We start from the raw sequence: 115,343 nt of genomic DNA on the forward strand, positions 1-115,343 counted from the left end.
TGGGATGGAATCACACACTCCTGATAAATTTCCTGATAGTGAGTCTCCGTCCTGGCCACTTCATTGAGCCACTCCTCATATCGCCTGAAGCCGTCTCCCACTTCTCCTTTATCCACAAAATGCTCCGTACCTCCTGCTATAATATGTCCTTTGCCGTATTTCAGCCATTCATTCACCAGCACCTCCAATTTATCATCAGGCATTCGGTCATCAGAGTCCATCCGATTGATGAGCTCACCTTTGGCGTGAGCATAGCCTTCCTTTAGGGCGGGGATCAACTTGTGCCTTTTGCTATGCAATACTTTTATCCGGTCATCCTTCTCCGCATACCAATTTAGAATCTCTGGTGTGCGATCCGTAGAGTGATCATTGATGGCGATGAGCTCCCAGTTTTTATAAGTCTGACGAATGATGGAATCGATACACTTGGGTAAATATGGCGCGGTATCCTTGGTCGCCATGATGATAGAAACGAGTGGCTGGTTCATTTAATGATTCTGGTTTTTACTCCAGTATGGAGACCGGAAGCCCTAAATTAATCGTAATGAGGAAACTAATTCCAAACTACCTCATCATTAAGCCTGGCTGATTTCAAAAAGATGTCCGTCTGGATCACGAAAAAAGCCTCTTATTTCCGAGCCCCAAGCTACTGGAGGTGTCAAAAATTCAGCTCCACGTGATTTTAGTGTTTCATAGCATGCCATGCAGTCTTTGACCCGGATGGTAAATGCATGACTTACTTCATCTGGATTGGAGGGTGGCTGAAATGAAGTCGTGGGCTTATCCTTAGTTGGCCCTCCGGAAGTAACCAGCAAGATCCAATTTCCAAGAAACTGCAATACGCACGAAGTGCCTCCGTATTCGCGATAGATATCAGCACCAAGCACCTGAGTATAGAATTTCTTCGATGCATCCATATCCGAAACCACCAAAATGGTAGTTAGCGCCATATCGTCTGTGGGGAAAGGTGTCTGCTCCATGATTATAAATTTCCCAGGTGTGTATGCTTAAAGTTATCACCAAACTTGAGACCATAGCCGAATATGCGGTCCATGCTTGCATGTCCAAAAAGGATAATTCCGGCCAGCTGGAGCTCGGGGATCATCCACCAAAACCCAACGAAACCTACCAGGATCGCAATGCCTTTATGGTGAAAGAGGTTGTAAGTAGTAGCACCCAGTTTAGTACTGACAGCATATCCGATCATTCCAATATCAGGGGTTAGAATAAAGGCCAGATAAATCCACCAGGCATAGTCAAGGAAAGTGAACAGGTAGATAGAAATGAGGAACATAGCCAGCTCCTCCACTTTTAAGAGGTTATTCATATCAGGAGGTTTTCCTGAAAGATACAAAGCTATTTCCCAAACTTCTCCTCCAGCACCTTTACCCGATATTCAAAAATGCCTCTAAGCTGTCGCCCGACAAACAGCCGCTGAGCAATATGTCCAAGGAAGCCAAATGGAATTTTGTAGGACACTTTATCTGTCATCATCACGCCTTTTTCGTTTTCCTCAAAATGATGCTCATGATGCCACATGCTGTAGGGTCCAAATCGCTGCTCATCCACAAAAAACTTTCCTTCCTCCACATGAGTAATTTCGGTCACCCAGCTTGTCTTTATTCCTGGTAGTGGGGAGACTTTGTAACTGATGATCTGACCGGGATACATGCTCCCTGGCTCACCTGAAGTGATCTTAAAACCCATGTGATCCGGCGTGATTTTTTCCAGGTTTTTTGGAGATGAAAAAAAATCCCAGGCCTCAGACAACCCAATCGGCAACTGCTGCATTACTGTTAATGTATAGATGCCGGAATGCTTTTTGATTTCAACCATGGAGAATTAACCCGCTTTCACCTAAAATGTTAAATAATCCAAAATCAAAAAATCACGTTTCTTAAAAGCAGATATTTGATTTCTTGAAAACACTCCTTTCCATATCACTTTTCCTGGCTGCATTTTATGCAAATGCACAGCGAGCTTACATCTATGGGGTGGTCAGAGACAGCACCACGATGGAGCATATGATTGGGGCTCACGTACGCAACCTGGGTGCCGGAAGCCTGACCTCCACAAATGAAAAGGGGGAGTTTCGCATGCCTGCAAAAGTGGGCGATACACTGGTAGTATCCAGCGTGGGGCATAAAACGCTATTCTGGATCGCTGATTCGAGTTGGTTTGCTACCGATGAGGAAATCGAGTTTTTCCTGCCGGTCAATACCATCTATCTGGATGAGGTGGTGGTGGGGGAGTTTCCGGAATATGAACGCTTCAAAGACCTCATCCTGGCCGAACAGCCAAAGGATACCACATTCAGAATTTTCGGCGTGCCAGAAGTGATAATGGATCCATATCCAGTGCTGGAAAAAAATCAATACTTGCATCCGGCCTTTGTTTTCTTCCATCCTGTATCTGCCATGCATCATTCTTTCAGCAAAAGAGAAAAGGAAAAGCGAAAGATGCAGCACATCATGAAACGAGAGCATATCAGCACTCAGGCCCGATTGAAGTTTACAAGAGAGTGGGTGAGTGAAAGCACCAACCTGACCGGCGATAAGCTGACAAGCTTTATCGCATATTGTGACTTTTCTGAAGCTTACCTGGCCACCGAGACCCTTTTTGCTATCCATGAGCGAATGATGGAGCTACTTCCGAAGTTTCTGGAAGATTACGAAAAAAGCTAGTCCTCCCTGTGCTCTTCCAGGTATCCGGCCACCCGCTGCTCTACATTTTCACGGATATTCATATAGAACAAATTGTAATCTACAACGTGGTAGCGCTTCCAGTTTATCAGGAAGCTTCCAAAGAATTTTGGTTTGTTGATCCATAACATGCCATCCACATTCTGTGCATCAGTGAGGCCCGTCCAGATTTTTCGATAATTTTTCAGAATGCCTCCTTTGTTGGCTCCCCAGGAAACAAGTGTCGTATCTGTGCTCCAGCTCAGGGGATTGACACTTAGAGCATCTCCATACCAGAAATCATGATTGGGGGGATAGTAATCTCTGGCATAGGTATTCCAGGTCAGCCAGCAGCCAGTATCTGACTCCCTCTCACATATAGGAATATCAGAAAAAGTCCCTTTCGAAACGGGCATGCCAATGATGTAAGCAGCCACCAGCTTATCCATCAACGGACGATTCTCAAAAAAATCACGGAGCAGCTTCACCGCATGATCAGTACCCTGGCTGTGAGAAGCAATGATGATTGGTCTGCCATTGTTCCAATTTTCCAGATAATATTCAAAAGCCCTCTTCACATCCCTATAAGCAAATTCCAGCGCCTCCACTTTTAGGGGAAGGTTCTCCGCATAATACACCCCAATATGAGCCTGCCGATAAAGCGGCGCATATACTTTAGCGGAGGCATTGAAAACTGTGGACTGATACTTAATCGTGGATGTGGCAATGTCCTTGTTCAGCTTCTCATCATTCACGTTGGCAAACCATGGATGCTCTTTCTTTTGCTTCTTGGTGTAGATGGTAGGGTAGATAAAAAACACATCCACTTCAGCCGTTTCCTGATATTCTTTCAGCTCTCCTTTTCCCGGCACCTGATCCGCAGCATCTTGCGTCTCCGGATGAGCAATCCAATAGCGCATGTTGGCATAGTCGGGAGCAGCAGGCGTCAACTCCAGATCGTCACGGTCGTATTTGCTTTTGAAGTGCTTTTTGGTTTGAGAAAACAAGCCATGACTTATTGATAAAAGCAATAAAACCCCAAACAGCTTGGTATTGGTAATGCTTATAGACATATTAATATTATAAATAAACTAAATAATACATTTACATGACAATTATAGAAGACTCTTACCAAACCCAAATGAAATGAAAGAACTTTCTGACAAACAAAATGGAATAGGAGGCTGCCCGTTTCATGGTGGCAATACCTCCACTGGCACTACCGACAAACACTGGTGGCCCAATTCACTTAACCTGGATATCCTGAGCCAGCACGATACCAAGACCAATCCATACGGAGAGGGTTTTGATTATAGAGAAGCTGTCAAAGAATTGGATTTTGATAGCATTAAAAAAGACATGCATGCGTTAATGACTGACAGCCAGGACTGGTGGCCGGCAGACTGGGGTCATTACGGAGGATTCATGATTCGTATGGCATGGCATGCTGCAGGAACTTATCGAATTTCTGATGGAAGAGGCGGTGCAGGTACCGGAAACCAGCGATTCTCCCCGTTGAACTCCTGGCCGGACAATGCGAGCCTGGATAAAGCCAGACGTTTATTATGGCCTATCAAAAAGAAGTATGGTAATAAGATTAGCTGGGCTGACCTTTTCATTTTGGCCGGTAATGTCGCCTATGAATCCATGGGATTAAAAATGTATGGATTCTCATACGGAAGACCTGACATCTGGCATCCGGAGAAAGACATCTATTGGGGATCTGAAAAGGAGTTTCTTGCACCAAGTGAGGAGCGCTATGAAAATCTGGATGACCCCTCTACACTGGAAAATCCACTGGCTGCTGTGCACATGGGGCTCATATACGTGAACCCTGAAGGAGTTAATGGTAAACCCGATCCACTAAAAACAGCCGCTCAGGTAAGAGAGACGTTTGCCAGAATGGCCATGAATGATGAAGAGACCGTAGCGTTGACTGCCGGTGGTCACACCGTGGGAAAAGCCCATGGAAATGGTGATGCCAGCAAACTTGGTCCCGAACCAGAAGGAGCATCCATTGAAGAACAAGGCTTTGGGTGGTCCAATAGTCAAAATGGTGGATTGGGCAGACACACTGTCACTAGTGGATTGGAAGGTGCCTGGACTTCAGAGCCCACCAAATGGGATAATGGATATTTCAAAATGCTTTTCGAGCATGAGTGGGAATTAAAGAAAAGCCCTGCGGGCGCCAATCAGTGGATGCCTGTAAATATCAAAGAAGAGGACATGCCAGCGGACGTGGAAGACCCGTCTATCAGAACTATGCCGATAATGACAGATGCAGACATGGCCATGCGCGAAGATCCCATCTATAGGGAGATTTCTCTCAGGTTTAAAGACGATCAGGAATACTTTTCTGAAACATTTGCCCGGGCATGGTTTAAGCTTACTCACAGGGACATGGGACCCAGAACCCGATACATCGGCCCGGAAGTTCCAAAAGAAGATTTGATCTGGCAAGATCCGATTGAGCCGGGAAATGCATCCTATGATGTGAATGGAATGAAAGCTAAAATCGATAATTCCGGTTTATCTGTGGCAGATATGGTAGCCACCGCATGGGACAGTGCCCGAACGTTTAGAGGGTCGGACATGCGTGGAGGAGCCAATGGCGCCAGAATCAGACTAGCCCCACAAAAAGACTGGGAAGGAAATGAGCCAGCCAGGTTGTCAAGCGTGCTGGCAAAGCTTGAGCCTATTGCCGCTGAGTTCAATGCAAGCATCGCAGATGCTATCGTATTGGCCGGAAATATTGGCGTGGAAAAGGCGGCCAAAGCAGCAGGATTCAACGTATCCGTTCCTTTTGCTCCCGGGAGGGGAGATGCCACTCAGGAAATGACTGATGTGGAAGCTTTTGCCCCGCTGGAGCGAGTGGCTGATGGTTTTAGGAATTACCAGAAGAAGGAATATGCATCCTCTGCAGAAGAAATGATGCTCGACCATGCACAGCTGCTTGGATTGACAGCTCATGAAATGACTGTTCTCGTAGGAGGTATGCGAGTATTGGGCACCAATTATGGTGGTTCAAACCACGGCGTATTTACTACCAAAGTGGGAGCCCTAACCAATGACTTCTTCGCAAAGCTGACAGACATGAGTTATAAGTGGGAGCCAAAAGGTAAAAACCTCTATGAAGGAAAGAACCGAAAAACAGGAGATGTAGTCTTCACAGCTACCCGAGCAGACCTGGTATTTGGCTCCAATTCCATCTTAAGAGCCTATGCAGAGCTATACGCTCAGGATGACAACAAAGAAAAGTTTGTTCATGACTTCATAGCAGCGTGGACAAAAGTGATGAATGCAGATCGTTTTGATCTGGCCTAGTGTTAGTCAGATCATTTGAAAAGAAGAAGGCCCACATGATGGGCCTTTTATTTTTTCTTGCACCACATCAATGGTTTCCTCAAATGATTCATCTCATCATCGGAACAGTGTATAGCAGTTTCCTGTTTACCTTTAAACAAAACTTAAAAGACCTAAAACGATGAAACTGAAACTGCTTTACACTTTTCTAATTGGTTTATTGGTGGTGTCATGCACCTCCACTTCAAACAAGGAGGAAGCATCTGACGCTGTTATTGATGTGATGGTGCCAATGGTGGAAGGTAAGGAAACTACCTACTCCACTGACTCTACAGTAATGATCGGATATCTGGCTTTTGATGCCAATGACTCTTCCAAGCGTCCCGGCGTGATTGTGGTTCACGAGTGGTGGGGCCATAACGAATATTCGAGGCAAAGGGCTGATATGCTGGCTGAGCTGGGTTATGTAGCCCTGGCTGTGGATATGTATGGCGATGGTAAGCAGGCTGCACACCCGGGAGAGGCCGGCGAGTTTGCCGGAATGGTCATGGGCAACTTTGATGAGGCAAAAGCCCGATTTGAAGCTGCCATTGAGACGCTTAAAAATCATCCGAATGTGGATGATGATAAGATTGCTGCCATTGGCTATTGCTTTGGTGGATCAGTGGTGCTAAGCATGGCGAACTCAGGGTACGACCTAGATGCGGTGGCGGCATTCCACGCAGGGCTCCAGCTACCAGTTATGCCGGACTCTGGTACCGTGAAAGGCCGGGTACTAATTGCACAAGGAGCTGAGGATCCGTTTATAGCAGATCAGCATATTTCAGATTTCAAAGCGGCGATGGATGCTGCAGGAGCCAATTATGAATACATTGAATATGAAGGAGCTGTTCATGCATTTACCAGCAAAGGAGCGGATTCTCTAGGGGCCAAGTTTAACCTTCCATTAGCGTATAATGCGGCGGCTGACAGTGCGAGTTGGGAGAAGATGAAAGTGCTTCTAAGTGACGCTTTCATGTCTAATTAAGAAAGAATTAACTGATAAAAGGGCACCAATAGGTGTCCTTTTCTATTTCCAGACGTGGATCTTTCCTTTCTCATCCACCATGATTTTCTTATACTCCACCGGCACCACCACCTCAAAATCCGAATTGATCACCCCCAGCTTCCAGGTTTTTTTGTTTTTGATGAGCGCATATTTTCCTACGAAATCGCTGACCCAGAATCTTCTGACCGGGCCGAGTTCGCCTATATGTGTGCCACTGGAGCTAAAGTGGTTGCTCAACTCATGAAAGGTATTGCTTAGGTCGGCCATGGCTACTGGCACCACTACCTTGCCCTCTTTGTCAATAAAGCCAAACTTGCCATTTCGTTCTACCATGGCCCAGTTGTCATTTTCCCTATCAAAGTAGCTGATCCGGTCGTAGATTGGCTTAACCACTTCCCTGCCGGATTTGTCTATAAACCCGTACCTGCCATTGGCCTTCACTAGTGCGAGATGGGAGGCTCCTTTCGTCCCAAAACCATAAATCCGTTCATATTTTGGAGTAATTATCTCTTTGCCCGTGCGGTCTATTACACCATACAATCCATTCATTTCAACTCGTGCCCACTGGCTGGCGATGCTCCCAAAAGAAGATACAGAGCTATACTCCGCCGGAACAACCTCATTTCCTGTGCGATCTATGAATCCCTTCAACCCATTCTTTTCTACCAGAGCCCAATCGGCCCCAATGGATCCGAAACTCCCGATCCGCTGATATACAGGCGGGATGATCTCCTCACCGGAACGATCAATGAAACCATATAATCCGTTTTTTTCTACTTTGGTCCAGGCCACATTGCTGCTGCCGAACGAACCTATGCTGGTATAGATAACCGGCACAATTTCCTGACCGGAACGATCGATAAAGCCATAAAGGCCGTTGCTGAGGACCATGGCCCAATTCACATTTTTGTCTCCAAATTCGTAGATGCGATCATACACCGGACTGACGATAACTTTGCCGGAGCGATCCAGAAATCCGTAGCGACCATCCTTTTGGATTTTTGCCCAGTTTAGACCCGCCTCTCCAAAAGCGTAAATCTTTTCATACTCGAGGGGGAGCACCTCCTTTCCCTGACGATCGATAAGACCGTACTTGCTGTCTTTTCGGACGATTGCAAAACTGCTGTTTCCATGTTCGCCAAAACTGGCGATGTAATCGTATTTAGCATCCTCCTGTGCATAGGAAGTGAATGCGAGTAAAATAAAAAAAGCCTGAAGTACTTTCATGAGTTAGTCTTTCAGGCTAATGACAGGGAGTTAATAGAATGGTTTCTTACGAACTTAGCTTCCGCATCCCACACACTCGATTTCTGAGTTTATCGGTCGGGTGCCATTGAGTTTCATTTTTAGGTTGTGAATCTTGTCCTTGATTTCCATATCGGAAAACATGTCTCCGGTCAGTTTAGATTCTAGCTCTGTGATTTCGGATTGGATTTCTTCTGTTGTCATGACGTGCTTGTTACGGGTAATAGTTTAAAACTAATCAAAACAGCATTTATTAAAAAGAAGTTTAACCAATCAAAAAAGGACTCCAACTGGGAGCCCTCCTTTTTAACTACTGCCTTAGTAGTTCCTTAGTTTCAAAATGTATTGGTTCAAATCTGTAAGAATTCGTATCAAGGCACGACTCATTGGCTTATTGATTCCTAATTCGTACACTTAATCATATTTTTGAAAATCTTTGATAGGTGAAGTCTTCCTTTCAGCGGTTTAGAAATATGATTTCAAACAGTCCAATGTCATGCAATATTTAGAAGGTGCAGTTTATCTGATAGCAGCTCAATTATTGGTTTGTGCAATCTTGAATTTGCGAAGTAAATCTCAATCCAATAGAATTCTTGGTCTATTCTTACTCGTCATGGTCGATAATATTAGGAAGTCATTCATTCCACTGTATATAGACGATGTTTACCTCAATATTTTCACTTATAACATTCATTCCGACATGCTTTATGGGCCATTGATGTTTTTGTATTTGAAATCAAAAACTCAATTGTTGATCCGCAAGGATTTCTTTGGTCATCTCACATTACCTATTATATATAATCTTGGTCTTGTCCTATTCATGCTGGTCTTTCGGTTTGTCTTGGAAAAGTCGACAGGCGAGAAGGGCTATATAAACTTGTGGGTGACGGAGACACGAATTATTACTTTTCTGATCTACCTCTATTTGAGTTTTCAAATTGTAAAAAAGGAAAATTGGAATATGGTAAGGTATGCAAGCAGGTTCCAGTTTTTCTTCCTATTCTTCGGGAGCTACTGTGTGTTATACTACACTAATATTTTTATGGGCAAGTATGCATACATCTTTATTCGTGAATCTCAGCCCACCTATGCATATGTGAGTTATGGGATTTTTCTATTGCTGATGATTTTTCTTGTTTTTTATGGCGCCACCGAAGTAAACTGGCTCAAGTCGTTCTTTTTAAACTCCAACTTACACCACCCTAATGAACGACAGTATGTATTTGAACAAATCAAAGGTAGAATTGATGATCTTTTTGAGGTAGACAAAATCCATTTGAATGATCAACTTAGCCTGAGTATGATGGCAAGTAAGTTGGAGGTAAGGAATGGAGAGCTAAGCGACTATCTACTACAAGTGGAAAAAACTAACTTCTATGACTATGTGAATACTCGACGAATAGAAGAGTTCAAATCAAAACTAACAAACCCAAAATTCCAGCATTTGGATATGTTGGGTATTGCTTATGAAAGTGGCTTTCAATCTAAAGCCACTTTCAATAGAGCCTTTAAAAAGCATGAGAAAGTTACTCCGCGAGAGTATAAAAGTATGCTAACTACTTGATGCCGATCACTGCTTTGTGAGTCTCTTTCACACCACTTTGAAGTAATGTCTCCACAAAGACGACTCCAGAATAGTTTAATGAAACCTTCAGTTCCTTCCTATCCACTTTGCCCGACTCAAAAAGCTTATTTCCAGACATCCCCCAGATTACTACATGCTCAATAGTCTCTTCAGATTCAATTGTAATATGCCTGGATTCACTTGGGTTGGGATACACTTTAATTGAGCTTGCTTCCAAGCCCAAACCGAGAGGAGCTTGAGACAACTCAATGTCCAAGAAACGAGAAAATGTAGAAATCCCCTCGGAATTGCTTATTTCAAGTGAAACATCAAACACACCTGGCTCTGTGTATACATACATAGGTGACTCCTCTTCCGAATCCACTACGCCATCATCGTTAAAATCCCATGCAAAGCTCACCTCATAAGAATCATCATACTTGCTATTGCTGGTAAATGAAATCTCTTCTCCGGTTATTTGCACACCACTTATACTAAAATGAGACTGCAGATACGCATCTGGAATAACCTCCGCAACCTCCAAAGTCTGGTTGGCAGTAGGGCTATATATCTTTTGAACATGTGCCTCCGGCCAATGTATTTCAATACTGTCAATTGATGTATTTTCTCCCAACCCAAAGTGAACACGCAAGTCATTTAAACTGGAATAACCAGAATTGGAAGCAAGCTCCCTCATTTTCCTAATAACCGTCTCTCCGGATGATTGATACAAATACACTCTTGCGCCAATGGCTGCATAGTTCGATACTACACCCTCCAACTTTAATTGAACCCAAGAATTCCCACTTCCAGTATTTCTATATAAGGCATTGGATCCCTCAACATTTGCCACCAAAGCGTCGAGATAGCCATCCCCGTTATAATCACCGAGAGCTACGCCATAATATGATCCCAACGTGGATACGAGCTCCTCTGATTCAACCTCTGTAAAAGTCTTGTCTCCGTTATTAATAAAAAACTCAACTGGTACATCCGTAGAACAAATCCATTGGTTACAATTAGGTCTAAATCTCCATCATTATCTATATCTCCCCATGATGATCCTATTGCAGGATGGTTATTTTCTGATAGGCCCGAACTTGGAACTTCGGTAAATACTCCATTATCATTTTCAAGTAAAACATTTGGAGCAGAGAATCTTGCCAGAAATAAATCCAAATCCCCATCATTGTCCATATCTCCCCAGCTGGCACCAAAGGCAGTGTAAGTTTTGTCTGGAAAAAGATCGAGTGAGGCAGAGAGACCATCTGGGCCGTTCAGATAAGCATAGACATCATGGGCTTCATTAGTTACTATCAAATCCTGATCTCCATCATTATCCCAATCTGCCCAACTGGCACAACGAGAATCACCCCCAGATCCATTGATAGAAATTGATCTAAAGGTTCCATCCCCATTATTTGTGAAAAAAAGATTTACTCCAGAATTTGAGTTGGCAACAATTGCATCGAGGTAGCCATCACTATTATAATCTGCCCATCCTGCCGCTTCTGAAAAATTGGTAATGTTCAAAATACTACTCTGATCAATTTCAAGACCATCAGGACCATTTAAAAAAAGATAGTTTTTTGTGCCAGTCCCCCAAGTGGTAACATACATATCCAAATCACCATCATTTTCAACATCAATCCAGTTAGCTCCAACAGCTCGTAAGCCTGTAGAATTTATCGCTCTATCTGATGATAGTTGAAACACGCCTTCCCCTTGATTTAAATATATCTCCGAGGCGGTTTGATCCCCATTCGTAAAGAATATGTCAACAAGACCATCTTGATTGATATCGATTAAACCTGCTGTCCTGCTACTCCTTTCGTTGTTGGTAGCCACGGTAGCAACTTTATCAAAATGCTGAGCATGCAAGTAAAACGCCATGAAGGAGTACAAGCTGGCTAATAGTAAATTTTTTCGCATCATCTTTTTTTGAATTCAAAGGTTTTGAAAAGATGTGCGGTTAGAGACTCAATGAAGATTTGAGACGAAATAAATTAAGATATATGATCTGGTGCGGTATTCATCTGATCAATTGCTTGGACTACAATCCTCACTCAATCTCCACCTTATCCAAATTCAAAAACTCTATGGTTCCCTGGTCTGACAGTGTCACACCAATGACCGAGTCTTTGGCGATGTTTCCCGCCAGGATTTCTTTTGAGAGCTCATTCAGGATTTCTCTCTGGATGACACGCTTCAATGGTCTGGCTCCAAACTGAGGATCAAAACCAATCCTGCCGAGATAGGCCAGGGCCTGATCGTCAGCCTCGATTTTTATTCCGTTTTCCGCCAGACGTTTCTGGATCAGCTTAAACTGAATACCCACAATCTTCTGCAGATCCTGCTTACTCAGTGGTCGGAACATAATCGTTTCGTCCACCCGGTTGAGAAACTCTGGACGTACAGACTTTTTCAGCAATTCGAAGACCTGATTTTTAGTCTCCTCAATCACAGGTTCTGGGTTCATTTCGTCCATTCTTTCAAAATTCTCTTGGATCAGCCCCGAACCAATATTGGTCGTCATTATAATGATCGTATTCTTGAAGTTGGCCACACGTCCTTTGTTATCAGTCAATCGACCATCATCCAAGACCTGAAGCAGGATGTTAAAAACATCAGGATGTGCTTTCTCAATCTCATCAAGCAAGATTACACTGTATGGCTTCCTACGGACTGCCTCTGTCAACTGACCCCCCTCATCATAACCCACATATCCCGGAGGCGCACCAATTAATCGACTCACCGCATGACGCTCCTGATACTCAGACATGTCAATCCGAACCATTGAGTTCTCATCATTAAAAAGATATTCAGCAAGGGCCTTTGCCAGCTCTGTTTTACCAACACCGGTAGTGCCCAGGAAAATGAAGGATCCGATAGGGCGCTTTGGATCATGCAATCCGGCTCTGCTCCTTCGCACAGCATCAGATACTGCCTGAATCGCCTCGGACTGACCGGCAACCCTCCTCCCCAACTCTTCTTCCAAGTGGATCAATTTTTCCCGATCGCTCTGTAGCATCTTGGACACGGGTATTCCGGTCCATTTGGCAACCACCTCCGCAATATCCTCCGCATCTACCTCCTCCTTCAAAAGGCTTTTCTCACCTTGCATTTCGTGTAGCTGCTTTTGATATTCCGCCAGCTTTTGCTCGGACTCCACGATCTTCCCATAGCGGATTTCTGCGACCTTTTCATACTCACCGGCACGCTCAGCCTGCTCAGCTTCAGTCTTATATTTTTCAATATTCTCCTTCTCCTCTCGCAAACCTTGAATCACTGATTTTTCATTGTCCCACTTCGCTTTTAGCTCGCCCCGTTCGGATTCCAAGTCAGCAATCTCCTTATTCAGTTGCTTTTCCTTTTCTTTATTTTTCTCTCTCCTGATCGCTTCACGCTCAATCTCCAGTTGCATAATTCTGCGATTCAGCTCATCCAGCTCTTCAGGGAGGGAATCAATTTCAATACGCAGCTTTGAGGCGGCTTCATCCATGAGGTCAATGGCCTTGTCTGGCAAAAATCGATCAGAGATATACCGGTGGGATAATTCCACCGCGGCAATAACCGCATCGTCTTTCACTCGAACACCATGGTGTACCTCATACTTATCCTTAATACCACGAAGTATAGAAATGGCATCAGCCACACTAGGCTCATCTACTGTGATTGCCTGGAACCTCCGCTCCAGCGCCTTATCTTTCTCAATGTATTTCTGATACTCCTGAAGCGTGGTGGCACCAATAGCATGAAGCTCCCCTCGAGCCAAAGCAGGTTTAAGAAGGTTTGCCGCATCCATCGCTCCTTCGCCTCCTCCTCCGGCACCTATCAATGTGTGAATCTCATCAATGAAAAGGATAATCTCCCCGTCACTGTCGGTCACTTCTTTGATGACGGCTTTCAGTCTCTCCTCAAACTCACCTTTGTATTTGGCCCCCGCCACGAGCAAGCCCATATCCAGTGAAATGATGGTTTTTGATTTAAGGTTTTCCGGCACATCCCCGTCTACAATTCGCTGAGCCATCCCTTCCACAATTGCAGTCTTACCAACTCCCGGCTCTCCTAAAAGAATCGGGTTGTTCTTTGTCCTTCGTGCCAAAATCTGAAGTACCCTTCGGATCTCTTCATCCCGGCCAATTACCGGATCGATTTTTCCCTTCTTGGCCAATTCATTTAGATTCTTCGAGTAACGTTCCAAAGACCTATACTTTGATTCCGCATTTTGGTCGGTTACTTTCTCTCCTCCACGAAGTTCTTTAATGGCACTGATGAGCTGCTTTTCCTGAAAGCCAGCATCTTTCAATACCTGTGCTGGCTTGTCGGTACCAGCCAAAATTCCAAGAATGATGTGCTCCACTGCCACATATTCATCCCCAAAATCCTTCAAATACTTTTCCGCTTTTTGCAGTGACTTGGCCGCATCATTGGAAAGGTATGGCTGACCGCCGGATACCTGAGGATAGTTGCTCACCACTCCATCCAGAGGTGCCTCTATCATCTGCCTGTTGGCCCCCAACTTCTTTAGAAGAAATGAAATCAGGTTCTCATCAGACATTAAAATGGCCTTCATCAGGTGGCCGGTTTCAATTACCTGCTGGCTTCCCCCCGAAGCAATTTCTGTTGCCTTTTGAAGGGCTTCCTGTGCTTTGATTGTATAATTATTGAAATTCATTAGTCTTTTAGTTCTTGTACAATCGGAAGATTACAAATGCCATTCCAAAGAAAAAATTGAACTATTTCAAGACATTTTGACAGAAAGAAGGTGAGTGATTAGAAAAAATAGGGACAACTCGTCAGTCAGAAAAAAGGGAAAGTGATTATAAAGATTCTAGTCTTTTCTTTCGGAAATTTTTACTAAAACTTGATTTTCGTTTGTTTCTGAGCTATAACAAGCTAATTTTAAGGTTCAAAATTTTAAACCTGACCAAAATGAAAAAAGTATTATTGTTATTAGCGATGGTTGCATTCCTAGGAGCTTGCACATCATCGTCTTCATCATCATCTGAATCAGAGGCAGAAGACGCTGTAGAAGAGGCAGGCGAAGCAGCTGAAGAGGTGATGGATGATGCTGGAGAAGCTATGGATTCTCTTGGAGTAGCTGTAGATTCTCTTGCTGCTGAAGCAGAGGAAGCTGCTGAGGAAATGGCTGACGAAGCTGACCAGTAAGAAGAATAGTCGAAATAGAAAATTGAAGGGAGCTTAATCGCTCCCTTTTTTTATGCTAGCTAAAATCTGACATCTTACGATCCTGTCTGAATATCCAGACCATTAAAATAACCCCTGCAATCGTCAATGGAATGCTGAGAATCTGCCCCATGTTTAGCGCCATTCCTTCTTCAAAGGCTTCCTGATTCATCTTGAAAAATTCATCTACAAAACGAAGTGACCAAAGGACGATCATGAAGAGAGCAAAATTGAATCCTTGTGGCAGGAGGTTCCTCTTTTTGAGCCACAACCAATAAAGCACGATCATGAGCAATAGGCAATACAATGCTTCATAAAGCTGTGCTGCATGGCGTACCTTTCCAAGCGCAGATATCTCCACTATCTCTTTTCCGTCTTTTTGATAGTTCTTATAAATCAATGGTCCATCTCCAAAATCTACATGCTCTGCAACTTCGGTATATCTATCCAGGGTGCCCTTCAACTGATTCTCAACAAACAGTTTGTCCTTCATTTCAAATTTCACACCTCTTCTGTATTCAATAATGGCTGTGATTGGGACTATGCCAGCTTGATCACTTGCCATCTCACCCCCTTTTTGGAATCGGACATCATCCACATCTTCCGAATAGTTCAAGACATCCTGCGCAGCTCTGGCGTACACAATCCCCGTGTTGGAGTTGGTAAGCGTACCTTCCATTTCGGAATTGAACAAGTTTCCCGTACGGATCATTGCGCCGGTCAGGGCTACTACAATCACCAAACGATCCAGTATCCACAAGTAGCGATACCTGTATTTCTTACAGAAAAAATAAATGGCTACCAAAATGCCTAATGCCCCTCCATGACTTGCCAGGCCACCTTCCCATACCATCAAAATTTTAATGGGATTGGATAGATAGTATTCCGGATTGTAAAACAAACAGTGGCCAAGTCTGGCACCTATGATGGTTGCCAAAATCATATAGCCAGTAATCCGCTCTACATCTTTCTCGGGTCTTCCCTCGGCTTTGAAAATTTTGAAAAATACCTGCTGGGAAAGCAAGAAACCAAGGGCAAAAAGTACCCCATACCACCTTGGTGCGTAATCGACAAAGGGAAGATTAAAAATGGCTGGATCAACCGTCCAGATGACATAGCTAAGGGCGTTCATTCACATTATTTTTTGAGGATTTTCAAAGATGACCCAATCTTATGAAAGGTCTTAGACTTTTCTCCAGAAAAATGGAGTAAACAAAATGAGAACAGTGAATAACTCAAGCCTGCCAAGGAGCATCATAAACGAGAGTATCCATTTCACTCCATTTGGCAAGTGGGCAAAATTATCAACCGGGCCTACATCTCCGATCCCCGGGCCAATGTTGCCCAGCGTGGTAGCCACTGCGCCAAGAGACGTATTGAAGTCAATATTGAAAGACGAGACAGCAATGGCTCCAAAGCATACAATCAAAATGTAGATCATAATGAAAGCAAGCACATTGAACGTAATATCCCGGCTCACTGACTTTCCATTGAACCTAACCGGGATAATTGCCGATGGGTGTAGAATTCTCTTGAGCTCCAACATGCTGTTCTTGATCAGCAGGATATGTCGCACCAATTTAACCCCTCCGGCCGTTGATCCTGCTGAACCGCCTGCAAACATCAGGAGGAAGAAAAGCACTGTTATGAAGGAAGTCCAAGCTGTATAGTCATGCGTCACATAGCCAGTTGTGGTCACTATTGATACTATTTGAAACATGGCATCACGTATGGACTTTTCCAAAGTGTCATGTCCCAGATTGTATATAATCAGCCCCACAAAGAGGGACGCCACTACACAAAAAATGAAGTAAAAACGAAACTCTTCGTTGTTGATCACTTTTTTGAACTTTCCGTGAAGCCCGAAATATGTCATGGTAAAATTGGTCCCTGCCATGAACATGAAGAAGATGATGACATACTGAATGAAGGGGTCAGAATAATACGCGATGCTTGCATTCTTCGTAGAGAACCCTCCGGTTGCCATGGTGGTGAGGCTGTGGTTGATGGCATCATAGAAAGTCATGCCACCGGCCCAAAGCAAAATCATTTCCGTGAATGTCAACCCGCAATAGATAATCCAAAGTCTCTTGGCTGTTTCCTTTATTCTGGGCTGAAGTTTATCCGGGGAAATCCCTGGTGCTTCCGCAACAAAGAGCTGCATGCCCCCAATACCTAAAAGTGGGAGAATGGCAACTGTAAGCACGATGATTCCCATCCCACCAATCCATTGGGTTAGGCTCCTCCAGAAAAGAATCCCCTTCTGGACGGATTCAATATCTGTGAGCACGGTGGCTCCTGTGGTAGAAAAACCCGAAAGTGTTTCAAAAAAGGCATTAGTAATGTCTGGAATAGCACCACTTAGCATATATGGCAGGGAACCAAAGAAAGACATGGATAGCCAACCCAGGGTCACGATAAGATAACCATCCTTTTTTCTCAGGTCATTGTTTGGGTTATTTCTGGTCAGCAGGAGCAAAAAACCTCCAAAGCCAATAGCTATCATAGCAGAACTGATGAGTGCCAGGTGATCCCCCTCACCATAATAGAAACTAAAAGGCAGGCAGGTCAGCATGAATGCCCCATTGATGAGGAGCAATATTCCGATGACTTTTAAAATTACCTTGTAGTTAAACTGCATGGGTTACTTGAAGAAGCTCTCTACTTTTCTGATGCATTCCGGTTTTGAGAGCACCACTACACGATCTTTCGGGTGGAATTCAAAATTGCCCCGAACCGCGATTCCCTTTCCATCCCTGATCACACCGCCAACAATTGCTGTTTTGGGGAAATCCATGTCCTTAAGCGGCTTCTCAATGATTCGGGATTTTTCACTGATTTCAAACTCCAGTATTTCTGCATCCACACCATGGATACTGGCAATATTTAGCACCTCCCCTTTTCTGATGTAACGGAAAATGAAGTTTGCTGCAATAAGCTTTTTATTAATTAATGTGTCTATACCAATACTCTGTGAAAGGTGGATATAGTCCACATTTTCCACCAACGCAATGGTCTTTTTCACTCCCTGGTTTTTAGCCACCAAAGACGCCATGATGTTTGTCTCTGAGTTTTCGGTCAGTGCCACAAAGGCATCCATTCGTTCGATGCTTTCCTCTCGCAAAAGGTTAATGTCTCTACCGTCTCCGTGAATGATCATCGTATCCGGTAGTTCATCCACCAGATGAAGGCATTTTTCCTTGTCCGCCTCCACCAATTTAATATTATACTTTTTGCTCAGAAGTTTGGCCGTGTTTATACCCACCTTGCTGGCCCCCAGTATCATCACATTCTTGATTTCAAAACTCTCCTTTCCAGACAATGCGGTGACCCGATCTATTCCGTCAGGTTGAGCGATGAAATAGGCATGGTCTCCATTTTGAAACTTATTTTCTCCGTAAGGTATGATCGTCTGATTATCCCGAAGAATGGCGACTGTGGTAAAATTGTGATCGGGGTTCAGGTAAGCTGTTTCGGTCAGTGTTTTGCCGTAGAGCTGAGAAGCTTCGTCTACCGTGATCCCAACAAGCGAAAGCATGCCCTTCTCAAATTCAAAGGTATCCGTCAGGGCCGATTGCTTCAAAAGACGCTTAATCTCCCTGGCGGCCAGAGATGCTGGGGAAATGATCTCATCTATTCCCACATTGCCCAGGTTCAGTTCCTCCCGCGCATGCAGCAATTCCACATTTGATATTCTCGCGATGGTCTTTTTAGCACCCAGGCTTTTTCCCAGAATGCAGGTGGTAATATTTGTTTCCTGAATGGATGTTACCGCAATTAACAAGTCAGCTTTTCCAATGTTGGCTTCCTTAAGAATTCGGGGGGAAGTAGAGGTTCCTCTGACCGTGCTTACATCCAGGTGTTGAGTGACATATTCCAGAACGCTGGGGTCAGAATCTATGATTACAATATCCTGTTCTTCTGCTGTTAAAAGCTTTGCAAGATGAAACCCCATCTCACCCGCTCCTGCTATTACAATTCTCATCCTATCTTAACTGATATTGGGCGCAAAGATATTGTATCTAAGTGCCAGCATTCCAAATGATTACGAATTATATACCTCACTAAAGTATTTCTTTGTTGCCTCCATCACCTTTGGTGCCAATACGATGGTGGAAATCATGGTTGGTATGGCCATTAGGCCATAAGCGACAAACACCAAGTTGACCACATCAGTCAATGAGGCCACCGACCCTACCAAAACAAGTGCTATGTACCAATAATAAAAGTAACTTCCATACCTGGCCCCAATCAAAAAAGACAGACATTTCTGCCCGTAATAGGCAAGCCCAAATATGGTGGTAATTGCAAATACCATTACACAGACCATTAATACATAAGGTCCAAAGCCAGGTAACCCTTTTTCAAACGCACTGGCCGTCATTACAATCCCATCTGCCTCTCCACTATTCCAAACACCTGTGATCAAAATACAAAGTCCTGTCATAGTGCAAACGATAATCGTATCAATAGCTGGACCCAACATGGCCACCAGTCCTTCCCTTACCGGTTCTTTGGTTTTTGCTGCCCCATGCATAAGGGGTGCCATGCCTATGCCCGCTTCGTTGGAAAAGGCTGCTCGTTTCGCCCCCTCCACTATTACTGCGCCTACTGCCCCCCCCAACACTGCTTTAGCCGTAAAAGCATCCTCAATGATGAAAAGAAAGGAAGGGATGATTTCACCAGGGTTGGTGATCATGACGGTGAGCACACTGATGACAAACAATGCCACCATAAATGGCACCAGCTTTGACGCCACGTTCCCGATCCGCTTGATTCCTCCCAGAATGACGATAGCCACCAACGCGGCAATAACAATCCCAATAGAAAGGTTCATAATAAAAGAATCTTCCATTCCTGCCGGAAGCAAAATCACATTTTTGAAAACCGCCACCATCTGGTTGGTTTGAAAAACCGGCGTGGCTCCAAAGAATCCGGCCACACAGAAAAACACTGCAAGCGGCATCCATTTTTTGCCCATCGCTTCACGTATCACATACATCGGACCTCCCTGCAGCTCTCCTTCGGAATCTTTTCCGCGAAACTGCACCGCCAGCGTACAGGTAAAAAATTTGGTGGCCATTCCAATAAAAGCACTCACCCACATCCAAAACATGGCTCCCGGTCCACCTGCGGCGATGGCAAGTGCTACTCCGCTGATATTGCCCATCCCGATGGTTGCTGCCAGAGCGCCACTCAATGCCTGAAAGTGGCTGATCTCTCCAGGATCGTCCGGATTATCATATTTTCCTCTAAGAATATTGATGGCGTGGCGGAGGTATCTAAAGGGGAGGAAACGCGAATAAACCAATAAGAAAAAGCCACCTCCAAGAAGCAAAGCCAGCAATGGGGGACCCCAAATGAAGTTTACCGCATCCGCAAGAAAAGTGCTGATTGAGTTCATAAAGCTCGTGAAGGTAATATGTAACTTTGAGTCAAAACCATTTTATTGGCAGGTAAATGAACAAAACATCCGTTTTTGGCCTTTAAGCCCTACAAACAATTAAGCGTAGATGAAACTACATTTTAGAACATTGGGAGAAGGCGAGCCCCTCATCATCATGCACGGCGTGTTCGGGTCTTCTGATAACTGGCAGACACTTGGGAAGGTTTTTGCTGATAGGTTTAAAGTCTATCTTGTTGATTTGAGAAACCATGGAAATTCTCCGCACAGCGATGAGTTTGATTATGATGTGATGGTAAAAGATGTGGTGGAGCTGATGGAAGATGAAGGGATTAGTAAAGCACATATTTTGGGACACTCCATGGGAGGAAAAGTGGCCATGCACCTAGCCACTCAGCAGGCTGCAAGAGTAGATAAACTGATCATTGTTGATATCGCACCAAAATATTACCCTCCTCACCATCAGCAGATTTTTGAAGGATTTCACTCGGTGGATTTAGCGACTCTGGAAAACAGAAAAGATGCTGATGACCAGATGGCGGTGGTGATCAAGAACTTTGGGGTAAGGCAGTTCATTCTGAAAAACCTCGATCGTAACAAAGATGGCAGCTTTTCCTGGAAACTAAATCTGTCAGCGATTGAAAGGGCCATAGAAAAAGTGGGCGAAGGGATAGAAGGGGATCTCCGTTTTGAGGGGCAAACACTCTTCATCGCTGGAGGTAAATCCGATTACATCACCGATCAGGATCATGAGTTGATTAGGGAACATTTTCCAAAGGCTTTGATTGCCACTGTGAAGGATGCCGGACATTGGGTACATGCCGAAAAGCCAAAGGAACTGGGAGAAATGGTCATTGAATTTTTAGCATCATGAATCAAGGCAAACTTTTTCTAATTCCAACTTACCTGTCCTCCGATAATGATGCTTCTTTCATTTCCCCAATGGTGACTGAGGTGTTGAAGAACACGAAGCATTATTTTGTGGAAAATCTGCGGACCGCTCGAAGGTATATCAGCAGCCTAAAAGCGGGAATAATAATAGAAGATCTTCAATTTCAACTCCTTAACAAAAAATCCAACTGGGATCAGATGTATCCGCTTTTTGAGCCGATCCGAAAGGGGAAAGACATGGCAGTGATCTCAGAGGCTGGTGTTCCCTGCCTGGCCGACCCTGGAAATTTGGCGGTGAGCTTTGCCCATCAAACGCACGTACAGGTAGTGCCCATGCCCGGAACCTCCTCCATCCAGATGGCACTAATTGCTTCGGGATTCAACGGACAGAAATTCACCTTTCATGGGTATCTCCCTATTGACAAAAACCCGCGGCAGCAAAAAATCAGGGAGCTGGAAAAGCTGAGTGAGTCTGGCTACACCCAGCTTTTCATGGAAACGCCCTACCGAAATCAACTGCTGATCAAGGACATGCTGAAAACCTGCAGGCCCGACACCCTCCTGAGTATTTCCGCTGATATTTCTGGGTCTAATGAGAAAATTATGACCCAACCAATATCGAAGTGGCAGAAGACTGACATTCAGATACATAAAATTCCAGCGATCTTTAGTTTTGGACAATTCCCATAGGTGAGTTCATCGAATCGTATAAATTTGCCGACCAACTTTAACAGGATAATACATGCCCTATTTATTCACTTCAGAGTCCGTGAGCGAAGGACACCCGGATAAAATCGCCGATCAGATTTCCGATGCTTTGCTTGATCATTTTCTAGCCTTTGACCCAGACAGCAAGGTTGCATGCGAAACATTGGTGACAACAGGACTGGTGGTGCTTGCTGGAGAAGTGAAGACGTCAGCATATGTGGACGTGCAGCAAATTGCACGAGAAGTGATCAACAAGATTGGCTACACCAAAGGTGAGTATATGTTCGATGGGAACTCCTGTGGGGTTATTTCTTCGATTCATGAGCAGTCTCCGGACATTAATCAGGGTGTGGATAGAGCATCGGAAGACGAGCAGGGTGCCGGCGATCAGGGGATGATGTTTGGGTATGCCACCAAGGAGACTGAAAACTACATGCCGCTTGCGCTAAACCTTTCTCACCGAATATTGATGGAGCTATCGGCAATACGTAAGGAAGGGAAAGAGATGACCTATCTGCGTCCGGATGCCAAGTCGCAAGTGACGATTGAATATGACGATGACAACAAGCCGGTGCGAATTGATGCCATCGTTGTGTCTACCCAGCATGATGAATTTGACCATGAAGACAACATGCTCAAAAAGATCAAAGAAGACATTATCAACATTTTGATTCCACGGGTTCAAGCCAAACTGAAGCCGGAAAACCAGGCGCTGTTCAATGAGCAGATCAAATACCACATCAACCCAACCGGAAAGTTTGTGATCGGCGGGCCTCATGGCGATGCAGGACTGACCGGACGGAAAATCATTGTGGATACCTACGGCGGAAAAGGTGCTCACGGCGGTGGGGCATTTTCAGGAAAAGATCCATCCAAAGTGGACCGATCCGCAGCATATGCTACCCGGCACATTGCCAAAAACCTGGTGGCAGCCGGAGTGGCAGATGAAGTGCTCGTGCAGGTTTCATACGCCATCGGGGTGGCGGAACCAATGGGTATTTATGTAAACACGTACGGCACATCGAACGTGAGTATGAAAGACGGAGAAATTGCAAAAATCGTAGAAAAAATCTTCGACATGCGGCCTGCGCACATCATCAAACGATTAAAGCTAAAAGAGCCCATTTATTCCGAATCAGCCGCATACGGGCACATGGGTCGAAACCCTGAGGTAAAGCAAGTGATCTTCAAAGGAAGTGGAAGTGAAGAAGTGAAAAAAGTGGTGGAGACCTTTACCTGGGAAAAGCTTGATTATGTTGATCGGGTGAAAGAAGCTTTCGGTTTGTAATTTATGAAGTGGGCGGGTAAGTTAGGTTGAAAGCAATTACGATTAATTCCTTACGGAGAACCCCACCACCAACTTCTCCGGAGGTATCCTCATTCCATCTTTTTGTCTATTCACATTAAAAATCATTCTGTAGTTACCGCTCGATACTTTTTCCTCTAAGGTTTTGACCGGAGGAATCATGCCGCTCTCATTTCCGCACTTTCTCGACATTAAACCCCACGAAATCTCAATAGATTCATTAGGCTTCAACTCAAATACAATCGGCGGCTTGCATGGCGTCCCACAAGCACAAGGCACAAATGGTATTCTAATCCATTTTCCTCCTTCTTCTTTTTCAATATACAATTGTTCTGTCGATTCAATTTGTACTGATTTATTTGAAGTGTTCAACAAACTAAAAAAAACCTGTTTGCTGTACTTATCTTTGAGTTTAAGCACATCAATACTCTCTGAGCCAGAATAGTTTTCGCTTGTTTTACAGGATATCAAAATAACTACCGGTATTAAAATTCGGGTACAAAAGTTCACGTATTTCATGTTTTCATATTTTTAGCCAAACACATAATAATTATATGAAGGTCTCCGAACACAATTTTGCATAAATTTAAAGCTCAACTATCTGATTAAAATGAAGAAGCTCACATTAATACTTATTGCAGTCATCATTTCACTTGGTGCATATTCCCAGGAGTGGCAAAGACTCCTCTGGGAAGGCGAGCGAGATTTTCAAAAAATACAGGAAGCTTTTTATAATGAATGGGATGGAAAAATACTGGAAAAGGGAAATGGATATAAACAGTTTAAGCGCTGGGAGTATAAAAATGCGCCAAGGTTGATAAATGGTCAGATAGCAAACATTGCCTCCAGCTACTCAATCAGAAAAAAAGAAAATGCTAGGGCGTCAAAATCGCGGATTCAGAGCAGTGGATGGGAAGCACTTGGACCATATTCATGGCAAAACGGCACTAACGGATATAATCCGGGAATTGGAAGAGTGAATAGTATTGATATTCACCCAACTGATCCGGACATTTTGTTTGTAGGTACAGCAGGTGGTGGATTGTGGAAAAGCGAGACCGGGGGAAACAGCTGGACTACTCTGTCTGAAGAATTTCCCATCCTTGGAGTTACTGATTTTTTCATTGATCCGGCAGATCCGGACAAGATGTACGTTTTGACAGGGGATGCATACGGTGCAGATACTTACAGCCATGGAGTCTTTAAGTCAACAGATGGGGGTGTTTCTTGGGCAAACAATTCCAATTTCAGCCCTCAAGCCACAGACTTTCGCAGAATGTATCGAATGATTGTTGATCCTAATGATAGTGACATTCTTTTAATCGCCGGCACGAGTGGAATATGGAAATCGGAGGATGGAGCAGAGTCCTGGACTATGGTAAGGAGTGGATCCTTCACGGATATCGAATTCAAGCCTGGAAACTCATCCGTAGTTTATGCCAGCACAAGTTCTTCAAGCATCTTTAATCTTTCTCAGGATGGAGGAGACACTTGGAGCAATGTTTCTACCCCGATTCAAAACTCAGGAAGAACAGCCATTGGTGTCAGTCCGGATAATCCGGCGTATGTCTACATTCTCGCCTCGTCGAGCAATTCATTATTTGGTGGTGTATATAGGTCCACAGATTCCGGCCAGACGTTTTCATTGCAGTCAGACAGTCCCAATATTTTCGGCTATGACCCAGAGGCGGCTGATGATCGTGGACAAGGCTGGTATGACCTGGCTATCGCCGTAAATCCGGATGATGTTGATGATATTTATGTAAGTGGAATTCACATTTGGAACTCAAAGGATGGTGGAGAAAGCTGGCAAGACGGAAATGATTATCAAATCTTGAATTTCTGGGTCTACAACCCTTCCAATACAAACAACTATGTTCATGCTGATAACCATACCCTGGATTTCTTAAATGGTGAATTATATGCCGGGTGCGACGGTGGAATCTGGAAAAGCTCCAACCTTGGCCAAAGCTGGGAAGATCTCTCTGAAGGACTTAACAACACACAGCTTTATCGTCTTGGGCTTGATCCCAATGATGAAAACGTAATTATTGCAGGAGCACAGGATAATGGAAGCAATATCATGATCAATGGCACATGGACACACATATTTGGTGCAGATGGAATGGAGGCGCTCATCGATCATACAGATGGGGATATTGTTTACAGCACATATCAGTTTGGCGGCTTGCTTAGGTATACCAATAGAGGGGCAGGAAGTATCGAAGATATCGCAGGAGATCTTAATGGCACAGGAGCATGGGTTACTCCCTATATGTTGGATCCTATGGACAATAATTTCTTGTATGCAGGTTATCAAAATGTTTGGAAATATGATAACTCAAGTGGTGTTTGGGAAGAAATTTCAGATTTTGGATCAAGCTCTAACATAACCAGCTTAAAAGTGTCATCTACAAACCCAGATTACATGTATGCCTCCACAGGATACTCTACCTACAGTACAACTGATGGTGGTGAGAATTGGACAAACATAAGTGCCGGTTTGCCGTCAGAGTATCTTTCATATATTACTATTTCAGAAGAAAACCCGGAGAAATTGTGGGTCACTTTCTCCGGTTATAATGATAAAAACAAGGTGTATGAATCCTCGAACGGAGGAAATTCCTGGACTAATGTTTCGGAGGGCCTTCCAAACCTGCCTATAAATTGCATTGTTCACCAACGAAACTCCGATGATCAGCTTTATGTGGGAACTGATATTGGAGTATACCAAAAAACCAACGCTGGTGACTGGGAGCCCTGGTTCGATGGTTTACCAAATGTGATAGTGAATGAGTTGGAAATTCATTATGCATCTAAAAAAATTGTAGCCGCAACCTATGGAAGAGGCTTATGGTCAGCTGATATTATTACAGATGGTTCAGGCGTGTTGCAAATCTCGGCAGATCCGATCACTGTGCTGGAAGGAGAAAGTGTAACATTTAGTGCCTCCTTAGAAAATGAGCTAGATGGCTATGAATGGTCATTTGAAGGTGGAACACCAAGTAGTTCTTCTGAGGCATCCCCAGTCGTTACTTACCTGGAGGCGGGAAAATATGATGTCAACTTAAACGGAGCAACAAGATCGGAGAAGATTACAGTTTTAGACTTGATCTCAATAGAGTCAATATCCGCAGATTTTAATCCTGTTGATAGAAGGAAAAGTGTGACTTTTTCATCTGTATATGAGGGAAATCCATCTAGCTGGGAATGGACGTTTGAGGGCGGAACACCAAGCACCTCCAATGATCAAAATCCAACAATAACATATAATGAACATGGTGAGTTTGATGTTACATTAGTTCTCTCCGGAGATACTGAAGATCAACTCCTAATGGAAGATTTTATTTCTGTAAACAATGTTTTGAGTATTTCGGAGAAATCAACGCATGTGTACCCAAGCGTCTCTCAGGATCAACTTTTCATTAAAGTTGATGCGCCCAATACCACCATCAAACTCATATCCATGTCCGGTGAGGTGGTTAAAGAGGTGATTGCTAACGAAGATTTCAAAATGAGTATTGGAAATCTCTCGGATGGGGTGTATGTACTTAAGTTTATTAATGGAGAGCGAATAAATGTGGTGAGGATAATAAAGGAATAAAGACGATAATTTATTTAAAGAAGCCTCACCACTCAATCACCTTTTTGTCCCTTAAAAATTTTCCATTTGGAATTTCATCAGCTGTTGCCAGCCAAACGGCCGTTTCGGCACCTTTTTCTACTGGTCTTGATGCACTGGCACCTCCCATGTCAGTCCTCACCCATCCTGGACACATGGCGTTCACTTTTACTGTTGCACCCAGCTGCGAATGGGTCATGATCGTCAGCGCATTCAATGCCGTCTTTGAAATCCGGTAGGCTGGATGATCACTTCTTAAATCGCCAATCGCTCCCATACCACTGGAAAGATTGATGATTCGACCATCAGGAGACTTCTCCAGCAAAGTAGCTAACCCTTGCGTAAGCATCCATGGCCCAAAAACATTCGTCTCAAGCGTGAGATGAACCACGTTCAGATCAGCAGTGAGTACATTCATGCCATCATCTACCAAAATAGCCGCATTATTTATCAGCACGTCCAGAGCTCCCACTTCCTCTTTGTATTTGAAGATAAACTCTAGAATGTTGTCCCTGTTGGAAACATCCAACTCACGAAATTTTGCTCCTACTTCCAATGCAGCGTCTTCACCTTTTTCTACCGACCGGGCAGTAAGCACCACATCGTGCCCCTGCTCCACCAGCTGTCGGCATATCTCCTTTCCAATGCCACGGTTTCCACCTGTAACTACGATTCGCTTTCTCATATTTAGTGCAAAGATTAAATGATCCGCTTGTCAGAGTTTTCTTCCAATTAGATTCGTATTTTATTTGCCCAAAAATTTCTTCCATGCAAATCATAGAAGTACAGGATAAGAAAACAGCCAAAGAATTTTTGCAGTTCCCCGTTCGCCTTTACCGCAGCGAGTCCAACTGGATTCGTCCGTTGGATAAGGATGTGGAGGGAGTTTTCGATCCGCGGAAAAATAAAACCTTTAGAAACGGAGAATGCATCCGCTGGATTTTAAAAAATAAAAAGGATGAGACAATCGGAAGAATAGCTGCCTTCATCAATCACAAAACAGTCAACAAAGACAATGATCAACCAACTGGCGGGGTAGGGTTCTTTGAGTGCATAGATGACCAAGAAGCTGCCAACCTGCTCTTTGATGCTGGGAAAAAATGGCTGGAGGAGCGTGGCATGGAAGCGATGGATGGCCCGATCAACTTTGGTGACCGGGATGCCTGGTGGGGATTGCTCATCAAAGGGTTTGATCGGGAGCCCAACTATCAGTGCAACTACAACTTTCCGTACTATCAAAATTTATTCGAAACCTACGGTTTTCAGATGTACTTCAAACAGTTCACTTTTGGCCGAAACGTATTCGAGCCACTTGACCCGAGACTGAAAGAAAAAGCAGACAAGGCCAACCGTGATCCTGAATACAGCTTTCGGCACATTGAGAAAAGTAAGCTAAAGAAGTATGCTGAAGATTTTCGCACCGTATACAATGATGCCTGGGCCAGACACCCGGGAGTGGCAAAAATGACTTCCCTGCAAGCCAATGCGATCATCCAAAAGATGAAGCCGATCATGGATGAGAAGATCATGTGGTTTGGCTACCATAAAGACAAGCCGGTCGGTTTCTACATCAATATTCCTGAGCTAAACCAGGTCTTCAAACATGTGAATGGAAAACTTGATCTGATCGGTAAGCTGAAGTTCCTCTACCACAAAATTCGCAAGACAAACAAAAAAATGATGGGGCTGGTATTCGGCATCTCTCCCGAGCACCAGGGTAAAGGAGTGGACGGTGCACTAATCCACGCCACCCGAGTGATGGTGCAGGATAAATACAAGCGATACCCACTTTTGGAGATGAACTGGATTGGGGATTTCAACCCAAAAATGCTGGCAGTGGTAGACCAGGTTGGTGGTGAGGTTGTGAAAACCCATTATACCTACCGATACCTTTTTGACCGAACAAAGGAATTTAAGCGGATGCCAATCAAGGGGTAAGTATTCACCCAATTAAAAAAAGTTGGTAACTTGTTTCGTGTACCTAACCTAATACCCATGAAACGATTCGCCTTTGCACTTCTTTTGGGGAGTTCAGTTTGCTCATTTGCACAAAAATCAGAGAGCGTTGCAGCACCTTATCATCATACCCGCCTTCCCAGTAATCCCCTACCGGACGGAATGAATAACTTCCACTTAGTGTATAAACTGGACAAACTAGAAAAGGATTACATCAGAAAAAACCACACATTTGATCTGGATAAGCTGGGTATCTGGGGGCTAGAGCGTACAGAAAATGAAGGAGTAAGGATCACGGTGGTGGGCGACACTATGAGCATCACTAACTACAACAACTCCACAAAAATTGATGACAAAACCAAATACAACAAAGTAGTCACCTTTAATCGTGCATTGCATTATACCGTCAGCCTTCCATCAGGTGATAGTAATCCCTTCTTATCCGAAACCATCGATGACCATGCATATGTAAAGCACGGAGAGTGGCAGGATTCGGAAGTAGGCGCTGAAAATTGGTACGTGAGCAATGCGAGTAGTCTTGCAAACACTTATGATCCGGAGATCACAAAAAAGAACATTGAGAAATTGAGTTCGGAGCTGAGTGATGCCATAGGATATCCGCCGATCGAGGGAAGCGTCCCTATCCTGCGAATAAAAAAATACAAGAAGTACACCTATCCGGAGCTGGACGAAGCGGTAGACATAGCCCGGGCAGCCTTTGCGCTTCATCGCATCGATCAAAAATATATGCCTGATATCTGCAAAGAACGGCTACAGGGAGCCTTGGAGATTTGGAAGAATGTGGTTGCCTCCAAAAACATGATTGATGATAAAGCCAAGGTAAATGAAGAAGTAGCTGCACTTGCTTATCAAAACCTTATTCTGGTATACGGCCTGATGGACGAGTATGAAATAGTGGACGAACTGTATGCGAGCGTGGAAGCAGACATCAACCAATACAATCCCAAGGGTTGGGAATCGTATCTAAAGAACTGGAAAAACTATGTGGATTACCGGAGAAAAAGAGTGGCAGCTAATGCCAAGTGACCTCCATTCTCCTTCCTGACAATTCTGATTAGTACACTGAGCGAAGAACTCACAACAATAAAAAAACAGTCACATCTATGTAGCTCTTGAGGTTGGAAGATCGATCTCGATGGGACCAACCTTTGGCCGGCGACTTCCTGAACCACGTTTAGAAACCTCAGGAGGTCGATAAACAAAAAAGCAGCCACATCTCTGTAACTGCTTCATTTTTCTGGGGTGGAAGACCGGACTCGAACCGGCGACCTCCTGAACCACAATCAGGCGTTCTAACCAACTGAACTACAACCACCATTTATCAGGCATTCCTGAAAAGGATTGCAAAGTTAACACCACAAGCGAAATCTGCAAACGATTATTTTCGATCAAAAGCAAGCCGCTGACCCATTTGACTTTCATCCAATTTTCCGTCGGAATAGGCCAGATGCCCAGACACAAAAGTCTTTTCGACAGAAGACTTGAATGTATGCCCTTCGAATGGAGACCATCCACACTTTGCACGGATATTATCACGAGAGACCGTCCACGGTTTGTTTAAGTCTACCAAAACCAAATCTGCTTTGTATCCTTCACGGATATAACCTCTCTCTCTTACTTCGAAGCATTCAGCCACGGCATGGCTCATTTTTTCAGCGATCCGCTCCAGGGATATTTTCCCCTGATAATAAAAGTCAAGCATCGCCACCAGCGTATGCTGAATGAGTGGCCCTCCAGATGGAGCGCTCATATATGGGTTTTGCTTTTCCTCCAGCGTATGAGGAGCATGATCCGTAGCAACCACATCAATGCGGTTGTCCAGTAGAGCCTCCCAAATCTGATCCCGATCATTCGCTGATTTCACTGCCGGGTTCCACTTAATGAATGAGCCCTTCTCTTCGTAATCCTGATCAGAAAACCACAAGTGATGGATGCATGCCTCTGAGGTAATTCGCTTTTCTTTCAACGGAATTTCATTGGTAAATAGGTTGGTCTCCTTTCCCGTGGAAATGTGCAGAATGTGCAGACGCGTATTATTCTTCTTAGCCAGCTCCACTGCTTTGGAAGAAGACAGGTAGCAGGCCTCCTCATCCCGAATCACCGGATGATACCTGAATGGGATATTGTCACCGTATTGGGCCACAAACTTCTCCGTATTGGCCCTAATGGTTGCCTCATCTTCACAGTGTGTGGCAATCAGGATCGGTGCGTTTCTAAAAATGCTTTCCAGAGTCTCCTGATCATCAACCAACATATTGCCTGTGGATGAGCCCATGAAGATCTTGATCCCGCACACATTGGCCGGATCTGTTTTCAGGATCTCTTCCAGATTGTCATTGGTGCTTCCCATATAAAAGGAGTAGTTGGCAAGTGCACTTTTTCTACCAATTTCATACTTGGCTTCAAGCAACTCTTGAGTAATGGTCTGTGGGTTTACGTTGGGCATCTCCATGAAAGAAGTAACACCTCCAGCCACCGCCGCTCTAGACTCTGTGAAAATATTTCCCTTATGGGTAAGTCCTGGCTCTCTGAAATGGACCTGATCATCGATTACTCCCGGGAAAAGATGCAAACCGCTTCCGCTGATGACGATGTGATTGGAATCTGCTCTGAGGTTTTGCCCAATCTTTTCGATGCGATCGCCTTTGATCAGGACGTCCGCCTCGATCACTTTTCCTTCATTGACAATGCTTACCTCTTTAATTAAGAACATATAATTTTTTTACTTTCAAATATGAATTTATTGGAAACTCCAACAACTATATCCTTACACTATCGCTCTGATCTCTACATTCTCGCACTAACGGTTCTTCTCTCCTAAAATAAAAAATGAGCTCGTAAAAAGCTCATAATCAAACATTTAATTGAAGATCAATTGAAAATAGTAAGATTTCATGATTTTTTTGATCTAAAACTTTCATGGAAACCGCATATAATATTTATACTTGTGCCAGAAAGATGGATTTTTAATAGTCTTTCTTTCCATAGCTGGTTGAAAAGATCTTGTGGGGCGAAGGCCCCACAATGATCAATTTCTCACAACTCCTTACTCACCAGAGTCCTCCCCTTCCTTTTTATCCGCTTTAATTCTTTCCGGTCGGTTTGCTATTTCCCATCCGGTATAGAATACCAGTCTTGCTCTCTTTTCCATCGTTTCAAAGTCTATTTTCTCCACTGTATCAGTCGGCTTGTGATAATCCGCATGGGTACCATTGAAATAGAAAATGATTGGAATGTTGTTCTTCGCAAAGTTGTAGTGATCAGACCTGTAGTAGAATCGGTTCGGGTCATTCTCGTCATTGTAGGTATAGTCCAATTCCAGATTTGTGTAGGTTTTGTTCACATTCTCAGAAAGCTCATGCAATTCCTGAGAAAGCTTGTCCGAACCAATCAAATAAACATAGTCAGGGTTTTCCGCATGTGCTTCGTCTACACGGCCCACCATATCAATGTTCAGGTTTACCACGGTATTTTCCAATGGAAAAATCGGATCAGTATCCGTATAATATCTTGAACCAAGCAATCCCTTCTCTTCGCCTGTCACGGTCATAAAAAGGATGCTTCTTTTTGGCCCCTTTTTCTTTTTGGAAGCTTCCGAAAAAGCTTCCGCAATTTCCAGTACACTTACTGTTCCGGATCCGTCATCATCCGCACCATTATGAATTTCCCCATTGATAATTCCAACGTGATCGTAGTGTGACGTAATCACTAAAATCTCATCCGGCTTTTCTGTCCCTTTCAGAAGGCCTAGAACATTCTCCGTCCCTATCGGCTTATCCAGATAGTCGGCATTGAAAATGACTTCAGCCTCATCTCCCGCTTTGATTTCTTCAAATGCTTTTCCGTACATCCAGCCTGCAAGCTCTCTGTTTACAATGATCATCTTGTCCGCTTCATTGTCCCGGCTATCCAGCCCCAGGCTTGGTCTTTTCAAGTATGGCCCAAATCGTGTCACTACAGAATTGAACTCATCGTCATTTTTAAGTACCACAATGAATCCGGCTGCTCCCTTTTCTTTGGCCTGGTCAATCTTTTCCTGCAAGCCGCCCATTTGCTCCGTTGCAAATACCACGTAAGCTCCATCATAAGCACGCATGTCATCCCCTTCTACTTCCATCACAGTCTTGATGTATTCCTCACCCATGGTTTCCGCTTTGGAGTAGTACACAAAATCGTCAAAGCCAATTTTCTTCTCCTCTCCCTTTTTGAAATAAACAAACCCAATGGTGGACTCTGTCAGATTAAACTTTTGAAAGTAGGATCCCTCTACTGGGGCTTCAAAACCCAGGGATTTGAAATGATTGGCAATGTACTCTGCCGCCATTTTCTGCCCTTTCTTACCCGTTTCCCTTCCTTCATATTCATCTGAAGCCAGAACCGTGAGGTGTTCTTTCAGGTCATCTGCTGTAATTGTTTTTGCAAACTTCATGGCATTTTTATCCTGTGCCAGGAGTCCAAAGGCTACAATTAAGCCCAATGCATATGTCAATTTTCTCATTGTGATATAACGTATTAAAAATCAGGTTTAAAACTAAAGAATTTTATAGCGGGTAAACCAAATATTTACACTAATGGTTAGGGTGTAAATGCTTTTTGTCCTGAAAGTCATGACGTAAATTTGCGCCCCTAAATAGACCCCTCCATGAAATTAAACCTGAACGATCGAGTAGAGTTTGAAAGACGCCACAATGGCCCAAATGCACAAGAAATTTCCAACATGCTGGAGACCATCGGCCTGAGGTCCATCGATGCGCTGATCCGTGAGGCCATCCCGGGACCCATCCTGAAAAAGAAAGCGCTAAACCTACCTCCGTCTCTCAATGAGTATGAATACCTCAATCGCATGCAAAAAGTGGCAGCTAAAAACAAGGTGTTCAAATCATTCATCGGGCAGGGGTATTACAACTGTGTGGTGCCAACGGTGATCCAGCGAAACATCATGGAGAACCCGGGTTGGTACACTGCATATACGCCATACCAGGCAGAGATCGCGCAGGGAAGACTGGAAGCATTGATCAACTTCCAAACCATGGTAATAGACCTCACAGGAATGGAAATCGCCAATGCCTCATTGCTTGATGAAGGAACGGCAGCTGCAGAAGCCATGTCTATGCTGTATGGGTTGAGAAAAGGGGGTAAAAAATCTTCAAACAAGTTTTTGGTAGACGCTGAGGTGTTTCCTCAAACGCTTGACGTATTGAAAACGCGTGCACTTCCATTTGGGATAGAGCTGGAGGTGGTTGATCTGGCCAATGCGGATATCACCGCACCGGAGATTTTTGGCATTTTCTTCCAGTATCCAAACAATTCCGGGTCTGTAAGGGACTGGTCTGCTATCGTAGCTGCTGCTCAGGAAAATGATGTCTACACGGCATGTGCTTCTGATCTACTTGCTTTGACACTTCTTACTGCCCCTGGCGAGTGGGGAACGGACGTGGTTGTCGGAACAAGTCAAAGGTTTGGGGTGCCTATGGGCTATGGCGGACCACACGCAGCTTTCTTCGCCACCAGAGAAGATTACAAAAGAGCCATTCCGGGTAGAATCATTGGGGCTTCCAAAGATGCTCACGGCAATGATGCTTATAGAATGGCCCTACAGACAAGGGAGCAGCACATTAAGCGAGAGCGAGCCACTTCCAATATTTGCACCGCCCAGGTGCTTCTTGCAGTGATGGCAGGCATGTATGCAGTGTATCATGGATCAAAAGGCTTAAAGCAAATTGCTGCACGTACGCATGGATTAGCAAAAGAGACTGCAAACACCATTGCTCAGTATGGTTTTGAAAATCAGAATACCTACTTCTTCGACACCTTACGAATTCCACTTTCTCCAGAACAGCTTGTCATGATCAAGCAGATCAGTGAGGAAAGTGAAATCAATTTCCGATATTTTGAAGATGGCGTTGGGATTTCGTTTGATGAATACCATACTGTGAATGACGCCAATGAAGTGGTGAAACTTTTCGCCCGATTGGGAAATGCATTTGACGCCCCGATATTGGAAGACTTTGAGGTGGAGTACCCGACATCCTTGGCCAGATCCACTCCGTTTATGGAGCATCCGATTTTCAACGAATATCATTCCGAGCACGAGCTCCTTCGCTACATGAAGCGGCTGGAGAACAAAGACCTTTCGCTGGTACACTCCATGATCTCCCTTGGATCCTGTACGATGAAATTAAACGCTACCACTGAGATGATCCCTGTGACCTGGCCTGAGTTTGCCAACATACATCCCTTCGCACCAAAAGATCAGGCTGAGGGATACGGCATTTTAATCAATGAACTTCACGATTGGCTTGTGGAAATTACTGGCTTCCATTCGATTTCATTTCAACCAAACTCAGGGGCGCAAGGAGAGTACGCAGGACTGATGGTCATTAAATCTTATCTGGAAGGAACAGGCCAGCCAAACAGAAATGTGGCGCTAATCCCTTCATCCGCACACGGCACAAACCCTGCGAGTGCGGTGATGGCAGGTATGCGGGTGGTCATTGTGAAATGTGATGACAATGGAAACATTGATCTGGACGACCTGCGGGAGAAGGCCGAAGCTAACAAAGCCGAGCTGGCTGCCCTCATGGTAACCTACCCTTCTACACACGGGGTTTTTGAAGAGGCTATCATCGAAATTTGTGACATCATCCACCAAAACGGCGGACAGGTCTACATGGATGGGGCAAATATGAATGCCCAGGTAGGCCTCACCTCTCCGGGAATTATCGGAGCGGATGTTTGCCATCTCAACCTGCACAAGACATTCTGTATCCCTCATGGTGGCGGTGGTCCGGGTATGGGTCCGATCGGTGTGGCTGAGCACCTGACTCCATTCCTTCCCGGACATGTGACAGAGCACAACAGCAACCCGGCCATTTCTGCTGCGGCTTACGGTAGCGCAAGCATCCTTCCTATTTCTCACGCATATATTGCCATGATGGGACCCGAAGGACTTACAAATGCCACCAAAATCGCCATTTTGAACGCAAACTACATCGCCGCAAGGCTGAAAGATCACTATCCGGTACTATATGCGAATGACAAGGGTAGAAACGCACACGAGCTAATCATCGATTGCAGGGAATTTAAGAAGTCTGGAATCGAGGTGGAAGATATAGCGAAGCGACTGATCGACTATGGCTTCCATGCGCCTACCGTGTCGTTCCCAGTACCTGGAACTATGATGATTGAGCCTACCGAAAGTGAGGTGCAGGATGAGCTGGATCGGTTCTGTGATGCCATGATTGCAATTCGAGCAGAAGTGCAGGAGGTGATAGATGGAATTGCAGATGCAAAAGATAACCCACTGAAAAATGCTCCTCACTCCTACAAAGTGTTGGTAGCTGACGAATGGAAATACTCCTACTCACGTGAAAAAGCAGCATTTCCTGCCCCATATGTGAAAGAGAATAAATTCTGGCCGGCAGTAAGCAGAATTGACAGTGCTTATGGTGACAGAAATCTGGTGTGTAGCTGTTTGCCGCTGGATGTATATGAGGGTGAAGAAGCGCACGCATGAGGTTTGGAGCTGCAATATTTCTATTCCTAATCGGATTGTCTGTATTTGCTCAGGTCAAGTTTCACGGACAGGTTGGGATGACCATTTCCACATTTGATCGTGATCTGATGGAGGAATATGGATTCATTGAATACCGTCAGGCAAGAATTGATGATGGGATCAATGCGTCATCAGAAGCTAAAAACTCAGTGCGTCCAGGTGCGGTTGTTTCCATAGAAATGGATGTGTATTTGAATGACAACACCTTCCTAAAAACCGGGGTTAAATACACCAATGGGGGAGATAGCTACTTCTTCAAAACGCCGGATATCCAATATCAGCGATACTATGGGTTGATCACGACGGATGCCCGATTCAAATACAGACCCAGGCTGGACTACATCGCCATTCCGGTAAACTACGGAAAGAAGCTTGGTGATTTCACCATTTATGGTGGGCTCACCACACACATCAATATGGCCACAGCTTTACGAGCTAACTACTTTGAGGGTTCGGGGGGAAACACTGTTCGGGAGAGATGGGATCGGGAGGATGACCTGGTAAAAGCCACCAAGACCGTTTTCTTTTTCAACATTGGAGCCAATTATTTGATCCCGGCATTTGACATGGACAATGTGGTGAGCCTAAACATTGGGTATTCGCTCAATCCCGTTTATGATCAGCCAAATGCTGAAGGACAAATAAACAGTGCCAGACTCTGGACCATCGAAATTGGATACGGGATCACGCTTTCCACGGGAGATTAATTGCAAATCCTGATCTCAAAAGAGCCCTCCACGATGTTTTCTTCATCGTCAAGCACGGCCTGCAAATAGCCGATCATCACCTGGTTTTCAATCAGGTATATTTCCATAAACCCACTCGAAGCAACTAAGCTTTTGGACGGGGATAGCTCAAAGGAAACCTGAACCTGATTGTTGTCGGTGGCTTGCGGCGACACAAAAAAACTGCCTTCTGACGGCTTGAAAATAGCTCTGACATGGGCCTGTGATGGAACAGGTAAAGTACATGGATCACGAACAGACTCTTTGCTGGAAAGGAACCTGACCTGATATCTGGCATCAGAGGAATATATATAAGCGTTGGCTGATTTGTAACTCCAGGCCTCTCCATTTATGAGTCCTTCCAGTTGCTTATCAGGAAGCTCTATTTGATCTCCACTGCAGCTCATCAAAAATGCCGCCGAGAAAGTCAGGTTCATCAGAGAGAAAGATTTTCTACTTTTATGGAGAACATCCCAAATCACTATGAAAAAATTCCTCATTACGCTTTTGGCCATTGTTGTTTTGCTATCGGCTTTTGTCCTATACACATTTAGCTCTACGGGATTCTTCCGTGAAGTTAATAACACCGAAAGCTATGAGGTTATTGCTGAAATTCCGATGAAGGGAGCCGAAGATTTTACCATCAGCTATGAGGATGGGTTTATGATTATTTCTCAGGACGATCGGGCAGGCCGAAGAGATGGAAACCCAAATCAGGGGCACCTTTATTATTTGGATCTTGATTCCGGTGATTTTACTCCCAAGAAATTAACAGCAGACTATGAGCTGCCTTTCTACCCGCACGGAATCAGCTTACTAAAATTGGACTCTTCAAAATATCAAATCTTAGTTGTTAATCATGCCAGGGGTCACACCATCGAAAAGTTTGAGCTTTATAGAGATCGCCTGGTGCACATCTCCACATTCAAGGATGGTTCGATGATTAGCCCAAATGATGTAGTGGCTTTGACTAAGGATTCATTCTATTTTACTAATGATCATGGATACACCAGCTACTGGGGCCGCATGGCCGAAAGCTACCTGGGGCTAAGTGTTTCCAATGTGGTTTTCTATGATGGCTCTTATCGAACGGTGGCAGAAGGCATCAGCTATGCCAATGGCATCAATATCTCCAAAGATCGAAAGCAGCTGCTTGTAGCAGCCCCGAGAAGTTTTAGCCTGGAATATTATAGCATAGAGCCAGATGGAGGTCTCACGTATGATAGAAGTCTGGATGTACGAACTGGGATAGACAACATAGAGCTGGATGAAAACGGAGACCTGTGGATGGGTGCTCACCCGAGCCTGCTGGCCTTCACTTCTTATGCCGGAGGGAAGTCTCCCCTGGCACCTTCAGAGATAATCAAAGTGACTGGGGAGGAGGTTGAAAGTTTGTATGAAAATGATGGAAGTCTGGTTTCTGCCAGTAGTGTGGCTGCACCATATAATGACCTTCTGTTCATTGGTACGGTGATGGATGAAAGCCTGGTGGTGTTAAAGAAAAAGGGTGAGTAAAGCACCCACCCCTAACCCCTCCAAGGAGGGGAATTAGCCTTTTCTTAAGTAGATGTTTCCGCTTATTGTTTCGAAGGTGGATTCGGCTCCTCCACTACTCACCCTGCCACGAATATCCTGCCCTACGATTTGCCTTAGCCCGTCTGTTCCGTACGGATAGCTTATTTCGATGTCTGAGTAAACTTCGCCAGATATGGTTTTGGCTTTGAAATCCATCCCACTCTCTTGAGGGATCGTCACATCAATTGCTCCGGAGATGGTTTTCAGTTTCATTTCAGATCCGAAATATTCAAACTCGTAATCACCGGAAATCGTGCTGGATCGAACATTCATCTTTCGGGGAAGATAAACGGTGTAATTGATCGTGGAAGTATAGCTGCAGTTTTCCCATTTTCCATTTGATTGTTTACTGAGCTTCTTCCACATATCCTCGTCCATTTCAATGTAAATGGTTGAGCTGGATTTCTCCGAAGAAAGGGTGAAAATATCATTGTCCTCACCATTGTTGATTTCTACCATCACCTCCACCAGTACTTCGCTTTTGTCCCACGTTTTGAAGACTATGTCATCCGCAAAATCAAACTCAAGATCGAGCAACGTCTGACCTGAAACGGCTACCGATTCGGTCACTTTCTTAGGCTGTGCAGACAACCCAAAGGCTGCCAGGCACAGTATGATTGTTAGCGCCCTCATGCCTACTCCGCTTTTCTAATGTAAATATCTCCGCTTATGCTTTTCAGGGAAACCTCCACGCCACCACCGTTCAGTTTTCCAGTTGCATTTTGTCCTCCTATTCTGCTGATCTTGGCGTCCTCACCAAAATCGAAATCAAAGCCAGTATACACCCCACCGGAAATAGTTGCCATCTTGAAGGTTCCTTTCACATTGGCCGGTAGAGTCACGTCAATATCACCGCTGGTAGAGCTGAGGGAGGTTGGAGATGCGCTGGAAAGTGTTGTAAAATCCACTTGCAAATCTGAGCTTAACGAATGCGCCACAATCGGCCCTGTCACGTTGATGAATTTCAAATCTCCTACCTGGGTTTTCGCCTCAATTTCACCGACCATTCCCTTGATCTCCACATCACCCGCCTGCCAGCTATTATAGTTGATTTTTAGCTTCAGGTCTTTAGGCAGGTAAATCACATAGTCTGCTTTGTCTGCCTCACTGTGCGCTCCGGAAAGAGAAATGGTGTTTCCTTCCTGAGTCATGCTCAGCCCCACACCCGTATTCTCCGGGCCTGTTGCAGAAAGAGGTTTTAGTCCCTTTGCCTTATCCGGCAATCCTCTGTAGTTTCTGCTTTCAATCTTGATCTCGGAACCTGCAATACCTTCAATTTGAAGATTAGAGCTCAGGTTATCAATTATCAGCCATGTTTCTGCTGCGTTTCCTTTTACAGGAAAGTTGAAACTCACCTGTCTCTCCTGATCGCTTCTTACTCCTGGTAATTCTGATAACGCTTTCGTTTGAGCCCCACCCGTGGTGCATATCAATAGTATTAGTCCTGCTATAATCGTTTTCATTTTGTGTTGTTTTTTAATAATTGTTCAGATGTTAATTGTACCGGTATTTTTTATGTCAAAACCTGAATGGCAACTTCTGCTTGTTGTTTCACTTCAGGTGAGATGTCTTCTTGTTCCATAATATCTTTTAATGGTGCTATCGCGCTTCGCTCCTCAGCCTCCACCAAAATGGTGATCAAAGAAATTTGAATCAGGGGATCGGATTGTGCTTCCAGGGACTTGACCAATTCGGCTCGCACCTCTTCGTGATTAATAAATTTCTTCAAAGCCTGCAGCGCTGCATACCTCACATTGGGGCTTTCGTCAGAATTGAAAGTGGATATCAATGTTGATATAAGCTCGGCATTGATGGAGGGCTGCTCCTCTATCCTGTTTACCGCCATGATGCGCTCGCTTGCAGAATGTCTCTGCAGTGAGCTTGTCAGAGTTGCCTCCCTCAATGACGCTATCTCTGTCTTTAGTGCCATCAGTTCCGGCGAAGAATCCGGCGAGCTGAACTTCCCGGCTCCAAAGCCGATGATCAGAAGAGCAACAGCTGCTGCTATTTGCATCCAGGAGACATGATTCCTCGACTGACTTTTCAGCTGCTCCTGAAAAATCGCCGCTCGCACGTTTTCACCAATGTGCGAGGGGACGTCAACTTCCTGTATCTCATTCATTGCATCATAAACCTCTTTGAGCTCTTCGAGTCTTTTTAAAAGCTCCGGGTCGGACTTGACCTGCTTTTCCAGTTTAGGGTTTTGCTCCCCTTCCAGAAGTGCAATCATTTGCTCATCTGTGATTTCTTCTTTCATCACGCTTATTTTTTAGTCATCTGCTAGTTCAAAATAAATGTCTCTCAACTCTTTGATGGTGCGGTGTACCTGCACTTTTATGTTGCTGACAGACGTGTCGCGCATGGCTGCTATTTGCTCATATTTCATTCCCTGAAATTTGCTAAGCACAAGCAGCTCACGCTTTTCATCCGAAAGTGACTTCATTGCCTGATAGAGCTTGTTTTCTCGTTCCAAAACTCCATTTCCCAACTCTTCTTCTACCTCCGGCATTACCTCCACAGGATTAAATTGATCCTTGTGAATCCTCATCTTTCTGAAGTGATCTTTGACCATGTTCCTGGCGATTTGAAAAATCCAGAATTGAACGGAATGGCCCTCTTTGTATGAGTTCCGATACCGCATAACCCGGATAAATAATTCCTGAGTGAGGTCGTCGCTATCGGCTCTTTCCAGCGTGGATTTCAGGAAGTAATTATAGATCCGCTTGCTGTAGCGACTAAATAACTCATTCATGTAATCCAGCTGATTTGCCTTGATGAGGGACATCAACTGTTCATCTGTCATTTCCAAATTCAAACCGGTCAGTTTGGTAATCAGATAAGTTACAAGAAAAGGGAGGGAAGGTTACAGTCTGGTCGGAATTAACCTGAAATTTTATAAATAGAAGATTAGGGCCCCCACTACACTGAAGATGATCATGGCGGAAATGATATACATGATGTTCACAATGACCAGCTTGAAGAAAGTGAGGAGCCACTTCTGTTTGTAAACCTTCTTCAATGCTGCCAGGAGATATACCTCAATTAAACAAACCGTGATCATCAACGACCATTGACTGAGAAAAACACTTGAGGGGAATATGTAGTCAATCAAAATAACCATGACGGTGAGCAGCACAAATATGAATGCATGCAGATGCACGGAAAAAATAAAGTGCGTCAGGTAGAAGCGCCCTGGCTTCCGAAAAAGGAGATAAAGGAAAAGTGCAAATAGCGGTAGCAATAAGAAGAACAGCCTGGGAAACCAGATATTGAAAAACGAATCCAGAAATTCCGCTTCTTCAGTTTTCTCTATTTGCACGGTTTGATTCACTGAACCCAGCACCAGAAAAAAAATGATGCTAATAAAGATGAACATCCTCAAAGGGGGAATGTATCGTACCCTTCGGCCAGCGATAAACTCATTGGTGAGAAAACCTGGATTGAAAAGCAGTGGACGCACACTCCTGATGATCAGGGAGTCAAACGTGAAATAGTCACCCAGGAAATCGAGGACAAACTGTTTGAAATGAACAACTTTGTCTTTGTGTTGCTGGCCACAATTCGGACAAAATTTGAACTCCGATTGAAGTTTGGTCTCACAGTTTTTGCAAATCCTTTCCAATATTCTTGGTTTACGCTAATATTGATGATCATCGAAAATACTTCGTTGCATTGAGTTCTAAAATTTTCATCGCAGGTCTTTTGTTCTGTGCGGTGGCTTTTGCCGCTTCCGCCCAGCGGATCGTGGTGGATTCTACTTCTTCCAACAAATACCTGATGAAACCGCCGGAAAAAAGTGTGGTGAAAGAAATGCCGGAAGAAGATCTCACCTTTAGTGACCGTGCCATGTCTATCGGAAAAGGAATCCTAAACAGACTGAAAGCACGACTAAACTTGGAAGAGGCAGCAGAGAGTATCAAGGATAAGAAGGAGCGAATTCTTGGAAAGCAGGAGGATGAGGAGGAAAAGGATGATGGCTAAGATGCCTCTTTCAGGTGGGTTTCTATTTCAGCCCTATTAAATGGCTTGGTGAAAAACTTCTGGATGGTATTGTCTTTCAATGCCTGATCTATTTCATCATTATAGGCATATCCGCTCAAAATGAAGTACGGAATATCATTGACAGACTCTTTAGCTTTTTGTATAAACTGCACACCATTCATTTTGGGCATATGCATATCACTGATCACCGCCCGTATGCGATCCCTGTTTTCCATCAGCTTTTGCAGCCCCTCCTCAGGCGAATTGGCTACTAAAACCTCTCGCTCACCCTCAAAGGAAATTCGAAAAAGCAGCAGGTTTGCTTCTTCGTCATCGATATATAAAATGGCCGGCTTCTCACTCATGGTCATAAAGGTAAGGTAATAATAAACTTAGTTCCTTCGCCAAGGTTTGATTTTACATCGATGTGTCCGTTGTGTTCCTCGATAATTGAGAAGGTAATGAAAAGTCCCAGTCCTGTTCCCTCACCAGGGGCCTTCGTGGTGAAAAAGGGATCACTAATTTTCATGAGGTTCTCTTCCGGGATTCCTTCCCCGTCATCCTCAACCCAAATCTCCATTTGACCATCCCTTCTGCGAGTTGTTATTTCAATGGTTCCTTCCTCCTTGATCGCCTGTTCTGCGTTGGCAATGATATTCATCATTGCCTGATGCAACCGACCTTCATTCCCTTTCACTTCTGCACCCATGCTGGTGAAGTTCGTAATCACCCGCACTTTGTTTCTGATCTTGTTGTGCAAAATCAATAGACAATTTTCGATGATGTCATGTATGTTGCATTTGTCGTCTACTCCAGGGGCCCTTCTGCTAAAATGACTGAGGCTCTTTACAATGTTGGTCGCTCTGTCCACTCCTTCGTTGATGATCTTGAAATAGGATTTTAGCTCTTCATCGTTCGGATTGATTTTGGTATTTAGTGCCTCTATCCCATTCTTGATGAAATTGAGTGGATTGTTAATTTCATGACCCACCCCAGCAGCCAGCACTCCCAGAGAAGCCATTTTTTCTGAGGTGATCAAGAGCTTTTGGGTCTTCTTTAACTCCTCGTTGTTTCGTTCAAGCTCTTTGTTTTTCTTGTCGTTTTTTCTCAGCAGGACGATCATTACGATCAAAAGCGGTACAGTGATGATGATAATGAAGGTAAAAAGCTGATTAGTAATGACCTGATTCCTGATTCTAGCCTGCTGCTGCGTAAGTGTGTATCTGTCCTCCTCTTCTTTGAGTTTTAATGGTATTAAGCCAAGATTTCTGTTGACAACATCCAGAAACAGAGAGTCTCGAAGGGTAATGTATTTATTCAAATAGAGAATTTCTTTCTCCTTGTCTCCCTTCCTGTTGTATGCAGTAGAATAGAGCTTAAGGTTATCAAGTTGCTGCTGACGAATTTGAAGCTGCTGGGCTTTCTGATCACTCAAATGTAGGTACTCAATTGCCTGGTCCGTATCGCCTTTTTTGAGAGCATGTTTAGCCAAAAAATAATATGCCTCAGATATTCCCTTCTTATCATCTATCTGCAGGCTTTTTTCCAATGACTGCTCGAAATAGAATGCGGCAGAATCCATCTGGCCCTGCTCCATCATGACCTGGCCTATCCCCCTCAACGAAACAGAACCCCAGTTGATGTTTTTGATTTCATTCGCTTGCATCAGTGCTCCGCTAAAATGTCTCATTGCCGCCTCCAGGTTCCCTTCTCTCAAATACGTGATGCCCACATTATTCAAAGAGTAAACCTCATCATCTTGCTTGCTGATGCCCATAGCGGCCGCATACGCCTCCCGAAAATATTTTCTGGCTTCCGTGTATTCTCCCAACCTTTCGAAGACCAGTCCAATATTATTGAGTGTGGTGGCCAGACCATATTTTTCTCCGATCTTCTCTTTGATTGACCTGGCCCGTAGGAGATTTTCCAGGGCGAGCTGATAGCTCCCCAAATTGTAATAGAGAAGCCCCAGGTTATTATATCCATTATTTAACAATGACGAATCTCCCAACAAGACCGCCATATCAAAGGCCTTGTGGTTGTATTCCAGGGATTGCGTATAGTCTCCCTTATAATAGTAGACTCCTGCAATCAACCTTAAGGATTTGGAGATTAGGATTGAATCCCCCAAAGTATTAGATACATCAAGCGCTTCCTGACCGTACTTCATGGCAAGCGCCGGATAGTTTAGCCACAATTCAATGACAACCTTGTGAAGCTGGTCAACTCTTGCCTTGCCTTCAAGTCCTAGGAGCTTGGCCTGGAGCGTATCCACCTGCCCATTTGTATATGAGGCCAAAAAAAACAGAAGTATGGTGGTTATGCGCTTCACTTATATCAATGCTTGCCAAAGTAAAAAGATAAATATAAATGCCTTAATGGAGTATAAGAATTTAGACCGCTGGCTACTCTTTTTCGATGCGTTCAAAAGCACCAATGTCTGGTTTGGCATCTCGGGTGGCCCCTTTCAAGTCCAAACCTACTCCCACAGCTATCCCCCGATCTTTCGCAAAGGCCAGAGTATCAAGCCGGTAGTCATTAATGAACGAATCGATAAAGCCGGGGAAGTTGAATTCCTGAGAGGTAAAATTGTCTGGGATATCTTGTTCGGATTTTATAATGTTGGTGAAGAGTGATGCAGAAACGGATGCCCCGCCTCCATTGTTGATGAGCAGTTCCTCCCTTGCTGCTCCCCAAATGATACAGTTTGTCATTTCCAGATTCAGATCATCCACGAGCAGCTCATCTTCTCCAATGACAATATTATCCGAAAACTGAACTGTCGGTTCATCTTGTACAAAAAGCGCTGGTTCGTTTGAAAGCGTACAATGCGTGAGCGAGTAGTTTCCTCCGGCAAAGCCCCCCATCAAATATGTGCCGCAGTTATAAATGAGCGAATTGGTTACAGACACATCGGAGGTGAAGGCCAGGATACCTGCTGTGCTCATATTAAAGATTTCCGTGTTTGAAACAACCACATCTGGAATGTCATCATCGTCCGGTGTGCCAACCCTCAGACCAATTTGTGCATTATAAATTTCTGAAAAGACTATTTCATTGCCCGTGCTGCCTTCCAAAAAATAGATCCCATTCCACTGGCCTGGCACCTGATCGTAAATTCCATCGAATCGTGCACTTCTGAATACAATGTGGTCGGCAGAATCCCCCACAGCCGAAAGTGTGCCTTGCACGAACAGAACTGCATCGTTTTCAAAATACATCTGTGTGCCTTTTTCAATCGTAAGCCGACATCCCGTAGAAACCAGCACTGTGTCTGAAATAATATAAGGTCGGTCCTTCGTCCAGGTTTCGTCGCAGATGCTGACACTCTCAATGCTGTTTCCATCTTGCCCGTATGACACAAGCTTTACATGTTCCTGATTCGTATTCCAACGAAAAATGATGGAGTCTTTGACCAGATAGGGCAAGTCACGATTTCTTGATTTGACATTCACCTCCACCAGAATCAGGAGGCTGTCTCCTCCATATATTTGTTCGTTTATCACTGAGTTGGAGGGCTTGCCATTAATAATGACACTGTAGTCTGAGTTTTTCCTTTTGCCAAGTGCGATCTCCGAAATTTGAATTGCTTCTTCGTTGGGGTTGTAAACCGTGAGTCTGCGCGTGCTGCTTCGTCTTTCGGACAAAAGTGTATCGAATGCTATCGTATCGTTGCTAAAAAAGAGTGAAAGACCTGGATCAAATGAAACCGACTCATCCGGGGTAGAGCATCCCATCCAGATAAAGAGCACTAAAGAAACAAGGAGGATATTTCTCATTTAGGTAAAAACGGATCAGCCCGCTTCTTCTTTCATTATCTCGGCATTTTCTGCAATGCGAAGCTGCTCTATAAATTCTCCTATGTCGCCATTCATCACGTTGGGAAGGTTAAAAACGGATAGTCCAATCCGGTGATCTGTCACACGCCCTTGTGGATAATTGTATGTGCGGATCTTATCAGACCGATCTCCGGAACCTACCATGCTCTTTCTCTGGCTACTTATTTCTGCATTGTGCTTCTGTAGCTCAATTTCATAAAGTCGTGAGCGAAGTACTTTAAGTGCTTTGTCATAGTTGGCATGTTGGGAACGGCCATCCTGGCACTCTACAACCAAGCCTGAGGGAGCATGAGTTAATCGAACTGCTGATTCCGTTTTGTTAATATGCTGTCCACCAGCCCCCGAAGCACGAAAAGTGTCTTTACGGATATCTCCCATGTTTAGCTCCACGTCTACTTCCTCCGCCTCTGGCAATACAGCCACAGTCGCGGCTGAGGTGTGCACCCTTCCCTGGGATTCTGTAGCGGGTACGCGCTGCACCCGATGCACACCAGACTCAAATTTCAATTTGGCATAAACGTCCTCTCCTTCAACAGAGGCAACAATTTCTTTATATCCTCCGGCACTCCCTTCGTTGAAATTTAAAACGGAAAAATTCCAGTTCTGATCTTCCGCATAGGACTTGTACATCCTGAACAAATCCCCGGCAAAAATGGATGCCTCGTCTCCCCCGGTCCCGGCGCGTATTTCCAGAATCACATTTTTACTGTCATTAGGGTCTTTGGGAATCAACATCACCTTGAGCTCCTCCTCCAACGACTCTATGAGTGGCTCTAGTTCATCTATTTCCGCTTTCGCCATTTCTCGAAACTCGGGATCCTTTTCATTGCTCAATACCTCCTTGGCATTTTTGAGGTTGCTTTTGGCTTGAGTGTATGCTTTGTATTTGACGACTATCTTCTCCAGGTCTTTATATTCCTTGTTCAGCTTGCCATATTTCTCCATGTCGGTGACAATGTCCGGCTGAACAATGAGTTGACCCACCTCCTCAAATCGGTGCTTTATTTCCTCCAGTTTCTCGATCATCCTCTAAAAAGATTTAACGGCAAATTTATATTACCAAATATCAAATAGCGCTTTTGACTTCTTCATATCTGAAGCAATCAACTGTGTGGTCATTTACGAGCCCTATGGCCTGCATGTGAGCATAGATAGTTGTGGAGCCCACAAACTTGAAACCTCGTTTCTTTAAGTCCTTCGAAAGCGCATCAGACTCTTTGGTAGTAGCGGGTACCTGCTTCATGGTCTTCCACACATTGATGATCGGCTCACCCCCCACAAACTGCCAGATGTATTTATCGAACGAACCAAACTCTTTTTGTACTTGGATAAACTGCTTCGCATTATTTATTGTGGCTTCAATTTTTGCCCGGTTCCGGATAATGGAAGCATCCTGAACGAGATCTTCCACCATACCTTCTCCATATTCCGCCACAGTATTCACATCAAAATCTGCAAAAGCCCGACGATATCCTTCTCTTTTCTTCAGAATGGTGGCCCAGCTCAGACCTGCCTGGGCACTCTCGAGTACCAAAAATTCAAAATGCTTTCTATCATCGTGAACCGGAACTCCCCATTCCTCATCGTGATAGCGAACGTATTCTTCAAAAGAGTTTGCGCACCAGGCACATCGTGTTTTCATTCTTATACTAAATTGGGTGAATAATGAGTTGAGATTTTATAAAATTAGCACTTTAGTAATCAATTGATGAGAGGATATTTTTCCACTTTGCTTTTTTTAATCGCCCCAGCCCTATTGGGACAGAGCCCAATATATAATTATGTCTCTTTCAATAAAACCCTGGAAGTACCGAAGGAGCTGAGCAGCCAACGCAGCGCGGTGATCTTTTCCGTACCCAACAAGGAGGGAGATTTTGTAGAAGTGGGGGATCATGAAAAAATGCTAAATCAGGTGCACAAAGCATTCGTGACTATGGGAGTGGATGCCATTTTCTATTTGAACGAACTCAACCTGAATGCAAGTCACAGCGCCCGGCTTTCTTATATTGAGCTTTTCAATAAACGGAGGGTAAAAAACATCATCTTCATCACGAAGACCGAAGATGCTTTTGAGCTGATAATGGCTCCATTCGATGGAACCAGAAGGTTTATTAAGTCGGGAAGTAATGCCTTTTATATGAAAGAGCATGATCTATATACCCTGCTACTCAATACCGGCAAAGAGGTGCGGCGGGCCGATCAGGAGCTCTATAATTTTTTGATCCCTGAAAAACCCAACTATCTGGCAGGTGTATCAATTGTGGAAAATACCCTCCTGAAGAACTATCCGGGCATACTAAGAAGAAGCAAACTTGCCGTAGAGCGATTCACTAAACTGGATACAGTCAATATCAACAGTGAGGAAATACTGCAAAATGTTAGAGCCTATAATGCGGAGATAGACAAGAAGAACACCGAACTGGCTAAGCTGATGGAATCGTATCCTTATGAATACGAATTAATTGACCCCATGTCTGATGACGAGCTCAAACGAAACAGGCACCAATTTTTGTTGCGATCGCTTAGCTCGTCTGTTAAAATCGCAAAGCAAATGCTTGATTACGAAGTGCTTCCAAGTGAAACAAGCTTTGCGTCGGTGATCCCAATTATGCCGGATCAAACACGCGTGAAAACAATACCGAAAGATGCCATTGTATATAAGTTTTACATTCGGCAAAATATCTCGCTCAATATTCATGTCGGGGTATGGGATGCTGATGTGAGCTGGCAGGAAGCACTCGTGAATATGATAGGTAATCTGACTCAGGAGCTTAATGTGGAAAATTGAAAAAGCTAAACTTCTTTCAAAACAAACCCAAAGCATCAAAAATTGATGTAAAAGCCTACCTGGATAGAATAGCACTTAAAAGGCAGGAGCCCACATTATCATATCTGAAACAGCTTCAGAAAGCACATCTTTTGCATATCCCTTTTGAGAATCTGGATATCCACTACGGGAGCAAAATCATCCTTGATTATTCCAAAATCTTTGATAAAATCGTCTATCGAAAACGTGGGGGTTTTTGCTATGAGCTAAACGGGCTCTTCTATCATTTGCTCTATCACCTTGGATATGATTGTCAGGTGATTGCCGGAAGGGTAATGAGTGAACAAACCGGTGAATTTGGCCGCCCTTATGATCACATGGCTATCGTAGTAGATTTAGAAAATGAGCATTGGCTGGTGGATGTTGGGTTTGGTGATGGGGCCATTTCACCATTGAGAATAAAACCGGGAATAATTCAGATGGATCATACTCGCTACTGGCGCATAGATACAGATCCGGACGAAAACTTCATCTTGAGGCTATCCAATGACACAAGCTATTTTGAGACCAAACTTCTCTTTACCACTGAAGAAAAACAGCTAATCCAGTTTATGGAGATGTGCGATTATCACCAAACATCTCCTGCATCACCTTTCACACAGAAAAAACTGGTAACCATGCTAGAACCGAATGGACGGATTACTTTGACAGATCGAAAGCTCAAGATTTCTGAGCTTGGAGAAGTACACGAATCAGACATCATGCATGAGGATGAGTTTTTGTCTAAACTTGAGCAGCACTTTGGTATTACGTACCACCAGCTAATTCCGAAAGAAGCATAAAAAAATCCGCCGTAGCGGATCTTTAAGGTTCTCAATGTCTGTGTCTTCTGACCTCCCTCTTCAGTGAGGCCACATCCGAAGCGATGGCAGGGTCACTATAGATCCTTGCTGAAAGCTCCGAAATCACATTTCGCTTGAAGCCGAGCTTTTCCGCCAGCTCCTCGCAAAATTTAATCTCTGATAAATACACCTGGCTATCTATCTTCATGAGCTGCACAAGGTGAAATAAATATTCAAACTTGTCATCTTCCGACATGGTGCTGAGTGGCGGTAGTGGCTCAGGGTTTTCCACCATGTTATTGACTTCATCTTCGCTGATACCATTGGCCTTGCCAATCATATAAATAAGGTCTCTCTCTTCACCAGCAAACTCTCCATCGATGTTTGCCAACTGAACCAGCACGCTAAGTTTCGCCTTAATGCTCATAATTCTCTTTGGGTTACTTTTTCAAAAATTTATTGGCCTCTTTCATTAGGGCCTCTCTGTTTCCTGTAATTGAAGGATCTCCATAGATCCTGGATGACATTTGTTTTACCACTTTTTTGTCATACCCGAGCTTTTCAGCCACCTCTTCACAATATTTTATTTCAGTAAGGAAAACCTCACCATCTATCTTCATCAATTGAATTACATCATATAGATAATCAAATCTCTCCTCAGAAAGCAAGCCTTCAAAATTCACATCACTGTTTTCCTTGGAATTCAAAACCTCGGATACAAGCTCATCTATTTCCTTCTCAGGCACTCTGTTGGCTTTTCCAATGGTATAGACATACGTTCTTTCTGGCTCACCAAAGTCACGATCAATGATAGAAAGTTGGATTAAGGCTTTCAGGTGGTTTTTAATATTGTTTTCCATTAGCGCTGTTGTTGTTTTTCGTCCTTCTAATTTAGGAATTAATCCCCAAAAAGAAACTTACCTAGTGCAAATAGCTACCCGCATTGATATCAAATGTGGCACCAGTGGCGTGATCCGCCATTCCACTGGCAATAAATGTGACCAGAGGTGCAATGTCTTTAGGCTCTGTCAGCCGCTCCAGCGCAAGGTCTCCTTTGGCATGATCCTCTCCATACTGCTGCATAAATTCCTGTGACATATCCGTTCTCACAAAGCCTGGGGCAATTACGAAAGCTTTTATGCCCTCCTTTCCATAGGACCGGGCAATTGATCTTGTCAAAGAAACAAGGCCTGCTTTGGAGGCTGCATATGAGATATACTCAGCCTCCTCTCCTCGAAATGCCGCCCTGGAAGCAATATTTATAATCCGCCCTGCAGCCTTTCTGCTGATAAAATGCTGAACGGCCTTTTTGCAAATAATGGCTGCAGAATTCAGGTTTACCATCATGGTTTCATTCCAGGCCTTCATCCAGTCATCATCCTTGGCATCAATCATAGCAGGCTTGGCCAGTCCTGCATTGTTGATCACTATTTCAATGCTACCCATCTCCAAACTCACTCTTTCAAAAAGCTTGGCAGCCTCATCCGGTTTCGAAAAGTCTGCCTGAAAGGCTTTGGATTCGTTTCCAAGAATATGGGCAAGGTTTTCTGCCTCCCTCACATTTTTATTGTAATGCACAGCTATCGTAGCTCCAGCCTCAGCGAGCTTGGTAGCCAGTGCCTTGCCAATACCTCTGCTGGCGCCTGTGACCAGAATATTCAGACCTGAAAGATTGATATACATGGGGTACTATTTAGGCGAAAAATTAGACAAAACCTTTTTGAAGTTGACTTATCTTATGATAAAAGATGTAGGAACTTGTTTCTCTAAATGAAATCTTTGTTAATTTAGGCCTTCCCAGCTAAGTCACCGCTTAATAACACACTTGAACGTAATCAATTATACATGGGCATCATAATCCCCCTTCTACTAATAACGTTTTGTTGCATAATAATCTGGCGCGCTGGAGATGGTTTCATGGCCGCCTCGGAATACATAGGAAGAAATCTTTCTGACGGTGTGCGTGGAGCGACAATCAATGCAATAGCAAGCTCAATGCCTGAGGTTTTTACCTCCTTGTTTTTCCTGTTCATTCTGAAGGATGCAGAGGGTTTTTCCGGTGGGGTGGGAACAACCGCAGGAAGTGCAATTTTTAATGGAATGGTTATTCCTGCCTCAGCAGTGTTAACAGTCATTGCCATGAAAATGACCAAGCGTGTCGAGGTTTCAAGAAAAGTAATGTTGAGAGATGGGATTGCATTGATCATCGCTGAGCTTATTTTCTTAATACTTATCAGTGGAGCCACTCTCTACTGGTATCATGGCTTGCTATTGATGCTGGTATATGTAGCCTATATAGTGTTCATGTTTGCCACAATGAAACGATCCCAGCGCAAAGAGCAACTGGAGGGAAGGGTAGTAGAGGAAATGGTGTTTGTGGAAAACGATGAGCCACAGGGGCCCTTTTTGAAAGGTTTGCTAACATTCGATTTGGAAAGAATATTTATTGGTAATAACCGAATAAGCGGGAGAAGGGCATGGTCACTGTTGGTTTTTTCAACCATTTCCATTGCTTTGGTTTGTTACTTTTTAGTGCTTGCATGTGAGTGGGTAGGTGCAGACACTTATTCAATTGCGGGGCTTGGGGAATTCAACGGACTTGGAATCCCGGTCATGTTTGTGGCTTTGATCCTGGCGTCTGCTGCTTCTAGTTTTCCGGATACTATCTTCTCCATCAAGGATGCGAAACGAGGGCAGTATGATGATGCCATTTCGAATGCCCTGGGCAGTAATATTTTTGACATCTGTTTTGCTCTTGGTTTCCCACTTTTGCTATTTACACTTATCTACGGCCCACTACAAATACCCCCTGAAATGGTCGCTCTAAGTAGTGAGCTTCGTTTCCTATTGTGGCTGCTTACAGTGCTTATAGTAATAATTTTTGTGAGCGGTACATATTTTGGAAGAGGTAAGTCATTTTTACTTCTAGGACTGTATGCCTTATTCGTACTCTACATCGTTGGGCGTGGAGCGGGTAATGAGCTTGCTCAGAGTATCGCGGACTGGCTGGTTTCCATAGTAAGGTTTTTCAGAATAGGGTAAGCGGAATCAAATACGAATAAAAACCCCCTCCTCATTTTCGATAATGGGATAAATTTTCAACGGGGAGCAACGGCCTTCACATTCTTCTCCTGTTTTCATATGGAAACGATAGGCATGTAAGGGACACACAATTTCGTTGAAGGGATTGGTATTGCCTTTGTGTAGGTTCTCTCCCATGTGTGCACAGGCATCTTGAAAGGCAAATATTTCTTCCCCTTTTCTAACAATACAAATCTCCTTGCCATCAGCTCGTACTTGCCTTGGCTTATTATTCTCCAGCGCTTTTTTCGCCTCGTGAATAGAATCAAAAAGCTTGAGATCCATGAAATGAACTTAGCAAGAACTTTCCATGATTCAGAATTTGATAGAGTTTATCTAAGGAATGGAGAAAGAGAATTGTGGAAAGTGCGGAAAGAAACTATCTTCGCATTAAAAGTAGAACAAGATGAATTTGACAAATCCTGCAGTTACAGACGGAGTAAACATATTTGTAAACATCGTGATTTTCCTTGTGGCTTTTACTCACGCCCTGGCTTTCGTAAACGCCCGAAAAGAAAATCAAAAGAAGCACTGAGATTACTCCACGTGATCTCTTTTGTGCTTGCTTACTGCCTTATTGGGTAGGATAAACGGACAAAGAATAGCCAATACAAACAGTCCGATAATAATTCCAAGCATTGCCATTTTTTAATCGATTTTAATGTGGATGGCAAATATAACCGCTTCTTTTAGTTTCCTCTAACTTCCAATCTCCGAATTAATTTTTCGACGAAATCACTACCCTTTTTTGGGTATTTTTCATCAGATTATATTCCCCTCTCTTTGATTCCATTGTTGGTCGTGCTACCATTGTCTTCAAACCAACTAAACCTTTAGAAACATGAAAAAAGAAGATGTAAGAAAAATTGGCAAAAAGATGGATAAGTCTAAAGCTAAGCAATGGGTGAAGAAGTACCAAAAAGAGAATCCAAATGCAACACGAGGGTGGTTGTTTGGGGATGACATTATCAATACGCTGCTGAGCTATGACGGATGTGAAGGAATCTGGTTCTTCAAAGGAATTAATGAAGACGGTGAGGAACGATTGATATTGTTCCCAGCGGATACTGATGGAAACGTATTAGATAAAAGTATGAAATCTCTTGGTGCTGCTGCCGCAAGGAACGGAGTGCCTGGGGGGGACGACCCTGCAGATGATGGCTATGGTTGCCCTCCCATGTGCCCTGAGAATATATAATTAAATGGAAGTATTTCATGCATGGTTACTTGAGCTAAATAGTTTCTCTGGCATTGCAGGGATTACCTATTTTATGCTTTACCGTAAAAAAATAAATACCATCTATGGAGTAGTCTTTCTATTAATTGCTGCAAGCACTTTAGCCGATTGCAGCAATTATTTTTTTATGAGGTTAGTTTATCAAAACAGTTATATAATAGGAAACCTCTGGTTTCTACTAAATTTTGGGATATCAATTTGGCTGTTTAGCAAAATCCTGCCAAACCATAAAATACTTCTAATTGTACTTTCTTGCATATTTTATGTTGGTGCAGTACTCAGCTTTATCACTACCTATTCGTTTACAGATTCTAATTCTTTTATCAAGGTTTCATCCAGTATAGTATTTACATTCCTTGCGCTGAGGCTATACTTTGAGCTTCTGAAAAAACCTACCGGCAGCTTGAAGTTCAATCCAATTTTTTGGATTGCCACTGCTCTATTCCTTTTTAGTAGCCTTTCCTTGCTGAGAAACTTGTTTCTTCAATACTTGGTTTTCGACCTAGAAATCGGAGTTAGTTCATATATCTATATAAGTACAATTTATCTCTTGGCCAATATTTCGAAAAATCTTATACTCTTTTATGCTCTCACCTTAATTGACAAAGGCCATCTTTTAACATTAACGCTGGACAAAGAAGTCAAATGATTGAGTTGATTGTAAATATTGTCGTTTACGGCACTGCTTTGATTTTCACCGCAGCTGTTTGGTTTCTAATCGCTTTCTCAAAGGCCTATCAATCAAGAAGATAACTCCCTTCAGCCCCAACATTATTGTTTACTAAACAAAACGCTTATTTTTCCCCTGTGGAAGGAAAAGTCATTTTGCTTGTAATTATCGGCACCATTGGTGTAATGCTGATGGCCTTCTCTGTGGTTTTCTTTGTATTGCTCTATCGAAGAAAGATGTTGGAAAATCAGCTGGAGATGCAGGAAGTGAAAACCCGGCATCAGGAAGAGATGCTTAGTTCAACACTAAAATCCCAGGAAGCAGAGCGCAACAGGCTCGGAACAGAACTCCACGACAGTGTTGGGGCTATGTTGTCATCCATCAAATTGAACCTGCAGGTAACCAAGCGCAAAGAGGGGGTGCAGTCCCTCGATCAAGTCTTAGGACACTTGGATGAAACCATTTCTCAGGTTCGGAATATATCCCACCAAATGATGCCGATCATCTTAAAGAAATACGGACTTAAGCATGCCATTGAGGATCTGTTTGAAAAGGTATCTTCCAATGAGCTATCTACCTTCATTACACTTTGGGAAGATCCCGGCCTTTCTGACGAAGACTCGCTCATGCTATATAGAATTGTGCAGGAGCTTCTAAATAATTCTATCAAGCACGCTGAGGCCAATAAGATTGAGCTTTCAGTCTATCGGGAAAATAGTAAAACGGAAATTCAATATGCTGACAATGGCAAAGGGTTTCCTGAGGACGTATTAAAGAGTTCGGAAGGAATGGGGCTACTGAATATCAAAAACAGAGCCCAGGTTATCCGGGCAAATGTAAAGTTCTCCAATCTGGAAAGTGGTGGAGCAAAAGTCAATTTGGTTATAGCGCCATCTATTGATTAATTTAAGGCTCAAGCGAGTGAGATGAGTCAACCTAATAAGCTAAATATTCTGGTCACGGATGATCATACCCTTTTTCGAAGGGGTACGATGATGCTTTTGGAGTCCTTTGAAGAGGTCGCTGAAGTGGATGATGCCGAAAATGGAAAGGAAGCACTTGAAAAACTCAGCACTGAAAATTTTCATCTGATCTTGCTGGATCTTGAAATGCCCGTAATGGACGGCTGGGAAACAGCCAAGAAAATCGTTTCAAAACACCCTGACGTGAAGATCATAATGATCTCGATGCATGATTCGCTTCAGATCATATCAGACCTAATTGAAATTGGTGTGCATAGCTATCTGCTAAAGAATGCTGAACCCGATGAGGTTCATAAAGCGATTCTATCTGTGGTCAACAACGACTTTTACTATAATCACCTTGTGTCAAAAGCGCTTCACAAAAAAGTGCAAAAGGATGGTATAGATAGAGGTGTTGCCAGAAGGGCGGATGTGAGTCCGAGAGAAATTGAAATCCTACAACTCATCTGTCAGGAGCTTACGATGAAGGAAATCGGAGAGAAATTGTACCTAAGCGAACAGACCGTACATACCCACCGAAAAAATCTTATGAAGAAAACCAAGGCTAAAAATGCAGTGGGCCTGGTAAAGTTTGCTTTTCAAAACGGAATTGCCGGTTTTTAAGCACTACCCACTTTTGGGTATTCTCCTACCTTTTTTTAGGTAATTCACTTCCACTTAGAATACTCTAAGTGATTGTTTTACAGGTGTTTAGGTTATAATCCTTCAGAAAGGAAAATGATCCCCCAATTTTCAAGAATCATAAATAGCTAATTTCATCTTGTCATTTATTACAAATAGATGATATGCTCTTAGGTTGATGGTTAATCTATGAAGATACCGGGAGTCCAAGGTTTTCGCTTAATCCTTTGGTTTGCCAACTATCTCACTCACATAGTGGACTCCCAGGTATTTTCAACTTAAGTCTTAGTTAAAAAATTCGCACTGCTAATCACTGTAAAACTGTAAATAGGAAAGGCCCTTTCGGGCCTTTTTTATTTGTATAATTCTTTCCCCTGATCATAATACTTGTCTCCCTTAACCCAAAAAGGTGCCTTCTTCGAGTTTCCAATCAGACGGCATGCGTACACGTAGCTGCGGAAGAATTTTTCCAGATATGCATAATCCACCGTATTTGGATTATCACCAGCCTGATGATAATATTTCGTGATCTCATCATCAAAGGCGGTAAAGCCCATGCTGAATGTTGGTGCCGGAATTCCTTTTGCAGCAAAGCGAACATTGTCCGAACGGTCAAACAAGCCTTGCTCTGGGGCTGGGTCTTCAATTGCCTCAAGCCCAAACGTTTTGCATGCTTCAACTATCATTTCTTCAGCGGTTGTTCTGGTCAATCCTATGATTGTTGCTTTAGACGTGTCATTGTATCCGCCGTTATCCGAATTGAAGCAGTAAACCATTTTTTCAAGAGGTATCGGGGTATTGTCCACAAATGCTTTGCTCCCTAGCAGACCTTTTTCCTCACCTGTAAATAAGACAAACAATGCTGATCGTTTAGTAGGATTTTCTGCGATACTCTTTGCTGCGGACAAAACTGTGACAGTTCCCACGGCATTGTCTCGGGATCCATTATAAATGCTGTCACCTGATGCGTCTGCTTTTCCAATACCCACATGATCGTAGTGCGCAGAATAAACAACCACCTCTTCCTTCAACTTATTATCAGACCCTTGTACATATCCTACCACATTTTGGGAGTTGAACTTTATGACATTCGCTCCTGAAATTGAAAGGGAAGCATTGGTCTCCTTTTCGTCAAAATCCTGCGATGAACGATTCATCCAAAGGTGTGTCAACTGACCTTCCTCCTTACCTTCATCCAATACAACCTGATCCCCGGAAAAATACCTTACTAGAAAATTCCAGGGGAGTTGAGGAGAATTGTACAGTTCCACTAATGCAACTGCCCCAAGGCCTGCTGCCATCTTTCTCTTTTGTTCAGACTGGCCAAACCATTGTTGTGGGTTTTCACTTTCCCCATCCCCACATAAAGCCACTACAATTTTGCCTTTGACATCCTTTTCGTTCAGGTCACTTTCCGAACCATAGTTCACAAAAACGAATTGTGCATTAGTGATTTCGGTATTATCCCCTTCCAGCATAATGAAGTCGTCACTCAGCTTATATTCTGACGAACCCAATACAAGTTTGCCCACACTGGGTGGGCTTACTTTCTTCATTGGGACTTGTTGAAAATAGCTATCCATTCCAGGGGCTATTTCAACACCATATTCCATAAAGCGACTCTCGATGTATTTCGCTGCTATCTTCAGTCCTTCTGATGGAGTATCTCTTCCCTTCAACTCATCGGATGCAATAAATCCAATGTGACTTTTGATAATGGCCTGATTTACAGCTTTCTCAGCAAGTTCCTTATCCGTCTGGCTGAAGGCTGTAGCGGAACAAAATCCAATTAATGTCAGAGCTAGTAGTTTTTTCATTTGTGATATTTGATAGGGTTCCAAAAAAGAATCTGCATTATAACGAAAAAAGGCCACCCATAAGAGTGACCCATTCATTTATAACCGAAGTTTTGTTAGTTCAGCAGCTCATAGATTCCGGCAACTCCCTGTCCACCACCAACACATGCCGTCACCATTCCATACTTGCCTTTTCGTCTGCGCATCTCATTGAAGAGAGAAATGGAAAGCTTCGCTCCTGTGCATCCCAGCGGGTGGCCCAGTGCAATCGCACCACCATTCACGTTCAGCTTGGAGGTGTCTAAATCCAAACCTCTAATCACTCCAAGAGATTGAGCCGCGAAAGCTTCATTCAATTCAATGAGATCCAGATCATCTTGTTTCAAGCCTGCCTGCTTCAATGCCTTTGGCACAGCCTCCACCGGACCGATTCCCATAATCCGTGGATCAACTCCTGCTGCAGTGTAGCTGATCATCTGTGCGATTGGTTCCAGATTGTACTCCTTCACCATCTTTTCACTCATGACCATCACAAATGCTGCACCATCCGAAGTGGGCGAAGAATTTCCTGCTGTTACCTGACCTCCATTTTTAAAGGCTGGTCTCAAACTTTCAAGTCCTTCCATGGTCGTATCCTCTCTTACACACTCATCTGTGTCCACTACAAATTCCTTTTTGTGCCGCTTCCCATCTTCACCCACATAGGTTTCTTCCACAGTTACTGGCACAATTTCGTCTTTAAATTTTCCATCCTTAATTGCCTTGGCTGCTTTTTGATGAGACTCCAGTGCAAACTGGTTAGAATCTTCAGCTGATATGTTGAAGTCTTTCGCCACTTCTTCGGCTGTAAGTCCCATATTAAGATAATATTCTGGATGTTTTTCTGCGATCTTCCAGTTCAAAGCTGCCTTATAACCCATCATAGGTACCAAAGACATGGACTCTGTTCCTCCCGCAATGATGCAGTCTGCCGTGCCGGAGTGAATTCTTGCGCAAGCAAGGTGAATTGCTTCCAAACCGGAACCACAATACCTGTTGATGATCATGCCCGGCACAGAAATCGGTAGGGAAAGAAGGGAGATGTATCTTCCCATTTGTAATCCTTGCTCAGCCTCCGGTATCGCATTACCCACGATTAAGTCATCTACCCGGGTGGCGTCAAAATCCTTGATCGAACCAACAAGATGCTTAATCACATCTGCGGCTAAATCATCCGGACGGTAAAAACGGAAGCCGCCTTTCTTTGCTCTTCCGACCGCCGATCTATATCCTGCTACTATATACGCATTCATGTTATTTTCAATTTTTAATTGTCAATTAGTAATTATCAATTGCGAAGCGGTTTTCCTTTGAACAATATGCTCTGAATTCGCTCCAGCGTTTTCGGTTCTCCGCAAAGACTTAGGAACGCTTCACGCTCCAGGTCAAGCAGGTATTGTTCTGACACTTCGGTTGGGGCAGATAAATCCCCACCCGCCATGATCCAGGCGAGCTTCTGACCAATTTTCTGATCGTGCTCAGAAATGTAGCTTCCATATTTCATTCCGCTGATTCCTGCATGGAACATTGCCAGCGCAGCTTTTCCTTGCACTTTGATGTTGTCTCTGGGAACAGGTTGTGTATATCCGGCATCCGATAGCGCTATTACTTTTTCCTTTGCATCGGTAAGCAGGCGTTTTCTGTTGAGCGTGACTTCATCGCCTCCACGTAAAATATGCATACCCCTTGCTTCTTCTGCTGAAGTTGCAACTTTCGCAGTAGCGATGTTCATGAAGTATTCCTGAAGAGTGTTTAGCTCTGGATCTCCCGGAGTGAAATCATCTGCCGCACGAAGCGTCATTTCCTTTGTGCCTCCTCCACCAGGGATGAGGCCAACACCAACTTCAACCAAGCCAACATAAGATTCCGCATGAGCCTGAATCGCATCACAGTGCAAAGAAAGTTCGCAACCTCCTCCGAGAACCAATCCTGAAGTGGCAGCCACAACCGGCACGCTTGAAAAGCGCGCTTTGGTCATTGTATTCTGGAACGTGCGGATCATGAGGTCAATCTCATCAAACTCCTGATCAACTGCATACATGAATAGCATTGCGAGGTTTGCTCCGGCGGAGAAGTTCTGACCTTCGTTTCCGATTACGACACCCCGGTAATTTTTTTCCGCCATGGTGATGGCGGTGTTGATCCCTTCGATTACATCCGCATCAACTGAATTCATCTTGGTATGGAATTCAAGGTTCAGCACACCATCGCCAATATCGTAGATGGTTGCCCCTGGTTTCTCCCACACCACATTGTTTTGTTTGAATGCATCCAGGAATACCAGTCCTTCTGTTCCAGGAATCACTTTATATGATTTTGACGGAATGTCGTAGTAGTGCTTCTTACCATTTTCAAACTTGTAGAAGCTCTTGTTGCCTGCGGCTAGCATTTCGCCTACCCATTTTGCCGGCTCCATGCCAGCTTCCTTCATATTGGCTGCAGTTTCTTCTACTCCCAGTACATCCCAGGATTCAAACGGTCCAAGCTCCCATGCAAAACCTGCGGCTACTGCCTGGTCTATCCGGTAAAGCTCGTCCGCGATTTCAGGGATTCGGTTGGAGCAGTATCTGAACAGGTCGTAGAAGGTCTTTCTATAAAATTCCCCAGCCTTTCCTCCATCTTTAACCAGGACTGGAAGTCGCTCTCGCACATCCTCCATGTTTTTGGTTTTGTCCATCACATCGAATTTGGCCTTTGATTTCTCTTCGTATTCGAAGGTTTGAAGGTTCAATTCCAGAATCTCCGATCTGCCGTCTTTCTTGACTTTTTTGTAAAAGCCCTGTCCGGTTTTATCTCCCAGCCATTTTTCATCGGATAGTTTTTGAACTACGCGAGGGAGTTTGAATTTATCTCTTGACTCATCCTTTTCAAGTGCTGCGTAGAGGTTGTTGGAAACATTCACCAACGTGTCCAGACCTACCACATCAGAAGTTCTGAATGTTGCTGACTTAGCGTGACCGATTACCGGGCCGGTTAGTTTATCCACCTCATTGACAGTGAGTCCCAACTCATCCACCACATGCATGGTAGACATCATGCCGTAAACACCAATTCGGTTTGCGATAAATGCCGGAGTGTCCTTACAAAGCACAGTTTCTTTTCCCAGATAGAGATCTCCGTACTTCATGAAGAAGTCCACAATCTCCGGATCTGTTTTTGGGGTTGGGATAATTTCCAGTAGTCTCAGGTATCTCGGTGGGTTGAAAAAGTGTGTACCGCAGAAGTGTTTCTGGAAATCCTCACTTCGGCCATCAAGCATCAGGTGAATTGGAATTCCTGAAGTATTTGATGTGATAAGTGTTCCGGGTTTTCTTTCCTTCTCCACTTTTTCGAATAACGATTTCTTGATATCCAGATTTTCTACCACCACTTCAATGATCCAATCCACATCCTTTATTCTGGACATGTCATCATCAAAATTTCCGGTCTCAATCAACCTGGCTCTTGACTTATCGTAGAGTGGAGATGGGTTGGATTTGATCGCCGTTTGAAGGGCATCATTCACCAGTCTGTTTCTTGCTGCCGGCTTATCCTTGTCTTTATCTGAAAGATCTCTGGGAACGATATCCAGCAAAATCACCTCCACGCCAATGTTGGCGAAGTGACAGGCAATTCGTGATCCCATGATGCCGGATCCCAGTACTGCTACTTTCTTAATGGTTCGTTTCATTTACTTGTGTGTATTTTATTTCGATTAATGATTCTGAACTAGTCCACTGTCTGCAAATTCGATTTGAATTTGCTCAGCTACTTTATTGAACAACGATTGGTCGTTAACAATTGCACTGATCTCCTGAAGTACTGTGAAAAAATTGTTAAGTCTGTCGGTTTCAATTAATGTTCTCACTTTAGCATTGAACTCCCGCACAGCACGTCGTGAGAGTTCACGTTTTTCCCGGCCGATTTCGGAAAGGAAAATCCTCACGGATCTTCCATCCTTAGGATCCTTCTCCCGATAGACCCAACCTTTTTCTTCCATAGCTTTCAGCATACGGGTCAAACTTCTTGATTCCATTCCAAGAAGGGGAGCAATCTTTGTTGCGGGTGTTCCGTTTTCAACGTCTATATTTAAAAGCACAAAACCCGTAGATGCGGTGATGTCATACTCTGACCCAAACTGATTGTACATTCGGGAGATGCTGTGCCACAGTCCCTTTATATTGTAATCGACCGTTTCTTCTCTTTTCATGGTAGTGCTGTATCCTTCAAATATAGTAAAATTTGTTATGCATGCATACTATTTTCTCCTCATGTGTTTTCTAGTAGATTTGAGATATGAGCGAAATTGAAATCCCTAAAGACTTTTATTCATTTGAGACAAATCAGCCTTTCGAGCGGTGCATTGAATGTGATAAGTATTTACTGGATGACGAGACTGAGTACATTATCGAAAAGGCAGTGAAAAACTACGAGGGATACGCGGCGAAAGACGTGGTTTTCGATTATGCGATTTGCATGGACTGTGCGGAGCGTATGCGAAAGGAAATATCAAAGGAATCATGGCAAAACATGATGCGGTATTTTCAGGATAATATGAACATGGAGCGACGAATGAGAATGCAAAGCCTGCCCAGCGAAGAGGGACTAAAGACATGCATGATCAAGGATACCCCGATGGACGATTGCAGGGAATATCAGATTTATGCTCACTGCAAGGGAGGACGGCTAAACATGGACAATCCTCCTTACATGATTTCCGGTGAGGTGATGGAAGAGCTACTTCCCCTACTTTCCGACAAAACCATCGACGAAATGAATGGGTTTTTGAACAAGCATTTTTCACCAGATCCTTCGCTGATGGAGCCCACTCCTCCGAGAATCGTTCTAGTCTAAGCCTCCAATGCCTGCCTGATATCCCAAATCAAATCTTCTGCATTTTCTACCCCAACGGATAGGCGAACTAGGTTATCAGAAATGCCATATTTTCTACGGTCCTCCGGATCCACCCCTGCATGGGTCATGGATGCCGGGTGCTGGGCAAGGGATTCTGTACTTCCCAAGCTTACTGCAAGTTTGATCAGCTTAAGGTTGTTCAAAAATTTGAATGCTTCTTTTTCCCCTCCTTGCAAGATGATAGACAGCATCGCGCCTGCCGATGAATATTGTTTTTCAAAAATCGCATAGTCACGAGTGCCCGGCTTCAATGCGCCCAAATAATGAATGGTCTTCACTTTCGGGTGGTCTTTGATTCCTTCGTAGACGAGTGCCGCGTTCCTAGCCTGCTGCTCCATTCTCACCTTGAGTGTTTCCAAGCTGCGAAGCAACAGCCAGCCAGTCCATGGTCCCGCCATATTTCCGAGGAAAGTTCGCATTTCTTTTACCTGGGCGATCAATTCCTTACTGCCCAGACATGCTCCCGCAATCACATCGCTATGCCCACCGATATATTTTGTGGCAGAGTAAAGCACCAAATCCGCTCCGTGCTTTAACGGATGCTGCCAAAGTGGACCCATGTAGGTATTGTCCACCGCTACAATTGGTCGTTCCTCTTTTTGAAATTTATCCGCCAGCGATCGACACATTTCCAGATCGATTAACTGATTCGTAGGATTTGCCGGTGTTTCCACATAGATCATTTTCACGCGATCGGCATGACCACTTTCGTTAATCAGCTTTTCAATTTCCTCTTCGCTGTGGTGCGGATCGAACCCGAGAATGTTGATGCCAAATTTTGGAAGGACGTGCTTGATGAAATGATCTGTGCCACCATAGATAGGGTTGCTATGAACCAACAAATCACCGGGCTCCAAAAACCTCAACAGGGCTGTGGTGATTGCCCCCATTCCACTTTCGAAAACCGCAGCATCTTCCGCATTGTCCCAGAGGGTAAGCCTGTTTTCAAGAATTTCAAGATCCGGATTGTTTAGTCGGCTGTAAATCAGGCCGAGCTCCTCCCCTTCATCTTTTTCCCTAAGTCCGTAGGCCTGCTCAAAAAAAGCTTTTCCATGCTCTGCACTTCGAAAAACGAAAGTTGATGTTTGAAAAATTGGTGGTTTGATGGCTCCTTCCGATAATTCTGGCTTGAAACCATATGACATCATTAAACTTTCCGGACTTAGCTTTTTCATGGCATGATTATTTTAATTCGAATTTGCATGAATTATCTATGATTTGAAATAGATATAGAAAAATCAACCATAATAGTTAATAATAGGGGATATTTTTTCTTATTTGGTGTTGAAAAGAAGGTAAAAACAGAAAGGCATGGATCATTTGGACAAAAAGCTCATTTCATTACTGCAGAAAAACGGCAAGCTTACCATGAAAGAGCTTAGTGCCGAGCTTGGGTTGAGCATCACTCCGATTTACGAAAGGGTAAAAAGGTTGGAGAGAAAAGGAATCATTGCCGGATATCAGGCTTCCATTGATCCGAAGAAGGCTGGGTTTGGTTTTGAAGTGTTTTCGTCCGTGACACTCGAGTCACATAAGGCTGAGTTTCTGCGAGAATTTGAAACGGATATTTCAAAATTTCCAGAGGTCATGGAGTGCTATCACATGGCCGGGTCGTTTGATTTTTTACTCAAAGTACTGGTGAAAGACATGGACGGGTATGCCGAGTTTGTCAATAAGAAATTGGCGAAACTCGATAACATCCGATTGGTGCAAAGCATGATGGTATTGAAAAAAGTGAAGCAAACGCATCTGCTTCCCTTAATTGATGAAGTCCCCTCTTAGTTGGCGGAATCTTTTTCTGGCTTCCGCAGCGTACATACTTCCAGGGTACTTGATGAGAAATTGTTGATACAATGCTTTTGCTTGCTCGACATCTTTGAGCTGTTGTTCAAAAATCTCTGCCTTCTTAAAAGCTGCATCATCTGCCAGGATATCATAGGCATAAGAAGTCAAAATTTTGTCGAGATAACCGATGGCACTATCCGTATTTCCTGCTTCTAATTCCAGTTTTGATTTGAGCCAGTAGACTTCATCTGTGATGGAGTGATGAACATATTTCTCCAGCATATTAGAAAGTCGCTGATTGGCTTGTGCCTTCTTGTTTTGAAAAATGAGCAATTCAATATTGGCAAATTCCTGCATCACTGCATCTGTTGTGTCAAGAGCGGTATTATCTGTTATCAACATACCAAGCGAAATCGCATCGTTTGAAATTTCGCGGGTGGTGTTCTTTTTCAGGATATCCAAGTGGCCTTTTGCCAGGGCAAAGTTTCCGGTAAAGTAGTGAAGTCTGGCGTTTCTGAGTTTCGCATCGTATCCGAGCGGATGGCTTTTATGGGCCTTTTCCACCTGAGAGTAAAGAAGGGTTGCTTCCCAAGGCTCACCTTTTAGCAGGTAAATATCTCCAAGGTCGAGCTTGCTTTGAGAAATTAATTGCGCCCCCGCCCGGGGATTGTTCACCAGGTCAATTAGCAATCGTGCCGCTATATCTATTTGATCCAGGTAAAAAGCATGAAGCAGTGCTTTGCTTCTGAGAGCATCAAAGGAAGTTTGTGACGGGTAAAGCTCCGTATATAAAAGTTGATACTGACCGGCCAGCTCCTGAATATCTGCCTGATTGATGGGATAGGTGTTCTTGATTTTTTGTTCTTTAGATTCCATCCAGTACTTTCTGGCATATTGGTAGTTTCGAGAATCCCCGTATTGTTTTGTTACGTATTCAAAAATTTCTTCAGCATCTTCATATGCTTTATTTTCCAGGGCAATCTGGCCGATATCCATGCAACGATCACCGGGCTGATCATTTCGCTTATCAATGGCTCGTGCCTGAACAAAAGCCCCATAGAAGTTTTTTCGTTGTAATTCGACCCAAAGGAGAAGCTCAGCAAATTTTGTGTCTTCTGGATCTTCCTGCATTTTTTTAATGAGGGTTGCTTCCAATTCATCCAGATCTTCGTCTTCCTGAATGAAGCTTTGCAGGAGGTTTTTGATGTAGCTCAGTCGGTTTGGACTTTCGGATGCATAATTGAGATACTCTTCGATCATTGCCGATTTGTTGTTGATCATGCGATAAAGAGATGCAAGCTCGAGCGCATGAACGGTAGGATTGCCTCGGGCTTCTCTGGAATCCTTGAAAAACTGTATTGATTCGTTGTAGAGCTGTTCATTAGCAAAATACTGAGCCAGAATTCCAAGGTGAAAGGGATTCGCTTTAGATTCCTTCCGGAGATTCTTCATATAGTTTTCAAGTTTGTCCAGATCGCCTGCCTCACTATAGACTGCTGCCAAACTTGCCTGAAACTGTAGATTGGATGGAAATTTCCTGATCGCACTTTCCAAGAATTTTTCTGCACCATGATAATTGGCGGTGGATTTGAGAAGAGTCAAATAATTGTTGGAAATAAGCTGGATGTTATATGGATTTTCAGCGAGCTCCTCATAAAGGAGTTTTGCCTTTTCCAGATCACCTTGCTGATAGTATTCATTGGCGAGCTGAATCTGATCGTGGCTTTGAGCTATGATCAAATGAAGTGGAAAAAATATGTGCAGTAAAATCTTTCGGCTCATGTGTGGGGTAATTCACATATATACATACCTAATAATTAAATATAAAGTTTAAATAAATTCTATTCTTATTATTAGGGCTGTGGATACGTGGATAAGAAATTGATTTAGTTTTTGGAAAATAGAATTGTTTATAAAGATTGAAGTTAGAAGAATTGAATTGACAGGATATAAACATCTAAGTATCTGTAATTAAATAGATTACGTGTATTGTGGATATCTAGGTAATTGTTTTATGTGAAGAGATTGACAACTTTTTCTCTGAGATAAATTGTCGATAAGTTGGATGTTTTTATGGTTAATTGGAGTGCGATAGTTGAACCGATGAATAAGCGACTGGTTCGATAGAATTATCCACGCCTATGTTACTATTTATACACACGTTTAGAAGGTTATACTCAGGTCAATTTTCCAGTTTTCTCTAACTGAAATTTCACCAGGATGGAGATAGACTTCTTCTGGTTCATCATTTTTTAGCAAGTTTCCATAGGTCCATTTTCCATCATTATTGGTGTCTATCAATACTCTGATTTTATAGTTGCCTGGCTTTACCGTTGCGAAGCTAACGTTTGTTTGATCTTTGGATTGATAAGCAACTTTTTTATCGCTAGATAGTAGCTGGATGATGAAGCTTGGTTTGTTTGTATTTGCTGTTATGTTAAGAACACCTTTCGGACTTTCTTTTGGTTCTTGGATTGACAATGATTTGATCTGGGATGTATCATTTTCAATGGATATGAATGCACCCTTTTCCAGAATGAGTTCTAGTTTTCGTTGAGCACTTTTGTTAGTCTGGATTGAGGATGTACTATCTGTTTTGGTAGTATCTTTCGGTATGCTTCTTTCTACTTGAGCAATGAGGGAATCAGCAATGAAATGAATCTGAGCGGTTAAATCAGTTTTGTTGAAATTCCATTGATAGGAGAATTTTGGGTTTGATGAGAATATGCTATCTGCCTTGATCAGGATTTTGGTTGTGTCGATTTCAAGGACGGGTTTGTTAAAGGAGATTAAAAGTTTGGGATTGTCAATGAGCGCTATGGTTGACGGATCTGTAGAAAGGGAGAATCCTGACGGCTTTCTGTTTGATTCAAAGAAAACAATTTTGACAGTATCTATAATTTCATTGCCAAGGCTATCTGATGCTTGAATGATGGAAGTAATACTATCTGAGTAGTTAATGCTTTCTGATTTATATATCCTGATTATGTCATTGTTTTCTCCTATTATGTTGTGACTTAGCTCAGCTGGTTGAATACTATAAGAATCTACCATCTTGTTGAATTTGGCTTCAACATATCTCCCTGCCGGACGTGCATTGATGAGTTGGATTGGTTTGACATTTTGCAATATGCATTTTAGTGGCTTTAATGAGATAGCCGAATCCAGCAGAATAGATTCTTCTAAGAAGCCATGAGATTCTGTTCCTGGGTCAAGTAATAAATTGTTGTTATCATCATTAAATGCTAAAATTTTGTATATACCTGTTTTAAGGTAGTTCATTCTAAATATTCCTGAATCATTAGCGGTGGTAAAGTACATGGGAGTCTGAGTGAAGTAGTCCAGTGTATCTGTGTTTGGATAAAGGCCTACAGTATGGCCTTTGCCTGGCTCCTTGGTCAGTAGTTCTTCCACTGTTCCTTTCACAGACATGCTATCAATATAGTCTCCTGTACTAAATGCTAATGAGAGATTTACAGCAGGATTTTTTTCAGTGATATCTGTGAGTCCATCTGCAAAGTTGAAATTGTATGTTGTAGAATCTTTTAGTGGGCTTTCGAGCTTTATGATTAGCTTATTTCTCTTGACGATTGACTTGTACTTGAGGTCCGTTTTGGGAGTGATGATAAGTTTTTGTTTAAGCTTGTCTGCATTGACGAATTCTGAGAATTGTAGTTCGATCACCTCTCCATTAAAATTGGTTGTGCCATTGACTGGAGACTCATATGTTAGCGTTGGGGGAATGGTGTCTTTAGGACCGCCGGTAGGTCTTCCGGGATTGGCGCATTGATGAAACGATAAGTCAATGCAAAGAATAAAGATGGTAAGATAGAGGAGTCGTTTCATTTTCTGAGAATATAGATCAGACTGGAGTATTGTTTAGACTGCCGTGCTTTTTTGTTTGATAGGAATCCGTTTTTGAAGGCACGAATAATGTTTCCTCCGTTTTTATATTTTTCGCTTAGCATAGATACATAATAGGAATCAAACTTCATGGGAAGCACATCTATGATACTCATCTTAAATTCTCTGGCGAATGCTTCCATAGATCGTATATCAAAATGATACAAATGTCTTGGTACATCATATCCCGCCCAGTATTCTTTGTAATGCTGAGCATCAAATGATTTGTAGTTCGGTAGGGCAAGTATCATATGACCCCCCTTTTTCAACTTCTTTCTCAGCGTGGTGATGGTCTCTCGTAATTTGGAAACATGCTCGATCACATGCCAGGCTGTGATAAGATTCAGTTCTTCTGGCGAATTGTCAAGAGAATCTATGAGAGCGTTGGGGTTCTTTTTTATCGCAATAGATCTAGCCATATCATCGGGTTCATATCCAAAAGCTTGCCACTTGTTTTTTCTTGAGGCATTTAGAAAATCCCCGGTACCACAGCCATAGTCGAGCAGCGTCCCTTTTGTTTCATTGTATCGTGATAGAAGTTTTACTTTTCTCTTCAGGGTATAAAGTCTTACCAGCTTGTAGACAATATTTATTAGTGAGTTCCCTTTGTCCGTGTGGGAAATGTATTGATCGCTTTGATAATACTTGTTTAGCTGTTCTTTGACCGGCCGTGGATTGGTGAATATGAGGGTGCACTTTCTGCATATGACCAACGCAAAACTTTCTCCGGAAACGGAGTGGTCATTACAAATCATGAAGTTGTCAAACTGCGTGTGTTTGCAGATAGGACAATTATCAAGCCTTTCGTACATTATCTACCTAAATAAACCATTAAAACTGATACATCAGATGGAGATACGCCACTTATTCGGGAGGCCTGTCCAAGTGTTTCGGGTCTAATTTTTAGCAATTTTTCCCGAGCCTCTGCTGAAAGTGATATTAGTTTGTTGTAATCAAATGACTTGTTGATTTTTAGGTTCTCCAGATTAGTCATTTTTTCGGAGTTTTGTTGCTCCCTTTCGATGTAGGTTTCGTACTTGATTTGAATCTCTGTTTGCTCGATAACCTCTGGCGAGAATTCGTTTAATGCCTTTTCAATTTCCCCGGAGAATAATTTAAAATCATAAATAGAGATTTCGGGTCTTTTCAGAATGGTGGAAAGCGATGAACGATCCTTAATTGGAGCGGAAGATAATGCGGCAAGCTTGTCTTCTGCTTCGTTTGGTTTGAACTGAATATCGTGTAGGAGTTTTTTGAGTTTTTCCGTTTCGTTCCTTTTAGCCCGCATCTGAGAAAGTCTGTCATCTTTGGCCAGACCAATATTGTGACTCAGTTCAGTAAGTCTAAGGTCAGCATTATCCTGTCGGAGTAGCAGACGAAATTCAGCGCGTGAGGTGAACATTCTGTAAGGTTCTTCAGTCCCTTTATTGATAAGGTCATCTATTAAAACGCCGATGTAGGCTTCATTTCTTTTAAGAATGAAAGCTTCCTCTTCCTTGTTTTTTAGATGCGCATTGATGCCAGCCATTAGACCTTGACAAGCAGCTTCTTCATATCCTGTGGTTCCATTGATCTGTCCCGCGAAGTAGAGGTTTTCAATCAGTTTGGTTTCAAGTGTATTGGATAATTGTGTTGGTGGGAAGAAGTCGTACTCTATGGCATAGCCTGGCCTAAACATTTTTACTTGTTCAAAACCCGGTACTTTTTTCAAAGCTTTGTATTGTACATCTTCCGGAAGAGAAGTAGAAAATCCATTTACGTAGATCTCTACAGTATTCCACCCTTCCGGCTCTACGAAAATCTGATGTCTGTCCCTTTCTGCGAATCGATTGATTTTATCCTCGATGGAGGGGCAATACCTTGGCCCTAATCCCTGAATCCTTCCTGTGAACATAGGAGATTGCTCAAAGCCCGTCTGAAGAATTTCATGAACTTCAGGATTGGTGTAGGTTATATGACAACTTCTTTGGTGAGTCAGAGGTCTGGATGACTCCAGATAGGAAAATTTACCGGGTATTTCGTCTCCCTCCTGCTCTTCCATTTTTGTGTAATCAAGTGATCTTCCGTCAACTCTGGGGGGAGTCCCGGTCTTCATCCGGCCTGATTCAAAGCCTAATGATACCAGTTGTTCAGTTATTCCCGTGGCGGCTCTTTCTCCTGACCTGCCCCCACCAAACTGTTTTTCACCGATATGGATGAGTCCGTTGAGGAATGTGCCGTTGGTAAGTATTACTGCTTTGGCTTTTATCTCCAAGCCTATTCCGGTTTTTACTCCAATCACCCGGCCATCTTTCACCAGTAGGCCGTTGACCATTTCCTGCCAGAAGTCTAGATTTTGTATGCTTTCAAGAGAAAGCCTCCATTCTTCTGCAAATCTCATCCTGTCAGACTGGGCTCTTGGGCTCCACATGGCAGGTCCCTTTGATCGGTTGAGCATGCGAAATTGGATCATAGATATGTCAGTCACAATACCCGAGTATCCGCCGAGCGCATCAATCTCTCTAATGATTTGACCCTTTGCAATTCCCCCCATGGCGGGATTGCAGGACATATGCGCAATGGTGTTCATATTCATGGTAACCAATAAAACCTTTGATCCCATGTTTGCTGCAGCCGCAGCTGCTTCACACCCCGCATGACCTGCGCCTACTACTATGATATCGTATTCTTGAAGCATATATTGCATGTTTCACGTGGAACCTTAACAAGACCCACTCACCAATGTTTCACGTGGAACTTAAATTTTAAGCAAAGATAAACAGGCGTCTTCTTTTTCTCTCATCGCTTTTTTTTCATCTTTTGACTTGTCGCTATATCCCAGGAGATGGAGAACACCATGGATCATCACTCGGTTCAGCTCATTTTCAAAGCGCTCGTTTTGGTTCACGGCATTTTCTCTCACCCGATCTATACTGATAAAGATGTCAGACTCTATTACTCCTTGTTCGTCAGAGTTGTCAAAAGTGATGATGTCTGTATAATAGTCGTGATCCAGGTGTCGTTGGTTGACTTCCAGCAAATACTCGTCTGAGCAGAATATGTAATTAATTTCTGAAAGGGAGTATTTATGTGAATGAATGATTTCTTTAATCCATTTTGAAATGACACCCTCGTTAGATAAGGAGAAGTCAGTGTGTTCGGCGAAGAACTGAATATTCATCGATTAAGAAAGGTAGAAGCTTAGCTCGGCTACTCTGCCGTCTTTTTTGAATGAAACCTCATCGCAAAGATTTTTCATTAGAAATATGCCACGGCCACCAGGCTTGCTCAGATTTTCTGGAAGAGTGGGGTCTGGAAGATTGCTGAAATCAAATCCACTTCCTTCATCTTCAATCGTGAACCGAATGAGGGATTCTTCCAGAGCCAATTGAAGAAGTACGTTTTTCTTGCTATTAGATTGGTTTCCATGGATGATCGCATTGTTGACAGATTCTGTCACAGCTATCATGATGTTGCCATAAATATCGTCATTGAGCTGGTATTGATCTTTGGCATTATCAATGAAGCTTTCAACAATCCTGATATTTTCAGGAAGTGATGGAATTTGTATTTGAATGGTATCAATCATTCTCTTCTTCTGAACTTAAGCGCCTAAAATAGTCGTTTACTTCTTTTTTATAAAATGGATTTAATTCTAAAGGAATTGTTTTTAGTAATTCAATCTCCTTTTTCTTGAGTTCCAGATATTTTTCAAAGCCGGGAGGTATTTCTCTTGAGATCACACTCGGCCTGTCGGCTTCCCGCTCCTCGTCCATTTCCTGATTTCGTTGGGCTTTTTCTGCCTCCAGCATCCGCGTCATGATTTGCTTTTGGCGATTGATTAACTGCTGGCTGAGTCTTTTGTTTACCAAATCCGTCTCATTTTGCTCCATCATGTCAATGGCACGTTTCATTTCATCTCCTCCGAGTCCGCCTCCAGGTTTGCCATCCTGAGCTTCTTTCAGCATCTCCATTTGTCTGCGAATCATTTCCTGCTCTGCAGCGAGCCTTGCCAGCTCTTCAGAAAGTTCTCTTCCAGATTTTCCCGAACCTTTCAGTTCATTGATCTTTTCACCCAGTTGATTCTGAAGTTCTTGTAAATCGGGCAGTCCCTGTGATGGCTTCTTTTGTGGTTTGCCGGAACTACTCATTGACTCTGACATGGCCATTTGCATCTGCTGCATGGTGTCATCGAGCAAAAGTGCAAGGTTGTTAATGGAGGTCATCGCAAATTGCTGGCTGGAAAGTGCCCTGTTTCTGTTGCGGTCTTTCAGAAACTCGATTGCTTCATCAATGTTTTCATTGATCGATCCCACCTCTCTGGTCACATAAGACGAAATCTGAACAACCTTGGAAGCAAGTGAAAGCAGGCTATCCTGAATGACTTTAGCATCATCCTTAAGCTTTAGCTGATTTTGAGAAAGCTCAAGGAAACGCGGATCAGACTGATCTACCTCACGCATTTCCAGCATGATCTCCTCTTGATTGAAGGATAGTTTGACTAGGTTATCCAGTATATCCCTAAGCTGATCAAGGTTGGCCTGCATCATCTCCATTTGCATGCCTCCTTGCATCTTTGTGAGCTTCTGACTTAGATTCTTCATTTTCTGAGCTGCACTTTTCTGCTTTTGCTGCGTGCTCTGCTTAGAATCCTGCTTCTCACCGCTTTGATTTTCCTGATCCACTTGTTGTTCTTTTTCGGTGGATTGAGTGCCAGACTCGCTTTGCTGGTCTTCCTGCATTTGTTCTGAAATTTCCCTAAGCTCCTTGGCGATTTGTCTTTCCTCCAACTCAAAGTCATCCATTGCTTCTGGACGTTTGAGATCCTGATTCATTTCCTGAATCTCATCCATTTTTTTACGAAACTCTTCAAACTCTTCATTGATACCCTCCTGAGTTTCTAAATCACTAGGCTCCTGGGCGGTTTCCTCCTGTCTTTTGCTCAAAGTATCCAGTTTCTGAAGGTTTTGCTCTAGCACACTTTCCATCTTGAGTCGCTTGAAGAGCTCCAGAGCCCTTTCCAATTCTCTTTCCAGGTTTTGTTCACTTTTTTTGAGGTCATTGAGCTGTTGGCTTATTTGATCAGAGGAGGAGTCTTCTTTCATCAATTCTTTGAGTTTTTCGTACAACTCTCGCGTCTCTTCATCCATTAGTTGGTCTAGTAACTCCTGCATTTTTTGGCTCTTCTCTTGCAGCTGGCTACTTTGCTTTTGAAACTGCTGATTGGATTTCATCAACTCATCGTGCTGTTTCTTAAGCTTTTCTATTTCTTCGTTTAGTTTCTCCCGATCCTCAATAACATCATTCAGCAGCTTTTTTTCCTGCCAATCAAACTTTTGTTCAGATTTCAACCGGTTTTCGATTTCTTCCAGTCGATTGGCAATCTCTTCTACTCTCTTTTCTGTATTTCCCAATTGATCCTCTACATTATCTTGCTTTTCAGCAATTAACGCGCTGATTTCATCTTCGCTTGGAGCTTTAAGAATGAATGTTCTTGCTCTGGATTCCTTTGGGCCATTTACTCTGTCATTGTCTCGCACACTCATGTACACTTCCAGGGTCTCTCCTTGACTAAGCTTGAGTGTATCTAGGTTCCAGCTTGCGTAGAAGCTTTGATTTCCCGTTTTGGCATTGATTTCCAATGGAATTTTTGTGAAATCATTCTGTTTGAACTTTCTATAATTGATGTACAGTCCGGAGAATCCATAATCATCGGAAATTGAGCCGGCAAATGTTATGGATTGGTAGGTGATGGAATCGGGAAAATACTGAGCAACAATCTCAGGATATTCGTCTTTGACCACCTGAAGAGAGTAAGCCAACTCGGATTTGTTTTTGCTGAACTGATTGAAAAGATCAATCTGATATCCACCACTCTCAAGAACTCGTTCTTCAATGGCAAAGTTATTTTCACTTATGCGGTTAACGCCCTTTCTCTTACCATTCAGGATGAAATTGGCACTATCTGTAGCCAAGGCATTTACTTCCCAAAGAACGGAAGAACCTTCTAAAAGTGTAAGGTCACCAGTGTTTTCAATGGTTCTTCGTTTACCTCCCGTATAGGCGGGTTCGGTAACTCTTATTAGCATGGAAATAAGATTTGGCCGATCATTGACTACTATTTTGATTGTTTGTGAACTGAAACCAGCTGCTTCTATATAAACTTTTTTGTCTGACTGGATTTTTGGAAACAGATAGCTGATTTCCGCATTTTTTAAGCTCAGCGGTTTTGGGTTTCGATCCCCATCGATCCAAAGCTGGGCCTTTTCAGGGATTTGTTCACCGATAATTTGGACTTTTAGCTCAAAATCTTCGCCCCTAAAGGCAGTTAATTCTGGGTTTTGAATCTTAAACTGAAATGGTGCCTCAGGAACATATTCCTTTTTGAAATTGACAATCCGCTTGGGGCTATCGGTGATCATCGATGGATTGATGAAGGAAACAAGTGTGAATGTCGATATCAGCAAAAGAAGCCCAACGATATACTTCTTAGCTGGCGAGAAGTCAACGGCCTGCACAAATATGAGATGCTTAAAATCAGATGATTTTCTCTCAATGGCTGCTTGAAGAAGTTCGTTTTGATTTTGAGCACCAAGTTGAAGGGTATTCAGAAGCCGGTCTTCAATTTCAGGGAAGTGTCTGGATATTTCACGGGCAGCTTCTTCATCACTCAACCCTTTGTTTAATCGGGCAAGACGCAGTATCGGCCGGGTGAGCAATATGTACCCGGTTGCAATGATGAAGATTAAAAATCCAAAGAAAAGGATAGTTCTGCCTGCCACCCCAAGCCAAAGCTGATGCTCTAATCCGCTTATGCCTAGAAAAATAAGTGAGTTGATAATGAGAAAAATCAAAGCTCCCAGAATCAACTGCCTGGTGTAAAATCGTCTTTTGAATGACTCAAGCTTACTCCTTATTTCATCTAAACCACTCATCGTTCGATAGTTTACGGACAATAACTGTCAAAGGTGCAGTTTACCAACCGATTTCTTCTTTGAAATATTCCAGAATTTGAATTTTTAGCAGCTTTTCCTGTTCAAGGAGGTCAAAACGGGGCAATTTTTTTATAAGTTTCCAGTGTGGCCAACCCTCTTCATCAAGTCCTTCAAGCTGGTAGTATCCAGCTAGTGAAAGCACTTTGCAAATTGCAATATGCATTACGTCTTGCTTTTCTTCCTTCGAAAATGATTTAGCTCCTTTTCCCAACTCTTGAACGCCAATGAGAAAAAGTACGGAATTAAGGTCCGCGGGTCGCTTGCCGGTGACCTCTTTGATTTTGTAAAGAAGCGACACCCAGTCTTTTTGTAGGTCAAGGTCCTTTTTAAAAACCATTATTTATCATAAATTTCGTGCATGTTGCAAGATTTGATAGCACTCATATTTCCTCAAAACTGCATCAACTGTGATCAATCATTAAACTCCGTTGAGAAGTTTTTGTGCACTCCATGCAAAATTGATCTTCCATTTACGAATGATGTGCATAATCCGGATAATGAGCTTTTAAGAAAGTTTTCGTTTGAGCCGAAAGTCAAATCAGCCTCATCCTATCTCTATTTTCATAGAGGAGGAGTGACTCAAAAGCTTCTTCACCATCTAAAATACAAAGGAAAGAAAGATTTGGGCGTTGAGTTGGGAAAATGGTTTGCCCCATCTCTTAGAGAACTTCCGATTGATCTTGTTGTTCCTGTTCCGCTTCACAAGTCGAAGCTCAGAAAACGAACGTTTAATCAAAGTGAGCAAATATCAATAGGAATTTCTGAGGTGTTAAATGCAGAAGTAAAATCGGATTTGGCAAAGAGGATTATCGCAACAGAAACTCAAACAAAGAAGTCTAAAGTACAGCGCTGGACAAACATGGAGAACGTTTATGCTAAAATTAGTGAGGATCTTTCTGGTCAGTCTGCGTTGGTAGTGGATGATGTGATTACTACAGGAGCAACAACTGGTATGCTCTGTCAGCGGCTTGTTGAAGCAAATGTGAAAGAAATCCACATTGTTTCAATTGCGAGGGGTAAATAAAAAAGGCTACCCATTTCTAAGTAGCCTCTGGAAAAATCTGTGAGATTTTATTTTTAGAAGTTAGATCCTGCTCTAATCATGGCGCATCTAAAGCCAATAGTAGAGGTTGCAGAATCTTCAAACAAGAACCTTCTTGTTCCAGGAGATAGCCAGTAAGCTACATCAGCCCATGATCCTCCTTTATATACTCTTAATCTCTTCATTGGTGGGTTGTCTGCATTAAATGCTTTTTGTAGACCGGAAGTTTTTACCCACTCTGCTTCCTCATAAGGTGCTTCTCTACCAATAAATGAATAATCTGCATCGTATCCCGTTTCAGAGTCAAGAATCGCATCTCGTCTGGCCGGGTTCAAATCATCCATATCCTGAAATGAAAGCGGTCGGTATACATCTTGTACCCACTCATTTACATTTCCAGCCATGTTGTAAAGTCCAAAATCGTTTGGAGGATAATCATAGATGTATGTGGTGATCATTGCACCGTCATTCAGCTTTCCTGCGATACCAGCATAGTCACCATTTCCTCTTTTAAAGTTTGCAAGGAAGTAACCCATACTCTTTCCATACGGATTTCTAAGTGCATGACCATCCCAAGGATATAGCCTTCTGTGTGTCTGATTTTCATCCAGCCACTGCGTTCCGATCAACGCTTGTGCAGCATATTCCCACTCTGCTTCTGTTGGAAGCCTGTAGCCAGGAAGTACCACACCTGATGAAAGCCCTGGAGCGGATCCGGCAGAAGCGCCAAGATCTCCACCTTCAGCACCAGCGAATGCATCTTCACCGGAAACAACATCTTCAAAGTAACCAGCGTCTTCGGCCAGTTTAAGGTTTACCACTGTGGTTCTCCACTTGCAGTAGTTTACAGCTTGTCTCCAGTTTACCCCTACTACCGGGAAGTAGCGGAAGCCCGGATATCTGTAATAGGTATTAACGTAAGGATCGTTAAATGCTAAATCTTTTGCCCAGACAGTTGTATCAGGAAGGTTATTTCTCCAATAATACTCGTCTGAGTCTTGCTTGATGTAGAATTCATACTCCAACCAATGGATGTTTGCGACTTCAGTTTCATCCATGTAGAATGAAGCAACAGTCACAGCTCTCTCAAGGTTATCGTGAGCATAAACAACATCTTCTTCAAAGGAACCTAGAACAGTTCTACCCCCTTCGATAAAAATTAGGTTTGGCCCATCGGGCTGACCCGAAAAATCATTTACTGTAAAACCACCTTCTTCATTGAACTCCAGGCCGGTGGCGGAACTTGCATAACCCGGATTTTCTGCGGATGGTGCGCCTCCATTTCCTCCAATGAAGTTACAGGCACCTAAAAAAACTACAGCTAAAGCAAAGTAACCAGTGCTTTTTACTGCTCTCACATAATTTTTCATAACACCGTTTGAATTTGTCTTGAAACGTTTCAACGTACTAATAAACACAAATATTTCAAAAAAGCCATCCTAACATGGCGGATTTTAGATTAAACCTATTGATCTAATGCTTTTACTATATGATTTATTGTCTTTTATACAAAATATCAGGCAGTAGCCAGTGGACTATGCATTTGATCAATTACCACTCTTGCATTTTCAATAGATCCTACATTTTCTATACTGATCAAAAGCTTGTTTTTTACCTCTTTCATTTTGCTGTCATGCGGGTTGGACTTGATGAAGTTTAGCACATTGCCGAAACGGGAAGACTGGAAATACTCCTGCGGTTTTTTATCCGAAATGTAGCAGCGCATTTTGTTCCCTCTAATGGTCACTTTTTCAAAACCGATCTCCATGGCCTTCCATCGGAGCTTGACGGTTTCGATTAGGTTGACTACCCCGGATGGCAGTGGGCCAAATCGATCTTTGATCATTTTCACAAAATCCCCCAGCTCATTTTCTGATTTCAAATCGTCTAGTTGGGTGTACAGCCCAAGACGCTCGGAGATGTTGCTTACATAGCTATCTGGGATTAGTGCTTCAAAATCTGTTTCGATGTTGCAATCCTCCACCATCTTATCAAGCATCTCTTTGTTTTTGAGCAAGTCATTTTCAAAAAGCTCCTTGTATTCTCCCTCCTTCAGCTCCTGAATGGCCTCATCTAATATTTTATGATACATGTCGAACCCAATATCATTGATAAACCCGCTCTGCTCAGCACCTAGCAGATTGCCAGCCCCGCGGATATCCAAATCTCGCATGGCCACTTTGAAGCCATCACCCAAATCGGAAAATTCTTCCAGGGTGTTGAGTCGCTTTCGGGCATCACTGGTAAGAACAGAGGCTGGTGGCGTGAGCATGAAGCAATAGGCCTTGGTATTGGACCGCCCTACCCTTCCGCGCATTTGGTGCAAGTCGGATAACCCGAACATATGTGCATTGTTAATGATAATGGTGTTCGCATTCGGAATGTCCAATCCACTCTCTATAATGTTTGTGGAAACCAGCACGTCAAATTCACCTTCAATAAACTTGAGCATGACTTTTTCGAGCTGCGAACCTTCCATTTGACCATGGGCAATCCCGATTCGGGAGTCTGGCACCAGCTTATAGATCATATTTCCTACCTGCTCAATGTCGCTCACCCGGTTGTGAACCATGAAAACCTGACCTCCCCTTCTGAGCTCATGGCTCACAGCATCACGAATCACCTCTTCATTATACTCATGGAGTTCGGTGGTTACGGGTCTTCTGTTTGGCGGAGGAGTGGAAATAATGGACAAATCCCGCGCTCCCATTAAAGAGAAATGTAGCGTTCTTGGAATTGGGGTGGCAGTAAGTGTTAGTGCGTCAACATTTACCCGCATATCCTTCAATCGCTCTTTTACCTTCACCCCAAACTTTTGTTCCTCATCGATGATCATAAGACCAAGATCCTTGAACTTAATATCCTTGTTTACAATGCGATGCGTTCCGATTAGGATATCTATTTTTCCTTCTTTCAGCTTTTTCTTTATCTCGGTGATTTGCTTAGATGTCTTGAATCGGTTGATGTAGTCGATAGTAACAGGCATATTTTCCAACCTGGAGGCGAACGTTCGGTGGTGCTGCATCGCCAAGATGGTGGTTGGCACTAAAACAGCCACCTGCTTACCAGAATTTACTGCCTTGAAGGCTGCCCGAATAGCAATCTCTGTTTTTCCAAACCCCACATCCCCGCATACCAGCCGATCCATCGGGTGCTCCTGCTCCATGTCTGCTTTAACATCTGCAGTGGCAAGTGACTGATCCGGAGTGTCCTGATACATAAAGGATGATTCCAACTCTGCCTGCAGGTAATCATCCGGAGGAAAGGCAAATCCATGGGCTGCTTTCCTTTTAGCGTACAGGTCAATCAGGTCTTTGGCTATGTCCTTTACCTTCTTTTTTACCTTTTTCTTCTTGTTTTCCCAATCAGGAGATCCGAGCTTATTGATGGTTGGCGGTTCACCCTCCTTCCCGGAATATTTGGAAATCTTATGAAGCGAGTGAAGACTGACATAGAGCAAATCATCGTCCCGGTAAACCAGCCTTAGTGCTTCCTGTTTGTTTCCGCCCACATCAACTGAGTCAAGACCGGCGAATCTACCCACGCCGTAATCAATGTGAGTAACAAAATCACCGGGCTGAAGCGTCTTCAGCTCTTTCAGCGTCAGCGCCTTGCTTTTCGTGAATTTCTCCTTGCCTTTGTATCGGTGGAACCTATCAAAGATCTGGTGATCGGTGTACACGCACAATTCTTCATGGTCATCAATGAAACCTTCTCTTAATGAGGCGATGATTCCTTCAAATTTCAGTTCGGGATCAACTTCTTCGAAGATGGTTTCCAATCGCTCAATTTGCTTGAAGGATTCTGCTGCAATGAATTTCTGATAATTACTCTGCTGCAATTCCCTCAGGTTGTCTGCCAGCAGGCTGAAGTTTTTGTGGAATGAGGGCTGTGGGCGGGTGGCCAATGTTAGCTCCTCATCGGGTGCGAGATAGAATCTTTTTCCAAACTCTACTTTCGTAAACCTTTCCAGCGATTGGGTAAATGACTTTTGCGTCTCGAAAAGCTGCTCCGGTGAAGTAATGAGCTTGGAATCCCCGCTCATCTCCCGGATTTTTTGAAATTGCTCCTCAACCTTGTGATAGGACTTATCAATAATATCCAATGACTGCTGATAATCCTTCATCCAGACCACTGTTTCTTTCGGGATGTAATCAAGAAAGGACTGTCGCTCCTCGCTCACCAGCTTCGTCTGTACATTCGGAATGAGTGAGATGTGATCCAGTTCTTTGGTTGATAGCTGGGTCTCCGGATCAAACTCCCGGATGGTTTCAATCTCATCCCCAAAAAGCTCCAAGCGGTATGGTTGATCGTGTGCATAGGAGAAAACATCAATGATGCCTCCGCGTACTGAGAACTGTCCCGGCTCATACACAAAATCTGTTTTCTCAAAATCGTAAGTGACCAGAAGCTCAGAAAGAAACTCCATGTCCAGCTGCTCCCCAGGTTTGGCGGTGAATGTGTTGGAGACCAGGGAGCGCTTGTTGATTACTTTTTCAGAAAGTGCCTCCGGAAAAGTGATGATCACGAGATTTTCACGATCGTTGAGGTCATTTAGCACTTCAGCCCGAAGGAGAATGTTTGCATTTTCAATCTCTTCATATTGATAAGGCTTCTTGTAGGAAGAGGGAAACGAGACATACTCATTTTCAAGAAAGTTTGACAGGTCATTCAGAAAATAGGACGCCTCTTCTAAATCATGAAGTACTACCAGGTGTACTCCGCCCATGGATTTGAAGGTGGATGCCAGCAGCAACGCATCATAACTGCCCGATATTCCCTTGAGTCTAAGAAGCTTTTTGCTTTGAAGACTCTCCAGAATGGCTTTCACATTCGTGCTTTCCTGATATTTCTTTAAAAGCTCTTTCGTATTCAAACCCTCGAATCAATTTTAAGATGGCAAAAGTAACTTTTATACTACATGCACAGGTAGATTTTGGTTTAACCAGCCCGTGAAGAAATTGTGTTGATGGATTATTTGTTGCCATTCATCTAATAAATGAACTATTTCAAGATGTGATTGCAACATTTCGAGAGCTCGAAGGGTTAATTATCACAAGAGTTTCATAATAAAATAAACGATAAGCGTTTATACAAAGACTTTCTTTTAGGTTAGGTTGGTGATTAGGCGTGTACCGTATTCCGGTCACGCCTTCTCTTTTTTTACCAATTCTTAATTTCCCTTTCCGTTCCAATTCATGGATTCAAGTGTACTTTTATCACATGAAGAAATTTTCCCTACTCCTGTTAATATTTCTCATATCATTTCAATCTTTTGGCTGGGGAGCCCTTGGTCATCGGATTGTGGGGCTGATTGCCGAACGGCACCTGACCAAAAAGGCCCGGAAAAATATTGAGCTTGTACTCGGAACGGAAACGCTGGCCGAAGTGAGTAATTACATGGATTTTATCAAATCGGACAGGACGTACAACCACATGTCTCCCTGGCACTATGCGACCATTCCCGATGGCAAGACTTATGAGCAGGCAGGCACACCGGAAGAGGGTGATGTGATCATGACCATTCAGCGATTGATGCAGGAGCTGGAATCAAAAGCCTTTACCGATGAAGATGAAGCTTTCGCACTAAAATGCCTGGTACATCTAATTGGGGATATTCACCAGCCGTTGCACGTAGGGAACGGGGAAGATAAAGGCGGGAATGATGTGAAACTTGAATATTTCTGGCAAGGCTCCAACCTTCACAGGGTCTGGGATAGCGAAATGATCGATGGTCAGCAGTACAGCTACACGGAATATGCGGACTGGATTGACCATGCGACAGATGAGCAGCTACAAAACTGGTCTTCTTTGAATGTGTTGGACTGGGCTTATGAGTCGATGGAGCGTAGGAATCAATGCTATGCAACCATGACGGAGGACAAAAAGCTTAGCTACCGTTACAGCTACGACAATATTGAATTGGTAAATCAGCGCTTGTTACAAGCAGGCATTCGACTCGCCAATGTCCTTAACAAAATCTATGGTTAGAGTATCGTTAGCCTGAGCTTGTTGGCAGCATGCTCCAAATCTACCAAGGCCTCAATAGCCAGCACGGTCTCCATGGGTACTTTTAAGATTTGAGCGGCATGATTAACCTGCTCTCTCTCGTCTTCAGCATAGTCACCGTCTGCACTTGACATTCTGATTGCATCGTAGATGAGCAGCTTATTGAAGTTTGCAAATGATTTTGCGTTGAATTCATAAAAAATTTCTTCCAGATCACCCTCTTCAAAATCGTACTCTTCCCACTCGGCGATTGTCTCTTCATCTACACCCACAGCCTGGGCGCATTCGATGGTGAGCCATTCCAGTTCCGGATCGGAGACTTCTCCGTCAGATCCGGCAATAGTCAAAAGAGCAAAACCGTATTCCTTCCAGGATGATTGAGGAACCATGGTGATACCATAAAAAACGGGGGAGATTTTAAAGATGTCTGTATTCATGAGATTAGGCGATATTTTATGATTTGATCAAACCAAATTAATTTGTTTTCTTCTGAAAATGAACAACTTCACCACCTCAATTTAGTTTTGCAAAAAAATACCAGCAAGAATGTTTTCTGATAGGGACAAGCAGCATATCGCAGAAAAGAATATATCTCCCGGGGAGGTTGCATTACAGCTTGATCGGTTTAGGTCGGGCTTTCCCCATGCCAATATAGCTGAGCCGGCCACACTTACTAATGGTATCAGAAAACTAACCCCGCAGGAAGTCGCACAATTCGGCGATAGCTATGAAGCTGCGAATGTTTCAGTTATGAAGTTTGTGCCCGCATCTGGAGCTGCCACCCGCATGTTCAAAAACCTGTTTGCTTTTCTGGAAGAGTTTGATGGCACACAGGAAAGTCTGGATGCCATATCGAGGGAGGAGAAGCGGATCGGTAAGTTCTTTGCCGATCTGGATGAATTCGCATTTCATGGGGAGTTGGAGGAGGTAGTGAAGAAGACCTACAACATCACCTTAAAGGAAGCGAAAAAACAGAATAAACATAACCTGATAGTTGAAGCACTTTTGGCAGAGTCAGGGCTACAGTACGGGGCACTGCCAAAAGGCCTCTTGAGTTTTCATAAATATCAGGATCATGTGAGAACAGCAGCGCAGGAGCATTTGGCTGAAGGAATTTCCTATGCAGAGAAGAATGGCGAGGTGAGCATTCACTTCACCGTGTCTCCATCCCATCTGGAAAAATTTAAGGGACATATTTCTGCTTCAATAAAAGCGCTCGACTCCAACATTACGATCCAAGTAGATTATAGCACCCAAAAAGCGAGTACGGACACTATTGCTTCTACCACTGCTTTCGAGCCATTTCGTGACGAGCAAGGTAACCTGCTATTCCGACCGGCAGGGCACGGTGCACTTTTGGAAAACCTCAATGCTCTATCAGCAGATCTGATTTTTATCAATAACATTGACAATGTGGTGCCGGACTCGCTGAGGCAGGAAACCATAAGGTACAAAAAAGCACTGGCCGGAATACTGCTGGAATATCAGGAAAAAACTTTTGACTTGCTCCGAAGAAATGAAGAGGGAGAAGATATTCAAAGCGAGGCTGCCACTCTTCTCCGACAAATGGGGATCAGGGATTTTGATGAAGGCGAAATCATTGGTCTTCTGAATAGGCCCATACGTGTTTGCGGCATGGTGAAAAATGAAGGCGAGCCAGGGGGAGGCCCTTTTTGGGTCAGGGGTGAAAGGGGACTTTCGCTTCAGATTGTGGAATCTGCCCAGGTGGATAAGGCCAATCCTATCCAGCTAAAGGTTTTTAAAAGTGGAACTCACTTCAATCCGGTAGATCTTGTGTGTGGAACAAAGAATTATAAAGGACAAAAATTCGATCTGCTAAAATTTCGGGATAATGACGCTGGTTTTATCTCGGAGAAATCCTACAATGGCCAAACCCTGCTGGCGATGGAACTGCCCGGCCTTTGGAACGGAAGCATGGCTGACTGGAATACCATTTTTGTGGAAGTGCCACTAATCACTTTTAATCCTGTAAAAACGGTGACGGATTTACTTAAACCTACCCATCGCCAAGTGTTTCTTTGAGTTTGCTGTCGATTAGGTTGTAGTCAAAGGGTTTTTTAAAGAGGAAATCCACCTTTTTCGAGCTTATTGCAGCGTTGATCTGATCATTGTAATCATACCCAGTCAGCAGGAAGCACGGCACATCTACAATATCTGGCTTTACCCGGTCGATCAATTGCAAACCGTCCATTTCTGCCATTTTGAGATCACTGATGATAGCATCAATGGTTTCTTTGTTTTCCTCGATTCTCTTCAGGGCATCTTCTCCAGACTCTGCCGTGAGCACATTGTATTCGGCTTCAAACCTTTTTTCAAGTACAAAAAGATTAATCAGCTCATCGTCCACAAATAAAATCGTCTTCTTCATGGCGTGTTAAATGTGATTAGAAATTTGGTTCCTTTTCCTACTTTGGAGGTGACCTCTATATTTCCACTATGCTGTTCAATGATACCGTAAGTAATAGACAGTCCCAAACCTGTGCCTTTCCCTACCGGCTTGGTGGTGAAGAACGGGTCACTGATTTTCTTTAAGTTTTCCTTGCTAATGCCCACCCCATCATCGGAAATTTCTACTTCGATCCTACCCTTTCGTCGCTGCGATTTCACGGTGATGGTGCCGTCACGGTTGATAGCCTGCTCAGCATTTGAGATGATGTTCAAAAATGCCTGGTGAAGTTTACCTTCATTTCCGGTCACGATTAATTCCTCTGCTGCAAGTTCTTTGACCACCACTCCTTTGTATTTCAGCTTTGGCTGCAGCATCACCAGGCTGTTGTTCAAAATCTGGTTGATGTCGCATTGTTCATTCATGGATTCCGAGTTTCTGCTGAAGTGATTCAAACTGTTTACAATCACAGTGGCCCGCTTCAGTCCTTCTTTGATCACATGAAGGCTTGGTGCTGCTTCAAATTTTAATTCCTTTTCCTCTTTCAGCCCATCTTCCAGTATTTCCACACCCCCTTTGATGAAATTGAGAGGGTTGTTGATTTCGTGTGCCACCCCGGCAGAAAGCATCCCCAGAGAAGCCATTTTTTCTGACTGGACCAGCTTGTGCGTGGTTTCCTGCAGTTGCCTCATGGAATCCCCAAGCTTGATATTTTTAACCACCAGGGCATTTCTAAAAAGGAAGGTGTAAATGGAGACGATCGCAAATACGAATATCATACATGCAAAGCCATGCACAACAGCCAGGGTATCCGGCAAAAGATTTTGTGTATATCCAAGAGTGGTCAGAAAAAACATTACAACCAGAGAGATGCTGGACAAAACCATGAATATATATCTGTCATAGATGGGGCGATAGAAGAAGGCAAGCAGAGGAGGAATTACAAATTCTGCTATCCCAGAAGAAAGAATCCCGCCCGTATAAAAAATCTGATTGAAAAAGGCCGCCAAAGCTGTGATAATGGAGAGGCGGAAAAGTAGAACCAGGCTTACCGAGAAAAACGAGAGGATACCATAAAGTATAAAAAGCCCAAGCGCACCAAAAGTGGGAACATAAATCCTGGGTATGTCGGCCTGATAGTAAAAGATGCCAAAGGCCGCTGAGGACACATAAGCGGAAATCATCAGAAAAAGATAGAACCCTTGTTCCTTCTTCAAATAGCGAGGCACGTGCACGGGCGGTGATTTATTGGTTCAACAGGATATTAAGCAGCTTTGGCCCCCTTCACGGCATCCTCCAGCATAGTATAGATTTCGTTGATCTCTGCCGTAGGTTCAGACTGGGCAGATTTAAACTGAAAGAGGGTTAGCTCTTCTTTTGATATCAACTGGACCGTAATCGTGATCTGGTGCTCTTCTACGGAATCATTGGCTGCAGTGGTGTATTGACCCACAAACCTTGAATTTATCCGGATAGCAGAGATCATTTTTAATGACTGATCTTCCTGATAATAGGTGCCAACGATGGCCGTGAAGGTATTGGTATTGAGATCGATTGTGATGCTAGACTTTTTTGTGAAATAAATCCGCCTGATCATGATCGCTCCCAGCACACCGCCGATTAGGATGATGCCGTAGATGACGCCAGCAGAAAATACAGGGAGGGACAAAAACAGGGTAACGAACAGCAGCACCACGGCCCCCATGATGCTGGACCGATGTTTAATAGTGACTTTGCCGTCTTTGGATTTAAAGGAATAGCCGTTCTCTTCCAGAAGGTGCAATGCTCCTTTGCTTAGATTGGGTGATTTCATGATTCAAGTTGTTTGATAAAGCCCTAAGACTCACCAGAATAGACATTAATATTACGTGAATTTTTCTAGGATTCCATCCTAATTCGATGAATGAATTTCAATGTTGGGTGGAAAGAGTGGACTAACTATTTCGATCTAAGCATTTGATGCCAAGTTGTTGCATGTGGTTAGCAAGCTTTTCATAAACTCCCTGTTTGGAGTTTTGCCGGAACAAAAAATACTGTCGACCCTCAGAAGTAATCAAATAAACATATACCACATTGTAAGGAGCTGAAACCGACTTTACCGCAGCGTTTTGCCAGACATCTTTCATTCTCGACGATGAAAGCCAAAAGCATGTGAGAAGATCGTATTTTTTTGCAATACCAAGTCTAATAAAAAGGACACTTAAATATGGCTTAATGATTTTTTTCTTTGTATTAATTACAGTCCCAAAACGGGAAGTTGATAAGAAAGCACCACTAATCAAAAACCAAACGGAGTAATTGGAATATTCACTTTCCTGACTCATGGAACTAAAAAGTATCAATACACCACCCAGCATGATGAACGGAATGGGAAAAAAATCACCCCGAATAACGTGCTTTTCTTTACTTTTCATTCACCAACTCCAAGTCAATGGTTCTACGGTCTATATCGGTTTTAGCGATCAAAACTTTCAGCTTGTCTCCGAGTGTGATGATACGCTTGTTGTGACGGCCAATCACGCGCATCTGCTTCTCATCAAATTCATAAAAGTCGTCATCCAGATCGCTCATTCGGATCATGCCTTCACATTTTGTTTCGATGATCTCCACAAATATCCCCCACTCAGTAACGCCTGAAACAATCCCCTCAAACTCCTGACCGAGCATGGTCTCCATGAACTCAACCTGCTTGTACTTGATGGAGGCACGCTCTGCATCTGCAGCTCGCTTTTCTCGTTCGGAGGAGTGCATGCAGAGTGGCTCGTATTCTTCATTGCCCACATTTTTGCCTCCCTGCAGGTAATGCTCGAGGAGGCGATGCACCATCACATCCGGGTATCGCCGAATGGGTGAGGTAAAGTGCGTGTAATGGTCAAATGCCAAACCAAAGTGTCCCCTTGGGTCTGTGGTGTATTTGGCTTTGGCCATGGATCGGATGGCCAGAGATTCCAGCACATTTTGTTCTGGCTTCCCCACAATTTCATCCATCAATTTATTCAACCCCCCGGAGAGATTCTTACCAAAGTCGATTTTGTGGCCAAACTTTGCAGCGAAGGAGGCAAACGTGTTCAGCTTTTCTGGATCGGGATCATCATGCACCCGATAGACGAATGTTTTACTGCCTTCTTCTTTCCCTTTTTCCTTCCATTTGTATATGTGTGTCGCTACCTCTCTATTGGCCAAAAGCATAAACTCTTCGATCATCTTGTGGGCGTCTTTTCGCTCTTTCGGGATGACCTCAAGTGGCTTCCCATCTTCGTCTAAGCGGAATTTTACTTCTACAGTTTCAAAATTTACCGCCCCTTGCTGGAATCGTTTCTTTCTCAGCTGCTTGGCAATGTTGTTCAGCTTCACAATCTCCTTTGTGAAATCGCTATCCAGCCCTTCGATTCGCTCTTGTGCTTCTTCATAGGTGAATCGGCGATCCGATTTGATGATGGTGCGCCCAAACCACTTTTTGGAAACTGCGCCTTTTTCATCCATTTCAAATACAGCAGAGAAGGTCAGCTTTTCTTCATTGGGTCTCAGCGAGCAAAGTCCGTTAGAAAGTCTCTCGGGAAGCATCGGGATGGTGCGATCCACCAGGTACACGGAAGTTGCCCGATCGATGGCCTCTTTATCAAGTTCGGAACCCTCCTCTACATAATGAGAAACATCCGCGATGTGCACACCGATTTCGTATTTCCCCTTTTCTATTTCCTGAATGGACAATGCATCGTCAAAATCCTTCGCATCAAATGGATCTATGGTGAAAGTGGTGATGTCGCGAAAATCCCTTCGCTTTTTGATTTCATCATCCGTAATAAGGTCCGGGATTTCATCAGCGGCCTTTTCCATCTTTTTAGTAAAGCGGAACGGCAAACCAAACTCCGCCATGATGGAGTGAATTTCCGCTTCATTTTCACCGGCCTGACCGAGCACTTCTGTTACTGTGCCCAGCGGACTTCTGTTTTTCTTGTCGTGCCACTTGTCAATTTTCACCATCACCTTGTCATTCGGTTTGGCTTTCCCGATTTTCTCAGGATAGACCATGATGTCAAAATGGATGTTTCGGCTATCCGGGACTACAAAGGCGAATTTTGGGGAGATTTCGATTTTCCCTACAAATTCATCACGATTTCGCTTGAGGATATTTACCACTTTTCCCTCGGGACGATAGCCTCTTCCGGCTGGCTTGGTCACCAATACACTTACCAGATCGCCGTGAATGGCAAAGTTTAGGTCATCTGTTTTCACCCAGATGTCATCCTCCGGTTCAGGAGTGACCACATACGCAAAATTTGGATTGACGTGATCAACCGTGCCCTGAATGTATTCGCTTTCAGCGTTGCTGACAAAGCGTCCATCACTGAGCCTTCTTATTTTCTCTTTGCTCTCCAGGCTGAATAGCTGGGTTTTCAGGAAGTCTTTTGATTTTTTGTCGCGAAGCTGAAGTTTGCGGATTAGCTCTCTGTAGCCGTAGGATTTTCCATCATTTAAGGTGAAAATTTCGTGGAGCTTACTTTTAATTGCTTTTACGTGATTGGGTTCTTGATTTTTTGATCTAGTTCCTAATTTCTTTTTTCGTTTTTTACTCATTGTTTGTTTTTCGACCGTGCGGTCATTTTACGATGTTTATCTGATCTGGATCGATCAGAGGTAAATTATTGAGGCGGAGGTAGAGCTGTGCCGTGGCGATCACGTCTTTTTGGCAATATTCCTCAATTTTCTTTAACCCATCTTTTTCTTCATAATACGTTTTTGTCACCATTGAGCCATCCAAGTCTTTTTTGCTGGATGGGATCTCAAAGATGTTGGTAAGCAAATCGAGCGAAGTGAAGCTTTTCCAATCGCCAAACTTCCATAGCTCCATCGTGTCGATGTGATTTACTTCCCAGGGTTTCTTCCCGGTCATATTTAGTGACCAGGGGATTTTGATGTCATTGATCAGCATTCGTCTGCACAAGTATGGAAAATCAAATTCTTTTCCATTGTGTGCGCAGAGTTTCAGGTTGTCCTGATCAAATTTTGATTCTATAAAATTTTTAAAGTCTGATAATAGTTCTTTTTCGTTATCTGAGGCGAAGGTTTTGACACGCAATGCAGGCTTACCTTTTAGCTCGTGATAAAATGCCACCCCGATGACAATGATCTTCCCGAACTCGGCATAGATGGCTGCCCTGTCCGAATAAAGCTCTTCGGGGGTTTTTTCATCTGGATTACGAATAAATCCGGCTTTTCGTTCCCAGTGCTTCTTCATGGCCGGGGAAAGTCCTTCCACATTCTCATTTCCTGAGACGGTTTCAATATCTACGATGAGGAAGTCTTGAAAGTGCAAACTTCGTTTGTTTTTATCCTTTGATGAATGCCAGTCAACAAATCAAGAGAATTGTAGGATTATGATTTCAGCATAATCTGGCATTCAATCATGCAAGATACCTTTCATTTCCAATTCTTCAATGAAGGTGAGGTTTTCTTCAATGATAGAATCTGGCACAAAGATGAATTTTTTGTCGTACACCTGCCCGTCTATGAAATAGCTGACCCAATATTCATTATTGAGGTGAAAAACAGATTCATCAATCGGCTCGATGAGGGCATATTCCCCGGGATCAATGAAGGGGATCATGTGTCGCAACGTGGAGGTTTCTTGCTTCTCGGTTTCTGTTTCTCCATAACCACGAGAAGTGACCATCACATTGTCCAGCTTGTTTTTCGTCCGGTTGATCAGATAAACCCTCCAGCCTTCCGGGTCTTTGCAAATGACTACATGGACGTCCTTTACCGGAGAAAAATTTATGTCTTTTCTCATGGTTGCAAATTTGTGGTTTCGGCACAAAAAATGCTTACCACCTTTCCTTATTCTTTTAGCATGGTTTAGTTTGCCGCATCATTGAAATGAATCACTCAGTACCAAAACATCGGTTGTTTCCATTTGTCTGGCCCTGGCGGGGAGCAGACAATGAAGCGATTTCAGCTACTCAGCTTTTTAAAGGAAAATCGTTTTCAATTCTTTATCTAATTGTCATTTGGTCAATTATTGGCATTTTGGGGTTTGCATCTACACGCAACTGTGAGGGTACCTGGCAACAGGCCATGCAATGTGATTATGCATTTTGGGTAAAAAACTTAACCGAAAACCCACTCATATTTGTGCGTAACCTGTTTACCACGCTTTTCCTTCACAATGGGTTTGATCACATTCTTTTTGTTTCCATCCTTGGAATTTTATTGATCGTGCAATCCCATGAGGCGATTTTTGGCCCGGTAAAGACTGCCTTGTTGTTTCTTTCAGCATATGTGACCGTAGCGCCATTTTTTGGTGCTTTCTACACCATTGGGCTGGAGATGTTCCCCGATAGCCGGTTTATGCAGTTTGCTTTTGAACGGAACTGGATGGGGGGGTCGATTGGGATGTTTCAGGTGTATGGGGCGCTGGCCACACAAAGCAGAAAACCGTGGGTGATGCTGATCATCCCAGTAATTTTTGAGATTTTCAATCTTTCGGTTTTGGGAATTGATCTCCACATTTCTTTGATGCACCTGATGGCCACATTTCTTGGCTATGGAATCTCCTATGGGTTCATCAAGCGGTAGTTACTTTTTCAAAACATCTCCATTTCAAAAACTTCTGCCAGGTGTCCTTTGAGCTTTTCTTCCACTTCTTTTATATCCATCTCTCTACCCAGCTCTTTTTGCAATGAGGTGACAGCCTTGTCCTGAATGCCGCAAGGCACGATGTAGTTGAAGTACTCCAGGTTGGTGTTTACATTGAAAGCGAAACCATGCATGGTCACCCACCGGCTGCTTTTTACACCCAAGGCACAGATTTTTCTGGCTTTTTTTTCATCCTCGCCATCCAGCCATACACCTGTGAGTCCGTCCACCCTTCCAGACTCAATTCCATAATCTTTGAGTGTCAAGATTACTGCCTCCTCAAGAAACCGGAGATATTTATGGATGTCCGTGAAAAAGTGATCCAGGTCCAGGATGGGATAGCCAACGATCTGGCCTGGCCCGTGATAAGTGATATCCCCTCCTCGGTTGATTTTGTAAAAAGTGGCTTCTTTTTCTTTCAGGAATGCTTCGTTTGCGAGGAGGTGGTTTTCATCCCCGCTTTTGCCAAGCGTGTAGACATGGGGATGTTCGCAGAAAATCAGATAATTCTTGGTTTCTACCTGATCGGCCTCAGGAAGCTTGCGATTAGCAATTTTCTGATCAACAGTTTCTTTGAAAAGTCTCTCCTGAAAATCCCAGGCCTCCTGATAGTCTTTCAGGCCAAGATGAATGAATTGCGTTTTTTTGTTCACAGCTACAATTCTATGTAGGTCTCCAACAACTCCAACTCAACTTCTGGTTCAATGGTGTATTTCTTCATACTGGCAGGAACCAGAAGCACCTCTCCAAATACGATGCTTTCCCCGGCTATTTTTCCCGATCCACCTACGCCAATGTAGATTTTGAAACAATCCAACCCGGAGCGGTTGATTTGCTTGTTCTGATCCAGAATCAGTTTGTTTGTAGAAAAGTAAGGTGAAGAGACAATGCTATTCGCTTGATTTGGGGTTTTTTCGTAGACACTTTTTACCTGCTCCGGCTTTGAAAAGTCGATAGCATCGAGTGCAAGCTCTGTGTGCAGCTCTCTTTTGTTACCGTGTTTATCCACCCGGTCAAAATCATAAATGCGATAAGTAAAATCAGAGGTTTGTTGAATTTCTGCAAGCAATAGCCCCTTGCCGATCGTATGAACACGACCGGCAGGTAGATAAAAAACATCACCAACCTCAACATTTACCCGATTTAAGATGTCTTTCAGGGTTCCATCATTGAGGTGTCCAAGGTATTCTTCTCTATTCGTGTCTTTTGAGAAGCCGTTGATTAAAGTAGATCCCGGGTCACTTTGAAGGATGTACCACATTTCGGTTTTCCCAAATCCATTGTGACGCTTTTTAGCCAGCTCATCATTGGGATGTACCTGAATGGAAAGGTCTTTTGCCGCGTCAATGAACTTGATCAAAAGCGGAAATTCATTTCCGAACCTTTTGTACACAGCTTTTCCAACCAGTGCTTCTTTTTCGCTTGCGACCAAATCACTAAGTAGTTTTCCGGCAAGAGCTCCATTGGCTACCTCAGAAACATTACCTTCCACACCGGACAGCTCCCAGGTTTCGCCACAGTTGTCCAGTTCACCAAAATCCTTCCCCAGGATGGTCTTAATTTTCTGTCCTCCCCAAAGTTTTTCTTTGAAGATCGGATTGAATTTTAATGGATATAATTGTGACATAGAATCAAAAAAATGGCCATGCGGCCCCTACACATGGATCGCAAAACTAAAGGTATTCAAGGTGAAGCAATAGCAAAACGCCACTACGAAAATGCAGGGTGTGAAATTTTGGAAACGAACTATCGGTATAAAAGAGCTGAGATAGACCTGATTGCACTCCAGAGTGAAGACCTTTTGATCTTTGTGGAGGTGAAAAATCGAAGCAGAAAGGATTTTGGAGAAGCTGAGTCCTTTGTATCTGATGCTCAGCAAAGCCGGATTAAGGAAGCCGCAGAAGACTACATCTTTGGAATCAACTGGCAGAAGGATATCCGGTTCGATATTGCTTGTGTGGATCCGGAGGGAAATATCGAGGTGTTTGAAGATGCATTTTAGCAATCGCTTTTGGCTTTTGGCTTTTGACCCTTAGTCTTGCATGGTGAAAAACAAACATATCAACCTGGCCATTTTTGCTTCCGGTAGTGGAACCAATGCAGAGAATATTGCAAAGTATTTCGAGGAACGCGAAACCGTTCAAGTAAAGGAAATATTTTCAAACAAGAAAGATGCGGGTGTTCATTCTAGGGCTGAAAAGCTTGGTATTCCTTCATCGACTTTTAGCAAAGAACAATTTCAGGATTCGTCTTTCATCAAGCGACTGGAAGACATTGATTATATCATACTAGCTGGTTTTCTCTGGTTGGTGCCGCCCTATTTGATCAAAGCATTTCCCAATAGGATCATTAATATTCACCCCGCATTGCTTCCGAAATTTGGAGGCAAAGGCATGTATGGTGACAAAGTTCATACTGCGGTCATTGAGAAGAGGGAAAAGGAATCAGGCATCACCATTCACCTGGTGAATGAAGAATATGATAAGGGGGAAATCCTCTTTCAGGCTACATGTAAGGTGGATGAAAAGGACACGCCCGACTCCCTTGCAAAAAAAATCCATGCATTGGAATACGAGCATTTCCCCCGAGTAATTGAGGAGTATATCCATCGTCACACTAAATAAAACCATCTGTGATGGTACCTTTGCGCCCTTGAAATAAACCACTCCTTTACCATGTCTAAAAAGAAAATCCAATCCGCTCTCATTTCTGTATTTCACAAGGAGGGACTAAGTCCCATTATTCACAGTCTCGATAAACTGGGGGTGACTATCTATTCTACTGGAGGTACGGAAAAATTTATCAGGGAAGAGGGGGTTGATGTGGTTCCTGTTGAAAACCTCACCGATTACCCGTCTATTTTTGGTGGCCGGGTAAAAACGCTACATCCTAAGGTTTTTGGTGGCATTCTTCATCGCAGAGAAAATGATTCCGATTTAGCAGAAGCAAAGAAATTCGAGATTCCTCCGATTGATTTGGTTGTAGTGGACCTGTATCCTTTTGAAGAAACCGTAGCAAGCGGGGCGGGAGAAGATGATATCATTGAAAAAATTGATATTGGTGGAATTGCGCTGATCCGTGCAGGAGCGAAAAACTACAAGGATGTGGTGATGGTGAGTTCGATGGAATATTATCAGGATCTACAGGATATTCTGGACAATCAAAATGGAGAAACAACAGAGGAGGAACGCAAACTCTTTGCAGCGAAAGCATTCGCCACCTCCAGTCATTATGACTCAGCGATCTTCAACTGGATGAACAGTGAAAAGCAAGTTCCTGCTTTTCGTGTGTCCTCTGCACCAGGCCGAACACTTCGATACGGTGAAAACCCTCACCAAAAAGGCTATTTCTATGGAGACTTTGAAGCATATTTTGAGCAAATTCATGGAAAGGAAATTTCCTACAACAATCTGGTAGATATTGAAGCGGCGGTTCAGCTGATGGCGGAGTTTCCAGATGAAATAGCGTTTGGCATTTTGAAGCACAACAATGCCTGTGGAATTGCGACAGGAAAGACGGTGAAGGAAGCTTATGAACGAGCCTTCGCGGCGGACACGGTTTCTGCTTTCGGCGGTGTTTTGATTACCAATCAGGAAGTGGACAAAGCGGCTGCAGAGGAAATGAGCAGTCTGTTTTTCGAGATATTGATTGCTCCAACATTTGCAGTGGACGCATTGGAAGTACTGGAGCAGAAGAAAAACCGAATCCTCCTTATCCAGAAAAAACCGTGGCACCAAACCACCCAATATAAGAGCCTGCTAAATGGCACGATCGTTCAGGATTATGACCTAAAGTCAGAAACGAAAGATGATCTGGAGGTGAAGACCAAAAAAGCACCAACGACTGACGAAGTGGAGGATTTGATTTTTGCGTCCAAGGTCTGTAAGCAGTCCAAGTCCAACACGATTGTGCTGGCAAAAGGAGGACAGATGCTAGCGAGTGGTGTAGGTCAAACTTCCCGTGTAGATGCATTGAATCAGGCGATTGAGAAGGCGACCAAGTTTGGGTTTGACCTGAATGGTGCGGTGATGGCGTCTGATGCATTCTTCCCATTCCCGGATTGCGTGGAGATTGCCCACAAAGCGGGGATTACAGCGGTAATTCAGCCGGGAGGTTCTATCAAAGATCAGGATTCTGTTGATTACTGCGATGCACATGGCTTAGCTATGGTGATGACTGGGACGAGGCATTTTAAGCACTAGTTAGAGACAGAATCAACTCAACTCCCCCTTTGAGGGGCGTTTGGGGGATGTTACACCCCTATAGTCCCCTCAAGGGGACATTTGCCTCGGGCAGGTTAAGAAGTCAACTTCATCAACAACTCCACTAACTCACCTTTCTTCATTCCCTCAAAATGTTTCTTCCGCTCGGAATCATTCATATCTTGCAATTTTTTTGCAAAATCCTGCCCAAGGATTTCCGCAGCGTGATTTTCAGGCGCACCAAAAATCTCGATCTCATCAACTGCCGAGTTCATGATCTCTCTGCCTTTCAGCTTGGCGGACTCCACAGGTTTGTAGTTGGAGCTCGAATCGCGCAAGGCCCAGCTGCTGTAGTCGATCTTTAAACTGTCTACCTGTTTGGCTCGCGGGTCATTCTCACCAAAAATTCGTTGTATGACAGCAATGGCGCTTGTCTTCCACGCTTCGAGATCAAAGTTCTCTTCGTCCAGCTTGCTGATCTGCTTTTTCAGGAGTTTGATGTATTGGGATTTCATAGAATAGTAGCAAGTAATAAGTTGTAAGTCTCAAGTTAATGAATTGTCCATTATTCGTTTTCTGGTTTGCATTCGCTATTCTTCAAGGTTTTTGATCTTTTCCCCCTTCACCGGGGAATAGTCACTTTTCAACGCGCCATCAACCTCAATTTTTTCAAAGTATGCTTTACCGCCTGTTGCCTTATTAAAGTCTTCAATGTTTTGAAGGTGAAAATGTAAATGTGGTTCGGATGAATTCCCTGAATTCCCACAGAGCCCAAGTAGGTCACCTTGCTTTACATAATCACCCTGCTTCACTGCGATAGAGTTTTGTTTAAAATGAGCAAAAAAGAAAAACTCATCTTTTTCAGTTTTGATAATGACGGTATTTCCAGGAACGTAGGTTGGATTCAACTCTCCGGGTTTATTATCCTTTATTCCATCCACCACCAAAACTATCTCACCATCACACGGAGCTATAAGTTCCTGGCCAAAGGCGTAATAGTCTTCGTTGGATGCCCCATTCCCACTGAACGACCTGCCTTTCTTGTCTGTGATTATGAGATCAAATGCGCCTTTCTGAGACGTAAAGTCAACATGGTAGTTTTGTTCTCTGGAATCACCTCCCCAAAAGACGGTCCATTCACCTTTAAACGGCAGGATTAGCGGAGTAGAGTTCCTTTCAATGATTGGAAAAGACTCATCCACGTATGGCTTCATGAGCAACCCATTGACTTCTCCTATCTCGTTTACTGAAAGATTTATGGCGAGTATTCCTTTTTTGAATGATGCTTTATAAATAGCGACAGAGCCACTTGCGTATTTTACAAATAAGCATTCTTCCATTTCGCCCATTTGACCCCTCAGCATAGTGAAAAAACCTGTAGACTTCTCCAAAGGCAGTGCTGATTTCATTTCCTGAGAATACAATTCGAAGATTTCATCGTACTTGGATGAATTATATAGACTTTGAATTTTATAAGAAGCTACTTTATAAGTATCCTTTTCACTCTGACCAAAGACAATTGAAGGAAGTAAAATGATTAAGATAAGAGCTATTTTCATTTCAGGGTTTTCTGTTTTCAAGTTAATGACATTTCCAGACGGATCATATCTCCGGCCTGTTTTCCATTTTCATAAATCGGCTCATCATAATTGTCGATGAAGAAATTTGTAATTCGACCGGCTGTTGTAAAACCCAATTTCTGATAAAGCCTCAATTGATTCTCGCTTGTATCCGCTGTGCCGATCAAAAGCTTACGGACTTTTGAATTCTTCGAGAACTGAATGGCATGATTGATAAGCATCGATCCAATCCCTCTTCCCTGATATTTCTCATCAACGGCGACATTCATAATTTCTGCCTCATCATCTTCAAGCTTCAGTGCCAGAACTCCAAGCACCTCATCTTTGTCTTTGACCAGAAATATTTTGGATTTGTGAAGGTATCGATTGATCACCTTTTCTGAGGGGTCTGCCAGGAGGAGAAGTTCAATTGGAGCTTCTTCATTTTGGGTAATCGACTTGATTGTGATTTTCATGAAATCCTTCCCCAGTTCACGGCATTCTTGCTAAATGAATCAATGTGTGTTTTGATCATTCGATGATCAGGCAACTCGAGCTTAGGGTCTTTTTTCAAAATATCCTGAGCAGCAATTCTAGCAGTTTTCAAAATCTCCCCATCTTTTACTAAATCCGAAACTAACAGATCCAGCGCGCCACTTTGCCGGGTGCCCATCAGATCTCCCGGCCCTCTGAGTGCCAGGTCCACTTCGGCGATTTTGAAACCGTCTGTTGTGTCTACCATCGTTTTCAGGCGGGTGCGTGCCTCGGTGCTCAGTTTCAGCCCTGTCATCAGTACGCAAAAGCTCTGATCGGCACCCCGACCTACACGTCCCCTCAGCTGGTGTAGTTGGGAAAGACCGAATCGCTCTGCATTTTCTATTACCATAATCGTGGCGTTTGGCACGTTTACTCCCACCTCGATTACTGTTGTGGCTACCATGATCTTTGTCTCACCCTTCACAAAACGCTGCATCTCCCACTCTTTATCTTCGGCTTTCATCCGGCCATGAACGATGGAAATTTGATAGTTGGGATATCGCCGCTTAATGCTCTCATACCCGTCCATCAGGTCTTTGTAGTCGAGGGTAGCGGATTCTTCAATGAGCGGGTAAACGATGTAAGCCTGACGACCTTTTTCGATTTCCTTTTCCACAAACCCAAACATCTCCAGACGCTTATTGTCGCGGTAGTGCATGGTTTTGATTGGTTTCCTTCCGGCTGGCAGCTCATCAATCACCGAAATGTCCAGATCGCCATAGAGCGTCATGGCCAGCGTTCTCGGAATAGGCGTGGCAGTCATCACCAGCACGTGTGGGTAGGTTTCTTTGGTCTTGGTCCAAAGCTTAGCGCGCTGTGCTACACCAAACCGATGCTGCTCATCAATCACTGCTAAACCCAGATTTTCAAATTTTACCTTATCCTCCAGCAAGGCATGCGTCCCGACAAGAATGGTGATCACACCGGACATGAGCCCCTCATGAATCAGCTTTCGTTCAGAGGTCGGGGTTGAGCCTGTCAGCCGGGCCATGTGAATGCCCAATGGTTTGGTCCATTCCTGCAATCCTTTGAAATGCTGCTCAGCCAAAATTTCTGTAGGCGCCATGAATGCACACTGAAACCCTGAACCAATTGCGATGAGTATGGAAAGAAATGCCACCATGGTTTTACCACTCCCCACGTCTCCTTGTACCAATCGGTTCATCTGCTGGCCGGAGCGGAAGTCGGCGTAGACCTCTTTGACCACCCGTTTTTGCGCACGGGTCAGTTCGAAGGGAATGTGCCTCTCGTAAAATTGATTGAGGAGGTCGCTCTTGTTGATGATGGATCCCCGGTATTTTTCGGTTCGGGCGATTTTTAGTTTGATCAGTCTGAGCTGGACAAAGAATAGCTCTTCAAACTTCATTCGGTTTTGGGCAATCGAAAGTTGTTGGGCATTGCGTGGAAAGTGCATCGAAACTATCGCGGATTTCTTGTCTACGAGTTTGAACTGATCGAGGAGGTTTTGAGGAAGTGTTTCGGGAATATGATTGACCGCTTCCACAAGCAGCACTTTCATAGCTTTTGAGAAGAACTTGCTGTCCAGCCCCTTCTTCTTCATTTTTTCGGTAGTGTTGTAAACTGGTTGGAGATAGCCCCCTTTTGTGTTTTTCTCCGTCTGAATTTCTATTTCAGGGTGGGCAATATTGAATTTTCCATTGAATAATGTGGCCTTGCCGAAGGCTACATATTTTACCCCGATGGTGAGGCTCCTTTGCACCCACTGAATACCTTTGAACCAAACCATTTCGATGGTTCCTGTCTCATCGGCGAAGGTGCCGACCAGTCTGGCTTTTCTTCCAATTCCAATGGTTTTGAATGCCTTGAACTCGCCAATTAACTGCACGTAAGGGAGCTCAGGCTGTAGTTCTTTGATCTTATAAAATTTGCTTCGGTCTTCATGTCGAAAGGGGTAGTGCTGAAGCAGGTCTCCGAAGGTGAAAATCTGCAATTCTTTGTTGAGGGTTTCGGCACGCTGTGGGCCTACTCCTTTCAGGTATTCGATGGATCGATCAAAGAATTGATGCATGAAGCTAAGATACATGCATGCAACAAAAAAGGGAGCTATCTAGGCTCCCTTCTCAACACTCCGCAGGTTATGTTTTTAGTATAAATAATCTAAAGCTGTTTTGTCATCGTTGTTGAACGGACGGTCACCTCCATCTGTGCAAGCCAGCATCCAGGATTTTGCCGAAGCAGTTGCACCAGTAGGTGTGCCAGGGATGTGGTTTGCACCAACTCCTGAACTGCCTTCATTGGATGCACTGCCTCCACAAGAGATGCTTCTGTTGAAGTAGTCAGTATGTCGGAAACCGATACAGTGACCCATTTCATGAGCAATAATAGTTGCAATTCCAGCAGTACTTAATCCATAAGAAGACTCAAGCACTCCACTCATTTTGATGTTGCCATAAGGATCACCAGATGAAGTTGGGAATCCTGCGGATCCCAATACCCCTCTTCGTTCGTCTCTTTTGCTTAGGCGTGTCATGGAAATGTCAGCTCCTCCGGAAGAAGTAACTCGTTGGAATGAAATCTCAAGATTCTCAGCGTTGTATCGCGCGATAGCAAGGTCAAGACCAGCGATCATACCAGCACTGTATCCATTTCTGCCTCCCACAGGGGCGTAAATAGAAATTACCCTGTTTCCATTGGTAGATACAAGATTGTCAGTGCTGTATTGCTCAACAGCGGCAATCGGGTTTCCTTTACCCATCTCAGCAATGGATTGGTCTGTCAGGTAGATATCTCCTTCTACCAAATAGCCACTTTCGAATCTTGTCGGCACGAAGTTGTCAACGTCAAATCCCAGTGCGGCAATTTGTGCTACTACATCGCTTGGTACAGACAGGTCATCTGCAATTGGTTCTTGCTGATCAGAGCAAGAAAACATGGTTACACTTACAATCAAAGCAAGTGACAATAGGTTATTAATTCTCCTCATAATATTAGGTTTTAAAGCGGGGTGTTTTTTTCTCACCGCGCAATATAATGCAATTAATCATAGATAAAATAACATGTATGCAAATTCGATTATATGTCTCGAATTTTGATGTATTTATTTATAATCCAGAAGAAAACGCCAAAAATTGAAAGTTATAAAGAATAATATTCTGATTTAATTCGTATTAGATGACGAAATATTGTTTGGAATTACTCTCTCCACTCCAAACTTGTGAGCAGGTGCAGTATGTCCTTTTTTAGGTAGGAAATGACAGGGGCTAGTGAATCGTTTTTAGTGGCTGTACGGAAGTATAAAGCCCCCCTTAAGAAATGATCGGTGCTGTCGGAAACATGGAACTGAGCCTGAGTTGGGACCTCACCCTGAAGTTCTGTAAAAGAAGCAAAAAGTCCGTTTGGCAATTCGATGATGCTCTCTTCAATAGCATAGGCTTTTACGTTGTGTTGGGAGGTGAGCTTATAGGAATCACTCAGGTATTCTCTGATGATGGAATCGGTGACGGGCTTATAAGTGATTTGGATGGCGGCCTCCATTTCCGGGTAGTAGATGTTGATCCAATATCGTTCGGTAATCCAGCTCGAATCCCGAAGAAGCTTTGCGTGCCTGGAGTATTCGAAGAAATAAGGAAGGGTATCTGGCAAAGGCTGATAAGAAGCTTCCGGCAAATCAATTCGGTTATATCCTTTTGGTTTAGGAAGGTAATCACCACCACAAGCGATGAATAAAAAAGCGAAGGAGATGAGTGCGTATTTCATAGGGTGCAAAGCTGAAGTTAATCCTCAAACCCTGCAACGTTACTCTTGTCAGAGTTGATATACACCCTCAGGCGTTTGATTCTTTTTTGGTCTACGGCCACCACGGTAAAAACAAAGTGCTCAAATCGGATCTTTTCCCCCGCACTTGGGAGCTTGGTGTTCATTTCCAAAAGCAATCCGCCAAGTGATTCGCTCTCACCCTTTACCGAATCAAAGAGCGAAATATCGGAGTTCGTGATCTTGCAAAAATCATTGAGAGAGGTTTTTCCCTCAAAGATGAAAGTTTGGTTATCCAGTTTGTTGTAGGCAATGTCATCATCATCATCAAACTCATCATTGATCTCTCCGACAATTTCTTCGATGACATCTTCCATTGTGATCAGCCCCGAGGTGCCTCCGTACTCATCAATCACCACTGCGATGTGTACCTGCTTTTCCTGAAAGTCCTTAAAAAGGTCATCGATCTTTTTGCTCTCAGGCACGAAAAAAGCTGGGCGCAAAAGTTCCTGCCAGCGGAAGTCTTCTTCCTTGTCAATGTGCGGAAGCAAATCTTTGATGTAGAGGATTCCATCAATTTTGTCCACAGTTTCCGTAAAAATCGGGATTCGGGAATATCCTGTTTTATTGATCTGATTCATCAGCTCGTGAAAGTCGGTCTCCGTATCGATGGCCGTAATGTCCATTCTGGACTTCATCACCTGCTTTACCGAGAGTGTGCCAAAATTCACAATGCCCTTTAGGATGCCTTTTTCTTCTTCGGAGACTCCTTCCTTTTCTACCGATATTTCCAGCGCCTGATTGATTTCTTCTACCGAGAGGTTGTACCCCTTTTTTGTCATCCTCCGCTCTATCAGTCCGGTCACCGCCATCATAAACCACGAGATGGGTTTGAAAAATTTGTAGGACACCAGCAGCAAACCTGAGGTTAGTTTGGCAAATGCTTTTCCATTGTGATTGGCATAGACTTTTGGGATGATTTCTCCAAAGAAAATTATCAGTACGGTAATGGCCGTTGTTAATATAACGATGGTCAGCCCCTGCTTTCCCTGATCCCCAACAATCTGCCAGGTGGCAAATGTGGAGATCGTGACTATGAAAATATTTACAAGGTTGTTCAGGATAAGGATGGTAGCCAGCAGCCGCTTGGGATGGTGAAGCAACCGGCTTATTCGCTTCTCCTTTACATCAGTAGATACATTGAATTCCTTTATCTGATTGTGGCTAAAGGAAAAGAAAGCAACTTCCGATCCTGACACCAGACCAGACAATGCCAGCAAAACCAAAATGACCAGTCCATGTACCAAAAAGAATGAAACCGGCATGTCTGCCATTATACTAAGTAAAACCGAGGGGAATGGATCGTCCTGTGATGTTTCCAAGAAATGTTAGTTTGGTTAAAATGGGAGGTCGTCAGTTGCGTCGCTTGCAGAATCCTGAGATGGGCTACTGTCATGCATTGGCTCACTTTGTGAATAGTCTCCCTGGGATGATCCCCCTCCACTGCCTCCAAGCATGGTCATGTTATCCCCCACTACTTCTGTCGTATATCGGGTTACTCCATCTTTCTCCCATGATCGGGTGCGAAGCTTTCCTTCCACGTAAATCATATCCCCTTTTTTCACATATTTTTCAGCTACTTCTGCAAGACCCCTCCATAGCACTACGTTGTGCCATTCGGTTTGTTCTCTTTTTTCACCGGTCTGTCGGTCTTTATAAGTTTCAGATGTGGCTATAGAAAAGTTGGCGACCGTTGCACCATTTTCCAGGTGACGAACTTCAGGGTCTTTACCAAGGCGGCCTACAAGGATTACTTTATTTACTCCGGACATATTCTTAATGATTTTAAGTGATACCTATTCGTTGCAGGTAATTTACGATTAGTTTAGGTTTTGGCAAATTTAGCACTTCCTCTATTGAAAACGATCTCAAAGTGCTGTTTTGGATCACCCTTTCAGAGTCATGGGCCTCCATTTTAATTTCATAAAAGCGGGCGTGAATTTTCTGATGACTGAGAATATGGATCATTGGTTCAGTAATTTGCCCAACAGCAAATTTGCCCAACCCAAGCTCACTCTTTAAGCCATTTAATACTGACTCCTCATTCGACTGCTCCTCAATCAGGAAGAAGTCGAACAGACCACTCCAGACATCTTTCTCCGTTCGCTCCTTGAGCAAAAACCTTTCACCAGTTTTAAAAACGATGTAGTTGAAGTGCCGATCTCTTACCCTGGTCTTGCCTGTTTTTACAGGGAGGTTCTTTTGTTCCTTTTTATTGTAGGCATAGCAATCAAGTTGAAACAAGCAGTCATTACAGCTTGGTGATGGACTGCAGACAGTTGCTCCAAACTCCATCATGGCCTGATTAAAAGTACCCGGATGTTTGGAGGAAATCTCATTCTTAAGAATAGACTCAAAGACTTTGCGGGAAGATCCTTTAGAAATATCATCGGTGATTCCAAAATATCTCGAGGCAAACCGGAACACATTGCCATCCACCACAGGCATTGGCTCATCAAAACAGATAGAGGCAATTGCAGCAGCAGTATACGGACCTACGCCTCTTAGCTTTAGTATTTCAGAATAGGTGGGTGGGAATACACCTCCCAAATCATAGACTATATGTTTTCCTGCGGCGTGCAGGTTTCTGGCCCTGGAATAGTAGCCCAGACCCTGCCATAGCCTTAGCACTTTCTCCTCCGGCGCTTCGGCCAAATCCTGAATAGTTGGAAAGGACTCCATGAAACGTTTCCAATAAGGCAACCCTTGATCCACCCGTGTTTGTTGGAGGATGATTTCGGAAAGCCAGACGGGGTACGGGTCTTTCGTTTTTCGCCAGGGAAGATCTCTCTTTCTCTCTGTATACCAATTAATTAGCCTTTTGGAAAATGTTTTCTCTTTGATGACTGAATAATTTAGAAATCCTTTTTTTATGTGAAGGTGCAAATTTAATTTTGGCCACCCAATTTTAATACCCACCTAAAAACCAGACAGTTGTGACAAAAGCCGATGTGATAAACGAAATATCCGATAAGACCGGAATAGACAAAGCAGATGTGCAGGCTTCAGTGGAAGCGTTTTTCTCTGTTGTGAAAAACAACATGGCCAATGGAGAGAATGTATATGTGAGAGGATTTGGAAGTTTTGTGAATAAGAAGCGAGCGAAAAAGATAGCCCGGAATATTTCTAAAAACACCGCGATCGTCATTGATGAGCACTACATTCCGTCATTTAAGCCATCAAAAATATTTGTGGAAAAAATCAAAAAATCTTCCAAAATCAAGTGACCAGATCTCAGCTAATCCTTGTTTTAGCAGCGGTTGCATTGGTGGTGGTCTTGTTCCAGTTGCCACGAAGTGTGGTAGAAAATGAGCAGGTACAGGAAGTAGTGGAGACAGAAAGCCATTCGATGGAGATTCCTCAAGAAGTTGAAAATCAGATCAATGAGTTGAGAAGATTGATTCGGGAGGAAGAAAATATTGATAAAAAGGCTAACTTTGCGCACTCTTTGGCGAGGCACTACCTTGATTATGGGGTGGTGGATAGTGCAGCGAGCTATGCAGAGGCCATGGAGCTTTGGGTTTCGAGCCCCTCCGAATTGGTTGCTGACATTTACTTTACCGCTTTCGAAAGGTCCCCTGGACCAGAGCAAGCAAAGGAATACGCAGCAAAAGCCAGGGAGGTTTTGCAGCAGATGTTGGATAAAGATCCAATCAATTTAGTAGTGAAAAACAGATTGGCCATGACCATGGTCGTTTCAGAAAACCCGATGGCGGGAATCACCCTATTGAGGGAAATTCTGGAAGCAGATGAAACGAACAGACAGGCAATCTTAAACCTTGGACTCCTGGCCATCCAGAGCGGCCAGTTTGAAAGAGCCAAGGAGCGTTTTGAAAATTTGGTATCAATGAATGCAAGCGATCACGAAGCAAAGCTTTACCTCGCTGTTTCATTGATGGAAATAAATCAACAATCGCAGGCACGCCTGCTTTTGGAGGAAATTTTAGCAACTCAGGATTCTATTCCAGCCATCAAAATCATGGCGAATGATTATCTGAGCGGGCTATAAAACATTTTAAAAACTTTTAAAAATTTAGAAATTATGCCTTGCGGTAAAAAAAGAAAGAGACATAAGATCTCTACTCACAAGAGAAAGAAGAGACTTAGAAAAAACAGACACAAGAAGAAGTAATCGGCATCAATAATCAATCGCTATGAGTAATGAACTAATCATTAACTCAACTCGCGAAGGATGTCGTATTGCTTTACTTAAAGACAAAAGGCTGGTAGAATTTCACCAGGACGGAGGAGGAGAAACCTTCAATGTCGGTGATATTTATCTTGGATCGGTAAAGAAAGTAGTTCAGGGATTGAACGCCGCTTTCATTGATCTTGGGTATGAGAAGGATGCCTTTTTGCACTACCTTGATTTGGGCCCACAGGTTCAGTCACTAAATAAGTTTACCAAGCTAACGCTGGCCAAAAAGCTGAATAGCACTAAGCTGGCTGGGTTCAAAACAGAACCAGACATTAATAAGCTTGGAAAAATGAGCCAGGTTCTTACCAAAGGACAGAAGATTCTGGTGCAGGTAGTAAAGGAGCCGATTTCTACAAAAGGCCCACGACTTTCTTGCGAGTTGTCATTGGCAGGTAGATACCTGGTGATGGTGCCGTTTTCTAACACGGTAAACGTATCAAAAAAAATTACAGATGCTAACGAAAGGAAGCGTCTTCAAAGGCTTATAAGCTCCATCAAGCCCGAAGGGTTTGGTGTGATCATCCGTACCGTAGCAACCGGCAAGGATGTAAAAGAGCTTGACACAGACCTTCGAAACCTTGTGGATCGCTGGGATAAGGGCATGAAGGCCTTACGAGCAGCGAAACCAAAAGACAAAATAATTGGTGAAATGAATCGCGCCAATTCTATCCTGCGCGATGTGCTAAATGAAAGCTTTGACAGCATCCAGGTAGATGACAAGGACCTTTATCAGGAGATCAAAACCTTTGTGAAGGGAATTGCGCCAGATAAGGAAAAAATCCTAAAACAATATACCGGGAAGGCCAAAATCTTTGAAGCAACGGGTGTGGAGAAGCAGATGAAGATGTCATTTGGTCAGTCCGTGAGCATGCTTAACGGAGGCTATCTGATCATCGATCATACGGAGGCACTTCATGTCATCGATGTGAATAGCGGCAATAAATCCAACAAAGAGGATAATCAGGAAGACACTGCCCTGAAAGTAAACCTGGATGCTGCTGATGAAATAGCCAGACAGCTACGTCTAAGGGATATGGGGGGAATCATCGTGGTAGACTTCATCGATATGCGAAAAATAGAGAACAAGAAAAAAATCTATGCTCGCATGAAGGATGCTATGAAAGATGATCGCTCCAAGCACACGATCCTCCCTCTTTCCAAGTTTGGTTTGATGGAGATTACTCGTCAGCGAGTGCGACCAGAGCTAGCAATTGCAACCAAGGAAGTGTGCCCGACGTGTAGTGGTACCGGCAAAATCTCCGCATCGATTCAGGTGGCAGATCAGGTAGAAAACACCATTAAGTATTTCTTTGAGTCTCAGAATGAGAAGAAGATCACGGTGGCATTGCATCCTTATTTGTATACCTACTTCACTGCTGGGCTTTTTTCCAGAAGGGTCAAATGGTTTTTCAAATATTTTCGTTGGGTCAATATGGTGGAGGATAGCTCAAAGGCCCTTACTGAATTTGAAGTACTCAACGCACAGGGAGAGCCTATTCAGATTTAGCCCAATTCGGTTGAATACGAATCGAATCAGTAGAATCGTTGAGATTATCACCTAAATTGGCAACCTTTGGGTGATAAGCACTGGATGAAACGCTTTCTGATCATAGCATTTATAATTGGCTCGGCAGTTTATACTGCCGATGCTCAATTGCTTGAAGACACTGATCGGAGGCTGAAAACAAAAAAAGTAGAGCGGAAGGGCTTTCTTTTTTTCAGGAGTAAGAGCCAGGCCAAAAATAGTGACGGGATTCCAAGCTCGGATTCCCGAACCTCACCCCGGTACTCCAGTGCATCTTCTCCTTTCAAACTTTCCGGATCCACTTCCCCGCGCTATTCTTCCTCCAGGGATCGGCAGAAATCCTACCGGACCTCTCCCCGCTATTCTTCCGGCTCGCCATTTCGAGGCAGGGATTATAAAGTGACTCCCAGATATTCTTTTGGTAATCCATTCAGGGGGAGTAAGTTCAAATCATCGCCAAGGTATTCCGGGGGCAATCCGTTCAGAGGAAGTGATTACAAAACGAACATTAGGTACTCCTCCGGCTCACCATTCCGTGGCAGAGACTACAAAGTGACCCCAAGGTATTCGGCGGGCTCTCCGTTTAGAGGCAGGGATTATAAAGTGACTCCAAGGTATTCCAGGGGCAATCCATTCCGGGGGCAGGATTATAAGGTAAACGTCAGATATTCTTCAGGCTCACCATTCCGTGGCAGGGACTATAAGGTGAGTCCAAGGTACTCTGCGCCCAACCCCTTCAGGGGCAGGGATTTCAAAATCAATGTTCGCTATTCTCAGGGCATGCCTTTCAGGGGTAAGGATTATAAGATTACTCCCCGCTACTCCCAAGGCATGCCATTCAGAGGTAAGGATTACAACATAAAGCCAAGGTATTCGTCCGGCTCTCCTTTCAGAGGAGTTGATTTTAAAATAAGTCCTCGCTATTCAGGGACTAAGATTGGGTTTTTCGGGAATGGCAAAGAATGGAGTGATGCTAAATACTATCAGGAGTCCTCCATGTGGGAAGGGGATATGAACGTGCAGCACAGAAAAATCGGTGACCAGCACCCAAGCAGCAACTATCACATGGCGATGAAGTTTAGCAATCCGAAGATCCGGAAGATGTTTAGAAAATGGAATATTTTCTGGACACGGTTAAACGGGAACAGTCAGAACTCAAAAGGTGTTAATGAGCCAGTAAAGGAGCCCAAGTTCGACAAGAAAGAACGGGTGATCTGGAATAATTAATTGAACCACATGTTATCAAACTTATTTTCAAAGAAGGACGCCATCTCCTTTCCCTGGAAGGAACTCATTTCCGCCGAGCAGCTAAACGAATTGGATTCAGCGTCCAAGGAAAAACCGGTTGTCATATTTAAGCACAGTACTCGATGCTCCATCAGTGCCATGACACTGAATCGGTTTGAGCGTTCGGACATAGGTGACCTGGCCTTTGAGCCATACTTTCTTGATTTGATTGCCCATAGAGATGTCTCTAACTTGGTAGCAGAGCGATACGGGGTGAAGCATGAATCCCCGCAAGCTATTCTCATAAGGGGTGGCAAGGCAAAGTATGATGCCTCGCACATGGGCATCAGCTATGATGAACTTAATTCTGAAGCTGAAAAATTTAGGGAATAGCGCACTATTTTTGTTATAGACAAGTGTCCATGAAAAAGCTCAGTATACTCTTATTATTCGTCTTTCCTTTGATTGGTAGTGCGCAGCTATTTGAGGGAGAGGAGTTTGAGTACACCTCCGAGTGGATATGGGGGATCAATAAAAACACCAACGGTGGTTTGATCGGTGGTTTGATGGTTCGCCATAGCCGAAAAAAATCCGATCAGGTTTATCACACTTTCGGTCTGGAGCTTTCCAATGTGAAGCATCCCAGCGAGGCAAGATACTTTGGTATTCAGGGGGCAGGCTTCATTTATGGCAAGTCCAATTATCTATATGCTATCCGAACCAATTATGGATTGGAGCGACTGATGTTTAAAAAGGCCAATCAGCAGGGTGTACAGATAAGCGTAGCTGCTGCGGGGGGGCCTACTTTTGGGTTGGTCACGCCCTATTATGTTTTGGGCACAGACCAACAATATGCGCCCTTTACATTCGGTCGGTTTGGATCTCCACAGTCTATTGCCGGGCCGGGAAAATTATTTCAGGGCCTGGGAGATTCGGATCTGGCGATGGGATTTCATACCAAAGGATCAATATTTTTTGAATTTGGAACCTACAGAAGCAATGTAGCTGGTATAGAAGTGGGAGTGATGGCAGAGGCATTTAGCAAGGAAATAGAGCTAGTCCCCACACAGCCGAACAAATCCGTCTTTACTTCTGTTTTCTTCACACTATTTTGGGGCACTCGCAAGTAAGGGTAATCTATCCGTCCTGATTAGATTTGCATTTTACATCTGAACTGTAGCGTATGATTGATTTACCAGTAGTCGAAAATCCGGAGAGAAAAAAGAAACCAAATTGGCTGAGAGTGAAACTTCCTGTGGGTGAAAACTATGCCAAGGTAAGAAGACTGGTAGATCAGCATAAACTTCACACCATTTGTGAAAGTGGAAACTGCCCAAATATGGGTGAGTGCTGGGGGGAAGGTACCGCTACGTTTATGATCCTGGGTAATGTATGCACGAGAAGCTGCACCTTTTGCGCGGTGGCTACTGGTCGCCCGCCTGAGTATGACGAGGAAGAACCAAAGCGAGTGGCAGAGGCAATCAAACTAATGGGCGTGAAGCACGCAGTTCTGACTTCTGTAAACAGGGATGAGCTGAAAGACAGGGGTGCAGAGATCTGGTACCAGACGGTGGTGGAAACGAAAAAATTATCACCGGACACAACCATAGAAACGCTGATACCGGATGTGAAGGGAAACTGGGACGCTTTGTATCGAATGATTGAAGCAGGCCAGGAAGTGGTCTCCCACAACATGGAAACAGTAGAAGGCCTGTACCGACGAGTGCGGCCTCAGGCTAAATATCATAGAAGCCTTGAGCAAATCAAGCTTACCAAAGAAGCCGGCAAAAGAACCAAATCGGGGATCATGCTGGGGCTTGGTGAAACCGATGAGGAGGTTTACAAAGCTATGGATGACCTGGTGGAGCATGGCCTTCATATTCTTACCTTGGGGCAATACCTTCAGCCTACTAAAAGGCACATCGAAGTTGCAGAGTTTATACACCCTGATAAGTTTGACCACTTCCGTGAAGAAGGATTGAAACGAGGACTCAAATATGTGGAGTCAGGGCCCTTGGTTCGATCTTCTTATCATGCGGAAAGACATGTGAATGTGTCTATTTAAAACCTCCCGCTTCTAATAATCTTTCTAAGCCAGTCAAAGTAGACGGCCACAAAAAGCACCACGGTCATCAGCCAGATGATGATTAGGTTGAAAATCTTCGTGTCCAGGTAGATTCCAAAAATGTACTTTTCAGGATAATAGAAATTGGTTCGGAAATCAAGTGCATGCTGGGGAAATTCATTCCTCGCATAGATCGGATAGATTTTCTGCACCAGCTCATTTCCTGAAGTCACGATTCTTCTCTTCGTTTGAATGTTCTTCAGCATCGCATCGACACGTTCATTCTCATACCGCTCTTTGGTGGCCATGTATTTAGCTTCAGCCTCTTCAGTAGCAGTCTTCTTTTCAATGATCGCATCAAGCTCGTCTTTGGCTTTTTTCCTGCGGGAATTGTAAACCGATCTTATGGCAGCCAAAAACTCATCCGTTTGCTTATAAACCTCCTTGGTCAAGCCTTCTTCTGTGATTTGATCCACGACTGGCAGCTTATCCTCACCAAAGATGGTCAGCTGCTTTTCGATCTCTATGCGGATGAGATCCAGGCTTTCTTTTCGTCCGTTGAAGTCTTTGTTTTGAAAGCAATAATCCAAATGCTCCTGGAGATACTTTGTGTAATAGACAGACTTGTACGTGTTTATAGCTACCTCTTTCTCCAGAGGATAAATCTCCCTGTTTGAAGGGTTGTCTCGAAACTGAGTAACGGCCAATGCTTCGTATGCCCACCTTGAAGCCATGACCTCACCGATCAGAGGTACTTTTTTCTGATTTGCAAAAGAAGTATTTAGCTTATCAAAATCTACGACAACCCCGCTCAGGATCAATTGTGGAATAATCAATAGTGGAATCAGAATATAGACAGTAATCACCGAGTTGAACCCTGCGGAAATATTCAAGCCGAGCATGTTGGCAAAGCAGGAAACGGAAAACAGGATAATCCAGTACCACAACGTCATCCCGTGAATCTCCAGAATCCATGAGCCAACTAAAACGAAAAGCAATGTCTGAACGGCTGACAGACAGAATAATATTAGTGTTTTTGAAGAGAGATAGCTGAATTTACTCAGGTGAAGAAATGCTTCCCGTTTCAGGATTTTTCGATCCTTGATAATCTCCTCTGCACTTACGGTCAGTCCCATAAATAGCGCCACGATGATACTCATGAAAAAGAAGACCGGGATATTCTCATTCTTGTAAAATGTGTATGCAGATCCTGCCGGAGCATATTTAGTGATGATGGCGAGCAGCAAAGCAAGGGCGGGAGCCTCCAGCAAGTTGATCAATACGTATTGTTTGTTGCTGATTTTGGCAAGCACATCCCTTTGCAAGAAAATTTTTATCTGCTTCAGCTTATTCGGTATGTCGAGCGATTTTTCCGGTTTGGTTTCTACTTCCTCTACCTCCTCCACTTCAATGTTGCTTTGGAATTGCTCGTACCACTGCAGCGGGGAGTATTTTCTTTTGTTGGTGAACCGTCCGTATTCATCCACCACTTTCATCTCAATGATGTTGAAGATTTGCTCCGGGTTCACATTGCCACATTCAATACATGCACTGTGATCCTTGTCGATCATCTCCACGATATTCTTGAAGTAGGTCACCGCTTTGACCGGGTTGCCATAGTAAATCTGATGACCGCCAGTGTCGAGGATCAGCAGCTTATCAAACATCTTGAATATCTCAGAGGAAGGCTGGTGAATGACAACAAACACCATTTTTCCCCTAAGGGAAAGCTCTTTCAGCAGGTCCATGATATTTTCTGAATCCCTGGATGAAAGACCACTTGTAGGCTCATCCACGAAAAGCACCGATGGCTCCCGTAATAACTCCAGCCCGATGTTTAGTCGCTTCCGCTGACCACCGCTAATGGTTTTATGTAGTGGACTTCCCACCTTCAGGTCTTTGGCTTCTGTCAAGCCAAGAGAGTCGAGTGTCTTGGTGACGAGCTTATGAATGACGTCTTTTTCTGTATGAGCAAAGCACAACTTTGCGGCATAGTAAAGGTTTTGATAAACCGTCAAGTCCTCAATCAGCAAGTCGTCCTGTGGGACATTGCCGATGATCCCTTCCACTTCTTTTGGGTTCTGGTAAATGTCTATGCTATTGATTCGGACGGAACCCTCATTGGGTCTGGCTGTGCCATTTAGCACGTTGAATAGGGTGGACTTTCCAGCGCCACTTCCGCCCATGATGGCAACCAACTTGCCTTGAGGCTCGGAGATGTTAATATTTACCAGGCCGGTGTTTCCATTTGCAAATTTGTAGTTGATATTTTCTGCCACGAAGGACACACTAGACTCGGAAATGTCATCCCGGAAAATGCCAATTATATCACTATAGTACAGACGCTCTGTACGTTTTCCCTTGATGGAGCTGCCATTGGAAAAGATCTTGATCTTATTGGGCGAAACCATTAGCCCATTCAAGCTGACAATGTCCCCCCCGTAATATTTGAAGAAGCAGGTCTCGATTTTGGGAAGCTTGAAAAAGGCAAGGTGGCCTCTAAGTTCCTGAAGGTAAATCTGTCTGGGCCTGTCAGCCTCCTCCACACCAGAAACCACCACCGAGTACAAATCAGAGTATTCATATGGATCTTTATTGACAACAAAGTGCTTGATTGCGTCCACTACCTCATCGTCAAATTTGAAGTGCTTGCCAATCAGTGTCAGGAGCTCGGCTTCCCGTTCCGTGATTTTTTCGTCGGCAATGATGAGCTCCATCAATCGGACCATCACCACCAACTTTTGCTGTTGGGTCAACTCATTGTTGATGTTTGTGGTGATCTCCTCTATCTGCTTGAAGTCATCCTTCCCGGTATCTATTTCCCGTAGATACTCTTCCAGGATTTTCAGGTAGTGTTTGGTGTCGTCTCTGCTCACATTTTCATACAGAAACTCACGCACGCTTTCCTTTTCACTTTCGTCCACTACACCTTCTTCTTTGGCTACAATGACCAATAGGCGGATGATGGCTTTCAGCAATTCTTCACTCATGTGATGTGTGTTAGGTTAGTTTTAGGCTAGGGCTAAAGTTAGAACATTCGTGGTACTCAGATAAAATAAAAAAGCCGCCAAAGCAATGCAATGACGGCTATTTCATCTTTTTTAATAAATCTTTATTCGATAATTGAGTTTCGGATTCTGCCCACTTCTGCAGCAAGATTATCCAGCGTACTTGGCTTCAAAACGAATCCTCCGGTGTTTTCTGCAATTTGTTTTTCAACCTCCGCAAGCTCTCCATCATAGATTGCTTTCACTTTCCCTAGTTCGGCAATCATATTATTCACATCAGCAGACTCTGGCACATCATTCATTACCTGAAGCAGGTCATTGAGAGAGGTCTTCTGATCCATCACAATTTTTACCAAGGGCTCCAAAATCAGTGTTCGGGATTCTTCCGGCAGATCATCCGGGTAGGTATTTACGATTGTTGTAGAAATGTAAACACCCTCAATCCAGCTACCGGCAAGAAGCAATGCGGCACTGTTGAGTTCTTCAAGCTCGCTCAAACGTTCCCCTGATTTTTGCATTACCTCGTTGATGATAGATGCCAGTGAATCTTTGTTCTCCATGTTTGCTTCGAACCGGGAAATCATTCCATAATCAATGGCACTGGAAACCCCCACCGGGGCAGCAAGTTTTTGGCATTCGCCCATGTAGTCAAGTGCCTTTTCTGATTTTTCATAAGAAGCCAGATAGCCAATATCGGTAGCGTATACGCCAAGGTTTAGTGCAGCTTTGGTTTCATTGTTTTGGTATGACTCCATCTTGTCCATAGAGTTGATGATGCTTTCATCAAACTCCGCTCCTGCATTCATGAGAAGATAAGGCACCTCAGATGGAGGAGGAAGGTCTTTTAGAACTTTTGAAACGTCAGCAGCAACTTGCTCTTTAGCAGCATCAAACTCTGACCCTGCGTCAGAGGATTGTTCTTTATTACTGCCGCCACCGCAAGATGAAA

Annotated in this window: 108 protein-coding genes and 1 tRNA gene (2 of these 109 cut by a window edge); 39 read left to right on the top strand and 70 right to left on the bottom strand. The window is 43.6% G+C overall.

What is annotated here, in order from left to right; genetic code table 11:
- From RLN88_RS05350 to RLN88_RS05365, 4 genes are all read right to left on the bottom strand, one after another.
- A protein-coding gene (locus RLN88_RS05350) for a glycosyltransferase family 2 protein (protein WP_350220346.1) crosses the window boundary here: on the bottom strand, positions 1 to 488 show its start. 523 nt of this gene lie to the left of the window's left edge; the window shows 488 of its 1,011 coding nt (coding positions 1–488); the start codon lies at positions 486 to 488; its stop codon lies beyond the left edge, outside the window.
- An 87-nt stretch (positions 489 to 575) separates the two neighbouring features.
- The gene (locus RLN88_RS05355) at positions 576 to 980 is read right to left on the bottom strand and encodes a VOC family protein (protein ID WP_350220347.1); all 405 of its coding nucleotides are present in this window, start codon (positions 978 to 980) and stop codon (positions 576 to 578) included.
- Between the two features lie 2 nt (positions 981 to 982).
- A complete protein-coding gene (locus RLN88_RS05360) occupies positions 983 to 1,327 on the bottom strand; it encodes a DUF4260 domain-containing protein (protein WP_350220348.1) in 345 nt (114 codons plus the stop codon).
- 29 nt (positions 1,328 to 1,356) lie between these two features.
- Positions 1,357 to 1,836, bottom strand: coding sequence for an SRPBCC family protein (locus RLN88_RS05365; RefSeq protein WP_350220349.1), 480 nt, complete (start codon positions 1,834 to 1,836; stop codon positions 1,357 to 1,359).
- Positions 1,837 to 1,919: 83 nt separating this feature from the next.
- Here RLN88_RS05365 and RLN88_RS05370 point away from each other — a divergent pair, with 83 nt between their 5' ends.
- Positions 1,920 to 2,684 carry a carboxypeptidase-like regulatory domain-containing protein gene (locus tag RLN88_RS05370; RefSeq protein ID WP_350220350.1) on the top strand — a complete coding sequence of 255 codons (765 nt, stop codon included), beginning with the start codon at positions 1,920 to 1,922 and terminating at the stop codon, positions 2,682 to 2,684.
- On the opposite strand, the gene RLN88_RS05375 is transcribed toward RLN88_RS05370, so the two are convergent.
- Entirely contained in the window at positions 2,681 to 3,754 is a 1,074-nt protein-coding gene (locus tag RLN88_RS05375; RefSeq protein WP_350220351.1) for a DUF3089 domain-containing protein, read from the bottom strand. The two genes, RLN88_RS05370 and RLN88_RS05375, sit on opposite strands and share 4 nt — an antisense overlap.
- 73 nt (positions 3,755 to 3,827) lie before the next feature.
- Between RLN88_RS05375 and katG the strand changes: the two genes are divergently transcribed.
- Together katG and RLN88_RS05385 are read left to right on the top strand one after the other, a co-directional pair.
- Entirely contained in the window at positions 3,828 to 6,005 is a 2,178-nt protein-coding gene (gene katG, locus RLN88_RS05380; protein WP_350220352.1) for a catalase/peroxidase HPI, read from the top strand.
- A 160-nt stretch (positions 6,006 to 6,165) separates the two neighbouring features.
- Positions 6,166 to 7,011, top strand: coding sequence for a dienelactone hydrolase family protein (locus tag RLN88_RS05385; RefSeq protein WP_350220353.1), 846 nt, complete (start codon positions 6,166 to 6,168; stop codon positions 7,009 to 7,011).
- A 42-nt stretch (positions 7,012 to 7,053) separates the two neighbouring features.
- Here RLN88_RS05385 and RLN88_RS05390 read toward each other — a convergent pair whose 3' ends face one another.
- Together RLN88_RS05390 and RLN88_RS05395 are read right to left on the bottom strand one after the other, a co-directional pair.
- Positions 7,054 to 8,259: a WG repeat-containing protein gene (locus tag RLN88_RS05390; protein ID WP_350220354.1), complete on the bottom strand. Its 1,206-nt coding sequence runs from the start codon at positions 8,257 to 8,259 to the stop codon at positions 7,054 to 7,056.
- A gap of 54 nt (positions 8,260 to 8,313) precedes the next feature.
- Complete coding sequence (locus tag RLN88_RS05395; RefSeq protein ID WP_350220355.1) at positions 8,314 to 8,481, bottom strand: hypothetical protein; 168 nt, start codon at positions 8,479 to 8,481, stop codon at positions 8,314 to 8,316.
- 292 nt (positions 8,482 to 8,773) lie between these two features.
- Between RLN88_RS05395 and RLN88_RS05400 the strand changes: the two genes are divergently transcribed.
- Positions 8,774 to 9,841 (top strand): helix-turn-helix domain-containing protein, encoded by a 1,068-nt coding sequence (locus RLN88_RS05400; protein ID WP_350220356.1) that lies wholly within the window; start codon positions 8,774 to 8,776, stop codon positions 9,839 to 9,841.
- On the opposite strand, the gene RLN88_RS05405 is transcribed toward RLN88_RS05400, so the two are convergent.
- From RLN88_RS05405 to clpB, 3 genes are all read right to left on the bottom strand, one after another.
- Positions 9,834 to 10,847, bottom strand: coding sequence for an ASPIC/UnbV domain-containing protein (locus RLN88_RS05405; RefSeq protein WP_350220523.1), 1,014 nt, complete (start codon positions 10,845 to 10,847; stop codon positions 9,834 to 9,836). The two genes, RLN88_RS05400 and RLN88_RS05405, sit on opposite strands and share 8 nt — an antisense overlap.
- Entirely contained in the window at positions 10,736 to 11,776 is a 1,041-nt protein-coding gene (locus tag RLN88_RS05410; RefSeq protein ID WP_350220357.1) for an FG-GAP repeat domain-containing protein, read from the bottom strand. Before RLN88_RS05410 ends, RLN88_RS05405 begins: the two co-directional genes overlap by 112 nt.
- 127 nt (positions 11,777 to 11,903) lie before the next feature.
- A complete protein-coding gene (clpB, locus tag RLN88_RS05415; RefSeq protein ID WP_350220358.1) occupies positions 11,904 to 14,519 on the bottom strand; it encodes an ATP-dependent chaperone ClpB in 2,616 nt (871 codons plus the stop codon).
- Positions 14,520 to 14,803: 284 nt separating this feature from the next.
- Here clpB and RLN88_RS05420 point away from each other — a divergent pair, with 284 nt between their 5' ends.
- The gene (locus tag RLN88_RS05420) at positions 14,804 to 15,013 is read left to right on the top strand and encodes a hypothetical protein (RefSeq protein WP_350220359.1); all 210 of its coding nucleotides are present in this window, start codon (positions 14,804 to 14,806) and stop codon (positions 15,011 to 15,013) included.
- A 55-nt stretch (positions 15,014 to 15,068) separates the two neighbouring features.
- Here RLN88_RS05420 and RLN88_RS05425 read toward each other — a convergent pair whose 3' ends face one another.
- The 4 genes from RLN88_RS05425 to RLN88_RS05440 are packed head-to-tail and all read right to left on the bottom strand — an operon-like array spanning position 15,069 to position 20,435.
- Positions 15,069 to 16,163 (bottom strand): prolipoprotein diacylglyceryl transferase, encoded by a 1,095-nt coding sequence (locus RLN88_RS05425; RefSeq protein WP_350220360.1) that lies wholly within the window; start codon positions 16,161 to 16,163, stop codon positions 15,069 to 15,071.
- A gap of 51 nt (positions 16,164 to 16,214) precedes the next feature.
- Complete coding sequence (locus RLN88_RS05430) at positions 16,215 to 17,672, bottom strand: TrkH family potassium uptake protein (RefSeq protein WP_350220361.1); 1,458 nt, start codon at positions 17,670 to 17,672, stop codon at positions 16,215 to 16,217.
- A 3-nt stretch (positions 17,673 to 17,675) separates the two neighbouring features.
- Positions 17,676 to 19,016, bottom strand: a complete 1,341-nt coding sequence (trkA, locus tag RLN88_RS05435) for a Trk system potassium transporter TrkA (RefSeq protein WP_350220362.1) — start codon at positions 19,014 to 19,016, stop codon at positions 17,676 to 17,678.
- Between the two features lie 60 nt (positions 19,017 to 19,076).
- Positions 19,077 to 20,435, bottom strand: a complete 1,359-nt coding sequence (locus tag RLN88_RS05440; RefSeq protein WP_350220363.1) for an alanine/glycine:cation symporter family protein — start codon at positions 20,433 to 20,435, stop codon at positions 19,077 to 19,079.
- Between the two features lie 109 nt (positions 20,436 to 20,544).
- Here RLN88_RS05440 and RLN88_RS05445 point away from each other — a divergent pair, with 109 nt between their 5' ends.
- Genes RLN88_RS05445 through metK form a run of 3 tightly spaced genes read left to right on the top strand, consistent with a single transcriptional unit; the run spans position 20,545 to position 23,322 of the window.
- Complete coding sequence (locus RLN88_RS05445; protein WP_350220364.1) at positions 20,545 to 21,309, top strand: alpha/beta fold hydrolase; 765 nt, start codon at positions 20,545 to 20,547, stop codon at positions 21,307 to 21,309.
- The gene (locus RLN88_RS05450) at positions 21,306 to 22,016 is read left to right on the top strand and encodes an SAM-dependent methyltransferase (RefSeq protein ID WP_350220365.1); all 711 of its coding nucleotides are present in this window, start codon (positions 21,306 to 21,308) and stop codon (positions 22,014 to 22,016) included. Before RLN88_RS05445 ends, RLN88_RS05450 begins: the two co-directional genes overlap by 4 nt.
- Before the next feature lie 52 nt (positions 22,017 to 22,068).
- A complete protein-coding gene (gene metK, locus RLN88_RS05455; protein WP_350220366.1) occupies positions 22,069 to 23,322 on the top strand; it encodes a methionine adenosyltransferase in 1,254 nt (417 codons plus the stop codon).
- A gap of 42 nt (positions 23,323 to 23,364) precedes the next feature.
- Here metK and RLN88_RS05460 read toward each other — a convergent pair whose 3' ends face one another.
- A complete protein-coding gene (locus tag RLN88_RS05460; RefSeq protein ID WP_350220367.1) occupies positions 23,365 to 23,859 on the bottom strand; it encodes a hypothetical protein in 495 nt (164 codons plus the stop codon).
- A 91-nt stretch (positions 23,860 to 23,950) separates the two neighbouring features.
- On the opposite strand from RLN88_RS05460, the gene RLN88_RS05465 reads away from it, so the two are divergent.
- Positions 23,951 to 26,944, top strand: coding sequence for a PKD domain-containing protein (locus RLN88_RS05465; RefSeq protein WP_350220368.1), 2,994 nt, complete (start codon positions 23,951 to 23,953; stop codon positions 26,942 to 26,944).
- Positions 26,945 to 26,969: 25 nt separating this feature from the next.
- On the opposite strand, the gene RLN88_RS05470 is transcribed toward RLN88_RS05465, so the two are convergent.
- Complete coding sequence (locus tag RLN88_RS05470; protein ID WP_350220369.1) at positions 26,970 to 27,647, bottom strand: SDR family NAD(P)-dependent oxidoreductase; 678 nt, start codon at positions 27,645 to 27,647, stop codon at positions 26,970 to 26,972.
- A gap of 83 nt (positions 27,648 to 27,730) precedes the next feature.
- Between RLN88_RS05470 and RLN88_RS05475 the strand changes: the two genes are divergently transcribed.
- Together RLN88_RS05475 and RLN88_RS05480 are read left to right on the top strand one after the other, a co-directional pair.
- Positions 27,731 to 28,900: a hypothetical protein gene (locus tag RLN88_RS05475; RefSeq protein ID WP_350220370.1), complete on the top strand. Its 1,170-nt coding sequence runs from the start codon at positions 27,731 to 27,733 to the stop codon at positions 28,898 to 28,900.
- 57 nt (positions 28,901 to 28,957) lie between these two features.
- A complete protein-coding gene (locus RLN88_RS05480; RefSeq protein ID WP_350220371.1) occupies positions 28,958 to 29,965 on the top strand; it encodes a hypothetical protein in 1,008 nt (335 codons plus the stop codon).
- Positions 29,966 to 30,177: 212 nt separating this feature from the next.
- Here RLN88_RS05480 and RLN88_RS05485 read toward each other — a convergent pair.
- From RLN88_RS05485 to RLN88_RS05495, 3 genes are all read right to left on the bottom strand, one after another.
- Positions 30,178 to 30,254 (bottom strand) — tRNA-His (locus RLN88_RS05485).
- A 63-nt stretch (positions 30,255 to 30,317) separates the two neighbouring features.
- Positions 30,318 to 31,652: a dihydroorotase gene (locus RLN88_RS05490; RefSeq protein WP_350220372.1), complete on the bottom strand. Its 1,335-nt coding sequence runs from the start codon at positions 31,650 to 31,652 to the stop codon at positions 30,318 to 30,320.
- Between the two features lie 333 nt (positions 31,653 to 31,985).
- The gene (locus tag RLN88_RS05495) at positions 31,986 to 33,437 is read right to left on the bottom strand and encodes a M28 family peptidase (RefSeq protein ID WP_350220373.1); all 1,452 of its coding nucleotides are present in this window, start codon (positions 33,435 to 33,437) and stop codon (positions 31,986 to 31,988) included.
- Between the two features lie 144 nt (positions 33,438 to 33,581).
- Between RLN88_RS05495 and gcvP the strand changes: the two genes are divergently transcribed.
- Together gcvP and RLN88_RS05505 are read left to right on the top strand one after the other, a co-directional pair.
- The gene (gcvP, locus tag RLN88_RS05500) at positions 33,582 to 36,455 is read left to right on the top strand and encodes an aminomethyl-transferring glycine dehydrogenase (RefSeq protein WP_350220374.1); all 2,874 of its coding nucleotides are present in this window, start codon (positions 33,582 to 33,584) and stop codon (positions 36,453 to 36,455) included.
- On the top strand, positions 36,452 to 37,201 hold the full coding sequence (locus tag RLN88_RS05505) for a hypothetical protein (protein ID WP_350220375.1): 750 nt from the start codon (positions 36,452 to 36,454) through the stop codon (positions 37,199 to 37,201). The genes gcvP and RLN88_RS05505 overlap by 4 nt, the downstream gene beginning before the upstream one ends.
- Here the strand turns inward: RLN88_RS05505 and RLN88_RS05510 are convergent.
- A complete protein-coding gene (locus RLN88_RS05510; protein ID WP_350220376.1) occupies positions 37,198 to 37,656 on the bottom strand; it encodes a hypothetical protein in 459 nt (152 codons plus the stop codon). The two genes, RLN88_RS05505 and RLN88_RS05510, sit on opposite strands and share 4 nt — an antisense overlap.
- Positions 37,657 to 37,702: 46 nt before the next feature.
- Here RLN88_RS05510 and RLN88_RS05515 point away from each other — a divergent pair, with 46 nt between their 5' ends.
- A complete protein-coding gene (locus RLN88_RS05515; protein ID WP_350220377.1) occupies positions 37,703 to 38,734 on the top strand; it encodes a strictosidine synthase family protein in 1,032 nt (343 codons plus the stop codon).
- A 33-nt stretch (positions 38,735 to 38,767) separates the two neighbouring features.
- Here RLN88_RS05515 and RLN88_RS05520 read toward each other — a convergent pair whose 3' ends face one another.
- The 5 genes from RLN88_RS05520 to RLN88_RS05540 all read right to left on the bottom strand — a co-directional run bounded on the left by RLN88_RS05520 (position 38,768) and on the right by RLN88_RS05540 (position 42,416).
- The gene (locus RLN88_RS05520; RefSeq protein WP_350220378.1) at positions 38,768 to 39,427 is read right to left on the bottom strand and encodes a DUF4097 family beta strand repeat-containing protein; all 660 of its coding nucleotides are present in this window, start codon (positions 39,425 to 39,427) and stop codon (positions 38,768 to 38,770) included.
- 2 nt (positions 39,428 to 39,429) lie between these two features.
- Complete coding sequence (locus RLN88_RS05525) at positions 39,430 to 40,257, bottom strand: DUF4097 family beta strand repeat-containing protein (protein ID WP_350220379.1); 828 nt, start codon at positions 40,255 to 40,257, stop codon at positions 39,430 to 39,432.
- 50 nt (positions 40,258 to 40,307) lie between these two features.
- Positions 40,308 to 41,051, bottom strand: a complete 744-nt coding sequence (locus tag RLN88_RS05530) for a HEAT repeat domain-containing protein (RefSeq protein ID WP_350220380.1) — start codon at positions 41,049 to 41,051, stop codon at positions 40,308 to 40,310.
- Positions 41,052 to 41,063: 12 nt separating this feature from the next.
- Positions 41,064 to 41,597: an RNA polymerase sigma factor gene (locus RLN88_RS05535; RefSeq protein WP_350220381.1), complete on the bottom strand. Its 534-nt coding sequence runs from the start codon at positions 41,595 to 41,597 to the stop codon at positions 41,064 to 41,066.
- Between the two features lie 90 nt (positions 41,598 to 41,687).
- Positions 41,688 to 42,416 (bottom strand): DUF3667 domain-containing protein, encoded by a 729-nt coding sequence (locus RLN88_RS05540; RefSeq protein WP_350220382.1) that lies wholly within the window; start codon positions 42,414 to 42,416, stop codon positions 41,688 to 41,690.
- 50 nt (positions 42,417 to 42,466) lie between these two features.
- On the opposite strand from RLN88_RS05540, the gene RLN88_RS05545 reads away from it, so the two are divergent.
- Positions 42,467 to 42,775, top strand: a complete 309-nt coding sequence (locus RLN88_RS05545) for a hypothetical protein (RefSeq protein ID WP_350220383.1) — start codon at positions 42,467 to 42,469, stop codon at positions 42,773 to 42,775.
- On the opposite strand, the gene RLN88_RS05550 is transcribed toward RLN88_RS05545, so the two are convergent.
- The 5 genes from RLN88_RS05550 to RLN88_RS05570 form a co-directional block, all read right to left on the bottom strand.
- Positions 42,772 to 43,140, bottom strand: coding sequence for a response regulator (locus RLN88_RS05550; protein ID WP_350220384.1), 369 nt, complete (start codon positions 43,138 to 43,140; stop codon positions 42,772 to 42,774). The two genes, RLN88_RS05545 and RLN88_RS05550, sit on opposite strands and share 4 nt — an antisense overlap.
- A gap of 2 nt (positions 43,141 to 43,142) precedes the next feature.
- Positions 43,143 to 45,074, bottom strand: a complete 1,932-nt coding sequence (locus tag RLN88_RS05555) for a tetratricopeptide repeat protein (RefSeq protein WP_350220385.1) — start codon at positions 45,072 to 45,074, stop codon at positions 43,143 to 43,145.
- Between the two features lie 106 nt (positions 45,075 to 45,180).
- A complete protein-coding gene (locus RLN88_RS05560; protein ID WP_350220386.1) occupies positions 45,181 to 46,554 on the bottom strand; it encodes a right-handed parallel beta-helix repeat-containing protein in 1,374 nt (457 codons plus the stop codon).
- 15 nt (positions 46,555 to 46,569) lie between these two features.
- Positions 46,570 to 47,640 carry a peptide chain release factor 1 gene (gene prfA / locus RLN88_RS05565; protein ID WP_350220387.1) on the bottom strand — a complete coding sequence of 357 codons (1,071 nt, stop codon included), beginning with the start codon at positions 47,638 to 47,640 and terminating at the stop codon, positions 46,570 to 46,572.
- 40 nt (positions 47,641 to 47,680) lie between these two features.
- The gene (locus tag RLN88_RS05570) at positions 47,681 to 48,256 is read right to left on the bottom strand and encodes a DNA-3-methyladenine glycosylase I (protein ID WP_350220388.1); all 576 of its coding nucleotides are present in this window, start codon (positions 48,254 to 48,256) and stop codon (positions 47,681 to 47,683) included.
- Positions 48,257 to 48,322: 66 nt separating this feature from the next.
- On the opposite strand from RLN88_RS05570, the gene RLN88_RS05575 reads away from it, so the two are divergent.
- Both RLN88_RS05575 and RLN88_RS05580 read left to right on the top strand, forming a co-directional pair.
- Positions 48,323 to 49,402, top strand: coding sequence for a hypothetical protein (locus tag RLN88_RS05575; protein ID WP_350220389.1), 1,080 nt, complete (start codon positions 48,323 to 48,325; stop codon positions 49,400 to 49,402).
- Positions 49,399 to 50,223 carry an arylamine N-acetyltransferase family protein gene (locus tag RLN88_RS05580; protein ID WP_350220390.1) on the top strand — a complete coding sequence of 275 codons (825 nt, stop codon included), beginning with the start codon at positions 49,399 to 49,401 and terminating at the stop codon, positions 50,221 to 50,223. The genes RLN88_RS05575 and RLN88_RS05580 overlap by 4 nt, the downstream gene beginning before the upstream one ends.
- A gap of 31 nt (positions 50,224 to 50,254) precedes the next feature.
- Here the strand turns inward: RLN88_RS05580 and RLN88_RS05585 are convergent, their stop codons facing one another.
- From RLN88_RS05585 to RLN88_RS05595, 3 genes are all read right to left on the bottom strand, one after another.
- Positions 50,255 to 50,650, bottom strand: coding sequence for a TerB family tellurite resistance protein (locus RLN88_RS05585; protein ID WP_350220391.1), 396 nt, complete (start codon positions 50,648 to 50,650; stop codon positions 50,255 to 50,257).
- Between the two features lie 13 nt (positions 50,651 to 50,663).
- Positions 50,664 to 51,083, bottom strand: coding sequence for a TerB family tellurite resistance protein (locus RLN88_RS05590; protein WP_350220392.1), 420 nt, complete (start codon positions 51,081 to 51,083; stop codon positions 50,664 to 50,666).
- Positions 51,084 to 51,144: 61 nt separating this feature from the next.
- A complete protein-coding gene (locus RLN88_RS05595) occupies positions 51,145 to 51,906 on the bottom strand; it encodes an SDR family NAD(P)-dependent oxidoreductase (protein ID WP_350220393.1) in 762 nt (253 codons plus the stop codon).
- A gap of 162 nt (positions 51,907 to 52,068) precedes the next feature.
- Between RLN88_RS05595 and RLN88_RS05600 the strand changes: the two genes are divergently transcribed.
- The gene (locus RLN88_RS05600; protein WP_350220394.1) at positions 52,069 to 53,265 is read left to right on the top strand and encodes a sodium:calcium antiporter; all 1,197 of its coding nucleotides are present in this window, start codon (positions 52,069 to 52,071) and stop codon (positions 53,263 to 53,265) included.
- A 6-nt stretch (positions 53,266 to 53,271) separates the two neighbouring features.
- Here the strand turns inward: RLN88_RS05600 and RLN88_RS05605 are convergent, their stop codons facing one another.
- Positions 53,272 to 53,589, bottom strand: a complete 318-nt coding sequence (locus RLN88_RS05605; protein WP_350220395.1) for a Rieske (2Fe-2S) protein — start codon at positions 53,587 to 53,589, stop codon at positions 53,272 to 53,274.
- Between the two features lie 121 nt (positions 53,590 to 53,710).
- On the opposite strand from RLN88_RS05605, the gene RLN88_RS05610 reads away from it, so the two are divergent.
- The 5 genes from RLN88_RS05610 (at position 53,711) to RLN88_RS05630 (ending at position 56,797) form a co-directional block, all read left to right on the top strand.
- Positions 53,711 to 53,839 carry a hypothetical protein gene (locus tag RLN88_RS05610; protein ID WP_350220396.1) on the top strand — a complete coding sequence of 43 codons (129 nt, stop codon included), beginning with the start codon at positions 53,711 to 53,713 and terminating at the stop codon, positions 53,837 to 53,839.
- A 306-nt stretch (positions 53,840 to 54,145) separates the two neighbouring features.
- Complete coding sequence (locus tag RLN88_RS05615; protein WP_350220397.1) at positions 54,146 to 54,502, top strand: hypothetical protein; 357 nt, start codon at positions 54,146 to 54,148, stop codon at positions 54,500 to 54,502.
- Between the two features lie 4 nt (positions 54,503 to 54,506).
- Positions 54,507 to 55,190, top strand: coding sequence for a hypothetical protein (locus RLN88_RS05620; RefSeq protein ID WP_350220398.1), 684 nt, complete (start codon positions 54,507 to 54,509; stop codon positions 55,188 to 55,190).
- Positions 55,191 to 55,348: 158 nt separating this feature from the next.
- Positions 55,349 to 56,116 carry a sensor histidine kinase gene (locus RLN88_RS05625; RefSeq protein ID WP_350220399.1) on the top strand — a complete coding sequence of 256 codons (768 nt, stop codon included), beginning with the start codon at positions 55,349 to 55,351 and terminating at the stop codon, positions 56,114 to 56,116.
- 21 nt (positions 56,117 to 56,137) lie between these two features.
- On the top strand, positions 56,138 to 56,797 hold the full coding sequence (locus RLN88_RS05630; protein WP_350220400.1) for a response regulator: 660 nt from the start codon (positions 56,138 to 56,140) through the stop codon (positions 56,795 to 56,797).
- 371 nt (positions 56,798 to 57,168) lie between these two features.
- Here RLN88_RS05630 and RLN88_RS05635 read toward each other — a convergent pair whose 3' ends face one another.
- From RLN88_RS05635 to RLN88_RS05650, 4 genes are all read right to left on the bottom strand, one after another.
- Complete coding sequence (locus RLN88_RS05635) at positions 57,169 to 58,632, bottom strand: M28 family peptidase (RefSeq protein ID WP_350220401.1); 1,464 nt, start codon at positions 58,630 to 58,632, stop codon at positions 57,169 to 57,171.
- Between the two features lie 95 nt (positions 58,633 to 58,727).
- Entirely contained in the window at positions 58,728 to 59,903 is a 1,176-nt protein-coding gene (locus tag RLN88_RS05640) for a thiolase family protein (protein WP_350220402.1), read from the bottom strand.
- A gap of 35 nt (positions 59,904 to 59,938) precedes the next feature.
- Positions 59,939 to 62,320, bottom strand: coding sequence for a 3-hydroxyacyl-CoA dehydrogenase/enoyl-CoA hydratase family protein (locus tag RLN88_RS05645; RefSeq protein ID WP_350220403.1), 2,382 nt, complete (start codon positions 62,318 to 62,320; stop codon positions 59,939 to 59,941).
- A gap of 24 nt (positions 62,321 to 62,344) precedes the next feature.
- Positions 62,345 to 62,839, bottom strand: coding sequence for a MarR family winged helix-turn-helix transcriptional regulator (locus tag RLN88_RS05650; protein ID WP_350220404.1), 495 nt, complete (start codon positions 62,837 to 62,839; stop codon positions 62,345 to 62,347).
- A gap of 86 nt (positions 62,840 to 62,925) precedes the next feature.
- Between RLN88_RS05650 and RLN88_RS05655 the strand changes: the two genes are divergently transcribed.
- The gene (locus tag RLN88_RS05655; protein WP_350220405.1) at positions 62,926 to 63,483 is read left to right on the top strand and encodes a hypothetical protein; all 558 of its coding nucleotides are present in this window, start codon (positions 62,926 to 62,928) and stop codon (positions 63,481 to 63,483) included.
- On the opposite strand, the gene RLN88_RS05660 is transcribed toward RLN88_RS05655, so the two are convergent.
- The gene (locus tag RLN88_RS05660; protein ID WP_350220406.1) at positions 63,480 to 64,718 is read right to left on the bottom strand and encodes a cystathionine gamma-synthase family protein; all 1,239 of its coding nucleotides are present in this window, start codon (positions 64,716 to 64,718) and stop codon (positions 63,480 to 63,482) included. The two genes, RLN88_RS05655 and RLN88_RS05660, sit on opposite strands and share 4 nt — an antisense overlap.
- A 136-nt stretch (positions 64,719 to 64,854) precedes the next feature.
- Here RLN88_RS05660 and RLN88_RS05665 point away from each other — a divergent pair, with 136 nt between their 5' ends.
- On the top strand, positions 64,855 to 65,325 hold the full coding sequence (locus RLN88_RS05665) for an Lrp/AsnC family transcriptional regulator (protein ID WP_350220407.1): 471 nt from the start codon (positions 64,855 to 64,857) through the stop codon (positions 65,323 to 65,325).
- On the opposite strand, the gene RLN88_RS05670 is transcribed toward RLN88_RS05665, so the two are convergent.
- The 8 genes from RLN88_RS05670 to RLN88_RS05705 all read right to left on the bottom strand — a co-directional run bounded on the left by RLN88_RS05670 (position 65,302) and on the right by RLN88_RS05705 (position 76,542).
- Positions 65,302 to 67,110: a tetratricopeptide repeat protein gene (locus RLN88_RS05670; protein ID WP_350220408.1), complete on the bottom strand. Its 1,809-nt coding sequence runs from the start codon at positions 67,108 to 67,110 to the stop codon at positions 65,302 to 65,304. The genes RLN88_RS05665 and RLN88_RS05670 overlap by 24 nt on opposite strands.
- Before the next feature lie 381 nt (positions 67,111 to 67,491).
- Entirely contained in the window at positions 67,492 to 69,174 is a 1,683-nt protein-coding gene (locus RLN88_RS05675; protein WP_350220409.1) for an Ig-like domain-containing domain, read from the bottom strand.
- On the bottom strand, positions 69,171 to 70,043 hold the full coding sequence (locus RLN88_RS05680) for a class I SAM-dependent methyltransferase (protein WP_350220410.1): 873 nt from the start codon (positions 70,041 to 70,043) through the stop codon (positions 69,171 to 69,173). The genes RLN88_RS05675 and RLN88_RS05680 overlap by 4 nt, the downstream gene beginning before the upstream one ends.
- Complete coding sequence (mnmG, locus tag RLN88_RS05685) at positions 70,043 to 71,908, bottom strand: tRNA uridine-5-carboxymethylaminomethyl(34) synthesis enzyme MnmG (RefSeq protein WP_350220411.1); 1,866 nt, start codon at positions 71,906 to 71,908, stop codon at positions 70,043 to 70,045. Before mnmG ends, RLN88_RS05680 begins: the two co-directional genes overlap by 1 nt.
- 60 nt (positions 71,909 to 71,968) lie before the next feature.
- Entirely contained in the window at positions 71,969 to 72,391 is a 423-nt protein-coding gene (ybeY, locus tag RLN88_RS05690; RefSeq protein ID WP_350220412.1) for an rRNA maturation RNase YbeY, read from the bottom strand.
- Positions 72,392 to 72,394: 3 nt separating this feature from the next.
- Positions 72,395 to 72,796 carry an ATP-binding protein gene (locus tag RLN88_RS05695; protein ID WP_350220524.1) on the bottom strand — a complete coding sequence of 134 codons (402 nt, stop codon included), beginning with the start codon at positions 72,794 to 72,796 and terminating at the stop codon, positions 72,395 to 72,397.
- Positions 72,792 to 76,145, bottom strand: a complete 3,354-nt coding sequence (locus RLN88_RS05700) for a coiled-coil domain-containing protein (RefSeq protein ID WP_350220413.1) — start codon at positions 76,143 to 76,145, stop codon at positions 72,792 to 72,794. Before RLN88_RS05700 ends, RLN88_RS05695 begins: the two co-directional genes overlap by 5 nt.
- Before the next feature lie 40 nt (positions 76,146 to 76,185).
- Positions 76,186 to 76,542: a hypothetical protein gene (locus tag RLN88_RS05705; RefSeq protein WP_350220414.1), complete on the bottom strand. Its 357-nt coding sequence runs from the start codon at positions 76,540 to 76,542 to the stop codon at positions 76,186 to 76,188.
- A 21-nt stretch (positions 76,543 to 76,563) separates the two neighbouring features.
- Between RLN88_RS05705 and RLN88_RS05710 the strand changes: the two genes are divergently transcribed.
- Positions 76,564 to 77,229: a ComF family protein gene (locus RLN88_RS05710; RefSeq protein WP_350220415.1), complete on the top strand. Its 666-nt coding sequence runs from the start codon at positions 76,564 to 76,566 to the stop codon at positions 77,227 to 77,229.
- A 53-nt stretch (positions 77,230 to 77,282) separates the two neighbouring features.
- Here the strand turns inward: RLN88_RS05710 and gldJ are convergent, their stop codons facing one another.
- Together gldJ and mfd are read right to left on the bottom strand one after the other, a co-directional pair.
- Positions 77,283 to 78,617, bottom strand: a complete 1,335-nt coding sequence (gene gldJ / locus RLN88_RS05715) for a gliding motility lipoprotein GldJ (RefSeq protein WP_350220416.1) — start codon at positions 78,615 to 78,617, stop codon at positions 77,283 to 77,285.
- A 146-nt stretch (positions 78,618 to 78,763) separates the two neighbouring features.
- Positions 78,764 to 82,123 (bottom strand): transcription-repair coupling factor, encoded by a 3,360-nt coding sequence (mfd, locus tag RLN88_RS05720; protein WP_350220417.1) that lies wholly within the window; start codon positions 82,121 to 82,123, stop codon positions 78,764 to 78,766.
- 347 nt (positions 82,124 to 82,470) lie between these two features.
- Here mfd and RLN88_RS05725 point away from each other — a divergent pair, with 347 nt between their 5' ends.
- Positions 82,471 to 83,238, top strand: coding sequence for a S1/P1 nuclease (locus RLN88_RS05725; protein WP_350220418.1), 768 nt, complete (start codon positions 82,471 to 82,473; stop codon positions 83,236 to 83,238).
- Here RLN88_RS05725 and RLN88_RS05730 read toward each other — a convergent pair.
- Positions 83,235 to 83,693, bottom strand: a complete 459-nt coding sequence (locus RLN88_RS05730; RefSeq protein WP_350220419.1) for a tellurite resistance TerB family protein — start codon at positions 83,691 to 83,693, stop codon at positions 83,235 to 83,237. The genes RLN88_RS05725 and RLN88_RS05730 overlap by 4 nt on opposite strands.
- Positions 83,694 to 83,802: 109 nt before the next feature.
- Here RLN88_RS05730 and RLN88_RS05735 point away from each other — a divergent pair, with 109 nt between their 5' ends.
- Positions 83,803 to 85,299: a DUF4301 family protein gene (locus RLN88_RS05735; protein ID WP_350220420.1), complete on the top strand. Its 1,497-nt coding sequence runs from the start codon at positions 83,803 to 83,805 to the stop codon at positions 85,297 to 85,299.
- Here RLN88_RS05735 and RLN88_RS05740 read toward each other — a convergent pair.
- The 7 genes from RLN88_RS05740 to RLN88_RS05770 form a co-directional block, all read right to left on the bottom strand.
- Positions 85,274 to 85,645, bottom strand: coding sequence for a response regulator (locus tag RLN88_RS05740; protein WP_350220421.1), 372 nt, complete (start codon positions 85,643 to 85,645; stop codon positions 85,274 to 85,276). The two genes, RLN88_RS05735 and RLN88_RS05740, sit on opposite strands and share 26 nt — an antisense overlap.
- Positions 85,642 to 86,847: a sensor histidine kinase gene (locus tag RLN88_RS05745; protein ID WP_350220422.1), complete on the bottom strand. Its 1,206-nt coding sequence runs from the start codon at positions 86,845 to 86,847 to the stop codon at positions 85,642 to 85,644. Before RLN88_RS05745 ends, RLN88_RS05740 begins: the two co-directional genes overlap by 4 nt.
- A gap of 80 nt (positions 86,848 to 86,927) precedes the next feature.
- Positions 86,928 to 87,476: a hypothetical protein gene (locus RLN88_RS05750; RefSeq protein WP_350220423.1), complete on the bottom strand. Its 549-nt coding sequence runs from the start codon at positions 87,474 to 87,476 to the stop codon at positions 86,928 to 86,930.
- A 121-nt stretch (positions 87,477 to 87,597) separates the two neighbouring features.
- On the bottom strand, positions 87,598 to 88,077 hold the full coding sequence (locus RLN88_RS05755) for a hypothetical protein (protein ID WP_350220424.1): 480 nt from the start codon (positions 88,075 to 88,077) through the stop codon (positions 87,598 to 87,600).
- A complete protein-coding gene (gene rnr, locus RLN88_RS05760) occupies positions 88,067 to 90,241 on the bottom strand; it encodes a ribonuclease R (protein ID WP_350220425.1) in 2,175 nt (724 codons plus the stop codon). The genes RLN88_RS05755 and rnr overlap by 11 nt, the downstream gene beginning before the upstream one ends.
- A 22-nt stretch (positions 90,242 to 90,263) precedes the next feature.
- Positions 90,264 to 90,980, bottom strand: coding sequence for a 3'-5' exonuclease (locus RLN88_RS05765; protein WP_350220426.1), 717 nt, complete (start codon positions 90,978 to 90,980; stop codon positions 90,264 to 90,266).
- An 84-nt stretch (positions 90,981 to 91,064) separates the two neighbouring features.
- Positions 91,065 to 91,454 (bottom strand): hypothetical protein, encoded by a 390-nt coding sequence (locus RLN88_RS05770; protein WP_350220427.1) that lies wholly within the window; start codon positions 91,452 to 91,454, stop codon positions 91,065 to 91,067.
- A gap of 86 nt (positions 91,455 to 91,540) precedes the next feature.
- Here RLN88_RS05770 and RLN88_RS05775 point away from each other — a divergent pair, with 86 nt between their 5' ends.
- Positions 91,541 to 92,239 carry a hypothetical protein gene (locus RLN88_RS05775; RefSeq protein ID WP_350220428.1) on the top strand — a complete coding sequence of 233 codons (699 nt, stop codon included), beginning with the start codon at positions 91,541 to 91,543 and terminating at the stop codon, positions 92,237 to 92,239.
- A gap of 8 nt (positions 92,240 to 92,247) precedes the next feature.
- Here RLN88_RS05775 and lipB read toward each other — a convergent pair whose 3' ends face one another.
- Together lipB and RLN88_RS05785 are read right to left on the bottom strand one after the other, a co-directional pair.
- A complete protein-coding gene (gene lipB, locus RLN88_RS05780; RefSeq protein WP_350220429.1) occupies positions 92,248 to 92,952 on the bottom strand; it encodes a lipoyl(octanoyl) transferase LipB in 705 nt (234 codons plus the stop codon).
- Between the two features lie 2 nt (positions 92,953 to 92,954).
- A complete protein-coding gene (locus tag RLN88_RS05785) occupies positions 92,955 to 93,926 on the bottom strand; it encodes a type I phosphomannose isomerase catalytic subunit (RefSeq protein ID WP_350220430.1) in 972 nt (323 codons plus the stop codon).
- A gap of 18 nt (positions 93,927 to 93,944) precedes the next feature.
- Between RLN88_RS05785 and RLN88_RS05790 the strand changes: the two genes are divergently transcribed.
- From RLN88_RS05790 to purH, 3 genes are read left to right on the top strand one after another with little or no spacing between them, the layout of a single operon-like run.
- Positions 93,945 to 94,301 carry a YraN family protein gene (locus RLN88_RS05790; RefSeq protein ID WP_350220431.1) on the top strand — a complete coding sequence of 119 codons (357 nt, stop codon included), beginning with the start codon at positions 93,945 to 93,947 and terminating at the stop codon, positions 94,299 to 94,301.
- Between the two features lie 40 nt (positions 94,302 to 94,341).
- A complete protein-coding gene (purN, locus tag RLN88_RS05795) occupies positions 94,342 to 94,923 on the top strand; it encodes a phosphoribosylglycinamide formyltransferase (protein ID WP_350220432.1) in 582 nt (193 codons plus the stop codon).
- 51 nt (positions 94,924 to 94,974) lie between these two features.
- Positions 94,975 to 96,501, top strand: coding sequence for a bifunctional phosphoribosylaminoimidazolecarboxamide formyltransferase/IMP cyclohydrolase (gene purH, locus RLN88_RS05800; RefSeq protein ID WP_350220433.1), 1,527 nt, complete (start codon positions 94,975 to 94,977; stop codon positions 96,499 to 96,501).
- 95 nt (positions 96,502 to 96,596) lie between these two features.
- Here the strand turns inward: purH and RLN88_RS05805 are convergent, their stop codons facing one another.
- From RLN88_RS05805 to mutY, 9 genes are all read right to left on the bottom strand, one after another.
- Complete coding sequence (locus RLN88_RS05805; protein ID WP_350220434.1) at positions 96,597 to 97,016, bottom strand: hypothetical protein; 420 nt, start codon at positions 97,014 to 97,016, stop codon at positions 96,597 to 96,599.
- Between the two features lie 75 nt (positions 97,017 to 97,091).
- A complete protein-coding gene (locus RLN88_RS05810; RefSeq protein ID WP_350220435.1) occupies positions 97,092 to 98,060 on the bottom strand; it encodes a peptidoglycan DD-metalloendopeptidase family protein in 969 nt (322 codons plus the stop codon).
- A gap of 17 nt (positions 98,061 to 98,077) precedes the next feature.
- On the bottom strand, positions 98,078 to 98,536 hold the full coding sequence (locus RLN88_RS05815; protein ID WP_350220436.1) for a GNAT family N-acetyltransferase: 459 nt from the start codon (positions 98,534 to 98,536) through the stop codon (positions 98,078 to 98,080).
- Positions 98,533 to 100,626 (bottom strand): ATP-dependent DNA helicase RecG, encoded by a 2,094-nt coding sequence (gene recG, locus RLN88_RS05820; protein WP_350220437.1) that lies wholly within the window; start codon positions 100,624 to 100,626, stop codon positions 98,533 to 98,535. Before recG ends, RLN88_RS05815 begins: the two co-directional genes overlap by 4 nt.
- Positions 100,627 to 100,701: 75 nt before the next feature.
- Complete coding sequence (locus RLN88_RS05825) at positions 100,702 to 101,541, bottom strand: M57 family metalloprotease (RefSeq protein ID WP_350220438.1); 840 nt, start codon at positions 101,539 to 101,541, stop codon at positions 100,702 to 100,704.
- A gap of 209 nt (positions 101,542 to 101,750) precedes the next feature.
- Positions 101,751 to 102,314: a gliding motility lipoprotein GldD gene (gene gldD, locus RLN88_RS05830; RefSeq protein WP_350220439.1), complete on the bottom strand. Its 564-nt coding sequence runs from the start codon at positions 102,312 to 102,314 to the stop codon at positions 101,751 to 101,753.
- A gap of 17 nt (positions 102,315 to 102,331) precedes the next feature.
- Positions 102,332 to 103,645 (bottom strand): gliding motility-associated protein GldE, encoded by a 1,314-nt coding sequence (gene gldE, locus RLN88_RS05835; RefSeq protein ID WP_350220525.1) that lies wholly within the window; start codon positions 103,643 to 103,645, stop codon positions 102,332 to 102,334.
- 63 nt (positions 103,646 to 103,708) lie between these two features.
- Positions 103,709 to 104,143 (bottom strand): single-stranded DNA-binding protein, encoded by a 435-nt coding sequence (locus RLN88_RS05840; RefSeq protein ID WP_350220440.1) that lies wholly within the window; start codon positions 104,141 to 104,143, stop codon positions 103,709 to 103,711.
- A gap of 13 nt (positions 104,144 to 104,156) precedes the next feature.
- Positions 104,157 to 105,257, bottom strand: a complete 1,101-nt coding sequence (mutY, locus tag RLN88_RS05845; protein ID WP_350220441.1) for an A/G-specific adenine glycosylase — start codon at positions 105,255 to 105,257, stop codon at positions 104,157 to 104,159.
- 50 nt (positions 105,258 to 105,307) lie between these two features.
- Between mutY and RLN88_RS05850 the strand changes: the two genes are divergently transcribed.
- The 7 genes from RLN88_RS05850 to lipA all read left to right on the top strand — a co-directional run bounded on the left by RLN88_RS05850 (position 105,308) and on the right by lipA (position 111,386).
- Positions 105,308 to 105,598, top strand: coding sequence for an HU family DNA-binding protein (locus RLN88_RS05850; RefSeq protein WP_350220442.1), 291 nt, complete (start codon positions 105,308 to 105,310; stop codon positions 105,596 to 105,598).
- Positions 105,595 to 106,380 carry a tetratricopeptide repeat protein gene (locus tag RLN88_RS05855; RefSeq protein WP_350220443.1) on the top strand — a complete coding sequence of 262 codons (786 nt, stop codon included), beginning with the start codon at positions 105,595 to 105,597 and terminating at the stop codon, positions 106,378 to 106,380. The genes RLN88_RS05850 and RLN88_RS05855 overlap by 4 nt, the downstream gene beginning before the upstream one ends.
- 145 nt (positions 106,381 to 106,525) lie before the next feature.
- Positions 106,526 to 108,076 carry an Rne/Rng family ribonuclease gene (locus RLN88_RS05860; RefSeq protein ID WP_350220444.1) on the top strand — a complete coding sequence of 517 codons (1,551 nt, stop codon included), beginning with the start codon at positions 106,526 to 106,528 and terminating at the stop codon, positions 108,074 to 108,076.
- Between the two features lie 66 nt (positions 108,077 to 108,142).
- Positions 108,143 to 109,321, top strand: coding sequence for a hypothetical protein (locus tag RLN88_RS05865; RefSeq protein WP_350220445.1), 1,179 nt, complete (start codon positions 108,143 to 108,145; stop codon positions 109,319 to 109,321).
- Positions 109,322 to 109,330: 9 nt separating this feature from the next.
- Complete coding sequence (gene ytxJ, locus RLN88_RS05870) at positions 109,331 to 109,714, top strand: bacillithiol system redox-active protein YtxJ (protein WP_350220446.1); 384 nt, start codon at positions 109,331 to 109,333, stop codon at positions 109,712 to 109,714.
- Between the two features lie 29 nt (positions 109,715 to 109,743).
- On the top strand, positions 109,744 to 110,451 hold the full coding sequence (locus tag RLN88_RS05875) for a hypothetical protein (RefSeq protein ID WP_350220447.1): 708 nt from the start codon (positions 109,744 to 109,746) through the stop codon (positions 110,449 to 110,451).
- 53 nt (positions 110,452 to 110,504) lie between these two features.
- Positions 110,505 to 111,386, top strand: coding sequence for a lipoyl synthase (gene lipA, locus RLN88_RS05880; RefSeq protein WP_350220448.1), 882 nt, complete (start codon positions 110,505 to 110,507; stop codon positions 111,384 to 111,386).
- On the opposite strand, the gene RLN88_RS05885 is transcribed toward lipA, so the two are convergent.
- Together RLN88_RS05885 and RLN88_RS05890 are read right to left on the bottom strand one after the other, a co-directional pair.
- Positions 111,383 to 114,376, bottom strand: coding sequence for an ATP-binding cassette domain-containing protein (locus RLN88_RS05885; RefSeq protein ID WP_350220449.1), 2,994 nt, complete (start codon positions 114,374 to 114,376; stop codon positions 111,383 to 111,385). The two genes, lipA and RLN88_RS05885, sit on opposite strands and share 4 nt — an antisense overlap.
- Before the next feature lie 122 nt (positions 114,377 to 114,498).
- Positions 114,499 to 115,343: the 3' portion of a hypothetical protein gene (locus tag RLN88_RS05890; protein ID WP_350220450.1), read on the bottom strand. Its footprint extends 55 nt past the window's final position; the window shows 845 of its 900 coding nt (coding positions 56–900); the start codon falls outside the window, past its right edge — the gene reads right to left on this strand; its stop codon occupies positions 114,499 to 114,501.

Source organism: Ekhidna sp. (assembly GCF_040223195.1).
GTDB lineage: Bacteria > Bacteroidota > Bacteroidia > Cytophagales > Cyclobacteriaceae > Ekhidna.

Bases quoted from the DNA above. Each gene is read 5' to 3' on its own strand.
- RLN88_RS05355 (WP_350220347.1), bottom strand. From the start codon at position 980: ATGGAGCAGACACCTTTCCCCACAGACGATATGGCGCTAACTACCATT.
- RLN88_RS05360 (WP_350220348.1), bottom strand. From the start codon at position 1,327: ATGAATAACCTCTTAAAAGTGGAGGAGCTGGCTATGTTCCTCATTTCT.
- RLN88_RS05365 (WP_350220349.1), bottom strand. From the start codon at position 1,836: ATGGTTGAAATCAAAAAGCATTCCGGCATCTATACATTAACAGTAATG.
- RLN88_RS05375 (WP_350220351.1), bottom strand. From the start codon at position 3,754: ATGTCTATAAGCATTACCAATACCAAGCTGTTTGGGGTTTTATTGCTT.
- katG (WP_350220352.1), top strand. From the start codon at position 3,828: ATGAAAGAACTTTCTGACAAACAAAATGGAATAGGAGGCTGCCCGTTT.
- RLN88_RS05385 (WP_350220353.1), top strand. From the start codon at position 6,166: ATGAAACTGAAACTGCTTTACACTTTTCTAATTGGTTTATTGGTGGTG.
- RLN88_RS05390 (WP_350220354.1), bottom strand. From the start codon at position 8,259: ATGAAAGTACTTCAGGCTTTTTTTATTTTACTCGCATTCACTTCCTAT.
- RLN88_RS05395 (WP_350220355.1), bottom strand. From the start codon at position 8,481: ATGACAACAGAAGAAATCCAATCCGAAATCACAGAGCTAGAATCTAAA.
- RLN88_RS05400 (WP_350220356.1), top strand. From the start codon at position 8,774: ATGCAATATTTAGAAGGTGCAGTTTATCTGATAGCAGCTCAATTATTG.
- RLN88_RS05410 (WP_350220357.1), bottom strand. From the start codon at position 11,776: ATGATGCGAAAAAATTTACTATTAGCCAGCTTGTACTCCTTCATGGCG.
- clpB (WP_350220358.1), bottom strand. From the start codon at position 14,519: ATGAATTTCAATAATTATACAATCAAAGCACAGGAAGCCCTTCAAAAG.
- RLN88_RS05420 (WP_350220359.1), top strand. From the start codon at position 14,804: ATGGTTGCATTCCTAGGAGCTTGCACATCATCGTCTTCATCATCATCT.
- RLN88_RS05425 (WP_350220360.1), bottom strand. From the start codon at position 16,163: ATGAACGCCCTTAGCTATGTCATCTGGACGGTTGATCCAGCCATTTTT.
- RLN88_RS05430 (WP_350220361.1), bottom strand. From the start codon at position 17,672: ATGCAGTTTAACTACAAGGTAATTTTAAAAGTCATCGGAATATTGCTC.
- trkA (WP_350220362.1), bottom strand. From the start codon at position 19,016: ATGAGAATTGTAATAGCAGGAGCGGGTGAGATGGGGTTTCATCTTGCA.
- RLN88_RS05440 (WP_350220363.1), bottom strand. From the start codon at position 20,435: ATGAACTCAATCAGCACTTTTCTTGCGGATGCGGTAAACTTCATTTGG.
- RLN88_RS05445 (WP_350220364.1), top strand. From the start codon at position 20,545: ATGAAACTACATTTTAGAACATTGGGAGAAGGCGAGCCCCTCATCATC.
- RLN88_RS05450 (WP_350220365.1), top strand. From the start codon at position 21,306: ATGAATCAAGGCAAACTTTTTCTAATTCCAACTTACCTGTCCTCCGAT.
- metK (WP_350220366.1), top strand. From the start codon at position 22,069: ATGCCCTATTTATTCACTTCAGAGTCCGTGAGCGAAGGACACCCGGAT.
- RLN88_RS05460 (WP_350220367.1), bottom strand. From the start codon at position 23,859: ATGAAATACGTGAACTTTTGTACCCGAATTTTAATACCGGTAGTTATT.
- RLN88_RS05465 (WP_350220368.1), top strand. From the start codon at position 23,951: ATGAAGAAGCTCACATTAATACTTATTGCAGTCATCATTTCACTTGGT.
- RLN88_RS05470 (WP_350220369.1), bottom strand. From the start codon at position 27,647: ATGAGAAAGCGAATCGTAGTTACAGGTGGAAACCGTGGCATTGGAAAG.
- RLN88_RS05475 (WP_350220370.1), top strand. From the start codon at position 27,731: ATGCAAATCATAGAAGTACAGGATAAGAAAACAGCCAAAGAATTTTTG.
- RLN88_RS05480 (WP_350220371.1), top strand. From the start codon at position 28,958: ATGAAACGATTCGCCTTTGCACTTCTTTTGGGGAGTTCAGTTTGCTCA.
- RLN88_RS05490 (WP_350220372.1), bottom strand. From the start codon at position 31,652: ATGTTCTTAATTAAAGAGGTAAGCATTGTCAATGAAGGAAAAGTGATC.
- RLN88_RS05495 (WP_350220373.1), bottom strand. From the start codon at position 33,437: ATGAGAAAATTGACATATGCATTGGGCTTAATTGTAGCCTTTGGACTC.
- gcvP (WP_350220374.1), top strand. From the start codon at position 33,582: ATGAAATTAAACCTGAACGATCGAGTAGAGTTTGAAAGACGCCACAAT.
- RLN88_RS05505 (WP_350220375.1), top strand. From the start codon at position 36,452: ATGAGGTTTGGAGCTGCAATATTTCTATTCCTAATCGGATTGTCTGTA.
- RLN88_RS05510 (WP_350220376.1), bottom strand. From the start codon at position 37,656: ATGAACCTGACTTTCTCGGCGGCATTTTTGATGAGCTGCAGTGGAGAT.
- RLN88_RS05515 (WP_350220377.1), top strand. From the start codon at position 37,703: ATGAAAAAATTCCTCATTACGCTTTTGGCCATTGTTGTTTTGCTATCG.
- RLN88_RS05520 (WP_350220378.1), bottom strand. From the start codon at position 39,427: ATGAGGGCGCTAACAATCATACTGTGCCTGGCAGCCTTTGGGTTGTCT.
- RLN88_RS05525 (WP_350220379.1), bottom strand. From the start codon at position 40,257: ATGAAAACGATTATAGCAGGACTAATACTATTGATATGCACCACGGGT.
- RLN88_RS05530 (WP_350220380.1), bottom strand. From the start codon at position 41,051: ATGAAAGAAGAAATCACAGATGAGCAAATGATTGCACTTCTGGAAGGG.
- RLN88_RS05535 (WP_350220381.1), bottom strand. From the start codon at position 41,597: ATGACAGATGAACAGTTGATGTCCCTCATCAAGGCAAATCAGCTGGAT.
- RLN88_RS05550 (WP_350220384.1), bottom strand. From the start codon at position 43,140: ATGAGTGAGAAGCCGGCCATTTTATATATCGATGACGAAGAAGCAAAC.
- RLN88_RS05560 (WP_350220386.1), bottom strand. From the start codon at position 46,554: ATGAGAAATATCCTCCTTGTTTCTTTAGTGCTCTTTATCTGGATGGGA.
- prfA (WP_350220387.1), bottom strand. From the start codon at position 47,640: ATGATCGAGAAACTGGAGGAAATAAAGCACCGATTTGAGGAGGTGGGT.
- RLN88_RS05570 (WP_350220388.1), bottom strand. From the start codon at position 48,256: ATGAAAACACGATGTGCCTGGTGCGCAAACTCTTTTGAAGAATACGTT.
- RLN88_RS05575 (WP_350220389.1), top strand. From the start codon at position 48,323: ATGAGAGGATATTTTTCCACTTTGCTTTTTTTAATCGCCCCAGCCCTA.
- RLN88_RS05585 (WP_350220391.1), bottom strand. From the start codon at position 50,650: ATGAGCATTAAGGCGAAACTTAGCGTGCTGGTTCAGTTGGCAAACATC.
- RLN88_RS05590 (WP_350220392.1), bottom strand. From the start codon at position 51,083: ATGGAAAACAATATTAAAAACCACCTGAAAGCCTTAATCCAACTTTCT.
- RLN88_RS05595 (WP_350220393.1), bottom strand. From the start codon at position 51,906: ATGTATATCAATCTTTCAGGTCTGAATATTCTGGTCACAGGCGCCAGC.
- RLN88_RS05600 (WP_350220394.1), top strand. From the start codon at position 52,069: ATGGGCATCATAATCCCCCTTCTACTAATAACGTTTTGTTGCATAATA.
- RLN88_RS05605 (WP_350220395.1), bottom strand. From the start codon at position 53,589: ATGGATCTCAAGCTTTTTGATTCTATTCACGAGGCGAAAAAAGCGCTG.
- RLN88_RS05610 (WP_350220396.1), top strand. From the start codon at position 53,711: ATGAATTTGACAAATCCTGCAGTTACAGACGGAGTAAACATATTTGTA.
- RLN88_RS05615 (WP_350220397.1), top strand. From the start codon at position 54,146: ATGAAAAAAGAAGATGTAAGAAAAATTGGCAAAAAGATGGATAAGTCT.
- RLN88_RS05620 (WP_350220398.1), top strand. From the start codon at position 54,507: ATGGAAGTATTTCATGCATGGTTACTTGAGCTAAATAGTTTCTCTGGC.
- RLN88_RS05630 (WP_350220400.1), top strand. From the start codon at position 56,138: ATGAGTCAACCTAATAAGCTAAATATTCTGGTCACGGATGATCATACC.
- RLN88_RS05635 (WP_350220401.1), bottom strand. From the start codon at position 58,632: ATGAAAAAACTACTAGCTCTGACATTAATTGGATTTTGTTCCGCTACA.
- RLN88_RS05640 (WP_350220402.1), bottom strand. From the start codon at position 59,903: ATGAATGCGTATATAGTAGCAGGATATAGATCGGCGGTCGGAAGAGCA.
- RLN88_RS05645 (WP_350220403.1), bottom strand. From the start codon at position 62,320: ATGAAACGAACCATTAAGAAAGTAGCAGTACTGGGATCCGGCATCATG.
- RLN88_RS05650 (WP_350220404.1), bottom strand. From the start codon at position 62,839: ATGAAAAGAGAAGAAACGGTCGATTACAATATAAAGGGACTGTGGCAC.
- RLN88_RS05655 (WP_350220405.1), top strand. From the start codon at position 62,926: ATGAGCGAAATTGAAATCCCTAAAGACTTTTATTCATTTGAGACAAAT.
- RLN88_RS05660 (WP_350220406.1), bottom strand. From the start codon at position 64,718: ATGAAAAAGCTAAGTCCGGAAAGTTTAATGATGTCATATGGTTTCAAG.
- RLN88_RS05665 (WP_350220407.1), top strand. From the start codon at position 64,855: ATGGATCATTTGGACAAAAAGCTCATTTCATTACTGCAGAAAAACGGC.
- RLN88_RS05670 (WP_350220408.1), bottom strand. From the start codon at position 67,110: ATGAGCCGAAAGATTTTACTGCACATATTTTTTCCACTTCATTTGATC.
- RLN88_RS05675 (WP_350220409.1), bottom strand. From the start codon at position 69,174: ATGAAACGACTCCTCTATCTTACCATCTTTATTCTTTGCATTGACTTA.
- RLN88_RS05680 (WP_350220410.1), bottom strand. From the start codon at position 70,043: ATGTACGAAAGGCTTGATAATTGTCCTATCTGCAAACACACGCAGTTT.
- mnmG (WP_350220411.1), bottom strand. From the start codon at position 71,908: ATGCTTCAAGAATACGATATCATAGTAGTAGGCGCAGGTCATGCGGGG.
- ybeY (WP_350220412.1), bottom strand. From the start codon at position 72,391: ATGAATATTCAGTTCTTCGCCGAACACACTGACTTCTCCTTATCTAAC.
- RLN88_RS05700 (WP_350220413.1), bottom strand. From the start codon at position 76,145: ATGAGTGGTTTAGATGAAATAAGGAGTAAGCTTGAGTCATTCAAAAGA.
- RLN88_RS05705 (WP_350220414.1), bottom strand. From the start codon at position 76,542: ATGGTTTTTAAAAAGGACCTTGACCTACAAAAAGACTGGGTGTCGCTT.
- RLN88_RS05710 (WP_350220415.1), top strand. From the start codon at position 76,564: ATGTTGCAAGATTTGATAGCACTCATATTTCCTCAAAACTGCATCAAC.
- gldJ (WP_350220416.1), bottom strand. From the start codon at position 78,617: ATGAAAAATTATGTGAGAGCAGTAAAAAGCACTGGTTACTTTGCTTTA.
- RLN88_RS05725 (WP_350220418.1), top strand. From the start codon at position 82,471: ATGAAGAAATTTTCCCTACTCCTGTTAATATTTCTCATATCATTTCAA.
- RLN88_RS05730 (WP_350220419.1), bottom strand. From the start codon at position 83,693: ATGAATACAGACATCTTTAAAATCTCCCCCGTTTTTTATGGTATCACC.
- RLN88_RS05735 (WP_350220420.1), top strand. From the start codon at position 83,803: ATGTTTTCTGATAGGGACAAGCAGCATATCGCAGAAAAGAATATATCT.
- RLN88_RS05740 (WP_350220421.1), bottom strand. From the start codon at position 85,645: ATGAAGAAGACGATTTTATTTGTGGACGATGAGCTGATTAATCTTTTT.
- RLN88_RS05745 (WP_350220422.1), bottom strand. From the start codon at position 86,847: ATGATTTCCGCTTATGTGTCCTCAGCGGCCTTTGGCATCTTTTACTAT.
- RLN88_RS05750 (WP_350220423.1), bottom strand. From the start codon at position 87,476: ATGAAATCACCCAATCTAAGCAAAGGAGCATTGCACCTTCTGGAAGAG.
- RLN88_RS05755 (WP_350220424.1), bottom strand. From the start codon at position 88,077: ATGAAAAGTAAAGAAAAGCACGTTATTCGGGGTGATTTTTTTCCCATT.
- rnr (WP_350220425.1), bottom strand. From the start codon at position 90,241: ATGAGTAAAAAACGAAAAAAGAAATTAGGAACTAGATCAAAAAATCAA.
- RLN88_RS05770 (WP_350220427.1), bottom strand. From the start codon at position 91,454: ATGAGAAAAGACATAAATTTTTCTCCGGTAAAGGACGTCCATGTAGTC.
- RLN88_RS05775 (WP_350220428.1), top strand. From the start codon at position 91,541: ATGAATCACTCAGTACCAAAACATCGGTTGTTTCCATTTGTCTGGCCC.
- RLN88_RS05785 (WP_350220430.1), bottom strand. From the start codon at position 93,926: ATGTCACAATTATATCCATTAAAATTCAATCCGATCTTCAAAGAAAAA.
- RLN88_RS05790 (WP_350220431.1), top strand. From the start codon at position 93,945: ATGCGGCCCCTACACATGGATCGCAAAACTAAAGGTATTCAAGGTGAA.
- purN (WP_350220432.1), top strand. From the start codon at position 94,342: ATGGTGAAAAACAAACATATCAACCTGGCCATTTTTGCTTCCGGTAGT.
- purH (WP_350220433.1), top strand. From the start codon at position 94,975: ATGTCTAAAAAGAAAATCCAATCCGCTCTCATTTCTGTATTTCACAAG.
- RLN88_RS05805 (WP_350220434.1), bottom strand. From the start codon at position 97,016: ATGAAATCCCAATACATCAAACTCCTGAAAAAGCAGATCAGCAAGCTG.
- RLN88_RS05810 (WP_350220435.1), bottom strand. From the start codon at position 98,060: ATGAAAATAGCTCTTATCTTAATCATTTTACTTCCTTCAATTGTCTTT.
- RLN88_RS05815 (WP_350220436.1), bottom strand. From the start codon at position 98,536: ATGAAAATCACAATCAAGTCGATTACCCAAAATGAAGAAGCTCCAATT.
- recG (WP_350220437.1), bottom strand. From the start codon at position 100,626: ATGCATCAATTCTTTGATCGATCCATCGAATACCTGAAAGGAGTAGGC.
- RLN88_RS05825 (WP_350220438.1), bottom strand. From the start codon at position 101,541: ATGAGGAGAATTAATAACCTATTGTCACTTGCTTTGATTGTAAGTGTA.
- gldD (WP_350220439.1), bottom strand. From the start codon at position 102,314: ATGAAATACGCACTCATCTCCTTCGCTTTTTTATTCATCGCTTGTGGT.
- gldE (WP_350220525.1), bottom strand. From the start codon at position 103,645: ATGGCAGACATGCCGGTTTCATTCTTTTTGGTACATGGACTGGTCATT.
- RLN88_RS05840 (WP_350220440.1), bottom strand. From the start codon at position 104,143: ATGTCCGGAGTAAATAAAGTAATCCTTGTAGGCCGCCTTGGTAAAGAC.
- RLN88_RS05860 (WP_350220444.1), top strand. From the start codon at position 106,526: ATGAGTAATGAACTAATCATTAACTCAACTCGCGAAGGATGTCGTATT.
- ytxJ (WP_350220446.1), top strand. From the start codon at position 109,331: ATGTTATCAAACTTATTTTCAAAGAAGGACGCCATCTCCTTTCCCTGG.
- RLN88_RS05875 (WP_350220447.1), top strand. From the start codon at position 109,744: ATGAAAAAGCTCAGTATACTCTTATTATTCGTCTTTCCTTTGATTGGT.
- lipA (WP_350220448.1), top strand. From the start codon at position 110,505: ATGATTGATTTACCAGTAGTCGAAAATCCGGAGAGAAAAAAGAAACCA.
- RLN88_RS05885 (WP_350220449.1), bottom strand. From the start codon at position 114,376: ATGAGTGAAGAATTGCTGAAAGCCATCATCCGCCTATTGGTCATTGTA.